103 protein-coding genes, 1 tRNA gene and 2 pseudogenes (1 of these 106 only partly in view) are annotated in these 113,633 nt (G+C 66.0%); 52 read left to right on the forward strand and 54 right to left on the reverse strand.

All coding sequences use genetic code 11. The features are described 5' to 3' along the window. Nucleotides 1–294: 294 nt before the first annotated feature. Nucleotides 295–1,203 (forward strand): pyridoxal kinase, encoded by a 909-nt coding sequence (pdxY, locus tag ABQZ09_RS02715; protein ID WP_349776052.1) that lies wholly within the window; start codon nt 295–297, stop codon nt 1,201–1,203. Then, entirely contained in the window at nt 1,200–2,330 is a 1,131-nt protein-coding gene (locus ABQZ09_RS02720) for a prephenate dehydrogenase (protein WP_349776053.1), read from the forward strand. Before pdxY ends, ABQZ09_RS02720 begins: the two co-directional genes overlap by 4 nt. Nucleotides 2,331–2,569: 239 nt before the next feature. Here ABQZ09_RS02720 and ABQZ09_RS02725 read toward each other — a convergent pair whose 3' ends face one another. From ABQZ09_RS02725 to ABQZ09_RS02800, 16 genes are all read right to left on the reverse strand, one after another. After that, nucleotides 2,570–2,770 carry a hypothetical protein gene (locus ABQZ09_RS02725; RefSeq protein WP_349776054.1) on the reverse strand — a complete coding sequence of 67 codons (201 nt, stop codon included), beginning with the start codon at nt 2,768–2,770 and terminating at the stop codon, nt 2,570–2,572. A 393-nt stretch (nt 2,771–3,163) separates the two neighbouring features. Next, nucleotides 3,164–4,567, reverse strand: a complete 1,404-nt coding sequence (locus tag ABQZ09_RS02730; RefSeq protein WP_349776055.1) for a TolC family protein — start codon at nt 4,565–4,567, stop codon at nt 3,164–3,166. Continuing rightward, nucleotides 4,564–5,649 carry an efflux RND transporter periplasmic adaptor subunit gene (locus ABQZ09_RS02735; RefSeq protein WP_184552136.1) on the reverse strand — a complete coding sequence of 362 codons (1,086 nt, stop codon included), beginning with the start codon at nt 5,647–5,649 and terminating at the stop codon, nt 4,564–4,566. The genes ABQZ09_RS02730 and ABQZ09_RS02735 overlap by 4 nt, the downstream gene beginning before the upstream one ends. Then, nucleotides 5,633–7,321, reverse strand: a complete 1,689-nt coding sequence (locus ABQZ09_RS02740; protein ID WP_039403256.1) for an ABC transporter transmembrane domain-containing protein — start codon at nt 7,319–7,321, stop codon at nt 5,633–5,635. Before ABQZ09_RS02740 ends, ABQZ09_RS02735 begins: the two co-directional genes overlap by 17 nt. Before the next feature lie 89 nt (nt 7,322–7,410). Next, complete coding sequence (locus ABQZ09_RS02745) at nt 7,411–8,310, reverse strand: hydrogen peroxide-inducible genes activator (protein ID WP_349776056.1); 900 nt, start codon at nt 8,308–8,310, stop codon at nt 7,411–7,413. A gap of 86 nt (nt 8,311–8,396) precedes the next feature. After that, entirely contained in the window at nt 8,397–10,163 is a 1,767-nt protein-coding gene (locus ABQZ09_RS02750; protein WP_349776057.1) for an ABC transporter transmembrane domain-containing protein, read from the reverse strand. Beyond that, nucleotides 10,160–10,762, reverse strand: coding sequence for an IMPACT family protein (locus tag ABQZ09_RS02755; protein WP_184552134.1), 603 nt, complete (start codon nt 10,760–10,762; stop codon nt 10,160–10,162). Before ABQZ09_RS02755 ends, ABQZ09_RS02750 begins: the two co-directional genes overlap by 4 nt. Nucleotides 10,763–10,989: 227 nt before the next feature. Continuing rightward, nucleotides 10,990–11,583: an LOG family protein gene (locus ABQZ09_RS02760; RefSeq protein ID WP_039403243.1), complete on the reverse strand. Its 594-nt coding sequence runs from the start codon at nt 11,581–11,583 to the stop codon at nt 10,990–10,992. 216 nt (nt 11,584–11,799) lie between these two features. Then, entirely contained in the window at nt 11,800–13,236 is a 1,437-nt protein-coding gene (gene lpdA / locus ABQZ09_RS02765; RefSeq protein ID WP_047696720.1) for a dihydrolipoyl dehydrogenase, read from the reverse strand. 146 nt (nt 13,237–13,382) lie between these two features. Further along, the gene (gene sucB / locus ABQZ09_RS02770) at nt 13,383–14,594 is read right to left on the reverse strand and encodes a dihydrolipoyllysine-residue succinyltransferase (protein WP_349776058.1); all 1,212 of its coding nucleotides are present in this window, start codon (nt 14,592–14,594) and stop codon (nt 13,383–13,385) included. A 40-nt stretch (nt 14,595–14,634) separates the two neighbouring features. Continuing rightward, nucleotides 14,635–17,463, reverse strand: a complete 2,829-nt coding sequence (locus tag ABQZ09_RS02775; protein ID WP_349776059.1) for a 2-oxoglutarate dehydrogenase E1 component — start codon at nt 17,461–17,463, stop codon at nt 14,635–14,637. A 180-nt stretch (nt 17,464–17,643) separates the two neighbouring features. After that, the gene (locus ABQZ09_RS02780) at nt 17,644–18,576 is read right to left on the reverse strand and encodes a GNAT family N-acetyltransferase (protein WP_349776060.1); all 933 of its coding nucleotides are present in this window, start codon (nt 18,574–18,576) and stop codon (nt 17,644–17,646) included. Further along, nucleotides 18,573–20,060: a ribosomal protein uL16 3-hydroxylase gene (locus ABQZ09_RS02785; protein ID WP_349776061.1), complete on the reverse strand. Its 1,488-nt coding sequence runs from the start codon at nt 20,058–20,060 to the stop codon at nt 18,573–18,575. The genes ABQZ09_RS02780 and ABQZ09_RS02785 overlap by 4 nt, the downstream gene beginning before the upstream one ends. Nucleotides 20,061–20,581: 521 nt before the next feature. Next, on the reverse strand, nt 20,582–21,073 hold the full coding sequence (locus tag ABQZ09_RS02790; protein WP_349776062.1) for a DUF3060 domain-containing protein: 492 nt from the start codon (nt 21,071–21,073) through the stop codon (nt 20,582–20,584). Nucleotides 21,074–21,248: 175 nt separating this feature from the next. Continuing rightward, entirely contained in the window at nt 21,249–22,616 is a 1,368-nt protein-coding gene (gene purB, locus ABQZ09_RS02795) for an adenylosuccinate lyase (RefSeq protein WP_349776063.1), read from the reverse strand. 35 nt (nt 22,617–22,651) lie between these two features. Then, on the reverse strand, nt 22,652–23,974 hold the full coding sequence (locus ABQZ09_RS02800) for a hemolysin family protein (protein ID WP_349776064.1): 1,323 nt from the start codon (nt 23,972–23,974) through the stop codon (nt 22,652–22,654). Between the two features lie 285 nt (nt 23,975–24,259). Here ABQZ09_RS02800 and ABQZ09_RS02805 point away from each other — a divergent pair, with 285 nt between their 5' ends. Then, on the forward strand, nt 24,260–25,666 hold the full coding sequence (locus ABQZ09_RS02805; protein ID WP_349776065.1) for a class II fumarate hydratase: 1,407 nt from the start codon (nt 24,260–24,262) through the stop codon (nt 25,664–25,666). Nucleotides 25,667–25,801: 135 nt separating this feature from the next. Here the strand turns inward: ABQZ09_RS02805 and ABQZ09_RS02810 are convergent, their stop codons facing one another. The 7 genes from ABQZ09_RS02810 to ABQZ09_RS02840 all read right to left on the reverse strand — a co-directional run bounded on the left by ABQZ09_RS02810 (nt 25,802) and on the right by ABQZ09_RS02840 (nt 30,357). Beyond that, entirely contained in the window at nt 25,802–26,224 is a 423-nt protein-coding gene (locus ABQZ09_RS02810; protein ID WP_184552115.1) for a hypothetical protein, read from the reverse strand. Nucleotides 26,225–26,500: 276 nt separating this feature from the next. Continuing rightward, nucleotides 26,501–27,031 (reverse strand): DUF2884 family protein, encoded by a 531-nt coding sequence (locus ABQZ09_RS02815; RefSeq protein ID WP_184552113.1) that lies wholly within the window; start codon nt 27,029–27,031, stop codon nt 26,501–26,503. A 22-nt stretch (nt 27,032–27,053) separates the two neighbouring features. Beyond that, nucleotides 27,054–27,878, reverse strand: coding sequence for a DUF4097 family beta strand repeat-containing protein (locus ABQZ09_RS02820; protein WP_349776066.1), 825 nt, complete (start codon nt 27,876–27,878; stop codon nt 27,054–27,056). A 10-nt stretch (nt 27,879–27,888) separates the two neighbouring features. Continuing rightward, complete coding sequence (locus ABQZ09_RS02825) at nt 27,889–28,875, reverse strand: ABC transporter permease (protein ID WP_228313644.1); 987 nt, start codon at nt 28,873–28,875, stop codon at nt 27,889–27,891. Next, complete coding sequence (locus ABQZ09_RS02830) at nt 28,872–29,747, reverse strand: ABC transporter ATP-binding protein (RefSeq protein WP_184552109.1); 876 nt, start codon at nt 29,745–29,747, stop codon at nt 28,872–28,874. The genes ABQZ09_RS02825 and ABQZ09_RS02830 overlap by 4 nt, the downstream gene beginning before the upstream one ends. Continuing rightward, on the reverse strand, nt 29,744–30,106 hold the full coding sequence (locus ABQZ09_RS02835) for a GntR family transcriptional regulator (RefSeq protein ID WP_003483692.1): 363 nt from the start codon (nt 30,104–30,106) through the stop codon (nt 29,744–29,746). Before ABQZ09_RS02835 ends, ABQZ09_RS02830 begins: the two co-directional genes overlap by 4 nt. Before the next feature lie 2 nt (nt 30,107–30,108). After that, nucleotides 30,109–30,357 (reverse strand): hypothetical protein, encoded by a 249-nt coding sequence (locus ABQZ09_RS02840; RefSeq protein WP_039403185.1) that lies wholly within the window; start codon nt 30,355–30,357, stop codon nt 30,109–30,111. Between the two features lie 135 nt (nt 30,358–30,492). Here ABQZ09_RS02840 and ABQZ09_RS02845 point away from each other — a divergent pair, with 135 nt between their 5' ends. The 10 genes and pseudogenes from ABQZ09_RS02845 (at nt 30,493) to ABQZ09_RS02890 (ending at nt 39,779) form a co-directional block, all read left to right on the forward strand. Further along, the gene (locus ABQZ09_RS02845) at nt 30,493–31,050 is read left to right on the forward strand and encodes a glutathione peroxidase (protein ID WP_039403183.1); all 558 of its coding nucleotides are present in this window, start codon (nt 30,493–30,495) and stop codon (nt 31,048–31,050) included. A 90-nt stretch (nt 31,051–31,140) separates the two neighbouring features. Then, nucleotides 31,141–32,112, forward strand: coding sequence for an FKBP-type peptidyl-prolyl cis-trans isomerase (locus tag ABQZ09_RS02850; protein ID WP_349776067.1), 972 nt, complete (start codon nt 31,141–31,143; stop codon nt 32,110–32,112). A gap of 61 nt (nt 32,113–32,173) precedes the next feature. After that, nucleotides 32,174–32,527 (forward strand): annotated as a pseudogene (locus tag ABQZ09_RS02855) (UDP binding domain-containing protein); the annotation flags it as partial. Further along, complete coding sequence (locus ABQZ09_RS02860) at nt 32,520–32,756, forward strand: SlyX family protein (RefSeq protein WP_039403175.1); 237 nt, start codon at nt 32,520–32,522, stop codon at nt 32,754–32,756. The pseudogene ABQZ09_RS02855 and the gene ABQZ09_RS02860, both read left to right, overlap by 8 nt. 18 nt (nt 32,757–32,774) lie before the next feature. Next, nucleotides 32,775–33,512, forward strand: coding sequence for a DUF2058 domain-containing protein (locus ABQZ09_RS02865; RefSeq protein ID WP_349776068.1), 738 nt, complete (start codon nt 32,775–32,777; stop codon nt 33,510–33,512). Nucleotides 33,513–33,905: 393 nt separating this feature from the next. Then, nucleotides 33,906–34,748: a transporter gene (locus tag ABQZ09_RS02870; RefSeq protein WP_184552102.1), complete on the forward strand. Its 843-nt coding sequence runs from the start codon at nt 33,906–33,908 to the stop codon at nt 34,746–34,748. A 415-nt stretch (nt 34,749–35,163) separates the two neighbouring features. After that, nucleotides 35,164–36,270 carry a LacI family DNA-binding transcriptional regulator gene (locus ABQZ09_RS02875; protein ID WP_349776109.1) on the forward strand — a complete coding sequence of 369 codons (1,107 nt, stop codon included), beginning with the start codon at nt 35,164–35,166 and terminating at the stop codon, nt 36,268–36,270. Between the two features lie 13 nt (nt 36,271–36,283). Continuing rightward, a complete protein-coding gene (fucP, locus tag ABQZ09_RS02880) occupies nt 36,284–37,594 on the forward strand; it encodes an L-fucose:H+ symporter permease (protein WP_349776069.1) in 1,311 nt (436 codons plus the stop codon). Continuing rightward, nucleotides 37,591–38,577, forward strand: a complete 987-nt coding sequence (locus tag ABQZ09_RS02885; protein ID WP_349776070.1) for a carbohydrate kinase family protein — start codon at nt 37,591–37,593, stop codon at nt 38,575–38,577. The genes fucP and ABQZ09_RS02885 overlap by 4 nt, the downstream gene beginning before the upstream one ends. Then, the gene (locus ABQZ09_RS02890) at nt 38,574–39,779 is read left to right on the forward strand and encodes an AGE family epimerase/isomerase (protein WP_184552096.1); all 1,206 of its coding nucleotides are present in this window, start codon (nt 38,574–38,576) and stop codon (nt 39,777–39,779) included. Before ABQZ09_RS02885 ends, ABQZ09_RS02890 begins: the two co-directional genes overlap by 4 nt. A gap of 130 nt (nt 39,780–39,909) precedes the next feature. Here ABQZ09_RS02890 and metH read toward each other — a convergent pair whose 3' ends face one another. The 3 genes from metH to ABQZ09_RS02905 all read right to left on the reverse strand — a co-directional run bounded on the left by metH (nt 39,910) and on the right by ABQZ09_RS02905 (nt 45,111). Further along, a complete protein-coding gene (metH, locus tag ABQZ09_RS02895; RefSeq protein ID WP_349776071.1) occupies nt 39,910–42,663 on the reverse strand; it encodes a methionine synthase in 2,754 nt (917 codons plus the stop codon). A gap of 316 nt (nt 42,664–42,979) precedes the next feature. Next, nucleotides 42,980–44,119, reverse strand: a complete 1,140-nt coding sequence (locus ABQZ09_RS02900) for a homocysteine S-methyltransferase family protein (protein WP_349776072.1) — start codon at nt 44,117–44,119, stop codon at nt 42,980–42,982. Then, a complete protein-coding gene (locus ABQZ09_RS02905) occupies nt 44,116–45,111 on the reverse strand; it encodes an ArsR/SmtB family transcription factor (protein ID WP_184386987.1) in 996 nt (331 codons plus the stop codon). The genes ABQZ09_RS02900 and ABQZ09_RS02905 overlap by 4 nt, the downstream gene beginning before the upstream one ends. Before the next feature lie 123 nt (nt 45,112–45,234). Here ABQZ09_RS02905 and ABQZ09_RS02910 point away from each other — a divergent pair, with 123 nt between their 5' ends. Both ABQZ09_RS02910 and ABQZ09_RS02915 read left to right on the forward strand, forming a co-directional pair. After that, nucleotides 45,235–46,383 (forward strand): acyl-CoA dehydrogenase family protein, encoded by a 1,149-nt coding sequence (locus ABQZ09_RS02910; protein WP_228313636.1) that lies wholly within the window; start codon nt 45,235–45,237, stop codon nt 46,381–46,383. Between the two features lie 333 nt (nt 46,384–46,716). Next, the gene (locus tag ABQZ09_RS02915) at nt 46,717–48,240 is read left to right on the forward strand and encodes a platelet-activating factor acetylhydrolase IB subunit (RefSeq protein WP_228313635.1); all 1,524 of its coding nucleotides are present in this window, start codon (nt 46,717–46,719) and stop codon (nt 48,238–48,240) included. Nucleotides 48,241–48,509: 269 nt separating this feature from the next. Here the strand turns inward: ABQZ09_RS02915 and ABQZ09_RS02920 are convergent. Continuing rightward, a tRNA-Leu gene (locus tag ABQZ09_RS02920) sits at nt 48,510–48,596 on the reverse strand. A gap of 121 nt (nt 48,597–48,717) precedes the next feature. Between ABQZ09_RS02920 and rnr the strand changes: the two genes are divergently transcribed. From rnr to ABQZ09_RS02940, 4 genes are all read left to right on the forward strand, one after another. Further along, nucleotides 48,718–51,264, forward strand: a complete 2,547-nt coding sequence (rnr, locus tag ABQZ09_RS02925) for a ribonuclease R (RefSeq protein ID WP_166743227.1) — start codon at nt 48,718–48,720, stop codon at nt 51,262–51,264. Nucleotides 51,265–51,390: 126 nt separating this feature from the next. Beyond that, nucleotides 51,391–51,864 carry a GFA family protein gene (locus tag ABQZ09_RS02930; RefSeq protein ID WP_349776073.1) on the forward strand — a complete coding sequence of 158 codons (474 nt, stop codon included), beginning with the start codon at nt 51,391–51,393 and terminating at the stop codon, nt 51,862–51,864. A 466-nt stretch (nt 51,865–52,330) separates the two neighbouring features. Further along, nucleotides 52,331–53,080: a 23S rRNA (guanosine(2251)-2'-O)-methyltransferase RlmB gene (rlmB, locus tag ABQZ09_RS02935; protein WP_039412860.1), complete on the forward strand. Its 750-nt coding sequence runs from the start codon at nt 52,331–52,333 to the stop codon at nt 53,078–53,080. A gap of 256 nt (nt 53,081–53,336) precedes the next feature. Next, nucleotides 53,337–56,369, forward strand: coding sequence for a diguanylate cyclase domain-containing protein (locus ABQZ09_RS02940; RefSeq protein ID WP_349776074.1), 3,033 nt, complete (start codon nt 53,337–53,339; stop codon nt 56,367–56,369). Nucleotides 56,370–56,597: 228 nt separating this feature from the next. On the opposite strand, the gene rnt is transcribed toward ABQZ09_RS02940, so the two are convergent. The 8 genes from rnt to ABQZ09_RS02980 form a co-directional block, all read right to left on the reverse strand. After that, complete coding sequence (gene rnt / locus ABQZ09_RS02945) at nt 56,598–57,239, reverse strand: ribonuclease T (protein WP_081419347.1); 642 nt, start codon at nt 57,237–57,239, stop codon at nt 56,598–56,600. A 159-nt stretch (nt 57,240–57,398) separates the two neighbouring features. Further along, entirely contained in the window at nt 57,399–58,109 is a 711-nt protein-coding gene (phoU, locus tag ABQZ09_RS02950) for a phosphate signaling complex protein PhoU (protein WP_039412869.1), read from the reverse strand. Nucleotides 58,110–58,220: 111 nt separating this feature from the next. Next, entirely contained in the window at nt 58,221–59,051 is an 831-nt protein-coding gene (gene pstB / locus ABQZ09_RS02955; RefSeq protein ID WP_039412872.1) for a phosphate ABC transporter ATP-binding protein PstB, read from the reverse strand. A gap of 22 nt (nt 59,052–59,073) precedes the next feature. Next, a complete protein-coding gene (gene pstA / locus ABQZ09_RS02960) occupies nt 59,074–59,943 on the reverse strand; it encodes a phosphate ABC transporter permease PstA (protein ID WP_039412875.1) in 870 nt (289 codons plus the stop codon). Further along, the gene (gene pstC, locus ABQZ09_RS02965; protein WP_039412879.1) at nt 59,943–60,917 is read right to left on the reverse strand and encodes a phosphate ABC transporter permease subunit PstC; all 975 of its coding nucleotides are present in this window, start codon (nt 60,915–60,917) and stop codon (nt 59,943–59,945) included. The genes pstA and pstC overlap by 1 nt, the downstream gene beginning before the upstream one ends. A 111-nt stretch (nt 60,918–61,028) precedes the next feature. Continuing rightward, the gene (gene pstS / locus ABQZ09_RS02970; RefSeq protein WP_184552073.1) at nt 61,029–62,120 is read right to left on the reverse strand and encodes a phosphate ABC transporter substrate-binding protein PstS; all 1,092 of its coding nucleotides are present in this window, start codon (nt 62,118–62,120) and stop codon (nt 61,029–61,031) included. Nucleotides 62,121–62,381: 261 nt separating this feature from the next. Then, nucleotides 62,382–63,401 carry a phosphate ABC transporter substrate-binding protein PstS gene (gene pstS, locus ABQZ09_RS02975; protein WP_184552071.1) on the reverse strand — a complete coding sequence of 340 codons (1,020 nt, stop codon included), beginning with the start codon at nt 63,399–63,401 and terminating at the stop codon, nt 62,382–62,384. A 196-nt stretch (nt 63,402–63,597) separates the two neighbouring features. Then, on the reverse strand, nt 63,598–64,848 hold the full coding sequence (locus tag ABQZ09_RS02980) for an OprO/OprP family phosphate-selective porin (RefSeq protein WP_349776075.1): 1,251 nt from the start codon (nt 64,846–64,848) through the stop codon (nt 63,598–63,600). A 336-nt stretch (nt 64,849–65,184) separates the two neighbouring features. Here ABQZ09_RS02980 and ABQZ09_RS02985 point away from each other — a divergent pair, with 336 nt between their 5' ends. The 3 genes from ABQZ09_RS02985 to ABQZ09_RS02995 all read left to right on the forward strand — a co-directional run bounded on the left by ABQZ09_RS02985 (nt 65,185) and on the right by ABQZ09_RS02995 (nt 67,881). After that, nucleotides 65,185–65,505 carry a hypothetical protein gene (locus ABQZ09_RS02985; protein ID WP_184554019.1) on the forward strand — a complete coding sequence of 107 codons (321 nt, stop codon included), beginning with the start codon at nt 65,185–65,187 and terminating at the stop codon, nt 65,503–65,505. Nucleotides 65,506–65,620: 115 nt separating this feature from the next. Continuing rightward, nucleotides 65,621–66,301, forward strand: coding sequence for a carbonic anhydrase (locus ABQZ09_RS02990; RefSeq protein ID WP_005996719.1), 681 nt, complete (start codon nt 65,621–65,623; stop codon nt 66,299–66,301). 11 nt (nt 66,302–66,312) lie between these two features. Next, nucleotides 66,313–67,881 (forward strand): SulP family inorganic anion transporter, encoded by a 1,569-nt coding sequence (locus ABQZ09_RS02995; RefSeq protein ID WP_349776076.1) that lies wholly within the window; start codon nt 66,313–66,315, stop codon nt 67,879–67,881. Between the two features lie 206 nt (nt 67,882–68,087). Here ABQZ09_RS02995 and nth read toward each other — a convergent pair whose 3' ends face one another. From nth to ABQZ09_RS03010, 3 genes are read right to left on the reverse strand one after another with little or no spacing between them, the layout of a single operon-like run. Further along, a complete protein-coding gene (gene nth / locus ABQZ09_RS03000) occupies nt 68,088–68,798 on the reverse strand; it encodes an endonuclease III (protein WP_349776077.1) in 711 nt (236 codons plus the stop codon). Further along, nucleotides 68,795–69,175, reverse strand: coding sequence for a hypothetical protein (locus tag ABQZ09_RS03005; protein WP_349776078.1), 381 nt, complete (start codon nt 69,173–69,175; stop codon nt 68,795–68,797). Before ABQZ09_RS03005 ends, nth begins: the two co-directional genes overlap by 4 nt. A 7-nt stretch (nt 69,176–69,182) precedes the next feature. Further along, on the reverse strand, nt 69,183–69,965 hold the full coding sequence (locus ABQZ09_RS03010) for an enoyl-CoA hydratase/isomerase family protein (protein WP_349776079.1): 783 nt from the start codon (nt 69,963–69,965) through the stop codon (nt 69,183–69,185). 164 nt (nt 69,966–70,129) lie between these two features. Here ABQZ09_RS03010 and ABQZ09_RS03015 point away from each other — a divergent pair, with 164 nt between their 5' ends. The 4 genes from ABQZ09_RS03015 to ABQZ09_RS03030 all read left to right on the forward strand — a co-directional run bounded on the left by ABQZ09_RS03015 (nt 70,130) and on the right by ABQZ09_RS03030 (nt 73,655). Continuing rightward, nucleotides 70,130–70,828: an FKBP-type peptidyl-prolyl cis-trans isomerase gene (locus ABQZ09_RS03015; RefSeq protein ID WP_039412898.1), complete on the forward strand. Its 699-nt coding sequence runs from the start codon at nt 70,130–70,132 to the stop codon at nt 70,826–70,828. A gap of 118 nt (nt 70,829–70,946) precedes the next feature. Beyond that, the gene (locus tag ABQZ09_RS03020; protein ID WP_349776080.1) at nt 70,947–71,744 is read left to right on the forward strand and encodes a CoA pyrophosphatase; all 798 of its coding nucleotides are present in this window, start codon (nt 70,947–70,949) and stop codon (nt 71,742–71,744) included. Next, a complete protein-coding gene (locus ABQZ09_RS03025) occupies nt 71,741–72,613 on the forward strand; it encodes a sulfurtransferase (RefSeq protein WP_349776081.1) in 873 nt (290 codons plus the stop codon). The genes ABQZ09_RS03020 and ABQZ09_RS03025 overlap by 4 nt, the downstream gene beginning before the upstream one ends. A gap of 88 nt (nt 72,614–72,701) precedes the next feature. Continuing rightward, a complete protein-coding gene (locus ABQZ09_RS03030) occupies nt 72,702–73,655 on the forward strand; it encodes a DUF1684 domain-containing protein (RefSeq protein ID WP_349776110.1) in 954 nt (317 codons plus the stop codon). 38 nt (nt 73,656–73,693) lie between these two features. On the opposite strand, the gene ABQZ09_RS03035 is transcribed toward ABQZ09_RS03030, so the two are convergent. Beyond that, complete coding sequence (locus ABQZ09_RS03035; protein WP_039412435.1) at nt 73,694–74,269, reverse strand: N-acetylmuramoyl-L-alanine amidase; 576 nt, start codon at nt 74,267–74,269, stop codon at nt 73,694–73,696. A 23-nt stretch (nt 74,270–74,292) separates the two neighbouring features. On the opposite strand from ABQZ09_RS03035, the gene ABQZ09_RS03040 reads away from it, so the two are divergent. From ABQZ09_RS03040 to ABQZ09_RS03080, 9 genes and pseudogenes are all read left to right on the forward strand, one after another. Beyond that, entirely contained in the window at nt 74,293–74,784 is a 492-nt protein-coding gene (locus tag ABQZ09_RS03040; protein ID WP_349776082.1) for an MOSC domain-containing protein, read from the forward strand. Then, nucleotides 74,781–75,308: a hypothetical protein gene (locus ABQZ09_RS03045; RefSeq protein WP_184552057.1), complete on the forward strand. Its 528-nt coding sequence runs from the start codon at nt 74,781–74,783 to the stop codon at nt 75,306–75,308. Before ABQZ09_RS03040 ends, ABQZ09_RS03045 begins: the two co-directional genes overlap by 4 nt. A gap of 40 nt (nt 75,309–75,348) precedes the next feature. Next, nucleotides 75,349–75,855, forward strand: a complete 507-nt coding sequence (locus ABQZ09_RS03050) for a GNAT family N-acetyltransferase (protein WP_349776083.1) — start codon at nt 75,349–75,351, stop codon at nt 75,853–75,855. 186 nt (nt 75,856–76,041) lie between these two features. Continuing rightward, nucleotides 76,042–77,655, forward strand: a complete 1,614-nt coding sequence (locus ABQZ09_RS03055) for an ABC-F family ATP-binding cassette domain-containing protein (RefSeq protein ID WP_349776084.1) — start codon at nt 76,042–76,044, stop codon at nt 77,653–77,655. Next, nucleotides 77,634–77,824, forward strand: a pseudogene (locus ABQZ09_RS03060) (hypothetical protein). Before ABQZ09_RS03055 ends, ABQZ09_RS03060 begins: the two are co-directional and overlap by 22 nt. Continuing rightward, complete coding sequence (gene rlmKL / locus ABQZ09_RS03065; protein ID WP_349776085.1) at nt 77,821–79,956, forward strand: bifunctional 23S rRNA (guanine(2069)-N(7))-methyltransferase RlmK/23S rRNA (guanine(2445)-N(2))-methyltransferase RlmL; 2,136 nt, start codon at nt 77,821–77,823, stop codon at nt 79,954–79,956. The pseudogene ABQZ09_RS03060 and the gene rlmKL overlap by 4 nt, the downstream one beginning before the upstream one ends. 144 nt (nt 79,957–80,100) lie before the next feature. After that, nucleotides 80,101–80,877, forward strand: coding sequence for an NAD kinase (locus tag ABQZ09_RS03070; RefSeq protein ID WP_039412455.1), 777 nt, complete (start codon nt 80,101–80,103; stop codon nt 80,875–80,877). A gap of 178 nt (nt 80,878–81,055) precedes the next feature. After that, nucleotides 81,056–82,021 carry a 5'-nucleotidase gene (locus ABQZ09_RS03075; RefSeq protein WP_184442227.1) on the forward strand — a complete coding sequence of 322 codons (966 nt, stop codon included), beginning with the start codon at nt 81,056–81,058 and terminating at the stop codon, nt 82,019–82,021. Then, a complete protein-coding gene (locus ABQZ09_RS03080; protein WP_228313623.1) occupies nt 82,018–82,758 on the forward strand; it encodes a spermine/spermidine synthase domain-containing protein in 741 nt (246 codons plus the stop codon). The genes ABQZ09_RS03075 and ABQZ09_RS03080 overlap by 4 nt, the downstream gene beginning before the upstream one ends. A 150-nt stretch (nt 82,759–82,908) precedes the next feature. Here ABQZ09_RS03080 and ABQZ09_RS03085 read toward each other — a convergent pair whose 3' ends face one another. From ABQZ09_RS03085 to can, 8 genes are all read right to left on the reverse strand, one after another. After that, nucleotides 82,909–83,475 carry a DUF2939 domain-containing protein gene (locus ABQZ09_RS03085; protein ID WP_349776086.1) on the reverse strand — a complete coding sequence of 189 codons (567 nt, stop codon included), beginning with the start codon at nt 83,473–83,475 and terminating at the stop codon, nt 82,909–82,911. 112 nt (nt 83,476–83,587) lie between these two features. Further along, nucleotides 83,588–84,274 (reverse strand): DUF2461 domain-containing protein, encoded by a 687-nt coding sequence (locus ABQZ09_RS03090; protein WP_039412460.1) that lies wholly within the window; start codon nt 84,272–84,274, stop codon nt 83,588–83,590. After that, on the reverse strand, nt 84,271–85,716 hold the full coding sequence (gene sbcB, locus ABQZ09_RS03095; protein WP_349776087.1) for an exodeoxyribonuclease I: 1,446 nt from the start codon (nt 85,714–85,716) through the stop codon (nt 84,271–84,273). Before sbcB ends, ABQZ09_RS03090 begins: the two co-directional genes overlap by 4 nt. A gap of 309 nt (nt 85,717–86,025) precedes the next feature. Continuing rightward, nucleotides 86,026–87,393, reverse strand: coding sequence for an FAD-dependent oxidoreductase (locus ABQZ09_RS03100; RefSeq protein ID WP_349776088.1), 1,368 nt, complete (start codon nt 87,391–87,393; stop codon nt 86,026–86,028). A gap of 171 nt (nt 87,394–87,564) precedes the next feature. Next, nucleotides 87,565–88,839: a kynureninase gene (gene kynU, locus ABQZ09_RS03105; RefSeq protein WP_349776089.1), complete on the reverse strand. Its 1,275-nt coding sequence runs from the start codon at nt 88,837–88,839 to the stop codon at nt 87,565–87,567. Nucleotides 88,840–88,872: 33 nt separating this feature from the next. Beyond that, nucleotides 88,873–91,002: an FUSC family protein gene (locus ABQZ09_RS03110; RefSeq protein ID WP_349776090.1), complete on the reverse strand. Its 2,130-nt coding sequence runs from the start codon at nt 91,000–91,002 to the stop codon at nt 88,873–88,875. Between the two features lie 297 nt (nt 91,003–91,299). Then, a complete protein-coding gene (locus ABQZ09_RS03115) occupies nt 91,300–91,830 on the reverse strand; it encodes a 3-hydroxyanthranilate 3,4-dioxygenase (protein WP_184552036.1) in 531 nt (176 codons plus the stop codon). Between the two features lie 209 nt (nt 91,831–92,039). After that, nucleotides 92,040–92,702 (reverse strand): carbonate dehydratase, encoded by a 663-nt coding sequence (can, locus tag ABQZ09_RS03120; protein ID WP_039411402.1) that lies wholly within the window; start codon nt 92,700–92,702, stop codon nt 92,040–92,042. Nucleotides 92,703–92,857: 155 nt separating this feature from the next. Here can and ABQZ09_RS03125 point away from each other — a divergent pair, with 155 nt between their 5' ends. Genes ABQZ09_RS03125 through ABQZ09_RS03145 form a run of 5 tightly spaced genes read left to right on the forward strand, consistent with a single transcriptional unit; the run spans nt 92,858 to nt 95,418 of the window. After that, on the forward strand, nt 92,858–93,394 hold the full coding sequence (locus ABQZ09_RS03125) for a glycoside hydrolase family 108 protein (RefSeq protein WP_184552033.1): 537 nt from the start codon (nt 92,858–92,860) through the stop codon (nt 93,392–93,394). A gap of 42 nt (nt 93,395–93,436) precedes the next feature. Continuing rightward, nucleotides 93,437–93,967, forward strand: a complete 531-nt coding sequence (locus ABQZ09_RS03130) for a DUF2589 domain-containing protein (RefSeq protein ID WP_184552031.1) — start codon at nt 93,437–93,439, stop codon at nt 93,965–93,967. A 47-nt stretch (nt 93,968–94,014) separates the two neighbouring features. Then, complete coding sequence (locus ABQZ09_RS03135; protein WP_039411411.1) at nt 94,015–94,635, forward strand: DUF2589 domain-containing protein; 621 nt, start codon at nt 94,015–94,017, stop codon at nt 94,633–94,635. Nucleotides 94,636–94,683: 48 nt separating this feature from the next. Continuing rightward, complete coding sequence (locus ABQZ09_RS03140) at nt 94,684–94,944, forward strand: hypothetical protein (RefSeq protein WP_228313618.1); 261 nt, start codon at nt 94,684–94,686, stop codon at nt 94,942–94,944. After that, entirely contained in the window at nt 94,945–95,418 is a 474-nt protein-coding gene (locus ABQZ09_RS03145; protein ID WP_228332981.1) for a hypothetical protein, read from the forward strand. A gap of 11 nt (nt 95,419–95,429) precedes the next feature. Here the strand turns inward: ABQZ09_RS03145 and ABQZ09_RS03150 are convergent, their stop codons facing one another. Further along, the gene (locus ABQZ09_RS03150) at nt 95,430–95,618 is read right to left on the reverse strand and encodes a hypothetical protein (protein ID WP_228313921.1); all 189 of its coding nucleotides are present in this window, start codon (nt 95,616–95,618) and stop codon (nt 95,430–95,432) included. A 52-nt stretch (nt 95,619–95,670) separates the two neighbouring features. Here ABQZ09_RS03150 and ABQZ09_RS03155 point away from each other — a divergent pair, with 52 nt between their 5' ends. The 3 genes from ABQZ09_RS03155 to ABQZ09_RS03165 all read left to right on the forward strand — a co-directional run bounded on the left by ABQZ09_RS03155 (nt 95,671) and on the right by ABQZ09_RS03165 (nt 98,504). Then, the gene (locus ABQZ09_RS03155; protein WP_228313920.1) at nt 95,671–96,381 is read left to right on the forward strand and encodes a hypothetical protein; all 711 of its coding nucleotides are present in this window, start codon (nt 95,671–95,673) and stop codon (nt 96,379–96,381) included. A gap of 168 nt (nt 96,382–96,549) precedes the next feature. Continuing rightward, complete coding sequence (locus ABQZ09_RS03160; RefSeq protein ID WP_349776111.1) at nt 96,550–97,419, forward strand: hypothetical protein; 870 nt, start codon at nt 96,550–96,552, stop codon at nt 97,417–97,419. Nucleotides 97,420–97,790: 371 nt separating this feature from the next. Then, the gene (locus ABQZ09_RS03165) at nt 97,791–98,504 is read left to right on the forward strand and encodes a LuxR C-terminal-related transcriptional regulator (protein WP_166743208.1); all 714 of its coding nucleotides are present in this window, start codon (nt 97,791–97,793) and stop codon (nt 98,502–98,504) included. 296 nt (nt 98,505–98,800) lie between these two features. Here the strand turns inward: ABQZ09_RS03165 and ABQZ09_RS03170 are convergent, their stop codons facing one another. Genes ABQZ09_RS03170 through asnS form a run of 5 tightly spaced genes read right to left on the reverse strand, consistent with a single transcriptional unit; the run spans nt 98,801 to nt 101,719 of the window. Next, nucleotides 98,801–99,436 (reverse strand): FMN-binding negative transcriptional regulator, encoded by a 636-nt coding sequence (locus ABQZ09_RS03170; protein ID WP_349776091.1) that lies wholly within the window; start codon nt 99,434–99,436, stop codon nt 98,801–98,803. A 1-nt stretch (nt 99,437) separates the two neighbouring features. Next, nucleotides 99,438–99,770: a hypothetical protein gene (locus ABQZ09_RS03175; protein ID WP_184552023.1), complete on the reverse strand. Its 333-nt coding sequence runs from the start codon at nt 99,768–99,770 to the stop codon at nt 99,438–99,440. Continuing rightward, complete coding sequence (locus tag ABQZ09_RS03180; RefSeq protein ID WP_104580062.1) at nt 99,767–100,072, reverse strand: hypothetical protein; 306 nt, start codon at nt 100,070–100,072, stop codon at nt 99,767–99,769. Before ABQZ09_RS03180 ends, ABQZ09_RS03175 begins: the two co-directional genes overlap by 4 nt. Then, nucleotides 100,069–100,323, reverse strand: coding sequence for a hypothetical protein (locus ABQZ09_RS03185; protein WP_039411437.1), 255 nt, complete (start codon nt 100,321–100,323; stop codon nt 100,069–100,071). The genes ABQZ09_RS03180 and ABQZ09_RS03185 overlap by 4 nt, the downstream gene beginning before the upstream one ends. Nucleotide 100,324: 1 nt before the next feature. Continuing rightward, nucleotides 100,325–101,719, reverse strand: a complete 1,395-nt coding sequence (gene asnS / locus ABQZ09_RS03190; RefSeq protein WP_039411440.1) for an asparagine--tRNA ligase — start codon at nt 101,717–101,719, stop codon at nt 100,325–100,327. Between the two features lie 204 nt (nt 101,720–101,923). Between asnS and ABQZ09_RS03195 the strand changes: the two genes are divergently transcribed. The 7 genes from ABQZ09_RS03195 (at nt 101,924) to ABQZ09_RS03225 (ending at nt 108,894) form a co-directional block, all read left to right on the forward strand. After that, nucleotides 101,924–102,262 carry a HesB/IscA family protein gene (locus ABQZ09_RS03195; protein ID WP_039411442.1) on the forward strand — a complete coding sequence of 113 codons (339 nt, stop codon included), beginning with the start codon at nt 101,924–101,926 and terminating at the stop codon, nt 102,260–102,262. A 370-nt stretch (nt 102,263–102,632) separates the two neighbouring features. Continuing rightward, a complete protein-coding gene (gene rpsF, locus ABQZ09_RS03200) occupies nt 102,633–103,064 on the forward strand; it encodes a 30S ribosomal protein S6 (RefSeq protein WP_039411444.1) in 432 nt (143 codons plus the stop codon). A gap of 11 nt (nt 103,065–103,075) precedes the next feature. Continuing rightward, a complete protein-coding gene (gene rpsR, locus ABQZ09_RS03205; RefSeq protein WP_005991243.1) occupies nt 103,076–103,306 on the forward strand; it encodes a 30S ribosomal protein S18 in 231 nt (76 codons plus the stop codon). Between the two features lie 242 nt (nt 103,307–103,548). Beyond that, on the forward strand, nt 103,549–103,998 hold the full coding sequence (gene rplI, locus ABQZ09_RS03210; RefSeq protein ID WP_039411457.1) for a 50S ribosomal protein L9: 450 nt from the start codon (nt 103,549–103,551) through the stop codon (nt 103,996–103,998). 209 nt (nt 103,999–104,207) lie between these two features. Continuing rightward, entirely contained in the window at nt 104,208–107,711 is a 3,504-nt protein-coding gene (gene smc, locus ABQZ09_RS03215; protein ID WP_228313611.1) for a chromosome segregation protein SMC, read from the forward strand. Between the two features lie 56 nt (nt 107,712–107,767). Next, complete coding sequence (zipA, locus tag ABQZ09_RS03220; RefSeq protein WP_039411463.1) at nt 107,768–108,502, forward strand: cell division protein ZipA; 735 nt, start codon at nt 107,768–107,770, stop codon at nt 108,500–108,502. Nucleotides 108,503–108,510: 8 nt separating this feature from the next. After that, complete coding sequence (locus ABQZ09_RS03225) at nt 108,511–108,894, forward strand: hypothetical protein (RefSeq protein WP_228313610.1); 384 nt, start codon at nt 108,511–108,513, stop codon at nt 108,892–108,894. A 229-nt stretch (nt 108,895–109,123) separates the two neighbouring features. On the opposite strand, the gene ABQZ09_RS03230 is transcribed toward ABQZ09_RS03225, so the two are convergent. Continuing rightward, nucleotides 109,124–110,248, reverse strand: a complete 1,125-nt coding sequence (locus ABQZ09_RS03230; protein ID WP_228313609.1) for a pyridoxal phosphate-dependent aminotransferase — start codon at nt 110,246–110,248, stop codon at nt 109,124–109,126. A 389-nt stretch (nt 110,249–110,637) separates the two neighbouring features. Here ABQZ09_RS03230 and ligA point away from each other — a divergent pair, with 389 nt between their 5' ends. After that, complete coding sequence (ligA, locus tag ABQZ09_RS03235) at nt 110,638–113,139, forward strand: NAD-dependent DNA ligase LigA (RefSeq protein ID WP_349776092.1); 2,502 nt, start codon at nt 110,638–110,640, stop codon at nt 113,137–113,139. Beyond that, on the forward strand, nt 113,136–113,633 hold the 5' portion of the coding sequence (gene epmA / locus ABQZ09_RS03240) for an EF-P lysine aminoacylase EpmA (RefSeq protein ID WP_349776093.1). It continues 465 nt past the right edge of the window; 498 of the gene's 963 nt are visible here — the first part of the coding sequence; the start codon lies at nt 113,136–113,138; the stop codon falls past the right edge of the window. The genes ligA and epmA overlap by 4 nt, the downstream gene beginning before the upstream one ends.

Below are 113,633 nucleotides of genomic sequence, written 5' to 3' on the forward strand. Positions count from 1 at the left end.
CTTCTCCCATCGGGAGAAGGTGCCCGAAGGGCGGATGAGGGCGAGCCTGCAGGTGCATCAGCGGCTGGCGTCCCTTAGTTGATGGCCGAACGTGGCAGCCACTGCCCTCGCATTACCATGGACACACCCGGCGCGGTCTTGGTAATGATCGATCGCGCTCGGTACGGCAATGCATCAAGCACCGCTGCCATCTCGTGCCATCCGTACACGCCGGATCACATTGATACACTCCCCGCGTATCCGCTCACGCATTGCGGAGGATAATGGCGTCATCTCTTCGAAGACGGCCACCCCATGAGCGATGCCACCGACAGCCACCTCGTCCACGGTCGCCGCCAGCGCCCCGACGGTCCTTCGCCGATCGATGTGATCTCGGTGCAGTCGCAACTAGTCTACGGGCACGCCGGCAACAGCGCTGCGGTGCCGCCGTTGCGCGCGCTGGGGCTGCGTGTGGCCGAAGTGCCCACCACGCTGCTGAGCAACGCGCCGTTCTATGCGACCCTGCGCGGGCGCATCTTGCCAGCCAACTGGCTGGCGGATTTGTTGCTGGGCGCCACCGAACGCGGCCTGCCGCAGCGTGCACGCATGTTGGTGTCCGGCTATTTCGGCAGCCTGGCCAATGGCCAGGCCTTCGCCGACTGGCTGGAGCACACCCTGCCGCAGGCGCCGCAGCTGCGTTATTGCCTGGATCCGGTGATTGGCGACACGCACACCGGCCCTTATGTGGAACCCGGGCTGGAGCGCGTGTTCGCCGAGCGTTTGCTGCCGCACGCCTGGCTGGTGACGCCCAATGCCTTCGAACTGGGGCGTTTGACCGGCCTGCCCAGCCTGCAGCAAGACGATGCCATCGCCGCCGCACGTGCCTTGCTGGCACGCGGGCCGCAGTGGGTGCTCGCCCACAGTGTGGCCGGTGCAGCAGGCGAGCTGGTCACCCTGGCGGTCAGCACGGAGGCGGTCTATCGCTGGGCCAGCCCGCATCTGCCAGTGGACGTGGCCGGCACTGGCGATGTGCTGATGGCCTTGCTGATCGGCTTGTTGCTGCGCGATGTACCGTTCGAGCAGGCGGTGGGCCACGCGCTCAGTGGCGTGCACAGCGCACTGGAGGCGACCTTGGCGGCGGGGTACGAAGAGTTCGACGTGTTGGCCGCCGCGCCGACTGCGCTCGCGGCATCGCCGCGTTTTGCCGTCGAGCGCCTGGCATGATTCCCCAGCCGGTCGTCGGCATTGTCGGCATTGCCGGCGCGTACGGACGCTGGCTGGCGCAGTTCCTGCGCACCCGCATGCAGCTGGAAGTGATCGGCTTCGATCCTGCCGACAGTGGCGGCATCGACGAAGCCGCCCTGGCGCAGCGAGCGGACGTGCTGATTTTTTCCGCGCCCATTCGCCACACCGCCGCCTTGATCGAGCGCTATGTCGCGCTTGCCGGCGCGCGCGCGGCATCGCAGCTGTGGATGGATGTCACCTCGATCAAGCAGGCGCCGGTAGCGGCGATGCTGGCATCGCCGGCCGAGGTGGTCGGCCTGCATCCGATGACTGCGCCACCCAAGTCGCCCACGCTGAAGGGGCGGGTGATGGTGGTGTGCGAAGCGCGCCTGCAGCGCTGGACCACGTGGGTACAGGCCTTGTGCACGGCCCTGCAGGCCGAATGCGTCTACGCCACGCCCGAGCACCATGATCGGGTGATGGCGCTGGTGCAGGCGATGGTGCATGCCACCCATCTGGCGCAGGCCGGCACCTTGCGCGACTACGCGCCGCTGCTGGGCCAGTTGCAGGCCTTGATGCCGTATCGCTCGGCATCGTTCGAGCTGGACACGGCGGTGATCGCGCGCATTCTCTCGCTCAACCCCGCGATCTACGAAGACATCCAGTTCGGCAACCCGTACGTGGGCGAAATGCTCGACCGCTTGGTCCGGCAGCTGCAACAGCTGCGTGCACTCGTCGCGCAGGGCGACGATGCTGCACGCGCGCAGTTTCGGGCCCGGTTCCTGCACGACAACGCGCAGGCCCTGCAACACGACGCGTTGGCCGCGGGCAACTACACCTACGAACGGGTGGGCTATCTGCTGGCAGATCTCACCGAGCCATTGACCCTGAGCGTATACCTGCCGGAAGACCAGCCTGGCTCGCTGCGCGCGCTGTTGCATGTGTTTGAGCAGCATGGGGTGAATCTGTCGTCGATCCACTCCTCGCGTACGCCGGTGGGCGAGTTGCACTTCCGGATCGGCTTCGAGCCCGACAGCGACCGGGTGGGGCTGACCCAAGCCGCGAGCGAGATCGACCGCAGTGGCATCGGGCGCGTCCTGGAACGGTCGGATCGCGCCGGCGGTTGACGCACTGTCGGTTCATTGTCCGATGCTCGCGCGTTCACCGTAGCGCACTCGAGCGTACACATGGGCCGCGCAGTTGTTGCGTGCGTTAAGACAGTGGCTGCGCGAAGTACAGGAGGCCGCCAACGGTTCCATCCACACAGGGTGTGGATGAATGCTGCACAAGCATTGTGGATAAACGGGCGCAGCCCTTGCGCGGCAAGGGCTGCTGGTGGGCTGATCAAAAAATGATCAACGCCGTCTCAAGGCATAGAAAGCTGCAGCTCGCCGCCTTCGGTCACGAAGCGCTGGCCCTGCCGCTGCAGATGGCGGCCATCGGGTAGCTCATAACGTGGCGCGGCGTGCGTCTCGGATGCGGATGCGGATGCGTGCTCGTCGCGGAATTCGATGATGACGTACGGCTCGCCATCTGTACCAATCGCGGGAAATTGCCGGAAAGACATAGGCACCTCCGAAAGAGTCCAGGGTCGCAGTGCGGATCATCGGCCCGCACCACCAGCGTGTGCTGGCACGCCGAGCATGCATAGCCACGTGTTACCCAGGCGTCATTGCGCAATCCGGTGACAGCGGGAAGGTCGAGCCCGCTGGGCGCACCGCGATGTCATGAGCACCGGGTAACGTTGCAGCGGAAGATGTGCACGTTCATGCCACGCCCGGTCGCGGCGATGGCAAGGGACCGCCAAGAGCGATGGCGCGGAGACTGGGCATATGCAGCACGCGGCTGACGCGGGTGCTTGCCAAGGCCGCGGCCCACAAGCGCTTGCGCGAAAAACCTCAAAACCTGGGTGGGCAGGGGCGCCAGGCAGGGCGGTGCGCCCGGGTCAAAGCGCCACGCGTCAACGGCTCAGTTGCAGCGCGTCCCGGTCGGCCGTTGCCGCGGCCAGTTCGGCGCGTGCCGACGCGATGCGCGCCTGCGCATCGATCAGGCGCACGCGGGCGTCGTTGGCGGTTTCCTCGCGCTGATTGACCAGGAAGAAATCGCCCGAGCCCAGCTCGAAGCGGCGTCGCTCGGCGGCAGCCAGGCGGTCGGCCAGGCCGCGTTCTTCGTCGGCGATCTTGGCCAGGCGCTCGGCGGCATTGAGCGAGATGACGATGGATTCCACCTCCACCGAAATCTGGTCGCGCAGGAAACGGCTGCGTTGGTCCAGCGCCTCGATCTCCGCGCGCGCTTCGGCCACGCGGCCCTTGGCGGAGCGATTTTCCAATGGCACGCTGAAACGAAAACCGATGATCGCATCGGTCTGCGAGCGGTTGGGGCCACCCACGCCCGGGTCGCCCAGATCCTTGCTGACCTCGAAACTGACATCCAGCCGTGGCTTCAGATCGTTCTGCGCCAGCATCAGTCGTGCGGTGGCCTGATCGATGCGGGTCAGCACGGCGCGGTAATCCGGGCGTTCCACCGGCGCGGTGATCTTGCTGGCACCGGCCAGCCCTTCCAGCGCGGAAGTGTCGGCCGGCAGACGCTCGGTGGAGACGATCAACGGCATGCCGGCCTCGTCGCGCAGGTACAGCGACAACGCGTTGGCGGCGTTGGCAAAGTCCTGCTCCGAGCGCACCACCAGGGCGCGACGGCGAACCAGGTTCTGGTCGTTCTCGGTCAGCAGGATGGTTGGGCGCGCACCCAGCGTGACCTGCCGCGAAATCGCGTTGCGTCGCCGCTCGGCCAACTCCAGCAGGTCCTTGTAGGCGCGCAACTTCAACCCGGCTGCCACCCAGCTCTGGTAGGCATCCACGGCGCGGCGCTGCACGCCGATCGCCACCATTTCCGCTTCGTACTGGGCCACATTGATGTCGGCGCTGGCGACGCTGCGACGGGTGCGGCGTTCGTCGACCACGCGGTCGCGCAGCAAGGCATACAGCGCCCCGACCTTCACTTCGCCGCCGCGGTCGGTATAGGACTTGTCTTCGTAGACCGGAAACGACCCACGCGACGAGCGGTAGCCACCGTAGTAATAGCCGCCGTTGTTCTCGAACGGCCGCTTGACGCCGGTTTCGATGGTGCTGCCGTCGTAATAGCCGGCCTCGCGCGAGCGGCCCTCGATATCGAACACGGTGTCGAACGCACCGTCGGCGGAGATGCCCTTGCCTTCGGCCTGGCGCACCTTCGCCAGCGCCTCGACGATCTGCGGTGCGGAACGGGCGGACGATTGCAGCACCTCATCCAGGCTCAGCGGCGCGGTCTGGGCGAATGCCGCACCGGGGCACAGTGCGATCAGCAGGACAAGCAGACGGTGCCTCATTTCTTGCCCGTCTCCTCGTCTTCGGACTTGGAGGCGGCAGGCTTGGCCTTGCCATCCTCCTGCGTGGTCGCGGCGGGGCGGCGGCCAAATTCCAGCGGGAAGTTGTTGAGCTGGCGCCACAGTTCGTAGCCCACCCGCACCGTTTCGCCCTGCACCCAGCCGCGCACCTTGCCGCCCTGGCGGGCGAATTCCTGCGCCGGCCATGCCGGTTTGCCAGGCTGCGGTTCGACCAGGATGCGGAACAGGCCGTCGGGCGCGGCGTTGGGGTCGATGGCGCGCACACGGCCGTCGAACATGCCGTGCGCCACCGACGGCCAGCCGCTGAACTGGATCGCCGGCCAGCCTTCGAACTCCAGCCGCACCGGGCGGCCAGGACGAATCAGCGGCACGTCGCGGCCGTCGATGTACAGCTCGACCGCGCGCTCCACGCGCTCCGGCGCAATCACCGCCAGCACCGTGCCGGGCGAGACCATGGCGCTGCCGCTGGCGGCGTTGAGTTGCTGCACGCGGCCATCGCGCGGCGCGCGCACCAGCTGCGCGGACTGGCGATTCAACTGGATGTCGATGCGGGTCAGCTTGGCGCGCGACTCGGCCAGTTTGGCGTCGGCCTCGGCCACCTTGATCTGGGTCAGCTCGTAGTCGCGACGGCCGGCCAGCCCTTCGTCCAGCAACTGCTTGCTGCGCGCGACATCAATGCTGGCAACTGCGCGTGACTGCTGGATGGCGGTGATTTCCGCCGCCACCTGCGCGCGCTCGCTGGCCAGGCGGGCGAGCAGATCCGGGTCCAGGTCGCCGACGCGGGCGATCGGGTCCCCCTTGGACACATGCTGGCCATCGTGCACGTACCAGCGCTCGACCCGGCCGGGCACGAAGGCGGTGACCTGTTGCTGGCGATCGCCGGGATCGAGCGAGACCACCTGGCCCTTGCCGCTGGCAGTCTGCACCCAGGGGGCGAACGCCAGGATGGACGCAGCGATGGCAACGCCGATCAGCAGCATCCACGCCAGCACCTTGGCGATGCTGGGCGGCTGCATGGACGCCAGGGTAGGGAAGTGCGCGATCCGGTCAGGGGCGTGCTGCATTGTCTGCCTCCTGGGTGGATGCGATCAGTTCGGCGCGGGTGGCGTAACGTTGCTGGCGCTCGGGCTCCAGGCGGAACCAGCCATCCAGGGTGATGTCCTCCGGCCGGCCGGTGCACAACAGGACCGTGGTCCCGGCCTCCTTCAAGCGGCGCAGCACCTGGGTCAGGCGCTCGGCGGGCAACAGGTCGTACAGCTGCGATAACATCAGCACGCGCGGGCGCACCAGCAGCGCATTGGCCAGCTTCAACGCCATCACCTCGCCGATCCACAGCGGGAAGCCGGAAGCGGCAAGCCGGGTGTCCAGTCCCTGCGGCAGCGCGGCAATGCGCGCGCGCAGCCCCACCGTGTCGATGGCTTCGAGCATCGCTTCGGACGTCACATCGGCCGAGGCCATCGCCAGGTATTCGCGGATGGTGACCTCCACGATGGTCGGGCGATCGAGCACGGTCACTTCCGAACGCAGCAGGTACATGTCGAAGGTGGCCATGTCGGCGCCGCCCACCATCACCAGGCCGCGATCGGGTACCACGTGCCGCTTGAGCACCATCGCCAGCAAGCGCTCGGCACCGCCATCGGCCAGCGTCACCAGCTGCTCGCCGGCGTCCAGCGCGAAATCGAACCGCGCCCCTTCGATCACCACGCCATCCAGCCGCACCGCGCTGTTGCCGGGCGTCTTGCCGGCCGCGGCCACCGCGCGTTCCTGGGGGATGGCGTAAAGCAACGACAGTTCCTCTGCGCTGGCCACCAGGTCGTAAAACACGTCCAGGTACGAGCCCAGCTGCGCAATGCCGTAGAACACCGCGCTGAGGATCAGCTCGGCCGCCACCAGCTGGCCGATCGACAATTCGCCACGCAGGATCAGGCTGCCGCCCAGCGCCAGCAGCGCCGCGCTGGCCACCGCATAGGTCAGCAGGAACGCCACGGTCTGGGTGAAGGTGTAGCGGAAATGACGCCGATGCTGCGCGACGTAGGCAGCGGTCACCGCCTCGGAGCGGTCCATCGCGAAATTGAGATGGCGGCTGGATTTATAGAAGCCGTTGGAGCCGCCGACGCTTTCCAGCCAGTGCGCGGCATTGTGCTTGGCGTGGCTCAGCTCAACCGCGGTGCGGATCGAGCCGCGCGACCAGATCATCCAGATCGAGAAGATGGTGAGCAGCAGCAACGCGTTGAAACCCAGGAAAAACGGGTGGTAGAAGCTGGTGACGATCAGGCCCACCGCCGATTGCAGCACGATGGTGAAAGCGCCGACCGCCAGGCTGGGCACGGCTTTCTGCACCACCACCAGATCGAAGTAGCGGTTGAACACGTCGCCACGGTTCTGGTCGGCGAAGAACGGGTTCTGCGCGTGCACCGCACGCACGGTGATCTCGGCCACCACCCGCGCGAACAGGCGACGCTCGAACAACGCCATCATCCACACCCGCATGGCGCTCAGGCAGGTCACCAGCAGCAGCAACCCCAGCAACAGGCCCGACAGCGTCCACAGCGGGGTGGGCAGCGCGGTGTTGGCAACGCTGTTGATCAGCAACTGCACCGAGATGGGCGTGGCCAGCGACAGCAAGCTGATCGCAACGCCGTACACCATGGCAAGACGCACATACGGCATGTCCGGCCCGACGATTTCCGCCAGCCAGCCCACCGCTTCCCGCCATCCGATCCGCTTGGCCGCCATTCGCTATCCGTTGATGAGTTCAGTAAAACATTGACGAGTTGCCGGCCCTGGAACAAGGCTGCGGCGCTTATTCAGCGCATAGGATTTTCCTATGCGGCTACCGCACGCAGCAGATCGGCGATCAAACCGAAGGCCGGCGCGCGACCGGCACCCTGCCGCCAGAGCAAACCGATCTCCCTATAGTAGCGCCCGCCTTTGACCGGCCGAACCACTACGTCGTCGCCTTCGCGGATTTCCTGGCGTACGTACAGGTCCGGGAGCAATGCAAGGCCCATGCCCATACCGGCCATCTGGCGGATCGCATCCAGACTGGTGCCTTCGTAATCGCGCAGGACATGGGCACCGACTTCCATCGCAATGGTGGCCACCTGTTCGGCCAGGCGGTACTCCGGCATCAGGGTGAGCAGGTTGGCGCCGCACAGGTCGGCCGGGGTGATCCAGCGCTTGCTGCGCAGCGGGTGATCGGCGGCCATGGTGACGTGCAGCGGTTCGCGGAACAGCCGCTCGCTGTGCAGGCTGCGTCCGGCCACCGGCAATTGCGCCAGGATCAGGTCGTGCACGCCATTGGCCAGGTCGCTGGCCAGCACGGTCGGCAAACCCTCGCGCACATGCACGCGCAGCGCCGGGTGCTCGCGGTGCAGGCGCGCGACCAGGCTGGGCATCAGATAGGCGCCCAGGGTCGGCGAGACACCGAGGCGGATGGTGCCGATCAACGGGTCGGCCGAGGTGGCGCGCACTTCCTCCAGATCGGCGACGTCGAGCAGGATGCTGCGCGCGCGGTCGAGCAGGTCGCGGCCCAGCGGGGTCAGGATGGCCGGCACGCCGCGCTCGAACAGTGGCGCACCGATGATGGTTTCCAGCGCACGGATCTGTTGCGACAGCGACGGCTGCGAGACGCCCATTTGGTCGGCGGCACGGGTGAAGCTGCCGGTATCGGCCAGCGCGACGAAATAGCTGAGCTGGCGGAGGGTGGTCTTGGGGCGGGGCATGGGCACGTCGGTCGGGGCAGTTTGCCGGGGGCGCTGCGCCAGCTCGTCCGACGCGCATCGCCCCACGGGTCGGGATCAAGCCGGGGTCATTGATCGATGAACTGCAAGCGCGCCAGCTCGGCATACAGGCCACCTTCGGCGATCAGCTGCGCATGCGTGCCTTGCGCCACGATGCGGCCGGCATCCATGACCACGATACGGTCGGCCTTGAGTACGGTGGCCAGGCGGTGCGCGATGACCAGGGTGGTGCGGCCCTGCATCAGCCGGTCCAGTGCCTGTTGCACGGCGCGCTCGCTCTGCGCGTCCAGTGCGCTGGTGGCCTCGTCCAGCAACAGGATCGGCGCATCCTTGAGCAGCGCACGCGCGATCGCCACGCGTTGCTGCTGGCCACCGGACAGGCGCGTGCCGCGCTCGCCGAGTTCGCTGGCGTAGCCCTGCGGCAGTGCCTGCAGGAAGCCATCGGCCTCCGCGGCGGTGGCCGCGGCTTCCACGTCGGCCGCGCTGGCCTCCAGCCGCCCGTAGCGGATGTTGTCGGCTGCACTGGCAGCAAACAGGGTGGGTTGCTGCGGGACCAGGGCGATGTGTTCGCGCAGCCGCACCGGGTCGGTCTGGCGCAGGTCCACCCCGTCGATGCGCACGCTGCCGCTGGCCGGGTCATGGAAGCGCAGCAGCATCGACAGCACCGTGCTCTTGCCGGCTCCCGAGGGACCGACCAAGGCCACGGTTTCGCCGGGGCTGACCTGCAGGTCGAAGCCATCCAGCGCCGGCGCGTCGGGACGCTGCGGGTAGTGGAACACCACCTGGTCGAAATGGATCGCGCCACGCAGTGGGTGCGGCAGCGGCGTGGGCACGGGCGGCGCCACGATCGCCGGCTGCTCTTCGAGTAGTTCGCCGACCCGGTCCATGCCGCCGGCAGCACGTTGCAACTCGTTCCAGACCTCGGCCAGCGCGCCGACCGAGCCGCCGCCAATCAAGGCATACAGCACGAACTGCCCCAGCGTGCCCGGCGTCATGCGCCCGGCCACCACGTCGTGCGCGCCCAGCCACAGCACCGCGACGATGGCGCCAAAGATCAACACGATCGCCACCGCAGTGACCCCGGCCTGGGTGCGGATCCGCAGCCGCGCGGTGTCGATGGCGGCAAACAGCGCCTGGCTGAAGCGCTGGCTTTCGTAGCGCTCGCGCGCATGCGCCTGCACGGTGCGCACTGCGCCCAGCGTTTCGGCCGCCAGGGTATTGGCATCGGCCACGCGGTCCTGGCTGGCACGGGAGATCTTCTGCAGCCGGCGTGCGCCCAGCACGATCGGCAGCACCGCCAGCGGAATGCCGATCAGGGTGAAGCCGGCCAGGCGCGGGCTGGTGACGAACAACATCACCATGCTGCCGATCACCGTCACCGAGCTGCGCAGCGCCACCGACATGGTGGTGCCGATCAGCCCGCGCAGCAGCTCGCTGTCTGCCGACAGCCGCGACACCAGCTCGCCGCTGCGGCTGCGGTCGTGAAACCTGGCATCCAGTCCGATCAGGTGCGCGTACAGCCGCCCCCGCAGGTCGGCGACGACCTTCTCGCCCAGCAGCGAAACGAAGTAGAAGCGCGCCGCCGTGGCCAACGCCAGCACCACCGCCACCGCAAACAGCAGCGCGAATGCCTGGTTGATCTGTGCGCCACCGGAGAAGCCGTGGTCGATCATGCGCTTGACCGCGGCCGGCAGGCTCAGCGTGGCCGCCGACGACACCGCCAGCGCAATCAGCCATGCCGCAAACAGGCCGCGCTGGCGTTGCACGAACGGCCACAAGGTGCGCAGGCTGCCAAGCTTCCGCAACGGACTGGGCCTGGCGGCTGGCTGATTCATGCGGTTTCCGGAAGTGAGAGGTGGACACGATTGCGAGTGGCGTCGCACAGTCGCGTTTTCAAGCCGGCAAGCTGATCTGCAGGCAGTTGCACGCGTAGCGCTGCGCCTGTCGCGTCGAACTGCTCGTCCAGTTTGTCGGCGTGGAAGGCGGCAAGCGCGGCGTGCACCAGGCCCAGATCGTCGAACTGGCAGTGCAGGTCGAGCAGCGTGACTGCGATCAACGGCCGCCGCGTTGCCAGGCGCAGGCATTCGGCGGCGGTGCCACCGTAGGCGCGGACCAGTCCTCCGGCACCAAGCTTGATGCCGCCATACCAGCGCGTGACGACCACCACCACCCGATCGAATCCCTGGCCGTCGATGGCCGCCAGGATCGGCCGGCCGGCAGTGCCGCTGGGCTCGCCATCGTCGCTGGAGCGGTAATCCTGCCCAAAGCGATAGGCCCAGCAGTTGTGCGTGGCATCGGGCGTGGAGACGCGCTGCATGATCTCCAGCGCCTGGGCCGCAGTGTCGAGCGCACAAGCATGGGCCAGAAAACGGCTGTGCTTGATGTCCAGGCTGTGGTGCGCGTCAGCGGCGAGGGTATCGAGCATCGCTGCCATTCTAAGCGAGGCAGCGATGCCGGTTGCCGCAGTCGTGGTGGCCGACTGGCAGACCCTGGCTGTCGGTTGGCACTGCGGCCGCGGGGCGCAGTCATTGCGGATTGGATAGTGGCGAGCGACTTCACCCTCGGTGGATCGGCGAGTTGACGCGGGTGCCGGCCAGTTTTGCTGCACATCGTCGCGGGGACGGCGCGCGATGAAACCAGGTGAGCTTGAAGTGTCGTCGACTACACCAGCGTCGCGCGACGCTTCTCGTCGATCCACTTGGACGCCTGCGCCGGCGTGTAGTGCTGCATCCACTCCAGCATCTGCTCGATATCGGCGCCGTACCACAGGTCGGTGCGCTGATCCGGGTGCAGGAACCGTTCTTCCACCATGCGATCGATCATGCCGATCAGCGGCGCATAGAAATTTTCGATATCCAGGAACGCGCAGGGCTTGTTGCCGATGCCGAGCTGGCGCCAGGTCAGCATTTCGAAAATCTCTTCCATGGTGCCGAAACCGCCGGGCAGGGCGACGAAGGCATCGGACAGCTCGAACATGCGCATCTTGCGCTCATGCATGGAGCCGACGATCTCAAGCTCGGTCAGTCCGCGGTGCGCCACTTCCCAGTCCGCCAGCTGCTTGGGGATCACGCCGGTGACCTGACCGCCGGCGGCGAGTACCGCGTTGGCCACCGTGCCCATCAGGCCGACGTTGCCACCGCCGTAAACCAACCGCAGGCCTTGCTCGGCGATGCGCGTGCCCAGGGCGGTGGCGCGTTCGGCATAGGCCGGTTTGTTACCGGCGTTGGAACCGCAGTAGACGCAGATGCTTTTCATGGGATTCGGAATTCGGGATTGGGGATTCGTAAAAACGGGCGCGCTACGTCGATGCCATCTAGAGGCCCGCCGAAATGAACTTTGCAGGATTGTTTTGAGCGTGCCTGAAAAACACGACGCCGGGTTTTCACCCGGCGCCATGTCATTGCCGGGAGAGGGTCAGGAGAGGGAGCCGTTTACGAATCCCCACTCCCGAATCCCAAATCCCGGCCCCACTCAGTTCGCCTTATGGATCGCGCGCTTGCTCACGGCCATCGCGGCATCGTGGATCGCCTCGGACAGGGTCGGATGCGCGTGGCAGATGCGCGCCAGATCATCCGCCGAGCCGTTGAACTCCATCGTCAGCACGCCTTCGTGCACCAGCTCGGACACGCCCACGCCCACCAGGTGCATGCCCAGCACGCGGTCGGTCTCGGCATCGGCGATCACCTTGACGAAGCCGGCCGGCTCGCCCATGGCGACCGCACGCCCGATTGCCGCGAACGGGAAGCTGCCAGCCTTGTAGGCGACGCCTTCGGCCTTGAGCTGCTGCTCGGTCTTGCCGACCCAGGCAATCTCCGGCTCGGTGTAGATGACCCACGGAATGGTGTCGAAGTTGACGTGGCCCGGCAGGCCGGCGATCAGTTCGGCCACCGCAATGCCTTCTTCGAACCCCTTGTGCGCCAGCATCGGGCCGCGCACGCAGTCGCCGATCGCCCACACGCCGTCCACGCCGGTGTGGCAATGCCCGTCGACCTCGATCTGGCCACGGTCGGTGACCTTGACCCCGGTGCCGTCGGCCAGCAGGTTCTTGGTCGCGGCCTTGCGGCCCACGGCCACCAGCAGCTTGTCCACGGTCAGGGTCTGCTCGCCCGCGGCGTCGGTGTAGCTGAGCACCACCTGCTTGGCATCGCCGCTGCCGGTGATCTCGGTCTTGCTGACCTTGGCGCCGAGCTTGATGTCCAGGCCCTGCTTCTTGAATTCCTTCAACGCGGTCTTGGCCACTTCGGCATCGGCCAGCGACAGGAAGTCCGGCAGCGCTTCGAGGATGGTGACCTCGGCGCCCAGGCGCTTCCACACGCTGCCCAACTCCAGGCCAATGACGCCAGCGCCGATCACCGCCAGGCGCTTGGGAACGGCGGTGAAATCCAGGCCGCCGACGTTGTCGACGATGGTGTCGCCGTCGAACTTGGCGAACGGCAGTTCGATCGATTCCGAACCGGCCGCCAGGATCACGTTGGTGCCCTTCAGCTCGATTTCGCCGCCTTCGTGCTGGGTCACCTTGACGATGTTGCCCGGTTGCAGCTGGCCGAAGCCGTAGTACGGGGTGATCTTGTTGGCCTTGAACAGCATCGCGATGCCGCCAGTGAACTGCTTCACGATCTTGTCCTTGCGGCCGATCATGGTGGGCACGTCCATCTTGGCGTCGTTGAAGCTGATACCGTGGTCGCCGAACAGGTGGCCCATGTTCCAGAACTGACGCGAGGAATCCAGCAGCGCCTTGGACGGGATGCAGCCCACGCGCAGGCAGGTACCGCCCAGGGCGGGCTTGCCGTCCTTGCCGAGTGCGGCGTCGATGCAGGCGACCTTCATGCCCAGCTGGGCCGCGCGGATGGCGGCGTGATAACCGGCCGGACCGGCACCGATGACGACGACGTCGAATTGTTCGCTCATTTCATTTGCTCACGGGAATGGGGAATAGGGAATGGGGAATCGCAACAGCGCATGCGCCTGTCGCGTGCCATCCAGGTCCAGGCGGGAATGGAGCGGGCGGTGGGCGCTTGTCCCATTCCCGACTCTCCATTCCCGATTCCCGGCTCTTACAGGCCGAACAGCATGCGGCCCGGGTTTTCCAGCTGGTTCTTGATGTCGACCAGGAACTGCACCGAGTCCTTGCCGTCGATGATGCGGTGATCGTAGGACAGTGCCAGATACATCATCGGCGCGATCACGACCTGGCCGTTCTCGGCGATCGGACGTTCCTTGATCGCGTGCATGCCCAGGATGGCGCTCTGCGGCGGGTTGATGATCGGAGTGGACAGCAGCGAGCCGAAGGTGCCGCCATTGGTGATGGTGAAGGTGCCGCCCTGCAGGTCGTCCAGGCCCAGCTTGCCGGCGCGCGCCTTGGCGGCGTAATCGGCGATGCCCTGTTCGACCTCTGCAAACGACTGGCGCTCGACGTTACGCAGCACCGGCGTGACCAGGCCCTTGTCGGTGGAAACGGCAATCGAGATGTCGCTGTAGCCGTGATAGATGATGTCGTCGCCGTCGATCGAGGCGTTGACCAGCGGGAAGCGCTGCAGCGCGTTGGCGGCGGCCTTGACGAAGAAGCTCATGAAGCCGAGCTTGATGCCGTGCGCCTTCTGGAACTCGTCCTGCAGCTCCTTGCGTGCGGCCGACACCTTGGCCAGGTTGACCTCGTTGAAGGTGGTCAGCATCGCGGTGGAGTTCTTGGACTCCATCAGACGCTTGGCGATGGTCTTGCGCACGCGGGTCATTGCCACGCGCTCTTCCGGGCGGGCGCCGGAGGCCTTGCCCACGCCGCCGGCCTTGGCGAAGTTGACGATGTCCTCCTTGGTCACCGCGCCGCGACGGCCGGTGCCCTCGACCTGCGACGGATCCACGCCCTGGGTGATCGCGGCAAAGCGCGCACCCGGCGGCAGCGAATCTGCAGCGGACTTGGATGCAGGTGCAGGTGCCGCGGCAGCAGCCGGTGCCCGCGCGGCAGCAGGCGCTGCCGCAGCGGCCGGTGCATCGGCCTTCTTCTCTTCAGCCGGTGCAGCCGCGGCCACGGCGCCTTCTTCGATGATCGCCAGAATCTGGTTGCTGGTGACCGTACTGCCGGTTTCGAACTTGATTTCCTTCAACACGCCGTCGACCGGCGAAGGAACTTCCAACACGACCTTGTCGGTTTCCAGGTCGACCAGATTCTCGTCGCGCTTGACCGCTTCACCGGCCTTCTTGTGCCAGCTGGCGATGGTGGCGTCGGAAACGGATTCGGGCAGTACCGGAACTTTGACTTCGGTGGCCATTCGGGGAGCGTCCTAGGGTTTTCGTTCTTTGGGGAAGGAGTTATTCAGCGACTTGGTCGTTGAACGGATTGAGCAACGCATCGGCGACCAGCTTCTGCTGTTCGGCGATGTGGTCGGCCATGTGGCCGGCGGCAGGCGAGGGCGAACGGGCGCGGCCGGCGTAATGCAGGCTCTGGCCACCGGCCAGACAGAAGTTGAGGTGATGGCGGATCTGGTACCACGCACCCTGGTTCTGCGGTTCTTCCTGGCACCACACCACGTCGGTGGCATTGGCATAGCCCGTGAGCTCGGCTGCCAGCTGCGCCCGCGGGAACGGGTACAGCTGCTCGATACGCACGATGGCGACATCGTCCTGGCCACGCTTGGTCTGGTCTTCGAGCAGGTCGTAATAGACCTTGCCCGAGCACAACACCACGCGCTTGACCTTGGCCGGGTCGGCCTTGGCATCCGGGATCAGATGCTGGAACTGCCCATCGGCCAGTTCTTCCAGGCTGGACACCGCCAGCTTGTGGCGCAGCAGCGACTTGGGCGTCATCACCACCAGCGGCTTGCGGGTGGTCATGCGCATCTGGCGCCGGATCATGTGGAAGCACTGCGCCGGGGTGGTTGGCACGCAAACCAGCATGTTCTCCAGCGCGCACAGCTGCAGGAAGCGCTCCAGGCGTGCGGAGCTGTGCTCCGGGCCCTGGCCTTCGTAGCCGTGCGGCAGGAACAGCGACAGGCCCGCGATACGGCCCCATTTGGCTTCGCCGGCGGCGATGAACTGGTCGATCACCACCTGCGCGCCGTTGGCGAAGTCGCCGAACTGCGCTTCCCAGATGCACAGCGCATTCGGGTCGGTGGTGGAATAGCCGTACTCAAACCCCATCACCGCTTCTTCGCTGAGCAGCGAATCGATGATGGTGGCGTCTTCCGGGTTCTCGACCAGCTGGCGCAGCGGCAGATAGTAGTTGTCGTTCTTCTGGTCATGCAGGATCGCATGGCGGTGGAAGAACGTGCCACGACCGGCATCCTGGCCCACCAGGCGCAGCTTGTGGCCTTCGGCCAGCAAGGTGGCATAGGCCAGGTTTTCGGCAAAGCCCCAGTCGCCGAGCTGATCGCCGGCGGCCATCTTGACGCGGTCGTCGTAGATCTTGGCAACGCGGGCGTGCAGCTCGACGCCTTCCGGAATCGTGGTGATCAGCTTGGCCAGACGGTCCAGCTGATCGCGCTTGACGCGCGTGTCCACTGGATCGGCGGCGGTGCCGACCAGATACTTGGACCAATCGATGGCGAATTCGTCAGGCTTGCGCTTGGCCAGTTCGGTGGTGTACTCGCCCGAATCCAGCTTGTTGCGGTAGCCGTCCACCAGCGCCTTGGCCTCGTCGGCACTCAGCACGCCCTCGCTTTCCAGCTTGGCGGCGTAGAGCTCGCGGGTGGTCTTGTGCTTGCGGATGGTCTGGTACATCACCGGCTGGGTCGCTGCCGGTTCATCGGCCTCGTTATGGCCCCAACGGCGGTAGCAGACCAGGTCGATGACCACGTCCTTCTTGAACTGCTGGCGGAATTCGTAGGCCAGCTTGGACACGAACATCACCGCGTCCGGGTCGTCGCCGTTCACGTGGAAGACCGGCGCGCCGATCATCTTGGCCACGTCCGTGCAGTACAACGTGGAGCGGGCGTCGTCGCGGGTGCTGGTGGTGAAGCCGATCTGGTTGTTGACCACGATGTGCACCGTGCCGCCGACCGCGAAACCGCGTGCCTGCGACATCTGGAACAGCTCCATCACCACGCCCTGGCCGGCAAACGCGGCATCGCCGTGGATCAGGATCGGCAGCACGCTCTTGCGCTCGGCATCGCCGAAACGCTCCTGGCGCGAACGCACACTGCCCACCACGACCGGGTCGACGATTTCCAGGTGCGAGGGATTGAACGCCAGTGCCAGATGCACCTGCTTGTCGGTGCCGACGGCGATGTCGGCCGAGAAGCCCATGTGGTACTTGACGTCGCCGGTGTGCGCGCGGTCGTCATGGGCATGCTCGAACTTGCCTTCGAATTCGTCGAACAGCTTGCGCGGATTCTTGCCCAGCGTATTGACCAGCACGTTGAGACGGCCGCGGTGGGCCATGCCGATCACGATGTCCTTGACCTGATCGTTGCCGGACTGGCGAATGATCTCGTCCATCATCGGAATCAGCGAGTCGCCGCCTTCCAGCGAAAAACGCTTCTGACCGACGTACTTGGTGTGCAGGTAGCGCTCCAGGCCTTCGGCGGCGGTGAGCCGCTCCAGGGTGCGCTTGCGGCTGGTCGCATCGCCGGCAATCCGGCCGCCCGCATCTTCCAGGCGCCGGTAGATCCACTGGCGCTGGTCGAACTCCTGAATGTGCATGAACTCTGCGCCGATGGTGCTGGCATAGGTCGCCTTCAGGCGGGCCAGCAGATCCTTCAGCTTCATCCGCGGCTGGCCGCCGACGCCACCGGTGCTGAACTCGCTGTCCATGTCCGCCTGCGAGAGGCTGTGGAACGGCAGGTCCAGATCGGGCGGGTTGACCGGCGGGGTGAGCCCGAGCGGATCGAGCTGCGCGCCCAGGTGACCGCGCGCACGGTAGGCAGTGATCAAGCGGCCGACATTGCGCTCGCGCTCGTCGCTGGCGCCCGCGCCGGTCCCGGCATTGGCGGCCTGCTTGGAGGCGCTGAGGATGTGGGCAATGGCCGCCGAGTGCGGCACATCACCGGCATCGCGACCATTGAAGCCGTCGAAATAACTCTTCCACTTCGGATCGACACTGTCCGGGGCGACGAGGTACTGCTCGTACAGATCCTCGATATAGGCGGCGTTGCCGCCGGCGAGCTGCGATGACTGCGCGAACTGCTTTAGGAGATTATCCACGATGGTAAGTCGGGTCTGCTGTGGGGATGACTGTTCGGAAGCGGCAGGGCGAGATGCCCTATCGGTCGGTATCGAATCTCGAAAAATTATACCCCCTTGCGCTGGTGAGGGGGCGTCTGCGAGCTGACCGGCGGGGTAGACCAATCGGCATCGTGCCTACGTGGCAAGGGCGTTGCGGCGTCAGATGCCGAGCGCGCGCGGCTCGTTCCAGAGCGCGCTGCGCTCCCATATCTGCGCGAATTCGCGCTCCAGCTGGCGACTGCGGGCCGCGCCGGACAGCCAGGTTTCGCCGTCGTCGAAACGATGGCCTGTTGGACGAAAGTAGTAGGCGTCATCGCCGACCACATATGCAGATGCATAACTGGTATCGACAGGATCGCTGACGGCGCGGAACCGGAACACGCTGGGCAGGCGCTGGGCCAGACGCAACATCGCGCTGCTGCTGGCCGTGGCGCTGGCGGTGTCCTGCACCAGCACCTGCACGCGCTTGTCGTGGCGTGCAGTGGCGAAGCGTCGCAGTGCATCCAGTACCCCGGGATTGTCGAACAGGGGCGGGTCCAGGGCGCGGGTGTAGATCAGCAATTGCCGCCGCGCGCTGCACAGCAGGCCGGTGGTGGCGGCCAGGGCCGCACCGAGGGTATCCACCGCCATGGGGCCGTCGAGCCGGCGATGGACCGGCGTGCCGGGTGGATCGACGGCATCGGCGCTGCAGTCGGGTGACAGGTTGGCCGGGCCGTCGGGAAGAAAGCCCTGGCGTGCGAAGACCGCCTCGGCGCCTGCGGTGACGCGGGCCTGCAGGCGTGGCCAGCCACGCTGGGCGGCACTGGCCACGGCGGCGGCGAGCAGCTGGTCGGACAGACCGCGGCGGCGCCAGTCCGGCAGCAGGCCGAGCCGGTCGATGCGCCGGTCCGGGGTCAGCCGGACCGAGGCGACCAGTTGGCCCTCCTCGGTCCGCGCGGCCAGGTGCAGGCTGAGCGGATCCAGCGCGTCCCACTCGGTCTCGGCCGGACCGCCCGGGGCCGCGCTGCCCCAGGCCAGGCGCAGCGCACGCAAGGCAGCGGCGTCTTTAGCCGGGTCCAGCGAAACGATCCGTGGCCTGCCGTGCGGGCTCATGTGCGCGGAGAGTTGCCTTCGTCTTCGTCGCTGTCCGAGGCATCTTCTTCGCCGTTCTCGTCCTCGTCCTCGTCTTCGCCGAGGTCCACTTCGACGGCATCGACGCGCTCCTCCGGGGTGTCCGCGTCGTCGGCGACCTCCTCCACATCCGCGTCGTGGTCGATGGCGTCGTCGGCTTCCACGCTATCGGCATCGTCATCTGCGGCGTCGTGGTCGGCCGACACGCTCAGCGCAGCTGCCTGTGCGTCGTCGATGTGCTCGATGTCCTCGTGGGTGTCGTCATGGGCGCGCTGGTAATGGCCCTGGGCGAGCAGCTCCAGCACTACCTCGCGGCCGCGTGCCGTCAGCTGCCCGTACAGCGCGCCATCGACTTCCTCGGCGGCCGCCAGGCGTGCGGCGTCCTTGGCGGAGAGCGCAAATTCCAGGCCGCTGCAGAACAGCGTGGCGCCGCGCTTGGCGCGCCGCCAGGCCAGCCGCGACCACGGGTGGCGGTACAGCACCACGCCTTCGTCCAGGGCTTGTTCCACCGCTTCGCGCGGGATCGGTTCGGGTGCGGGCACCACGTCGCCGGAGGCACGGTAGGTGGTCATGAACCGGCCAAACCAGTCGCCCAGGCGGTCCGGGTCGTTCATGCGCAGCGCATTGAGCGCGGCGACCACGCGGTTCATCGCGGTGACGTCGATCTCGTACGGGTCGGCCGGCACCTTGAGGTCTTCATCGTGGTAGCGCACCGCTTCGTCGGCATCGGCGATCAAGGTGTCCAGGTAATCGCCGATCAGCTCGGCCGAGGACGGGGCGCGGGTGCCGATGGAGAAGGTCAGGCAAGGATCTTCGGCCACGCCGTGATGCGGCACCAGTGGCGGCAGGTACAGCATGTCGCCCGGGCCCAGCACCCAGTCGTGGGTGGGCTTGAAGTCGCGCAGCAGCTTGAGGTCGACATCGTCGCGGAATGCCTGCGGCGTGGGCTTGCGGCCCTGCGAGGTGCGTGCGTCGATCTGCCAGCGGCGCTGGCCCTGGCCCTGCAGCAGGAACACGTCGTAATGGTCGACATGCGCGCCGACCGAGCCACCGGTGGCGGCGAAGCTGATCATGATGTCGTCGATGCGCCAGCGCGGCAGGAAGCGGAAGTGCTCCAGCAGTGCGCGCACGTCGGCGTCCCACTTGTCCACGTCCTGCACCAGCAGGGTCCAGTCATGGTCGGGCAGGCCGGGGAAGTCGGTTTCCTGGAATGGGCCGGTGCGCACGTCCCAGCTGTCGGTGGCGCGGTCGTGGCTGATCAGGCGTGCCAGCACGCCGTCTTCGCAGGCCAGTCCGGCCAGATCTTCCGGCTGCAGCGGCGAGGCGAAGTCCGCGAAGGCATTGCGGATCAGCAGCGGGTGCTTGTGCCAGTAGTTGCGCAGAAAGCGCTCCACCGGCATGCCCAACGGCTGACCCGGGCGGGCCTGGACTTCGATGACGGGAGGGGTTGCCTTACGTGCAGCCATGGGGGGTCCTTGCAGGGTATCGACGGAAGACTGGGGCGCGGGCAGGGCCGGCGCGAATGCCGCTATTGTCCGATGCTTGCGCCGGATCTGCACCTGCGCGCGAGGGCGGCAACAGGCAAGGCTTCAGGGAGGTGGTGATTCGGCCTGTGCGGTGCGGATGACGGTGGTTGGCTGTACAACGCTGCGGCGCCATGCAGCCCGCACGGTGGTCGGGCGCCTGCCGCTGTGACGCAAGGGCGGGTGTCCGATGTCACATGAGTGCGCCGCATCAGGAAACCGATACAGGGTCACCGCAGCGGGGTACGTGCTGTTTTCGACAAAGGCTAGTGGCGGCACGGCGGCCCTGAACGGCCGGCGCCGATCGACGTGCTGACGCAGGTCGCGCTGGAATGCAGCGCCTGCGTGTCTCGCCGATCGGCTTGATGCTCTGGCAGCAAGGGCACCTGCATGACATCGCCACTGGTCGGCAGTGTGCCCCAAGCGGCTGCGCGTGCTGCACCGGCAACCACGCGCAGCGCGGCTTACATCACTTTGTTGCCACTGCCCCGGTCATCCAGGCTGGGCCTGCTGGACGGATTGACGGTGTTGTCGTTGCCGGAAAACCGCACCTGCTTCACGTCGTGCGCCAGCACCAGGTTCTTGTTGCCCTGGATGTCGACGCTGTCGACATTGGTCAGATTGAGCGTGTTGTCGTGGCCGATCACGCTGAGCTCGCCCAGCTGCGCGTTGAGCACGGTGAAGTTGCTGCCTTCCACGCGAATGGCGCGGGCCTTGTCCAGATTCATTGCGCCGCGCGAGGCGGTGATGGTAACCGTGCCGCAGTCGCCGTGCAGGATCCACTCGCTGTCGTCACGGGTCAGCCGCACGTCCTTGCCGCCGCAATCGGCGCCGCTGGCCGGGTCGGTCAGCGTGGACGACATGGCCTGGCCGGCGGGGCCCTCGGCGCTGCAGCCACTCAAGGCGGCCATGCCGGTCAATGCAAACAGCACAGGTCTAATCCGGACTGCGCGCATGGGAAATCCTTTGCTTGGATGAGGCCGGCACCATACCAGCCGCGATGCGGCAGGCCGTCGACGCCGCTCGTGCGTCCGGCGGCAAGGCGCGCGCCGGTTGCGCGGCTGGCGACCGCGGCCGGCGCCGGACTGCAGCCGCGTCCGGTTGTTGCCATGACGCCGGTCCCGAAGGCGATCAGACCGCGCGTGCCAGCTGCTCGGCCAGGCCGATGTAGCCGCCCGGGGTGAGTGCACGCAGGCGCTGTTTGTCGTCTTCCGGCAGCTGCAGGCTTTCCACGAAGGCCTGCATCGAGGCGGCGGTGATGCCCTGGCCACGCGTCAGTGCCTTCAATTGCTCGTACGGATTGGGCAGGCCGTGGCGGCGCATCACCGTCTGCACGGCTTCGGCCAGCACTTCCCAGGCCGCATCGAGGTCGGCATCCAGGCGCTCGGGATTGACGGTCAGCTTGCCCAGGCCCTTGGCCAGCGAATCCAGCGCCACCTGGGTGTGGCCGAACGCGGTGCCCAGCGCACGCAAGACAGTGGAGTCGGTGAGGTCGCGCTGCCAGCGGCTGATCGGCAACTTGGCCGAGAAGTGCTCGAACAGTGCGTTGGCGATGCCGAAATTGCCTTCGGCATTTTCGAAGTCGATCGGGTTGACCTTGTGCGGCATCGTGGACGAGCCGACTTCGCCTTCCTTGAGTTTCTGCTTGAAATAGCCCAGCGAGATGTAGCCCCAGATGTCGCGCGACAGGTCGATCAGGATGGTGTTGGCGCGGCGGCTGGCGTCGCCGATTTCGGCCACGTTGTCGTGCGGCTCGATCTGGGTGGTGTACGGGTTGAACACCAGGCCCAGGCTCTCGACGAAGCGCTGTGCGAACTCGGCCCAATCCAGCTGCGGATACGACACCAGGTGCGCGTTGTAGTTGCCGACCGCGCCGTTGATCTTGCCGGTCAGTTCCACGGCGGCGATCTGCTTGCGCTGGCGCTCCAGGCGCGCGACCACATTGGCGATTTCCTTGCCAAGCGTGGTCGGCGAAGCGGTCTGGCCGTGCGTGCGCGAGAGCATCGGCTGGGCAGCCTGGGCATGCGCCAGCGTGCGCAGCGAGGCGGTGATGCCGTCGAGCGCGGGCAGCAGGACCTCGCGGCGCGCCTGCTCCAGCATCAGGCCGTAGCTGAGGTTGTTGATGTCCTCGCTGGTGCAGGCAAAGTGCACGAATTCCAGCGCCGGGCCCAGCTCGGCGTCGCCGGCGAGCTGTTCCTTGATGAAGTACTCCACCGCCTTGACGTCGTGGTTGGTGGTGCGCTCGATCTCCTTGACCCGCGCGGCATGCGTCACGCTGAAATCGTCGGCCAGCGCACGCAGGCGCTGGCTGGCGGCGGTAGAAAACGGCGCCAGCTCGGCAATGCCCGGCTCGGCGGCCAGGGCCAGCAGCCACTCGATCTCAACCTTCACCCGCGCCCTGATCAGGCCGTATTCGGAAAAGATCGGGCGCAGCGCGTCCACTTTGGAGGCATAGCGGCCGTCGAGCGGGGACAGGGCGAGCAGGGCGGAATCCGACATGGGAAGGGCACTGGGAAGCTGGCGGGGCCGGTATTCTACGCCGCCCCGGCGCCGGCTTCGCCTACCGGCCGCACCGTCACTGCCTGGATGCGGTGGCCGGCCATGCGCCGCACGGTCAGCGCGTGGCCGTCCAGCTCCAGGGTTTCGCCTTCTTCGGGCAGCCGCTGCAGCTGATGCACGATCAGCCCGCCGACCGAATTGACATGGTCCGGAGCGCTCAGGTCCTGGCCGAGCAGGCGTTCCAGGCGGAAGATCGAGGTGCTGCCGGCCACCAGCAGCGAGCCGTCCTGGCTGCGCACCGGCGCGTCGCGCACCACATGGCGGTGCTCGTCCTCGATCTCGCCGACCACCACTTCCAGCAGGTCTTCCAGGGTGAAGAAGCCCAGGATGCGGCCTTCGTCTTCCACGCACAGCGCCAGATGGGTGGTGCCGGTGCGGAACTGCTCCAGCGCGCTGGGGATCGGGGTTTCCAGGGGCAGCAGCGTCGGGGGGCGCAGCAGCGGGCGCAGATCGTCCAGGTCCTGGCCGCGCGCCATCGCCACCAACAGATCCTTGGTGTGCAGGATGCCCAGCACCTGCTCGCCATCGGCGTCGAACCAGGGGTAGCGGCTGTAGCGCGATTCGCTGAATTCGGCGAGTACCGCCTCCAGCGTCATGCCGTCGCGCAGGCTGCGCAGGTGCTCGCGCGGGCGCATCAGGTCGCCGGCCACCAGATCCGGCAGGTCCAGCGCATGGCTCATCAGGGCCAACCCATGGTCCGGCGTGGGCGCGTTGGGGTCCTGGCGTCCCACAATCAGCTTCAATTCTTCGCGCGAATAGCGGTGCGACTGATGCTCCACATCGCCCCAGCCCAGCAGTCGCAGTAATCGGTTGGCGCTGGTATTGAGCAGCCAGATCGCCGGAAACATGATCCAGTAGAAGACGTACAGTGGCGCTGCGGTCCACAGCGACATGCGCTCCGGGCGCCGGATCGCCATGGTCTTGGGGGCGAGCTCGCCCAGCACGATGTGCAGGAAGGAAATCAGGCTGAAGGCGATGGCCAGGGCGGTGAACTGCGCCGCCTCGGGCGACATGCCCAACATATCGAACACCGGCGCCAGCAGGTGCGCAAAGGCCGGCTCGCCGACCCAGCCCAGCCCGAGCGAGGCCAGGGTGATGCCGAGCTGGCAGGCCGACAGGTACGCATCCAGATGCGCATGCACGCCCAGCAGCAGGCGGCCGCGCCACCCGTTGGTCTGCGCCAGGCCAACGGCCTGGGTGTGACGCAGCTTGACCAGCGCAAATTCGGCAGCAACGAAAAACCCGTTCAACAGCACCAGCAACAGCGCGACGCACAGCAGCAGCACATTAGCGAGCATGTTCGCCTCCGCATGCTGCGGCGCCGCTGCGTGCCGGCGTCAACCGATGGGCGTGCACCGTGGTGGGCGAGGTCGCAAAAAAGAACGCAGGGCCTGCGTGTCTACAGTCAGGGTCGTCGCCCATGGCAGCGTGGTATCTCGTATGGATCGATGCTCAGTCTAGTGCACGTGTTGCGATGACATCGTCGCAACGTCGCCAGCGGGTATCGTAGTGGGCCTCGCCAGCGTGGGTGCGCCCGCTGCCAGCCATTGCGTCACCACCACCACTACGTGCGGAGAGTGCAGATGAGCGAACGTTTCAGGACCGAACACGACAGCATGGGGCAATTGCAGGTGCCCGCCGATGCGTTGTGGGGCGCGCAGACCCAGCGTGCAGTACAGAATTTCCCGGTGTCCGGCCAGCCGATGCCGCGCGGTTTCATTCGCGCGCTGGGGCTGATCAAGGCCGCTGCCGCAGGCGTCAATGCCGACCTGGGGCTGTTGCCGAAGTCGATCGGCAAGACCGTGCAGGATGCGGCATTGCAGGTGGCCGATGGCACGCACGATGCGCAGTTTCCGATCGATGTGTACCAGACCGGCTCGGGTACCTCGTCCAACATGAATGCCAACGAGGTGATCGCCACGTTGGCCACGCGCGCCGGCAAGGATGCGGTGCATCCCAACGACCACGTCAATCTTGGCCAGAGTTCCAACGATGTGATCCCCACTGCCATCCGCGTCTCTGCGTTGCTTGCGGTGCAGGACCATCTGCAGCCGGCACTCAAGCACCTGCGCAAGACCATCGACAAGCGCGCCAAGTCGCTGGACAAGATCGTCAAGACCGGGCGCACGCACTTGATGGATGCGATGCCGCTGACGTTCGGGCAGGAATTCGGTGCCTGGTCGGCGCAGCTGAGTTCGGCGCAGGAGCGCATTGACGATGCGCTCAAGCGGTTGCGGAGGCTGCCGCTGGGCGGCACCGCGATCGGCACCGGCATCAATGCCGATCCGCGTTTCGGCGCCAAGGTGGCCAAGGCCTTGTCCAGCCTGAGCGGGGCCAAGTTTGAAAGTGCGCAGAACAAGTTCGAAGGCCTGGCTGCGCAGGACGATGCGGTGGAGTTGTCGGGCCAGCTCAATGCACTGGCCGTTGCACTCATCAAGATCGCCAACGACCTGCGCTGGATGAATGCCGGCCCGTTGGCGGGCCTGGGCGAGATCGAACTGCCGGCGTTGCAGCCTGGCAGCTCGATCATGCCCGGCAAGGTCAATCCGGTGATTCCCGAGGCCACGGTCATGGCATGCGCGCAGGTCATCGGCCACCACACCGCGATCACCGTGGCCGGGCAGACCGGCAATTTCCAGTTGAACGTGACCCTGCCGCTGATCGCCTACAACCTGCTGGATTCGATCACGCTACTGGGCAATGTGTCGCGGCTGCTGGCCGATAACGCCATCGCCGGATTGAAGGTGCGCCAGGAGCGCGTGCGCGAGGCCCTGGACCGCAATCCGATCCTGGTGACCGCGCTCAACCCGATCATCGGCTACGAGAAGGCCGCCGCGATCGCCAAACGTGCCTACAAGGAACAGCGCCCGGTGCTGGACGTGGCGCTGGAAGACAGCGGGCTCGGCGAAGCGGATCTGCGCCGTTTGCTGGATCCGGCCGCGCTGACGCGTGGTGGCATCCAGGCCGGCAGCAGTGGTGGCGGTGGCTGACCACTGAACGCGCGTGCGGATGTAGGAGCGCGCCTGGGCGCGATGAAGCCTTCCCGATAAGGCCCCATCGCGCACCAGTGGGCTCCTACACGGTCTCGCGCCAATCTACTGATTTGCGCGGACTTGGCCGGCGACTCAGTGCCGCTCGGCCTGGATGTTGCCAAAGCTTTCGCGATACGGCTGCAGCGACGGAATCTCATCCAGCAATTGGCTGCTGAGCGTCTGGATCTCGGGTGTGGCGGTCAGCTTGATCGACTTGTATTCCGGATCCGGGCCGGCGTCGTTGACCGCCTGCTGGCGCAGCACCTGCAGGTGCCCGAACAGCAGTTGCAGCTTGGCGCGGGTCGGCTCCTTCTGCGGTAGCGCGATATCGTCGATCTTGAGGGTGCCGTCCGGGGTGATCTCCGCGTTGGCGGCAGGCGGGCGACGGATCATCACCGACTGCGTGGTGATGGCGACGCGCGGCTTGCCACGTTCGGCACGCCGGGACGACTGATCGCCGCAGGCGGCGAGTGTGCACAGCAACAGCGCCATGCAGAGCATCACGAACTTGTTCATGGGATCGGTGGGCCGGAGGGGAGCGCACTAGTGTAATCCCGCCGCGGTCTGCGGGTGCCGGCGCGTGTGGTCGGCAGAGCTGACAAACCATCGCAGGGGTGCGCCAACCAGCGGTTGCAACACGATCATCGTGCGCCGCTGACGCATTGCATGTTCACCCGTGCGCAGAGTGCCGGCCAGTGGCTGCGGCGATGTCCGACCAGTCCGATGCAGTGGTCGCAAGCACGACGGCGACCGCCGCGGAGCCGAGCCGCTGCCTCACTCCGCTCGCCGCCCTCAATCGCGGCAGTCGGCAACATCCTTCTGGGTGAGATTGGCATAGGGTCCAAATTCGGGCACGGCACGGGTTGCGGCATCCTGCGCGCCGCGTAACTTGTCCAGCTGATCGCAGATCAGCATGGTCTTCTGTTTGAAGGTCTCCGCTTCGGCTTCGATCTTGTCGCCGATCTGGTCCGTGTTGCCGCTCAGCACGCCTTTGAGCGCTTCGCCGGCGGCATGCGCGCCGAATGCCGCGCCCTGCGTACCGATATCGATGCCCTTGGCCGCAACGCCCTGGATCTGCGCGTAGTAATTGCGCATCGCCTGATGCTGCATGTCGTTCAAGTTCACCGGTTTACCGTCGATGCTGAGCGCACCGTCGGCACTGATGGTCGCCGCGGGCAAGCCGCTGCGCTTGAGCGTCACGCTCTTGCCGTTGAAGGTCACGCCGCCGCTGTCGTTCTCGCCCGACACCACCACCTTCGGCTCGGACTTGCCGCAGCCCACCAGCAACACGCTGGCCATTACCGCAGAAATAAGCAGTTTCATAAGCTATCCCCCAAATGAAGAGTTACTTGTCCGCCGGCACGCGCGTGGCGCCGCCCACGTCGCTGGCGCTGATGTCGCCGCTGCCCTTGCGCACGAGGCCGACATCGCCACTGACCTTGCGCACATGGATCGAGCCGGAGCTGATCGCCTCGACCCGAACGCTTCCCTGCACGTCCTCGATCTCCATCTCGCCCGACCCCACGGTGCCGACGGTGACGTTGCCTGCCACGTCGCGCAGTTTGACCTCGCCAGAGCCGACCGTACCGACGTCGGTTGCGCCATGGATCTGCTTTGCCTTCAGATCGCCCGAGCCCACCGCCAGCACACGCAGCGCACCGATATCCTCCAGCTCGATGTCGCCGGAGCCCACCTTGGCGGTGACACGTCCCTTGCTGCGGCGGACGGTCATATCGCCCGAACCGACATCGGCGCTGACGGATGCGGCACCGGTGATCTCGGCATCACCGGAACCCACATCGAACTGCACCAGCAGGGTGTTCGGCACGCTGCCGCGCAGGTCCAGATACGAATAGTTTTCGCCGATGGACATGCGGATCAGGCGGTCTTCGGCCAGGGTCACCACCAGCTTGTCGCCGACCCGCTTCTGGGTCACGGTCAGGTGCTTGAGCAGTTCGGCCTTGGCCGCACAGGCGCGGCCTTGCAGGCGTCCGCCTGTACCGGGCGCGGCGTCCACACGCAGGTCGTTGGAGGCGACTTCGAACAACACCGACTTCACTCCCGCCAGTTGCAGCTCCAGGCTGCGCGGCTCGGAGTACTTGCATTGCTCTTCGGCAGCCGCGGCGCCGGGCAATGCGAACAGAAGGGCCAGGGTCAGGGGCAGGCGCATGGAATGTCCTTCAGGCTTCGGAGCGCCGGCGGCGCAGGTAGATGGAGGCGACGATCAAGGCGACACCGATGGCGGCGCCGATCCAGATGTCGGCATTGCCGTAGACGCGTGCGCTGTCGGTGTGCTGCAGGGCCCACTGCACCAGGTCGCTGGGGTTCTGCATGGCGCTGCTGTCCAGGTTGCCGCTGACCGCACGCGGCGACCAGGTGCCCGGCAGCACGCTGAGCAGGCCGCGGTAGCCGACGATGTACCAGATCCAGCCGATCGGCAGCGACACGCCAGGCATCGCCGCAAGGATGCTCAGCATCACGCAGGCCAGCAGCGGGAACAGCACCGCCCACAGGAACGGCTTGCTCTGGGCCCAGGCGGAGCAGAACATCAGCCAGCCGATGGTGGGCAACGACCACAGCAGGCTCATCGGCACGGTCTTGAGCAGCAACCACAGTAGCGCGAACGGATGCGAGTGCGTGGCCATGGCCCAGGGGCTGGGCGCACCGGCGATCAACGCGCCGCCGATGGCGATCAGCCACAGCGCCAGCCCCACCACCAGACCGATCGCAATGGCGATCAGCGGCGCCAGCAACAGCGCCCAGGCGGCCTTGGACAGCACGGTCTGCACGTCGGAGACCGGCAGCGATTTCCAGAACAGCACGCTGCGGTCGCGGCGGTCGTCGTACAGGCTGCCTAGCGCATAGAAGAACACCACGAAGGCCAGTACCACCGAGGCGATGCCGATCCCGCCCAGCAGCAGGCCGTCGCCCACCTGGCCCAGGGTGCGGGTGTACTCGGCCATGTCGTCCAGGTTGACGCTGTCGCCAACCATGTTGCGGCGCGCCGTGATCGCACCGATCACCGCGCCCAGCAGCGCGAAGAACACCGCAATGCCGCCGGTGATCACCTGCGCCCACACGAAGCCGCCACGGTGTTCCCAGTATTCGCGTTTGAGCAGCCAGCCGAAGGTGCGGGCAGGCGATGCGTGGTTGGTCATGGCATTCATGCGTAGGTCCCCTTCATGACGGCAACAAACAGGTCGGCCAGGCCGGGATTGCGGGTTTCTCCAAAGCCGGCGAGCTGCGCTTTGGGCACGCCGTCGAACAACATCACCGTCTTGCCGAAGGGCAGGGCGCGTTCGTCGATCGGCGTCAGTGTTCGCGCGGCGTCGAGGTGCTCGGCACCGACCAGCACTTCGGTGTAGCGCTGCGCCACGTCCTCCATGTCGGCAGTCAGCACGATGCGGCCGTCGCGGATGAACATCACATCGGTGAGGATGTGTTCGATCTCCTCGACCTGGTGCGTGGTGACGATGATGGTCTTCTGCTCGTCGAAGTAATCCTCCAGCAGGCGCTGGTAGAACTGCTTGCGGTAGAGGATGTCCAGCCCAAGGGTGGGTTCGTCCAGCACCAGGATGCGCGCGTCGATGGCCATCACCAGCGCCAGATGCAACTGCACGATCATGCCCTTGGACAATTCGCGCACCCGCGACTTGCGGTTGAGCTGGGTGTTGGCCAGGAAGCGCTCGCACTTTGCGCGATCGAAGCGCGGATGCACGCCGGCGACGAAATCGATCGCCTCACCAACCCGCAGCCAGCGCGGCAGCACCGCCACGTCGGCGATGAAGCAGACCTCGTTCATTAGCGCGTTGCGCTGGGTGCGCGGGTCCAAGCCCAGCACGCGCAGCTCGCCGTCGAAGTCGGTCAGGCCCAGTACCGCCTTCAGTGCGGTGGTCTTGCCGGCGCCGTTGGGGCCGATCAGGCCGACGATGCGGCCGGCGGCGATGGTGAAGCTGGTGTTGTCCAGCGCCAGGCGGTGTTTGTAGGCCTTGCGCAGGCCGCGGGCGTCGACGACATGGTCGGTGGAGACGGCGGTCATGGTGTTTTCCCCTGTGGCAACAGATCGTCGATGGACAGGCCCAGGCGCTGGATGCGTTCCAGCACCGCCGGCCATTCTTCATTCAAGAAACGCTCGCGTTCGCTGCCGCGCAGCTTCTGTGCGGCTTCCGGGGTCATGAACATGCCCAGGCCGCGGCGTTTTTCCACCAGGTTCTCGTCGGCCAGTTCCTGATAGGCGCGCGAGACGGTGATCGGATTCAATTGATAGTCCGCCGCCACCTGGCGCACCGAGGGCAGGGCATCGCCCGGCTTGAGGATTCCATCGAGCATCATGGCAATGACCCGTTCCTTGAGTTGGCGGTAGATGGGAGCGCCGTCGCTCCATTGGATGTCGTTCATGATCAGCTCCGTGGGCGCAGAACCTGCGCGAAGGAGAAATAGGGCATCGACAGCGAGGCGCGCGGATGCCGGCCAGGCCGGGCGCGCGCTTCGGGGGGAGTTGTCGCATTTTCCGTAACCGCTTCCGACACGCCATAATCGGCGCCGGACTCCGTCACCTGACTGGAAGCGGCTCCCAGCCAACCAATGGCAAACAGGGTGCTGCCGAACAGCAACAGCGGAACTGGTCGCGTGACACGTGTGCTGTTCATGCTTTCCCCCTGCGTTGGATGACTGGTGTTGTATTCAACTATAACACCGACACGCAGGCAGTCAACTGTCTGTCACACCCAACTGATGGCACCCCGCCAAATTCGGGATGCCGATCCCTCGCCGAGGCTTTGCCCATGTTGCTGAAACGTCTGTTAGTGGTTGTATTTGCTGGATTTTTCGCGGGCTCGGCGCTGGCCGCCGGCGCTGCGCTGCTGGATCTGGACTACCGCCCGCTCGCCGGAAAGGCGCCAATCAACCTGAACCGCAGTTACGGTGGCAAGGTGGTGATGGTGGTCAATACCGCCAGCAAGTGCGGCTACACCCCGCAGTACGAAGGCCTGGAAGCGCTCAACAAGCGCTACGCCAGCCGTGGGTTTGCGGTGTTGGGCTTTCCGTCGAACGATTTTCAGGGGCAGGAGCCCGGATCCGAGAAACAGATCCAGGAATTCTGCACGCTGACCTATGGCGTCAAGTTCCCGATGTTCGAGAAGGTGCATGTGCTTGGCAAGGAGGCCACGCCGTTGTACCAGCGGCTGACCCAGGCGACGGGCGTGGCGCCGGGGTGGAACTTCCACAAGTATCTGATTGGTCGCGATGGGCGCGTGGTGGCGCAGTTCCCCAGCAAGATCAAACCGGACGATCCGCGCGTTGTGTCGGCGATCGAACGCGAGCTCAATGCGCCCTCGCGCTGAGCACGGCTCTCGCAACGCCGCGTGCGCATGCGACAATGCGTGTTCAGCGCCGTCGGCGGCGTGTCTTTTCACTTTCGGGAAGTGCATCGAATGAAGATGGGAAAGCGCGGCGCGGCGGCGTCGCTACTGATGGTGGCAATGGCGGCTTCGGTGCCGGCGATGTCGCAGCAACCGGCCGCGGCGGCCACCAAGGAGAAGCCAGTTTTGAATGCATCGTCTGAGAAAAGCACGCGCGACAACGTCAGCTACGCCATCGGTATGGATGTGGCCCGCTCGTTCGAGCCGATCGCCCAGGACATCGATCTGAGCGCCATGCAACGCGCCATCGAAAATGCATTCAAGGGTGGCAAGCCGCTGTTGTCCGACGAGCAGACCCAGGCCACCGATACCGCCCTGCGCACCGCGCTGGCGGCCCGTAACGGCCAGCAGGTGCCGGGCATGGCGCCGGGTTCCGCGCCGGCTGCCCCGTCCAAGGAAAACGTCGGCCTGATGCTCGGCGACCGTGCAGTTGGTCCGTCGCTGGCCGGCATCAAGGACGAGATCGATCTGTCGATCCTGATGGAAGCGGTGCGTACCGTGTTCGCCAAGGGCACCACGCGCCTGACCCAGCAGGAAGCGGCCGCCACCATGCAGGCCTTCGCCTCGGCCAAGCAGGGCGCTGCCGGTGCCAAGAATCGCGAAGAAGGCAATGCCTTCCTTGCCAAGAACAAGACCGAGAAGGGCGTGATCACCACCGCATCCGGCCTGCAGTACATGGTGCTGCGCCAGGGCAGCGGCGAGCGTCCGATGCGGACCAACAAGGTGCGCGTCAATTACGAAGGCAAGCTGCTCGATGGCCAGGTGTTCGATAGTTCCTACCAGCGCGGCCAGCCGGCCGAGTTCGGCCTGGATCAGGTCATTCCCGGCTGGACCGAGGGCGTCGCGTTGATGCCGGTCGGTTCGAAGTATCGGTTTTGGATTCCATCCAACCTGGCCTATGGCCCGAACGGCACGCAGGGTGGGCCGATCGGACCGGACGCAACCTTGACGTTCGATGTCGAACTGATGGGCATCCTTCCCTGATCTGTCGCAGAACTTCCGTACCCATGCGCGTTGCGATCTCTGGTGCCGGCGACGTTGGTCCAGCACCGACGACGTGCGTGCTGCGTCTAGCCGTTGCCTGATGGCGCAGCCGTGGGAACCTGGTGCCAGCGTGCGAGCCTCCGACCCGGAGGCCACTCGTGAAACCAGGCGCATCTTCGGCGGGCGCGATGACCTGACCTTCTGCGACGAAGCGTTCGCGGCACCGGAAGGCGCCCACGCATTGGTTCTGGCCACCGGATGGAAGCAGCTCCGCAGCCCGGATTTTGGCAAGATCAGGCAGGCAGTGAAGGACAAGGTCGTGTTCGACGGCCGCAACCTGTATGACCGGCAAGAGATCGAAGCCGCTGGTCTGGCTTACTACGCTATCGGACGAGGCCGTTCGTTACATGCATGAGCAACTCTCGCCGCGCGACCAGGACCTGGAAGCGCGATTGGTGGAACTGGAAACGCGCCTCTCCTTTCAGGAGCAGGCGCTCAACGAACTGAGTGAAGCGCTTGCGGATGCCCGTTTGACTGGTGCCCGCAATGCCGAACTGATCCGCCACCTGCTCGAGGATCTGGGCAAGGTGCGCTCCACGTTGTTTGCCGATGCGGCGGATGAACCGCCGCCTCCGCACTATTAATTGCAGATTGCCGCCGCCATGAGCGATACCCTACGTGACCAGCTGCTTGGCCTGGGCTTCAAGTCCGCGCCCAAGCCAGAACGCAAACCCGACGCGCGGCCTGCCGCGCGTCCGCACGGCAAGGGCGGCAAGCCCGCACCCGGCGGCCACCGGCCGGATGGCCAGGGCAGGGGGCCTCAGCGGTCGTCTGCCGCCTCGGCCACCGATGGCAGTGGCGAACGCAAGCACGGGGCCAGGCCCGATCGTCGTAACGACGGCCGGCCGGCGGGGTTGCCACGTCCGCCGCAGGCCGACGCAGGCCGGCGCGGTCCCAGGCCGCCGCGCACGCGCGAAGACATCGATCTGGCCAAGGCCTATGCGATCCGGGCGCAGCGCGAGAAGGATGAACGCATCGAAGCCGAGCGTATCAAGCAGGAAGAAGCACGCCTGCGCCGCGAAGCCAAGGCCAAGCTGGAAGAACTGCTCAAGGACAAGGGACTGAATCACGCCGATGCCGACATTGCCCGGCATTTTCCGTACGGCGGCAAGATCAAGCGTATCTATGTCACCGCCGACCAGCTCAAGGCACTCAACGCCGGCGAGCTCGGCGTGCTGCAGCTCAACGGGCGCTATCTGCTGGTGACGGCCGAAGTGCTGGCCGAAGCCGAGGCGGTGTTCGCGCCATCGGTCGCCCTGAAGGTGGACCCGAACGCACCTGCGGGCGAGGATCCCTATGCCGATCCCAAGTACCAGGTGCCTGACGATCTGGTCTGGTAAGGCGGCATCACGTGGCTGTCTTGAAAGGGCACCTGAGGGTGCCCTTTTTGTTGGCGGGCGAGCTTGCCAATGGTTGCGACTGGGCAGGGCGGCGGGATGCTGACCCACCGGATCGGGCCTGCCTGCCGGCCTGGCGATCGTCAGTGCCGGAGCAGTTGCTCGTTGACGTCGGCGCGTGTCGGCTAGTGCGCCTGTTGTAGCTGTCGCCGCAGCGTGCTGTTTTGCCGCGCCACGGCCTGCCACGCGTACAACGCTGGCTGCGCCGCTGGCGAGAGCGGCGCGGTATACAAACCGGTCACGGCCGGCGCGGCACCATGCGCGCCGTTGCTGGTCGACGCAGCCATCCCGACGATTTGCTGCGTTGTCGCTCACTTCCTGCCGATGGTGCCACCCATGTCCGTGTTTTCTGTTCCCGCGCAATTGCGTGCCGATGCACCGTCGGTGCCGGCGTCTTCCTTCGTGAGCGAGCGGTTGCAGCTGCGCGCAGGGCGACCTCTGCTGCTGGCCGGGGCGCTGCTGGTGTTGTGCCTGAGCAGCCGGCCGGCAGCGGCGCAGGCGGAGGATCCACCGGCGTTCGACCGGCCAGGCATTCCGTTTGCCGCCGAGGTGTTGCAGCCCGGCGCATTCGCCTGGGAGCAGGGTTTGCCGGATGCGAGCACCGATCGCACCGATGGCCAGCGGACCACGCTGTACACCGCCGACACCGTGCTGCGTCTGGGCCTGTCGCAACAGGTGGAGCTGCAAATGGGCAGCGACAGTTACAACTGGCAGCACGGGGGCGGCCAACGCGTGCGCGGCGGCGGCGACAGTCATATTGGCTTGAAGGTGGCCCTGCCATCGCGCTCCGACAGTTTTCACTGGGCGGCGCTGGGCACCTACAGCGTCCCGACGGGCAGCCCGGCCTTCAGCGACGGCTATGCCCGCGAACTCGGCGTCACCGCCTCCTGGGACCTCGCGCAGCAGCGTGCATTTGCGCTGTACGTCAACTACGCGCGCGACGACGAGGGCCACACCTGGACCTTTGCACCCAATTACACGTTTTTTTCCGGCGAGCATTTCAGCAGCTACGTCGAAGCCGGGTTCGATACCGGCAGCGAGCATTCGCGCGTGGCGGGTGCGGGCGGCGCCTGGCAACTGGCGCACGCGATGCAGCTGGATGTCTCGGTGCTGCGCGGGCTGACCTCGGAGAGCCCCGACTGGCAGGGCGGAATTGGCTTGTCGATCGCGTTTCAGTAACGACTGTCGGTGAGCCAGGCGTCTGCGTCGTGCTGCCCGGACGACGCTAGCCGCGTGCTGCGTGGCTGCCAGTGGCGGCCCGGACGGTCGTGGCGGCATCGCGATGCGGGGCTGCATTCTCGAGCTGGCGATGGCGGTCACGGGCAAAAAGTTTTAGATGCCGGGTGGGTGCAGGGCGAAGATGGCGTCACGTTGGCGTCAGCCGATCTTGCGGCAAGGAGCCGTGCGCTGCTTGATCGCCCTAACCGACCAGTCGGCACGCACTGAGCGGACTATCCGCCTGATTTGTTGCACTGCCGCATGCATTGGGAACAAGGAAAAGGCCTAATTGGATCGATCCAATGAACGCCACGGGCATGCGCATTTCTCTCAACGCCAGGTCTGCAACTTGACGCGTGCCACGCCGACATCCGCAATGGAAGAGGACGGCGACGCGCGCCGTCTGCGCCGTGGCGCAGTGACATTGCGCGATATCGCGGTCGCCATCGGTGTGTCGCGTGCCACCGTCTCGCTGGTACTGCGTGGCAGCCCCTTGGTGCATGCAAGCACGCGGGCACGTGTCGAGGCCGAGCTGGATCGACAGAACTATGTGTACAACCGCGCCGCCGCCAATCTGCGCCGGCGCACCTCGTCCAGCATCGCGTTGGTCATCAACGACCTGTCCAATCCATTTTTTGCCGAGTTCGCCGCAGGCGTCGATGAAGCGCTGGGCGCCGCCGGCTATGTGACGCTGCTGGGCAGCACCGGTGAATCGACGCAGCGCCAGCAGGCGGTGCTGACCTCGTTGATGGAGCACACGCCGGCCGGAATCATCCTGTCGCCGGCCGAAGGCAGTCAGGCGCAGGCCCTGACCCAGGTGCTCGGCCGCCAGCGCAACGTCGTGCTGTTCAACCGCGAAGTGGAGGGTGCCGGTTGGGATCTGCTGGCGCTCGACAACGAGCAGGGTGCGTTTCTGGCCTGCACGCACCTCATCGCGCAAGGTCACCGGCACATCGTGTTCTTCGGTGGCCATGCCGAATCCAGTTCGTGCCGCCAGCGCCGTGCCGGCTACACGCGTGCAATGACGGATGCGGGGCTGGCCGTGCAGTACGTCGAGTCGGCACCCAATCGCCAGGATGCCGCGCTGTGTGGCGCACGCATGTTGGGCGGTGCGGGCCAGCGCGTGAGTGCGGCGGTCTGCTACAACGACAGCGTGGCGCTGGGCCTGATGGCCGCGCTGGCGATGCAGGGCAGTGTGCCCGGCCGCGATTTTGCGGTGACCGGCTTCGACGATATCGCCGAAGCCGCGTTGTTCACCCCGGCCCTGACCACGCTGGCCGCCGATCCGCGCGCGCGTGGCCGGCAGGCCGCGCAACTGGTGCTGCAGCGTATCGGCAGCCCTGAACTGGCGGCGCAACGGCTCACCGCCGCCGTCGCCTTGAAGATCCGTGCAAGCAGTGCATGCGCGCCGACCGCAGCGCCTGCGCCGCAACGCGCAAGCCATTCCCCCAACCGTTCCCCCACCAAGGCCTCAGGCCGCTGACCAGGCAACTCCTATGGTTTCCCTTTCCACGCAATCCACTGTGCCAAGCGGCAACAAGGCGCCCGTCAACAACGGCGTCGCGTTGTCGGTGGTCACCACGATCTTCTTCATGTGGGGCTTTCTCACCTGCCTCAACGACATCCTGATCCCGCACCTCAAAGCGGTGTTCGAGCTCAACTTCGCCCAGGCGATGCTGGTGCAGTTCACCTTCTTCGGTGCGTATTTCCTGATGTCGCTGCCGGCCGGTTGGCTGGTGAACCGGTTGGGCTACAAGCAGGGCATCGTGGCAGGACTTGCGGTGGCGGCAGTTGGAGCGCTGGGCTTCTGGCCGGCGGCAGAATTGCGGGTGTATGGCGCATTTCTGGGCGCATTGTTCGTGCTGGCCACCGGCATCACCATCCTGCAGGTGGCGGCCAATCCGTACGTGGCATTGCTGGGGCCCGAGCGCAGCGCGTCCAGCCGTCTGACCCTGGCGCAGGCGCTCAACTCGTTGGGGACGGCGATCGCGCCGCTGTTGGGTGGCTGGTTGATCCTGTCCAACACGGTGATGAGCGGCGACCAGCTCAAGGCACTGCCGCAGGCCGAGCAGCTGGCCTATCGCGTGCAGGAAGCGCAGGCGGTGCAAGGGCCCTATATCGGCCTGGGCGTGGTGCTGTTCCTGCTGGCGATCTTCGTGTTTCTGTTCCGTCTGCCGGCACTGACCGATGCAGGCGCACAGAAAGACCAAAGCACGCATAGCCTGCGCGATGCCTTGCGTCACCCGCATGTGCGCTTCGGGGTGCTGGCGATCTTTTTCTATGTCGGCGCAGAAGTGGCGATCGGCAGCCTGATGGTCAATTACTTCTCGTTGCCGGAGATCGGCGGTTTCACCGAGCGCGAAGCGACCAAGTACGTCTCGGCCTACTGGACGCTGGCGATGATCGGCCGTTTCATCGGCTCGGCACTGCTGGCCAAACTGTCGCCCCGCGTCCTGTTGTCGGCGTTCGCGGCGATCAATGCACTGCTGCTGGGCGCCACCATGGTCAGCGGCGGCATGCTGGCGGTGTACGCACTGGTGGCGATCGGCCTGTTCAACTCGATCATGTTCCCGACCATCTTCACCCTGGGCATCGAGCGCCTGGGCGCATTGACCGGCCGCGCCTCCAGCCTGCTGATCATGGCCATTGTCGGCGGTGCGATCGTGCCGTATCTGCAGGGCCTGCTCGCAGACCGGATCGGCCTGCATGAGTCGTTCGTGCTGCCGCTGGTGTGCTACCTGTACATCGTGTTCTACGGTATCTGGGGCTCGCGTCTGCGTGGCGCATTGGCGGAGGCGCACGCATGAGCGCTGCCAAGAACCAGGTGATCTGCTTCGGCGAAGCCTTGATCGACATGCTGGCCCTGCCACAGGCTGGCAGCGACGACGCGCGCACGTTTGCGCAATATGCGGGCGGCGCGCCGGCCAACGTGGCTGTCGCTGTCGCCAAGCTCGGCGGTGCGTCCCATTTTATTGGCATGCTCGGGCGCGACATGTTCGGCGACTTCCTGCTGCAGAGCCTGCAGCAGGCCGGTGTGGCCACCGGCGGCATCGTGCGCACCGATCAGGCCAAGACGGCGCTGGCCTTCGTTGCGTTGGACGAAGCCGGCGAGCGCAGTTTCAGTTTCTACCGGCCGCCTGCAGCGGATCTGCTGTTCCGTCCCGAACATTTTGCTGCCGATGGCTTCGCGCAGGCGGCGGTGCTGCATGTGTGCTCCAACAGCATGACCGAGCTGGAGATTGCGCAATGCACGCTGGACGGCATGCGCCGCGCGCGCGCCGATGGCGCCATCGTCAGCCTCGATCTCAACCTGCGCCCGATGCTGTGGCCGCAGGACGTGAACCCGGCGCCGGTGCTGTGGGAGGCGCTGGCCCTGGCCGATGTGGTCAAGCTCTCGCGCGAAGAGCTCGACTATCTGGCCGGCACGCTGGACAGCGATGCCAGCGCGGTGACGCAGAAGCTGTGGCAGGGCAACGCGACCTGGCTGCTGGTCACCGATGGTGGCGGCCCGGTGCACTGGCAGACCCGCACCGATTCCGGTCAGGTGCCGGCGTTCACCGTGCAGGTGCGCGATAGCACTGCTGCGGGCGATGCGTTTGTGGGTGGGCTGCTGTTCCAGCTGGCTGCGCGCGGCACCACGCTGGCGCAATTGTGCGGCGATACCTCGGCGATGACCGAGGTGATCCGGTTCGCTGCCGCCGTCGGCGCATTGGCGGTCACGCGCAAGGGCGCGTTCGCTGCGATGCCCGGCATCGATGACGTCCATTCTCTGATCCAGGAACAAGCATGAGCCCGTTGCCCGCATCCCCCGCACCCGATTTCCGCTCGGCCGATGTCCTGCGCCAGCACATCGCCGACACCATGGCGTTCTACCACCCGCGCGCGATCGACCCGGCCGGTGGCTTCTTTCAGTATTTCCGCGATGACGGCTCTATCTACGACGCCGGGCACCGGCATCTGGTGAGTAGCACGCGCTTCGTCTTCAACTACGCGATGGCCTACCGCGAGTTCGGCAACGCCGAGTACCTGGAGGCGGTGCGCCACGGCCTGGATTACCTGCGCAACGTGCATCGCAATGCGGCGACCGGCGGCTATGCCTGGACCTTGCGCGATGGCGTGGTGGAAGACGACATGAACCACTGCTACGGCGTTGCATTCGTGCTGCTGGCGTATTCGTGCGGGCTGAAGGCCGGCATCGCCGAAGCCCGCACGTGGATGGACGAAACCTGGCAGCTGCTGGAGAAGTATTTCTGGGAGCCGGAATTTGGCTTGTACCGCGATGAAGCCGACGCCCACTTCAATTTCACCACGTATCGCGGCCAGAACGCCAACATGCATATGTGCGAGGCGATGATCGCCGCGTATGAGGCCAGTGGCGAGCAACGTTATCTCGACCGTGCGCTGCAGTTGGCCGACAACATGACGCGCCGTCAGGCCGCCAAGGCCGATGGCCTGGTGTGGGAGCACTACGACCCGCAGTGGAACATCGATTGGGATTACAACCGCGATGACCCCAAGCACCTGTTCCGCCCCTGGGGCTTCCAGCCAGGCCATCAGACCGAATGGGCCAAGCTGCTGATGCTGCTGGACCGCTACGCGCCGGCCGACTGGTTGTTGCCGACCGCGCAACACCTGTTCGATGTGGCGGTGGAACGCTCCTGGGATGCCCAACGCGGCGGGCTGTATTACGGCTTCGCACCGGACGGGCAGGTCTGCGATGACGACAAGTACTTCTGGGTGCAGGCCGAATCGCTCGCTGCTGCCGCATTACTGGCCCAGCGCAGTGGCGAGGATCGCTACTGGCAGTGGTACGACAAGCTGTGGGACTACGCCTGGAAGCACATGATCGATCACCGCTACGGCGCGTGGTATCGCATCCTGGACGCGGACAACCGCAAGTACAGCGACGAGAAGAGCCCGGCCGGCAAGACCGATTACCACACCATGGGCGCATGCTACGAGGTTCTGAACGTGTTGCGCCCGGCTGCCTGATGTTGATGTGATCAAAGCGCCGCTGTCGAAGGTCGGCGGCCCCACGTAGGAGCGCACCCGGGCGCGACAGGGCTTTACTGGTAACGCCCTGTCGCGCCCGGGTGCGCTCCTACGGTGTTTGCGGCGGCCCTTACTCCGGGTCGTAATCCAGGTTCGATGCCAGCCAGCGTTCGGCCAAGGCCAGCGTGATCCCCTTGCGCTTGGCGTAGTCGGCAACCTGTTCCTTGCCCAGGCGCCCGACCACGAAATACTGGCTCTTGGGATGGCTGAAGTAATAGCCGGACACCGCGGCGGTAGGCAGCATCGCGAAGCTCTCGGTCAGCGTCATCGTGGTGTTTTGCTCTGCATCGAGCAGGTCGAACAGCGTGCGTTTTTCGCTGTGTTCCGGGCAAGCCGGGTAACCGGGGGCAGGGCGAATGCCGTGATAGCGTTCGGCGATCAAGGCGTCGTTGTCCAGGCTCTCGTCGTCCGCATAGCCCCAGAACTCGGTGCGCACGCGCTGATGCAAGCGCTCCGCCAGTGCTTCGGCCAGGCGATCGGCCAGCGCCTTGAGCAGGATCGCATTGTAGTCGTCGTGGGCGGCTTCAAAGCGGGCCACATGCGGGTCGATGCCGATGCCCGCGGTGACCGCGAAGGCACCGATCCAGTCCTGCACACCGCTGTCCTTGGGCGCGATGAAATCGGCCAGGCAGAAATCCGGGCGGTCGATGGGTTTGTCGACTTGCTGGCGCAAGAAATGCAGGGAATGGGGAATGGAGAATCGGGAATGGTCGAGCGCGGGAGCATCGCTTTGCGATTCCCGACTCCCGATTCCCGATTCCGCCGCTTCGGTCAGGACGACGACGTCATCGCCCACGCTATTGGCCGGCCATAGCCCAAACACGGCCTTCGCCGTCAGCCACTTCTCGTCGACGATCTGCTTGAGCATGCGGCGTGCGTCGCGATACAGCTCGCTGGCCTGGGTGCCGACGATCTCGTCGCTGAGGATGGCCGGGAACTTGCCGGCCAGCTCCCAGGCCTGGAAGAACGGGGTCCAGTCGATCAGCTCGACCAACTCCTGCAGCGGGTAGTCGTCGAAAACGTGCAGGCCCGGCTGGCGTGGCGCGGGCGGCACGTAGCTGTCCCATCCGCCATCGAAGCGTTGCGCACGTGCCTTTTCCAGCGACACCAGTCGCTTGGCATCGCCACGGTTGCGATGGCGGGCACGGATCTCGGCGTAGTCGGCGTCATTGGCGGCCACGAACGCCTGACGCAGGTCGCGCGAGATCAGCGATTGCGCAACGCCGACCGCACGCGAGGCATCTTTGACCCACACGGTGGGCGCGGTGTAGTGCGGGTCGATCTTCAGCGCGGTATGCGCGCGCGAGGTGGTGGCACCGCCGATCAAGAGCGGGATCTCGAACCCCTGGCGCTGCATCTCGCGCGCCACATGCGACATCTCTTCCAGCGACGGCGTGATCAAGCCCGACAGACCGATCAGGTCGGCATTTTCTGCGCGTGCACGGTCCAGGATCACCTGCGCCGACACCATCACGCCCAGGTCCACCACATCGAAGTTGTTGCAGGCCAACACCACGCCGACGATGTTCTTGCCGATGTCGTGCACGTCACCCTTGACGGTGGCCATGATGATCTTGCCATTGGACCTGCCGACATCGCCGGTGCGCAATTTTTCCGCTTCGATGTAGGGCAACAGATACGCCACGGCCTTCTTCATTACGCGTGCGGACTTGACCACCTGCGGCAGGAACATCTTGCCGGCGCCAAACAGGTCGCCGACCACGTTCATGCCGTCCATCAGCGGGCCTTCGATCACATCCAGCGGGCGGGCGGACTGCTGACGCGCTTCTTCGGTATCGGTGTCCACGTACGCATCGATGCCGTGCACCAATGCATGCGCCAGGCGCGCGCGTACCGGCTTGTCGCGCCAGGCCAGGTCTTCGGCTTTCGCCGCACCCTTGGTGCCCTTGTAACGCTCGGCGATCTCCAGCAGGCGCTCGGTGCCGTCCTTGCGCCGGTTGAGGATCACATCCTCCACGCGCTCGCGTAGCTCAGGGTCCAGGTCGTCGTAGATCGGCATGCCGCCGGCATTGACGATGCCCATGTCCATGCCGGCCTTGATCGCATGGAACAGGAACACCGAGTGGATGGCCTGGCGCACGCTTTCGTTGCCGCGGAACGAGAACGACACATTCGACACGCCGCCGGAGATATGGCAGTGCGGCAACGTGCGCTTGATTTCACGGGTGGCTTCGATGAAGTCCACTGCGTAGTTGTCGTGTTCTTCGATGCCGGTGGCGACGGCAAAGATGTTCGGGTCGAAGATGATGTCTTCCGGCGGGAAGCCGACCTGCTCGGTCAGCACCTTGTAGGCACGCGTGCAGATTTCCACCTTGCGTGCGCAGGTGTCCGCCTGGCCCACCTCATCGAAGGCCATCACCACCGCGGCGGCGCCATAGCGCAACACCTTGCGTGCCTGCTCGATGAAGACCGCTTCGCCTTCCTTGAGCGAGATCGAATTGACCACGCTCTTGCCTTGCAGGCATTTCAGGCCCGCTTCGATTACCGTCCACTTGGACGAATCGACCATCACCGGGATGCGCGCGATATCCGGTTCGGACATGATCAGATTGAGAAAGCGGGTCATCGCCTTCTCGGAATCGATCAGGCCCTCGTCCATGTTGACGTCGAGGATCTGCGCACCATTGGCCACCTGCTGGCGCGCCACTTCCACCGCTTCTTCGTAGCGCTCTTCCTTGATCAGCTTGCGGAACTGGGCGCTGCCGGTGACGTTGGTGCGCTCGCCGACGTTGATAAACAGCAGGTCAGGGGTGATGACCAGCGGTTCCAGGCCGGACAGGCGGGTGTAGCGGGGAGTGCTCATGCAAGGCCCTGCTGGAGGTTGGCGCCGCGATCAGTCTGGGTGTGTTGGTGTTTATGACCAGATGAGGGAACGCGATGGAATGCGGCCCTCATCCGGCGCTGCGCGCCACCTTCTCCCGCAGGCGGGAGAAGGGCAAGGCGCGGCGCGTGGAGTGTCGTTGTGGCAGGCCCCGCCATGCTGTGTCTTTCTTCCGCCAGCGGGAGAAGGGTCGGGCGCGGCGCATGGAGTGTCGTTGTGCCAAGCCACGCCATGCTGTGTCCTTCTCCCGCCTGCGGGAGAAGGTGCCCGAAGGGCGGATGAGGGCACGCCTGCCGCATCACGCTGCCAGCTCCTGCGTGCCAGGCAATTGCCGCGGTGGCAGATCGGCCACCGCTTCGGCGATGGCGCGGATGTGATCGGGCGAGGTGCCGCAGCAGCCGCCAACCAGGTTGAGCAGGCCGGCCTGCGCGAATTCGCGCAAGGTGTGCGCCATCTCTTCCGGCGTTTCGTCGTACTCGCCGAACGCATTCGGCAGGCCGGCGTTGGGATGCGCGCTGACATAGGCATCGGCAATCCGCGCCAGCGTCTCCACATGCGGGCGCAGGTCCTTTGCGCCGAGCGCGCAGTTCAGTCCCACCGACAGCGGCCGGCCATGCGCAACCGACGCATAGAACGCCTCGGCCGTCTGGCCGGACAAGGTGCGGCCGGAGGCGTCGGTGATGGTGCCGGAGATCATCACGGGCAAGCGCCCGCCGCGTGCCTCGAAGACTTCCTCGATCGCGTACAGCGCGGACTTGGCATTGAGCGTGTCGAAGATGGTTTCCACCATCAGCGTGTCGGCGCCGCCGTCGATCAGGCCTTCGATTGCCTCGCGGTAGGTCTGCCGCAGCGCATCGAAGCTGGTATTGCGATAGCCGGGGTCGTTGACGTCCGGGCTGATCGACGCGGTGCGGCTGGTGGGGCCGAGCACGCCGATGACAAAGCGCGGTTTGTGCGGTGTCAGCGCCTCGACGGCATCGCAGCATGCGCGCGCCACCTGCGCGCCGGCCTTGTTCAATTCGTATACCAGATGTTCCAGGTGATAGTCGGCCTGGCTCACCGAGGTGGCGTTGAAGGTGTTGGTTTCCAGCAGGTCGGCGCCGGCGTCCAGATAGGCGCGGTGAATGCCGGCAATGATCTCCGGGCGCGTCAGCAGCAGGAGATCATTGTTGCCTTTCAGGTCATGCCCTTCCGGCGCGTGCGCGTGATCGCATCCTGGGCCATGCACGTGCGCGCTGTCGTAGCCGTCGGCAAAACGCGTGCCGCGGTAATCCGGTTCCTCCAGGTCGTGGCGCTGGATCATGGTGCCCATCGCGCCGTCGATGATGAGGATGCGCGCGCGCAATGCGTCCGTGAGCGAGGCAGCGCGCTCGGGGTGCAGCCACGGCAAAGTAAACGGGATTGGGGATTCGGAAGTGGGGATGCGCGCGTGCGTCATGGTCCGGCTCTCCTCGCCGCAGTGTCTTTGTTTTCCACCAATCCCGATTCCCGATTCCCGATTCCCGGCTTCACCGCAATCAACGAGATCACCTCGAAATGCGGCGGACGTTTTTCGCGCGTCACCGTCTCCAGGCTGGAGACCTCCAGATCCGCCTTCTCGACGAACCTGCGCAGTTCCTTGGCGGCAAAACCGAGATTGACGTGGCCGTAGGCATGTACCGCGGCGCGATGTTCGTGTTTGGCCAGGCTGCACAGCAGCAGGCGGCCGCCGGGGCGCAGCACGCGCGCCGATTCGGCCACCGCCTGCGCAGGCTTTGCGGCGTAGGTGAGCGCATGCATCAGCACCACCAAGTCGAAGCTGGCATCGGGGAACGGCAGCGCATGCATGTCGCCCTCGCGCACTTCCACGTTGCGCAGCTTGCGCAAGCGTTCGCTGGCAGCGGCGACCACGCGGGCGCTGGTGTCGATGCAGATGTAGCGGGTGGCGTGCGGGGCCACCAGTTCGGCCAGTACGCCGTCGCCGGAGGCGATGTCCAGCACGTCGCCGGTTTCCAGCAGGGGCAGGGCGGTGCGCGCCAGTGCCTCCCAGGTGCGGCCGGGCGAGTAGTGGCGCTCCATGTCACCGGCGACCGAATCGGCCCAGTTCTGGTCGGCGGCGCGGTTGGCCAGCACCGCCGCCACGCGCTCGGCGTCTTGGCGCAGCAGCGGATCGTCGCTGCCGGTGCTCAGCGCCAGCCACAGCGCCCGTTGCGCCGGGTCCAGCGACACTTCGTCGAAGCGGTAGTACGCCGACACACCGGCGCGGCGGTCGCGCACCAGCCCGGCTTCCTTGAGCTTGGCAAGGTGGGTGGACACGCGCGGCTGGGCCAGTCGGGTGATGGCCGACAGCTCGGCCACGGTGAGTTCTTCCTGTTCCAGCAAGGCCAGCAGGCGGACTCGGGTAGCGTCGGCGAATACTTTCAGGCGGGCCGACCAGTCTTCCAGATCCATGAATATCTCTATATCGCGATATGGAGATATTTTCGGCGGGGCGGGGTGTGGGGTCAACTACATACGCATGCGAATGGTTGTGGCTACAATGGCCGCTCAGCCAATACCCGGGAGGGGTCGAACGTGGATTTCAGCTTTACCGAAGAACAACTGATGATCCAGGATGTGGCCCGCCGGATCGCCCAGGAAAAGATCGCCCCCAGCGCCGAGCAGTTCGACCGCAGCGGCGAATTCCCGCTGGAAAACATCCAGCTGCTGGGTGAGAACGGCCTGATGGGCATCGAGGTACCGGCCGAGTACGGCGGCGCCGGCATGGACCCGATCAGCTACGCACTGGCGATGATCGAAATTGCCGCCGCCGACGGTGCGCACTCCACCATCATGTCGGTCAACAATTCGCTGTTCTGCACCGGCATCCTGAAGAACGGCACCGAGGCGCAGAAGCAGCTGTACGTGCGCGCGATTGCCGAAGGCACGCACATCGGTGCCTTCGCGCTGACCGAGCCGCAGTCTGGTTCGGATGCCTCGGCGATGCGTTGCCGCGCGGTCAGGCAGGCCGATGGCCGCTTCGTCATCAATGGCAAGAAGAGCTGGATCACCTCCGGCCCGGTGGCCAGGTACATCGTGCTGTTCGCGGTGACCGAACCGGACAAGGGCTCGCGCGGCATCACCGCGTTCATGGTCGATACCGAGCGTGCCGGCTTCCACCGCGGCAAGACCGAGCCCAAGCTCGGCATTCGCGCCTCGGCCACCTGCGAGATCGAGTTCGCCGACTACGTCGCGCAGCCTGACGAGGTGCTGGGCCAGGAGGGAGCGGGCTTCAAGACCGCGATGAGCGTGCTCGATGCCGGGCGTATCGGGATCGCGTCGCAGGCCGTGGGCATTGCGCGCGCCGCCTATGAAGCCACGCTGGTGTATGCGAAGGAGCGCAAGGCCTTCGGCGCGGCGATCGGCACTTTCCAGATGACCCAGGCCAAGATTGCCGACATGAAGTGCAAGCTGGATGCAGCCTTGTTGCTGACGCTGCGCGCGGCCTGGCTCAAGGGGCAGGGCAAGTCATTCGGCACCGAAGCGGCGGTCGCCAAGCTCACCGCCTCCGAGGCAGCGATGTGGATCACTCACCAGGCCGTGCAGATTCATGGCGGCATGGGGTATTCCAAGGAAATGCCGCTGGAGCGCTACTTCCGCGACGCCAAGATCACCGAAATCTACGAAGGCACCTCGGAGATCCAGCGTCTGGTGATTGCACGCAGCGAAACCGGCCTGCGCTGAGCGGCCTGTTCCGGCAGCACGCCGCCGGTTGCCGATTCCATTGGCCCGAGGTATGCAACGTTCGATCCAGTACTTGATTTAGGCGATTGCTTCCCACTGCCAGGTAGGAGCGCGCTTGCGCGCGATGAAGCGTTATCGATAACGCCGCATCGCGCGCAAGCGCGCTCCTACGCAAGCGTGAGCGGTCTGCGATCAGAGGTGTGTCGTGCCAGTGGCCTGGCGCTGACACATCACAAGCACTTCGCAGCCTTACATGGCGGTGGCTGCGTCCACGCTTGTGGTGCGCGGCGCGCGCGGATCACAATCGTGGCTTCTCCAGCCTCTGGTGCGCGCATGTTCCGGTCTTTGCACGCTGTGTTTCCTCGCCTTTCGCTATCCGCCATCGCGCCCGGGCTGGTGTGTTGGGGGCTGCTGCTGGTCTGCCCCGCAGCGAGCGCGCAGACGCCGCCGCCGTCGATCGTCCCCACCGATCGCCTGCAGGAGCCCTGGTGGGCGCAGCGGCATGCGCAGGTGCTGGAGCAGGTCAGGCAGCATCCGGAGACCAAGCTGCTGCTGATCGGCGACTCGATCACCCAGAACTACGAAAAATCCAAGGCGCCGGACGAAGACTTCCAGCCGACCTGGCAGACCTTCTACGGCAGCCGCGGCGCGCTCAATCTGGGCTTCAGCGGTGACGGTACCGAAAACGTCCTGTGGCGGCTGGCCAATGGCGAAGTCGACGGGCTGCAGCCCAAGGTCGCGCTGGTGCTGGTCGGCACCAACAACACCGGCCATCTCGGCCAGAGCGCGGAGCAGGCTCAGCTCGGCATCGATGCGGTGGTTGCCGCGCTCGAACAAAAGCTGCCGCGTACCCACATCCTGTTGTTGAGTGTGCTGCCCAGCGGGGTTTCTGCGGAAAAATCGCGTCGCGACGCGCAGGTCAACCAGGGTCTGGCAGTGCGTTACGGCGACAACCCGCGTGTGACCTACCTGGATGTGAGCGCGGTGTTTCAACGTGCCGGCACGCTGCGCACCGAGCTGTTCTACGACACGCGCTTCCATCCTGCCGCCGGTGCCCTGCATCCGGACACCCAGGGCCAACGCATGCTGGCCGAGGCGATCGAGCCCACGCTGGCGCGGCTGTTGGGGGAGGCGCCGGTCAAGCCGGTGGCCGAGCTCGGCCGCGACGTGGCGACCTCGCTGCTGCCGGTCGATTGGCTGGAACAGGACTCCTACGACTGGTACGCACGCCACCATGCCGCACTGGCTGCCACGCGTACGCTCAAGCCGGAGGTGGTGATGATCGGCGATTCGATCACCCACTTCTGGGCGGGCCCGCCGCAAGCCACGCGCGTCAGCGGGCCGGCGTCGTGGCAGTGGTTGTATGGCAAGCGGCCGGTGCTCAACCTGGGCTTCGGCTGGGATCGCACCCAGAACGTGTTGTGGCGTATCCGCCAGGGCGAACTCGACGGCCTGGATCCGCGCTGGGTGGTTGTGCATATCGGCACCAACAACCTCACCGGCACCGCGCAATCGCGCGCCAGCACGCCCGCCGAAGCAGCACAGGGCGTCGAAGCGGTGGTGAGCGAAGTGCGCCGTCGTCTACCCAACAGCAAGCTTATCCTGATGGCCATCATGCCGCGTGGCCGCTCTGCCGGCGATCCGCAGCGTGCTCCGATTGCTGAAACCAACCGCTTGCTGCGCACGCGGTATGCCAGCGACCCGGCGGTGCGCCTGGTCGATATCGGCCCACAGCTGCTGCAGCCCGACGGCAGCCTGCCCGAAGCCCTGATGCCCGACGGCACCCATCCCAGCGAGGCCGGCTACCGGATCTGGGCACAGGCACTGCGCGCGGCGGGGGTGACAGCAGTCCCGTGATCGAACGACCGGCAGCTTGCGCGCTGCGGGCGCTGCCGGCGTTGACGCGGATGACGGCAGCGAATGTATCGCCGCCCACGCGTGAGCGATTGCCCCGCGGTGACGTGACGGTTGAGTGGTTGCGCTGCGCGAGGTGATTGCGATGACCATGGTCAACCGCGGTGCCGGGCCTCAGCAGAACAGCGAGCGGCGCGGCAGCGACCAGGGCCCAGCGTTATCCGTAGCCCAGAAACCAGAAGACCCCCGATCGCTCGGAGGTCTTTTTAAACTGGTGCCCAGAAGAGGACTCGAACCTCCACGAAGTTGCCCCCGCTAGCACCTGAAGCTAGTGCGTCTACCAATTCCGCCACCTGGGCAGGTGAGCCGCGAATTTTGCAGACTCCCGGCGGGCTTGTCAACAACTTGCCTGCATCGATTGCCATTGGACGGGCCGGCCTTGCCGCCCACGTCAGGACCGCAGGGGGTACCATTAGGGCAATGACAAAGAAAAACACTCCAGATTCCGATCGGCCGAGTCGCCGCAAATCCACCGGCGCAGCCGAGTCCAGCACCGCCGAGCAGCAGAAGTTGCCAGGCTGGATGCCGGACTTCCTGGTTCGCGCCGCCGCCGGTGCATCGACCAAGGCCGCCAACAAGCGCGCGGCCGATAAAGCCTCCGGCGTAGCCTCACAGCCATCGGACGCGCTGCCCATGCCGGCGGCTCCCCGCGCACCACACCCGCGCAAGAGCGGGCCTGCCGCGCCGCTGCCGGAACGTTTCCAGAACGAGGCGGCCCAGCAGAAAGAAGTCCAGGCCGGCAATGCCGGGTTCAAGGACCCGCATGCCGATCGTGAGGCATTGCGCTACGCCGAACCCATTGCCAGCCGCGAGGCCATCCTGCAGTTGCTCGATGCCTGCGACGGCCCGCAGACTGCTGAAGAGATCGCCGACAAGCTCAACCTGAGCGATCGCATCGATGCGCTGGGCAAGCGCCTGGCCGCAATGGTGCGCGAAGCGCAGCTGGTGCAGAACCGCCGTGGCGGCTACGCGCCGGTACAGCAGACCAGCCTGATTGCCGGTGTCGTGATCGCCAATCCGGAAGGCTTCGGCTTCCTCAAGCCGGACGAGGGCGGTGACGATCTGTTCCTGCCGCCGTTCGAGATGCGCAAGGTCATGCACGGCGACCGTGCGTTGGCCAACGTCACCGGCATCGACCGCCGCGGCCGTCGCGAAGGCGCCATTGCGCGCGTGCTCGAGCGCGGCATGTCGCGCATGCTCGGGCGGTTTTTCTACGAACATGGCGTGGCGTACGTCGATCCGGACGACAAGCGCATCCAGCGCAACGTGCAGATTGCGCCGGATGGGATCGGCGAGGCGCGCGAAGGGCAGTTGGTGGTGTGCGAGCTGATCGCGCCGCCGGACGCGCGCCGCCCGGCCATCGGCAAGATCATCGCGGTGCTCGGCGACAAGCTCACCCCGTCGCTGGTGGTGGAAATGGCCATCCACGGCCACGAGCTGCCGCACGAATTTCCGCAGGAAGTGCTGGACGAAGCGGCCGCCGTGCCGTTGGTGGTCGAGCCGCAGATGATCGGCGGGCGGGTGGATCTGCGGCAGATGCCGCTGGTCACCATCGATGGCGAGGATGCCAAGGACTTCGACGACGCGGTGTATTGCGAACCCAATGCCGACGGCTTCCGCCTGGTGGTGGCGATCGCCGACGTGTCCAACTATGTGCGTCCTGGCACGCCGCTGGACGACGAGGCGCAAAAACGCGCCACCTCGGTGTACTTCCCGGGATTCGTGGTGCCGATGCTGCCGGAGACATTGTCCAACGGCATTTGCTCGCTGATGCCCAAGGTCGACCGCATGTGCTTCGTCTGCGACATGCAGGTGGGGCGCGATGGCGAGGTGACCGGCTCGCGGTTCTACGAAGCGGTGATGAACTCGCACGCACGCCTGACCTATAACCAGGTCTGGAAGGCGGTCGGCGAAGACGACGCCGATACCAAGGCCTTCATCGGCCCGCTGCTGCCGCAGGTGCAGCGCCTGCATCAGCTGTATCACGTGCTGTCCAAGGCCCGTACGCAGCGCGGCGCGATCGAGTTCGAAACCTCCGAAGTACGCTTCGTGCTCGACAACACCGGTGAGGTGACCCAGGCCGGCATGCTGGTGCGCAACGATGCGCACAAGCTCATCGAAGAGTGCATGATCGCCGCCAACGTCGAGGCGGCACGCTATCTGCTGAGCATGCATGTGCCCGCGCCGTACCGCGTGCATGAGCGCCCGCCGGAGAGCAAGTTTGAAGACCTGCTGGAGTTCCTCAAGGAGTTCCAGCTCAGCCTGCCGGCGTGGAGCAAGGTGCGCCCCGGCGACTACACCAAGCTGCTCAAGAAGGTGCGCGCGCGCCCGGACGCGGCGTTGCTGGAGTCGGTGCTGCTGCGCAGCCAGAGCCTGGCGGTGTATTCGCCGGAGAACAACGGTCACTTCGGTCTGGCGTTGGAGGCGTACGCGCACTTCACGTCGCCGATCCGCCGTTACCCCGATCTGCTGGTGCACCGCGCGATCAAGCATGCCTTGACCGGGGCCAGCCCGGACAAGTTCATCTATACCCCGCGGCAGATGTCGGCGTTGGCGCTGCAGTGTTCCGAGCGCGGACGCCGTGCCGACGAAGCCGAGCGCGAAGTGGATGAGCGTTATCGCGCCGCCTGGATGGAAAAGCACGTCGGTGGCCAGTTCGACGGCGTCATCAGTGGCGTGACAGGCTTTGGTCTGTTCGTGGAATTGACCCAGTCAAAGGTCAATGGCCTGGTGCACGTCACCCAGTTGCCGCAGGACTATTACCAGTTCGACCCGATCCGCAAGACGCTCAGTGGCGAGCGCCGCGGCCGCGAATTTCGGTTGGGCGATCCGGTACGCGTGCTGGTGCTCAAGGCCAGCATGGAAGAGCGCAAGATCGACTTCCGTCTGGCCGAGGATGGCGCAGCACCCGAAGCGCCACTGCCGCCACGCGAGAAACCGGCCAAGCGCAGGAAAAAGGCCAATTGAAGTCGGCGTTGCGGGCGGTCGAACGGGCCGCTCGCAAGGTGCCGGCGCGGTAGTGCAGGCTGGTGGCTCGCGGCGAGCGCTGGGGTCGTCGCGATATCCGTTGCAAGCTGACAAGCGGGGCGCAGGATGAACAGCTCTTCCGAATACAGCGGTGGTTGCCAATGCGGCGCCGTGCGTTTCCACGTGCGCGGCGTGCTCGACGACGCGTCGATCTGCCATTGCCGGATGTGCCAGAAAGCCTTCGGGGCGTATTACGCGCCATTGGTGTCGGTGCGCGGCAGCGCGTTCCGCTGGACCCGCGGTGAGCCCAAGCGCTTCGCCTCCTCGTCGGTGGTACAGCGCGGTTTCTGCGCCGATTGCGGCACGCCGCTGACCTATGAAGCGCCCGATGGCGTGGCAATCGCCGCCGGCGCATTCGACACGCCGGAGCGGTTGCCGCCGCACATTCAATACGGCCTGGAACGCAAGCTGCCGTTTGTCGATGCGTTGGCGCAGTTGCCGACACGACGCACAGAAGACGATGCCGCCGCAGACGCATTCCAGGCTTCGCTGGTCTCGCGGAAGCATCCGGACCACGACACCGAGCGGTGGCCGGTGTAAGTAACGGCCCAAGGTCAACTTGCATCCAGGTGCCATCCACGTTGCCGGCAACGTGGCGCAGTTCGCTGCCAGTCGTTGGCGCTGCGCGAGCTGCAAACCTTGCAAGGACGTGCGGAGCACCGATGTGTTGGCGTGCCGCAGCCAACACCGATGTGTTGGCGTGCCGCAGCCAACCCTGCGCAACGGTTGTCGAGCCTTCCGTTGCCGGCCAGGGGCGCGGCTCACCAGTAACAGCTGCGGCAGCGCGAGAGTCAACGGCCATCACCGTGGTTCGAGCTGCGGCAGACGTGCAGGGGCTGACATAGCCCCCCTCCGCGTGTTGTCGCCAGCCTCGCGCCACTGCAACAGGCATCAGCGGCATCGCCGCCCGGCGTTTGGGCATCGTGCGCAAGCGATCCACGCCCGGCCGTGACGTGGCAGGCCGCAGGCCCTACCATTCCCCCACATTTCTTCGTATGCCCGCGCAATGAGCAAGCAGAACCAGTGGATCGTCGGCGTCAACGCTGTCGCCTCGTCCGTCGAGAACGACGCCGACAACGTGCGCGAGGTCTTGATCGAGGCCGGCAGCAAGAACCCGCGCCTGACCGAGATCGAAGAACAGGCACGCCGCAAGGGCATCGACGTGCGCCGGGTCAATACCCAGGCGTTGGACGGCGTGGGTGGGCAGGTCCGTCACCAGGGGGTGGCGGCACGCTACGCCGCCGCGCGCCTGTGGGCCGAGAACGAGCTGGAAGGGCTGGTCGAAGCGGCGCAGGGGCGCGCGCTGGTGCTGGTGCTCGATGGTGTGCAGGACCCGCATAACCTGGGCGCCTGCCTGCGCAGCGCCGCGGCTGCCGGTGTCACTGCGGTGGTCATCCCCAAGGACAAGTCGGCCACGGTGAACGCCACCGTGCGCAAGACCTCGGCCGGCGCCGCCGACCGCATTCCGGTGGTGGCGGTCACCAACCTGGCGCGCTGCCTGCGCGATCTGCAGAAGCAGGGCGTGTGGCTGTACGGATTGGCGGGGGAGGCCGATGCCTCGTTGTACAGCGTGGACCTGCGCGGCAATGTCGGGCTGGTGCTCGGTGGCGAGGCCGATGGCCTGCGCCGTCTCACCCGCGAGCACTGCGATGGCCTGGTCAAGATTCCGATGCCGGGCGATATCGAGAGCCTGAACGTGTCGGTGGCAACTGGCGTGACCCTGTTCGAGGCCGTGCGCCAGCGGCTGGGCGCCTGAAGGCAAGCGGCAAGGGGAGCCAACGGCACCCTGTGGCCTTTGCCGCAATCGCTGCCGGCGGCATCCGACACCGTCGCGTAGCTGCGTGGACCGACGCTGCAATCTGCGCAGATTGCGGCGTTTCCGTTACTGGCACAGCGACACCGGGGCGCGACAACGCCGTCATAGCAGGCGTTTCGGCACCAGGCCGGTGCCCGCTCAACGCGCCGGGCGCTTTTTGCCTACCATATCGTCAGTTAACGGTATGTCATGTCTGATGAATCTTGGGGTGGGCGCCCGCGGCATGGGCGAGAACTGGGACGCCGACCTGGCGTCGGCACGACGGTATTGGCAGTGGCGGCACTGGCTTGGTGTCGGCCTCTGCCTGCTGTTGGCATTGTCTTCGGCCGCAGCGATCGCCGCGCCGGCCGGCACGGCGTCCCTGCGCGATTACGCGATCGACAGCTGGAGTTCGCGCAACGGCCTGCCGCACAACTCGCTGCGCGACATTGCCCAGACCCGCGACGGTTACCTGTGGTTCGCCACCTGGGAAGGCCTGGTGCGCTACAACGGCCTGGAATTCAGCGTGATCGATCGCAGCACGCGCCCGGGGCTGCCCGATAACGGGGTCGGTGCGCTGTATGTGGACCGCGATGGCGCGCTCTGGCTCAGCGATGCGCGCGGCAATCTGGTGCGTCACGGTGCCGACGGGCAATGGCGGCAATGGCAACGCACGGGCCAATGGCCGCAGGCGCTGATCCATGCGATGACGATGGATTCGGATGGCCGCATGTGGCTGTTGTTCGAAGGCCACGGGCTGGGATGTCTGTGGCCGGATGGACGCTTCGACTATTTCCCGCCGCGTGACGGCGTGCCGCTGCAGAGCAGTTTTCCGCGCATGCTGTTCGACGGCCAGGGCCGCTTGTTGATCGGCACGCTGGATGGCTTGATCTATCGCGAGCCGGATGGACGCATGCACCGCGCGCCGGCCGCCTTCGGTCTGCCGCCAGGCCTGGCGTGGCCTTATCGCGCGCCGGACGGCACGGTGTGGGTGGTTGCCGGCGAGCAGCTGTTCCGCCTGCACGACGAGCGGGCAGTGCTGGTGCACCGGCTGCCGGGGCAGGGCCATTTCACCGCGATGCTGCAGGACCGCAATGGCGACCTCTGGCTGGGCAGCGAAAACCAGGGCCTGCTGCGGATCGGCAGTCATGGCGTGGAGCATCTGGCGGCAGGTCGCAGCCTGCCCACCGGGCGGATCGTCAGCCTGCGCGAGGATGCCGAAGGCAGCATCTGGGTGGGCGCCAACGGTGGCCTGTTTCGGCTGCGCGAGACCTTGTTCAGCAGCTACAGCCAGCGCGATGGGCTGAGCGGCGACTATGCGCGCGCGGTGCTGGAAGACCGCGATGGCAGCCTGTGGATCGCCAGTACCGCCGGTCTGGATCGCATGCTGCCGGATGGCCGCGTCGTGCCGGTGCCGGTTGCCACACCGTCGGGGCGGCGGCTGTCGGTGCTCAGCCTGGCGCTGGATCGGCATGGCGACCTGTGGGTCGGGACCTACGCCGACGGAGTCTTCGTGCTGCGCGATGGTCGTGTCTTACGACATTACGGCGACGCCGAAGGCATTCCCAGCGGCCATATCCGGGCCATCGCGGTCGATGCGCAGGATGTGGTGTGGCTGGCGACGCAACGCGGCGTCGTGCGATTGGTGGAGGGCAAGCGCGTGCCGGTGACGGTCCAGGGCCTACCCGACGGCGTGGTGACCGCGTTGGCCAGCATCGATGGCGCGCTGTGGATCGGATCGGTCGATGGCGCGGCAGTGTTGCGCGACGGCACGCTGCGGCAACTGGACCTGGAACGCCTGGGCGGCGCGCGCAGCGTGTTCGGCTTTCAGTCCATTGGCGATGCGGTGTGGATCTCCACCGATCGCGGCCTGTACCGCGCACGCGGCGGCAGCCTCGCACGCGTGGGTCTGGAGCAGGGCATGCCGGTGGACACGGTGTTCCAGCTCGTCGAGGACCGCTTCGGCAACGCGTGGATCAGCAGCAACCGTGGCATGTTGCGGACCGGGTTTGCCGCGCTCAATGCGGTTGCCGATGGGCACGGCACGCTCGCCATCGAGCGTTATGGCGAGATCGATGGCATGGGCAATGCGCAGGCCAACGGCAGTTCCGGCCCCAGCATGATCGAACGTGCGGACGGGTCGGTCTGGGTGGTCACCGCTGGTGGCGTGAGCACGGTCGATCCCGCGCGCCTGCAGCGGTTTCGCGAACGTCGCCCGCCGCCGGCGTTGATCGAAAGCGTGCAACAGGATGGCCGCCCGCTGGCATGGCGCCAGCAGGCGCAACTGCCTGGCGGCTACCGGCTCAATGTCTCGTATGTGGGCATGAGCTTTCTGCTGTCCGAGCGCATCGAGTACCGCACCCGTCTGGACGGCCTGGACAATGTCTGGATCGCGCGCGGCCGGCAGCGCAGCGTGGAATTCATCGGCCTGCCGCCGGGCCACTACACCTTGCGTGTGGCCGCACGTCACCCGGGCGGCGCGTGGAGCCCGCAGGAGGCGCGCTGGACCTTCGACGTGCTGCCGCTGTGGTGGCAGCGCCGCGATGTGCGCATTGCTGCGGCGCTGGGCGCGATTCTTGCGCTCACCCTGCTGTACCGGGTGCTGTTGCATCGCTACAAGACCCACAACGCGCGCCTGGCCGAACTGGTGCGCAAGCGCACCCAGGATTTGCAGATGCAGGCCCAGCGTCTGCTGCAGGCCAATCAGGAAAAGAGCGAATTGCTGACTCGCCTGCGCATCAAGTCCGACGTGTTCGAGCGCCAGGCGCACGAGGATGTACTGACCGGGCTGCCCAACCGTCGCCACTTCGACGAAGCACTGGCGCGCGACATCAGCCGCGCACGGCGCAGCGGGCGCCCATTGGTGCTGGCGATCCTGGATATCGATCATTTCAAGCGCATCAACGACCGGCATTCGCATGCCAGTGGCGATGCGGTGCTACACGAGGTGGGCGCATTGCTCACCGCCGCTGCACGCGCCTCGGATCTGCCCGCCCGTCTTGGTGGCGAAGAGTTTGCGCTGCTGCTGGCCGACACCGCATTGCACGATGCACAGGCGCTGTGCGAACGCATTCGCACGCGCTTCCATGCGCGCAGCGACTGGGGCGGCGTGGAAGGGCTGCAAGTGACCTTCAGTGCCGGGGTGACCGCACTGCGCGATGACGACACCGGCTCATCGTTGATGCAACGCGCCGACCAGGCGCTTTACCAGGCCAAGAGCGCGGGGCGCGACCAGATCTGGGTGGGTTAGAGGCCGGGATTGGGGATTGGGGATTCGTGAAGCGCTGCGTCGGCGCTTCTCTGTCGCGGGCGGAAGACCTGAGCCTTGCAGGAAACGATGCCTCCAATCCGACGGCAAGTGCATGCCTGCATAAGACGACGCGAGTTGCATGTCGGCAACTGTTCGTAGCGCAAGCGGGAACGATCGCGCAGCCCGAAAACCGCGCGCTCCTGCCAATCCCGAATCCCGAATCCCGACCTAAACAGGCCCCGGCCAGGCATTGGCGATCGTGCAGAACAGCCGCGCGGTCTGCTCGGTGTCGTAGACCGCGCTGTGTGCATCGGCCGAGTTCCAGTCCAGACCCGCAGCCTGCGCGGCACGCGCCAGCACGGTCTGGCCATAGGCCACGCCGGCCAGCGTCACCGTATCGAACACGCTGAAAGGATGAAACGGATTGCGTTTATGCCCCACGCGCGCCACTGCCGCGTTGAGGAAATTCAGATCGAAATGCGCGTTGTGGCCGACCAGGATCGCGCGCTGGCAGCCGTACTTCTTCACCGCGGCGCGTACCGGGGCGAAGACGTGGTCCAAGGCGTCCTTTTCCTGCTTGGCAAAGCGGAAGGGATGGTCGAGCACGATGCCGGTGATTTCCAGCGACTTGGGGTCGATCTCCAGCCCGGGCGCCGGCACCAGATGCGCGCTGGCGGTCTGCCCGGGGAAGAAGCGGCCCTCGTCGTCCATTTCGATCGGCACGCAGGCAATTTCCAGCAAGGCGTGCCGGTTCCAGTCGAAGCCGCCGGTCTCCACGTCCACCACGACGGGCAGATAGCCGCGGAAGCGCCGCGACATGGGCAGGATGGCGCGGGCAGGCTGTGGGTCGACCGGTTCGTTCATCCGCATAGCCTAGCAGGTCACACCCCGGGGCTCGACGGCGCGAGGCGCGCCTTGCGTGCGCCTTTGGTCTGGCGCGCCGGCGGCTGGCCTGCCAGTGCAGCTCACAAGGCGTTCCCGGCAGCTGCCGCCAGCAAGGGGCCCGCTGCCGCGCAGCGCCGCCAGCGCTCAGATGACGCCGGTGCTGCTGGTGTCGTCGCGCTTGAGGCGTGGCGGCAACGGCTGTTCGCCATGCACCAGAAACCAGACGTTTTCGGCGATGTTGGTGGCGTGGTCGCCGATGCGTTCCAGGTTCTTGGCCATGAACAGCAGATGCGTGCACGGGGTGATATTGCGCGGGTCTTCCATCATGTAGGTCAGCAACTCGCGGAACAGCGCGGTGTACTGTGCATCCAGCCGTGCGTCTTCGTCGCGCACGCGGATCGCGGCATTGGCGTCCTTGTCGCGGTACGCCTGCACCGCCGCGCGCACCGCATCGGCCGCCATCTGCCCGAGCGCGCGCAGGCCCACAGTCTGCGGCAGCGGTGGCGCCGAGTTCAGCGCGATCGAGCGCTTGGCCACGTTGGCCGCGTAATCGCCGATGCGCTCGATATCGGCCGGGATGCGCAGGCCGGCCAGGATCTCGCGCAGGTCGCGCGCCATCGGCCCGCGCAATGCCAGCCGCATCACGTCGTGGCTGATCGCATGTTCCAGCGCGTCGATCGCCTCGTCGTTGACCACGATGCGATGTGCGGCGTGGTCGTCGCGCCGTTCCACCACGTCCAGCGCCGCCTCCAGCTGCGCCACCGCCGTGTCGCCCATGCGCACGATCTCGGCGACAAGACGGTGCTGCTCCTCGTCGTAGCTTTTGACGATATGGTCGTTGAGGTGCTGGTTCATCGTGGTCTCGATTACATGGCCGTGGTGGATGTCTGCCACCCCGCCGAATGCGCCGGGCACGGCAGGTGACGGAGCTGCTTCAATGCGGGCGTTACGGTGCGTCGCCTTGCATCACCCGAACCGGCCGGTGATGTAGTCCTCGGTCTGTTGCTTGGAGGGCTGCGAAAAAATGGTCTCGGTGCGGTCGTGCTCGATCAGGTCGCCCAGATACATGAAGGCGGTGTAGTCGGACACGCGGGCGGCCTGCTGCATGTTGTGGGTAACGATCACGATGGTGTAGTCGCGCTTGAGCTCTTCCACCAGTTGCTCGATACGGCTGGTGGAGATCGGATCCAGCGCCGAGGTCGGTTCGTCCAGCAGCAGCACGTCCGGGCGCAATGCCACCGCGCGTGCGATGCACAAACGCTGCTGCTGGCCACCGGACAACCCCAGCGCGCTCTGTCCCAGCTTGTCCTTGACCTCGTCCCACAGCGCGCCCTGGCGCAGCGCCTGTTCGACGCGGTCCTGCATGTCGGCCTTGGACAGTTTTTCGTGGTGGCGGATGCCGTAGGCCACGTTCTCGAAGATGGTCATCGGAAACGGCACGGGCTTCTGGAACACCATGCCCACCTTGCTGCGCAGGCGGTTCATCGGGTACTTCGGCGACAGGATGTTTTCGTTGTCCAGCAGCACCTCGCCGCGCGCTTCCATCTTCGGGTACAGCGCGTAGATGCGGTTGAAGATGCGCAGCAGGGTCGATTTGCCGCAGCCGGAAGGTCCGATCAGCGCGGTGACGCGCTTTTCCGGGATTTCGATGTTGATGCCCTTCAACGCGTGATACTTGTCGTAATAGAAATCCAGATTGCGTGCGGCCACCTTCACCGGCGCCTGCGCCGTTGGCGCCCCCTTCGCGGCCGGAACAGCGATGCGATGCATCGGCGTGGCGTTTTGGAGATCGTTCATGTCGGGTGTCCGGAAAGATAGGTCAGTCATTGGAAATCTTGTTGCGCAGTAGCAGGGCACGTGCGCCCAGGCTCACCAACAACACGAACACGGTCAGCACCAGCGCACCGGACCAGGCCAGCGTCTGCCAGGACTCGTACGGGCTGCCGGCAAACTGATTCATGATCACCGGCACGCTGGCCATCGGCTGGAAGATGTTGCTGTTCCAGTACTGATTGCCGAACGCGGTGAACAGCAGCGGTGCGGTTTCGCCGCTGATGCGCGCCAGCGCCAGCAACACGCCGGTGACGATGCCGGCCGAGGCGCTGCGATACAGCACCTGCACGGTCACCTTCCACTGCGGAATGCCCAGCGACAACGCCGCTTCGCGCATCTGCGCCGGCACCAGTCGCAGCATTTCGTCGGTGGTGCGTACCACCACCGGCAGCACGATGAAGGCCAGCGACAGGGCGCCGGCAAACGCTGAAAACCGCCCGCCGGTCTGCATCACGTACAAGGTGTAGACGAACAGGCCCAGCACGATCGACGGCGCCGAGAGCAGGATGTCGTTGACGAAACGCACCACAATGCCGGCCTTGCGCGCATTGCCGTACTCGGCCAGCCAGGTGCCGGCGGCCACGCCCAGCGGGGTGCCGATCGCCAGCGCCAGCCCGCACATCACCGCACTGCCGAAGAAGGCATTGAGCAAGCCACCTTCCTGCATCGGCGGCGGCGTCATCTTGGTAAACAGGTTGAGGTCGATGCCTGGCACGCCCTTGGACAACAGCGTCCACAGGATCCAGGCCAGAAAGAACAGACCGAACAACGCAGTGACGCACGACAGCAGCAACGCAATCGCGTTGGTCACCCGGCGGCGGTTGTAGAGGGATTGCGATACCGAAGAGGCAGACATCAGTTGCCCTCCCGACGCGACAGCTGCATCAGCATGAAGCGTGCAATGGCCAGCACGATGAAGGTGACGATGAACAACACGAAACCCAGCAGCAACAGGGCCGAACGATAGGTTTCGGTAGCCTCGCCGAAGTCATTGGCGATCAACGCGGCGATGGTGGTGCCCGGTTCCAGCAGCGAGGGCGAAAGCCGCACCGTGTTGCCGACCACGAAGGCCACCGCCATGGTTTCGCCCAGCGCACGGCCCAGTCCCAGGAACACGCCGCCGATCACCGCCGAGCGGGTGTAGGGCAGCACGATGTCCCAGCTCACCTCCCACTTGGTCGAGCCCAGCGCGTATGCCGATTCCTTCAGGCGCGTGGGCACGGTCAGGAACACTTCGCGCATCACCGAAGAGATGAAGGGAATCACCATGATCGCCAGCACGAAACCGGCGGTCAGCAGGCCGATGCCCAGCGGCGGGCCCTGGAACAACGGGCCGATCAACGGCAGCGTGCCGAGGTGATCGTTGAGCCATGGCGTCACGTGCTCGGTCATCACCGGCACCAGTACGAACAGGCCCCACATGCCGTAGATGATCGACGGGATGCCGGCCAGAAGTTCGATCGCGGTGCCGACCGGGCCGCGCAACCAGCGCGGCGCCACTTCGGTCAGGAAGAACGCGATGCCGAAGCTCACAGGTACCGCAATCACCATCGCGATCAACGCCGTGACCAACGTGCCGTAGATCGGCGCAAGCGCGCCATACTTGTTTTCAACCGGGTTCCAGTCGGCCGAATAGAAAAAGCTCAGGCCCTGCATCTGCAAGGCATGGCGTCCGCCCCACAACATCGACAGCGCCGCACTGCCCAGTGCCAGCAGCACAAAGACGACGGTGGCGGCCAGCGCAAGCTTGAACAGGCGATCGGCGCGCGCATCACGCAGGTCGCGGCCGCGGGGTGCGGTCATCGCTTCGGGAAGTGCGGTGGCATTCATTCGATTGAACTCGTCACCCGCGCAGTGCGGGAGCGTGAGACATCAGGAACGGCGAGGCGCCGTCAGGCACCTCGCCGCCGCGCAGCCCGCCCTGCAGGCGGGATGCAGGCATTACTTGAACTCGCTGCCCCAATAGGCCTGGATCTGCTTCACCAGCTCCGGCGGCAGCGGCACGTAATGCAGTTCGCTGGCCTGGGTCTGGCCGTTTTCCAGCGCCCACTTGAAGAAGTCCAGGGTCGCCTTGCTGCGCGCAGCATCCTTGGCCTGCTTGTGCATCAGCATGAAGTTGGTGGCGGTGATCGGCCACGCCTTCTCGCCGGGTGCATTGGTGATCACCAGGTTGAAATCCTTGGCGTTGGCCCAGTCGGCGCTGGCAGCGGCGGCGGCGAAGCTTTCCGCATTCGGCTCGACCCACTGGCCAGCCGCGTTCTGCAGCGAGGTGTACGGCATCTTGTTCTGCAGCGCATAGGCCAGTTCGACATAGCCGATCGAGCCTTTGATCTGCTGCACGTACGAGGCCACGCCTTCATTGCCCTTGCCACCCACGCCACCCGGCCACTGCACCGAGGTGCCTTCGCCGACCTTGCTCTTCCACTCCGGGCTGACCTTGGACAGGTAGTTGGAGAAGTTGAAGGTGGTGCCCGAGCCATCCGAACGGTGCACCAGGTTGATCTTGGTGGCGGGCAGGGTCACGCCCGGGTTGGCCGCGACAATGGCCGCGTCGTTCCACATGGTGACCTTGCCCAGGAAGATGTCGCCCAGCAGCGCGCCGGTCAGGCGCAGCTTGCCCGGGGCGATGCCTTCCAGATTGACCACCGGCACCACGCCGCCGATCGCGGACGGGAACTGGCCCAGGCCGGCCTGCTGCAGCTCGGCGCTGTCCAGCGGCTTGTCGGTCGAACCGAAATCCACCGTGCCGGCCTTGATCTGGGCAATGCCGCCGCCGGAGCCGATCGACTGGTAGTTGACCTTGTTGCCGGTGGCGGCGTTGTAGTCGGCCGACCACTTGGACACCAGCGGGTAGATGAAGGAGGCGCCGGCGCCGGAGATTTCGGCAGATGTGCTGTCGCCTGCGGTGGCGCCTGCGCTGGGAGCGCCCTTGGCGGCATCGCCGGACTGCGCGTCCTTGCCCGGGGAGCATGCGGCCAGGGCAAGGGCGATGGTGAGGGACAGGGCGGTCAGGCTGGCCGACTGCAATTTCATGGAAGCTCCGAGGCTGGATTGGCCGGGTGTCCGGCAGACCACGCTATGAAATGATGTTTTTGTTACACGTGCATGACAGTGCCTTCTGGCGAAGGCATCACAAAAAAGACGCGGACCACGGAGGGCATCGCACCCTCCGGGATCCGCGTCCCGGTCCCGACGCCGGGGAGAGAGACGGCGCCGTTCCTGTGACAGGTTGTTGCCTTGCTCGGCGGCCGGGCGAGCGGTGGAACGCCTGCCCGCCCGCTGCCCTGGCTGTGCTTAGCGCGGGAGGGTCTTGGCCCAATAGGCCTCGATCTGGCTCACCAGACTGTCCGGCAGCGGCACATAGTCCAGCTGCTTGGCCTGTGCATCGCCCTTGCTGTAGACCCAGCGGAAGAACTCCAGCGTGTTCTTCAGGCCGGCCGGATTCTTCGGCTTCTTCTGCACCAGGATGAAGTTGGTCGCCGTGATCGGCCAGGCGTTGTCGCCCGCAGCATTGGTCATCACCAGGTAGAAATCCTTGGAGGTGGCCCAGTCGGCGCTGTTGGCGGCAGCGGCGAAGGTTTCATCGGACGGCTGCACGAACTTGCCGGCGGCGTTCTTCATCGCAGTGAAGGCCATCTTGTTCTGCAGCGCATACGACAGCTCGACATAGCCGATGCCGCCCTTGATCTGCTTCACGTACGCGGCCACACCCTCGTTGCCTTTGCCGCCGATGCCGGTCGGCCACTGCACTGCGGTGCCTTCGCCGACCTTGCCCTTCCAGTCGGCATTGACCTTGGACAGGTAATTGGTGAAGTTGAAGCTGGTGCCCGAACCGTCGGAGCGGTGCACTACGGTGATCTTGCCGTCGGGCAGCTTCATGCCCGGGTTGAGCGCGGCGATTGCTGGGTCGTTCCAGGTGCTGACCTTGCCCAGGAAGATGTCGCCCAGGGTCTTGCCGTCGAGCTTGAGCGCACCGGCAGCGACGCCCGGCACGTTGACCACCGGCACCACCCCGCCGATCACCGACGGGAACTGCGCCAGCCCGGCAGCGGCCAGTTCTTCCGGTTTGAGCGGGGCGTCGGAAGAGCCGAAGTCCACGCTGGCCGCCTTGATCTGGGCAATGCCGCCGCCCGAACCGATCGACTGATAGTTGACCTGCTTCTTGGTGGCGGCGTTGTAGTCGGCCGACCACTTGGACATCACCGGGTAAATGAACGACGCACCGGCGCCGGTGACATCGGCGGCCTGGGCACACAGTGCCAGCGACGCGGCGAGCATGCCGACGGCCAGGCGGGTCTTGAAGGAGTGGATCACGGAACAGCTCCAGATAGGGTAGGGATCGGGACGTCCCGCGGTCGTGCCATTGCAGTGCAGGGGCATGACCGCGCGATGTCGGGTAAATGACAGGCGGGTGACGCGGGCGTGCGATGGCACGCCGGGTCGGGCGGGGCAATCAGGCGGCACCCTGCGGGCTCTGGCGAGCCGCCTGGCGCCCGGCGCGGTCGCAGGCTTACCAATAGAACTGCGCGCGCGCCTCGATGATCGACGGGTTGTCGTCCACCAGTCCGCGCGTGGCGCTGCCGTAACGGGTGCTTTCCACCTTGGCGTAGTCGAGCGCCAGCTTGAAGTTGGAGCGCCAGTACCAGTTGGCACCGATCGTCCACACATCCATCTTGCCGCCCAGCACGCCGTCCACGAACGGGGTGTTGCCGTTGGCAATCAGATGGCCATCGTTGAGGTCGAGGGTGTCGTAGCGCATCGCCAGCTGCCACATGCCCGACGCCGGTTCGTTGGGCAGCGGGGTGGTGGGCGCGCCGGCCTTGTAGCCCCACGTCTCGCCGGTGATGTTCCAGACGCCGCTGACGTACCAGCCATCACTCTTGTAGTCCTGCGCGTTGGTGCCGATACGCTTGGCGGTTTCCTGGAAATATTCGCTCTGCAGCTTGAACGGCCCGGTGACCCACATCGCCTCTGCCCCCGCGACGCCCACGCGGTCCACATTGGTGATGGCGCCGCTGTCGATCAGGCGGATCGTGGTCAGGTCGGCATCCGGGCGCGCGCGCAGGCGCAGGGTGTCGTCGTCGGTGTCGTACCCGAGGTAGCTGAGGCCGAAGTGCAGCACGTCGCCGGTTTCGTTGATCGGTGCCCAGGTGCCGCGCGCCCCATAGCCGCTGCCGTGGGCCTGGTTGCGGGTCAGTTCACGGCCGAACGCACTGGCCGTCACGCTCCAGTTGTTGTCGCCGATGCCGTAGGCCATGCCCAGGCGGCGCGAAATGCCATAGGTATTGGTCACCGACGCCTTGGAGACGAAGTCGTTGTTCTTGGTGCTGGACAGTTCTTCCAGGCTGTTGGGCTGCTTGAACTGGCCCACCTGCAGGTAGTTGTTGGCGTTGCCGCCAAACTTGTACTTGATGTTGTTGTCCAGGAACCGCCCGGTGCTGCGGATGGTGGTGCCGCGGATGGTGACGTCCTTCAGCACGCTCGGGTCGTACCCGGCCACCCATTCGAAATTGCCCGGGCCCTTGCCCTTGAGCACCAGCTCGGCGCGGCGGATGCTGAACTCGGAATTGTCGCCATTGGCACCGATTGGACCGTTGAGGTCCTGCACATCGTTGTGAAACCAGTTGCCGTCGGCCTGGACCAGGCCTTCCAGCGAGATCTCCGAGCCACCGATCACATCGATGGCGATCTCGGCGTGTGCTGCAGGGGCGGCCAGTGCCAGCAGCAGCGCGGAACCAAGCAGGGTGGGAGCGAGTTTCATAGATGCCTTGCGACCTGAGAAATTGGGCGCAGGCTATGGCGTGAAAGTGGCGTTAATGTGACAAGACGATAGAAACGTCACAATTGATTTTTGCCAATAAAGACAAGAGTTTACGGTCGTTTCAACTGTGTCGTCGTGTGTCAAAAATCTGAACGCAGCTGGTTTATGACAGAGCTTTGATCACGCCAGTTCCGCCTGTTCTGAGAGCTACGTCACTGGCGACCTGAACCGTCACCATTGCAGGCTGAACATATATGTCAGTTTGTGCGACGCACCACTTGCGCATGCCGCGTCTAAATTGTTAGTTTCGAGGCCATGTTTCCTCGATTCCTCCAACTGTTGCTGGTCTGCTTGCTCGCGCTCAGCGCGTGGTCGGCCGCCAGTGCACACACGCGCGTCCAGGATGCGTTGGTGGGCGATGGTTTGGCGGTGATGGTGGATGCTGGCGAACAACGCGATGCAGCAGAAGATCCGCAGGACGATGGCGATACGCAAAGCCAAGTCGATACACAGCCTGCAGACGATATCCCCTTGCTCTCCCAAGCTTGGCCGATGCTGGCGCGGTACTCCCCCTCATGGCACGCGCATCACGCGCCGGCAAATCAAAAACGCGACCTGATCCCGCAACTGCGTCCTCCAAACGCACTGCTTGGCTGATCCCCGTTGTCGCTGCACCCGGCGCTTCCTGCGTCGGATTTCCGATTGATTTGTTTGTCTTTGCAATTCGCGGTTTGCACCGCGGACGGCCATTCGTTGCCCAGAGGAATCTCCCATGGAAAGTTTGCTTGAAGGTTTTCGTCATTTCCGTAAGGAAGTCTATCCGCGCCAGAGTGCGCGCTTTCAGGAACTGGCAGGCGGCCAGAGCCCGCACACGCTGTTCATTACCTGCGCCGATTCGCGCGTCATGCCGGAGCTGATCTTCTCCGCGCAACCCGGTGAACTGTTCGTCTATCGCAATATCGGCAACGTGGTGCCGCCGTACTCGCAGCACGTCAGCGGCGTGGTGGCGGCGATCGAGTACGCCATCGCCGTGCTTGGCGTGCGTCACATCGTGATCTGTGGTCATACCGATTGCGGCGCGATGAAGGCGGTGCTCAAGCCGGAATCGCTGGAAGACGTCCCGTCCGTGGCGGCGTGGCTCAAGCACACCGATGCGGCGCGTCACGTCACAGCGCATCACGGGCACGATCCGGCCAGCCAGGACGCACTGAGCTGCATGACCGAAGAGAACGTGGTCTCGCAGCTGGACCACCTGCGCACGCAGCCGGTGGTGGCCGCGCGTCTGGCCGCCGGCACCTTGCGCATCCATGGCTGGATCTACGACATCGCCCACGGCGAGATCCGCGCCTTCGATGCCGAGAAGGGTGGCTTCCGTCCGTTGCTGGCCGAGAGCACCCCCGAAGCCACTCCGCGTCCGCGACTGCAGCAAGTCGTCCGCGCTGAACTCGCCTGACGGAGTCGATCATGAACACATCAGGTATCGGCGGATATTTCCGTCAGGGGCTGTTCGGGCGTGATTTGTTGTCGTCCGTGGTGGTCTTTCTTGTCGCGCTGCCGTTGTGCATGGGTATTGCGATCGCGTCCGGAATGCCGCCGGCCACAGGTCTGATCACCGGCATCATCGGTGGGCTGGTCGTTGGCTTTCTGGCGGGCTCTCCCTTGCAGGTGAGCGGTCCGGCCGCCGGCCTTGCTGTGTTGGTGTTCGAACTGGTGCGAGAGCACGGCGCCGCCGCGCTCGGTCAAGTGATCCTGGTGGCCGGTGCCATCCAGCTGGTCGCCGGTCTGTGCCGGGCAGGCGTGTGGTTCCGGATGACGTCGCCGGCCGTGGTGGCCGGCATGTTGTCGGGCATCGGCATCCTGATCGTGGCTTCGCAGGCACACGTGTTGATGGACGCCGCGCCCAAGGCGCGTGGTCTGGAAAACTTCGCTGCACTGCCGGCCGTGTTGTGGCAGGCCATCAGCGAGGGCACCGGCCGTACCGCACTGTTGGTGGGTCTGGCCACGATCGGCATCATCCTGGCCTGGGACAAGCTGCGTCCGCAGCGTCTGCGCTTCCTGCCGGGTGCGTTGATCGCGGTGGTGGCGGTGACGGCAACGGTGCAGTTGCAGGGCTTGAACGTCAACAAGGTCGACGTGCCGACCAACCTGTTCTCGGCGATCAGCATCCCCAGCCTTTCCGACATCTTTGGTGTGTTCAACCACACGTTGCTGGTGTCGGCGGTGACCTTCGCCTTCATCGCCAGCGCCGAAACGCTGCTGTCGGCGGCGGCGGTGGATCGCATGCATCAGGGGGCGCGCACGCAGTACGACCGTGAGCTGGCGGCGCAAGGTGTGGGCAATATGCTGTGCGGCTTCCTGGGTGCACTGCCGATGACCGGCGTGATCGTGCGCAGTGCGGCCAACGTGCAGGCTGGTGCTGCCACGCGTACGTCGACCATCCTGCATGGCGGTTGGCTGCTGGTGTTCGCGATGCTGTTGCCGTGGCTGCTGCGGATGACGCCGGTGGCGTGTCTGGCCGGCATCCTGGTCTACACGGGCGTGAAGATGATCAAGATCGGGCAGGTCAAGGAGCTCGCGACCTACGGTCGTGGCACCGCGGCGATCTACCTGGCGACCACCTTCGCGATCGTGGCGACCGACCTGTTGACCGGCGTTTTGATCGGCTTCGGCCTGTCGCTGTTCCGTCTTGCGCTGCATTCCTCGCGTCTGAAGGTCGAAGTGCGCGAGCACGCTGACAAGAAGGACGAAATGCACCTGACCCTGCAGGGCTCGGCCACCTTCCTGAAGGTGCCGGCCATGGCGCGGACGCTGGAAAGCGTGCCGCCGAACACCGCGCTGCACCTGGACGTGGCCAAGCTGCATCACGTCGACCATGCCTGCATCGAGTTGCTGCGCGACTGGAGCCGCAACGCGGCTTCGCGTGGTTGCGAGCTGGTGGTGGACTGGAAGGAGCTGGACCGGCGCGTCGAAGGTCAGCCGAGCGTTGACAGCGTGCTGGTCGACAAGCGCGTCGAGCAAGCCAAGGCTGCATAACCTGCTGTACCTGCCCGGCGTACGCGCCGGGTGATCCCTGTCGTGACCGGATGATGCATGGCGCCGAAAGACGCATCATCCGGTCGCGATTTTTTTGAGCCGGGATTGGGGAATCGGGATTTGGGATTCGCAAACGCAGCGGTCGCGCTGGTGAGGCGATTGCTCGGAGTCAGGCGGTGGGTTGCTTTTTGCGGTGGCGCGACTGCTCAGCCTGTGGGCGTTGTCGGCCGTTCGGCCGGTGCGGGGGTCTTGTCGCGGTAGCGGCAGAGGTCATGGATCACGCAGCCGGGGCAGTCGGGTTTGCGTGCCTTGCAGACGTAGCGGCCGTGCAGGATCAGCCAGTGGTGTGCGTCATGCAGGAACTGCGCAGGAATGACCTTGACCAGTACGTCTTCCACGGCGCGCACGTCCTTGCCGGGTGCAAGGCCGGTGCGGTTGGCGACGCGGAAGATATGCGTATCCACCGCCATGGTCGGTTCGCCGAAGGCGGTGTTGAGCACCACGTTGGCGGTCTTGCGGCCCACTCCGGGTAATGCCTCCAAGGCAGCGCGATCGTGCGGCACTTCGCCGCCGTACTGCTCCAGCAGGATGCGGCAGGTGGCGATGACGTTCTTGGCCTTGGCGTTGAACAAGCCGATGGTCGCGATGTAGCGCTTCAGGCCTTCTTCGCCCAGATCCAGGATGTCGCGCGGGGTATTGGCCACCGGATACAGCTTGCGGGTGGCCTTGTTGACGCCGACATCGGTGGCTTGTGCCGACAGCAGTACGGCGATCAATAACTCGAACGGGGTGGTGTATTCCAGCTCGGTGGTCGGGTGCGGATTAAGTTCGCGCAGGCGCTCGAACATCTCCTGTATTTCGGGCTTGCGCATGCTGCTGCCGCGCCGTGCCGGCGGAGTTGCCTGCGTCGCGTTCATGGCTGCGCTCCGCCGGCGGCTTTTGCCTTGGCGCGCGCCAGGATGGCAGCGGCCAGCGGCGGCAATGCCGGTGCTGCCGGCTGGCTGGGCGTCGGGGCGGGCGCCCTGCGTGCATCGCGTTCGGCGGCGCGGCGTTGCAGGCGCGCGGTACGTGCGCGATAGCGCTCGCGTGCCGCCCAGGCATCGCGCAAGCGCCGTTGTGCGGCCAGCAACGTGGCGCACACCTGCGCGCAGTTGGCGTCCAGGGCGTCGTGCTGCGGGTCGGGCAGGTACGCCATCAAGCCGAGCGCCAGCGCACGGTCGAGATCGTCGGCCACCACACAATCGAACAACTGCAAGAGCAACGGACGCGGTGCCGGGATGGGGTCGAGCGTCATGGCGATGTCAGCGGTTGCTGAAGTGGGCAGCGCGCTTGTCGAGGAAGGCGCGGGTCCCTTCGCGCATGTCCTCGCTGGCAAACAACAGCGCAAATTGCGCGGTTTCCAGTTGCAGGCCTTCTTCCATCCCGCATTCTCCGCCGAACACCACCGCGTCCAGGATGCCGCGCAATGCCAGCGGTGCGGCGGTGGCCAGCCGCTGCGCCAGTGCCAGGGTTTCGTCCTGCAAGGCGTCCGGCTCGGCCACCCGGTTGACCAGCCCGAGTTGCAGCGCACGCGCCGCATCGATCGGCTGGCCGAGCAGGCACAGCTCCAGCGCTGCAGCGCGTCCGGTCAGGCGCAGCAAGCGCTGGGTGCCGCCGAAGCCGGGGATCAGGCCGAGATTGATTTCCGGTTGCCCGAGCCGTGCGGTCGCTGCGGCAATGCGCAGGTGGCAGGCCATGGCCAGCTCCAGGCCGCCGCCAAGCGCAAACCCGTTGACCATGGCGATCACCGGCTTGGGCATGCGTTCGATGCGGCGCATCAACTGCTGCCCGACCAGCGAAAACGCACGGCCTTCCATGGCCGACAGCTCACTCATCTCGGCGATGTCCGCGCCGGCCACGAACGACTTGGGACCGGCACCGGTGAGGATCACCACGCGCACATCGTCGGCGCTCGCGGCGTCTGCGAAGGCCTGATCCAGTGCCAGCATGGTGTCGCGGTTCAAGGCGTTCAGCTTGTCCGGGCGATTGACCGTAATGGTCCGGACATTGGCGTGATCGGCGAGCAAAATGACGTGGCTGGACATCGAAAACCCTTGAGAACGTAAAAAAATAGTAAATGCGGAACTTCCGAAAGCCTTGCTGGTCCTAGCTTTCGTGATAAGTAGCGGTTCGGTATCGCGGCCGCTATCCTAGCGCGTCATCTCAGGCGGCAGACCCGTCCTGTGCCACCACCCTGGAGAATTGTTTGATGAAGTTGCGTTCTATCGCGGTCGCTGTGGCGGCCCTGGCCCTGACGGGCAATGCACTGGCCCAGGACACGACGTCCGAAAAGGGCAAGTTGAGCTATTACTTCGGTTACGACTACGGCAATAACCTTGCCGAGCTCACCGGTCGCGGCGAGCAGCTCGACATCAACTCGGTGGTAAAGGGTCTGCAGGACGCCTATGCCAAGAAGCAGCCGGCGATCACCGCCGACCAGCTGAAGCCGGCTGTCGAAGCGTTCCAGAAGCGTGAGCAGGGCCGTGCACAGCAGGCCAAGGCCGAGTACGACAAGGCCGCTGCCGCCAACAAGACCAAGAGCGATGCGTTCCTGGCCAAGAACAAGAGCGCCGCTGGCGTACAGACGCTGCCGAGCGGCGTGCAGTACCGCGTAATCGAAGCAGGCAAGGGTGCCAAGCCGACCCAGGCCAGCACCGTGCAGCTGGAAGTGGCCGGTCCGTATCCTTTCGGCGACCGCGAGAAGGCGCGCCCGGCGCAGCAGATCCCGGCCATCAAGGTCAGCGAAGTCGAAATGAAGGCCATGCGCGAAACGCTGCTGCAGATGCCGTCCGGCTCGAAGTGGGAAGTGACGTTGCCGCCGGAGCAGGCCTATGGCGCCGATCCGCGCACGCCGTTCCCGCCGAACGTGGCCGTGCAGTTCGAGATCAAGCTGGTCAGCGTCAAGTAACTGCGGTTGCTGTTGCACTGACAACGCCGGCCAACAGGCCGGCGTTGTCGTTTTTGGCCCGGCCAAGGTGCCTGAAGAGATCGATGAACGTCCCACACCGCGTCTGCAGCAGCAAACGATGAGCGCCACCGACGCGGCCGCTGGGTCTCTGCCCAGTCCATGTATCGGTGTATGTTCGTTGGACGCGCAATCGCACTGTGTCGGCTGCCTGCGCAGCCTGGATGAAATCGCACGCTGGATGAGCATGAGTGACGTCGAACGCCAGGAGTTGTTGCACACAGTCTTGCCGGCACGGGGCCTGGTTGCCGCATTGCCCGAGTACGCGCAGCTGCGACGCGCGCTGTACCCGCTGGATACCGCGCCTGCCGGGCCGGGCTGGAACCATGCCGAACTGATCGATCTGAGCGAGGGAGGCGCGTCTGCCGAAGCGGCGGTGCTGTGCGGCCTGGTGCCACGCGCGCAGGGCACGACGGTGCTGCTGACCCGGCGCACCGACAGCCTGCGCCACCATGCCGGGCAGGTCAGTTTCCCGGGGGGGCGGATGGAGCCGTCCGATGCCGACGCGGCCGCGGCCGCATTACGCGAAAGTTGCGAGGAAATCGCCCTCGGTACGCAGCAGGTGCACGCGCTGGGCTATCTGGACCCATTCCTGACCGTGAGCGGATTCCGGGTGACGCCGGTGGTGGCAGTGGTCGATCCTGCCTTCGTCGCGGTGCCGCAGCCGGATGAGGTGGCCGAGGTCTTCGAAGTGCCGCTGGCCTACTTGATGGACCCGGACAATCTGCGCAGCGTGGAACTGGAATTTCGCGGGCGCCCACGCCGCGTGCTTGAATACGACTGGCCCGGGCAGCGCATCTGGGGCGCCACCGCGGCCATTCTTCTCAATCTTCGTCGTCGCCTGGAGCAGGTTGCATGAGTGTCGATCCAAACTGGACCACGTTGGTGGACGTCAGCACGCTGGCGAGCACGTTGGCGCACCCGCAGGTGCGCGTGCTGGATGCGCGCGCCGCGCCACCGACTGCCCCGGACCCGGAGGCCGCACGCAAGGCGTATGCGCAAGGGCATTTGCCCGGCGCGTTTCATGCCGATCTGGACGACGACCTGGCCGACCTGTCGCGCCCCGGTCAGGGGCGGCATCCGTTGCCGCATGCCGCCGATTTCGCCCGCCGCCTGGGCGGGTGGGGCATCGATCCGGCGAGTCAGGTGGTGGTCTACGACGCGGGCGACGGCAGCATGGCGGCCGCGCGCGCGTGGTGGATGCTGCGCCTGATGGGGCATCGGCGCGTGGCGGTGCTCGATGGCGGGCTGGCTGCGTGGCGCGCTGCCGGCTTGCCGGAAACCGGCGAGCAGCCGGAGCAGCACGAGGGGCCTGCGTGCCCGGGTAGCTTCGACAGCGCTGCGGTGGTCGACGCCGAGCACATCCTGGCGCGGCTGGGGCAGGCGCCGGGATGGCTGCTGGACGCACGCGCGGGAGAGCGCTTTCGCGGCGAGCTGGAGCCGATCGATCCGGTGGCCGGCCACGTGCCGGGCGCGATGAGTCGTCCGTTGGGGCTGAGCCTGCGCGATGGCCGCTTCAAGCCGGCCGAGGAACTGCATGCGGAACTGTCTGCGCTGCTGGGCGCGTACCGGCCCGAGCAGGCGGTAGTGATGTGCGGCTCCGGGGTGACGGCCTGCCACCTGCTGCTGGCGCTTGAAGTGGCCGGGCTGCCCGGTGCGCGGGTGTACGCCGGTTCCTGGAGCGGTTGGCTGCAGGATCGCTCGCGTCCGGTCGCGACCGCTGCCTGATGCATGCACAATGACTGCAGGAATGGTGGTCTGTGGGGACGCAGGCTCGCTGCGCGGAGCGCAGTTTCTTGCAGAGTTGGGTGGCGACATGCGGGTGCAATTGCAGGCCGGCGCCTTGTGCGTCGCAGTGATGTCGATGACGGCGTGCTCGGCGGGTTCGACTGCCGACACCAACGGTGTGCGGGGCGCCAGCCGTGACGAGGACGACGGGCAGCAGGTCTATCAGGTCGCTCTGGAGCAGGCACGTGCGCAGCGGCTGGCACGGTTACGGGCGCCGGATGGTTGGCTGAGCTACACAGGCTCCGGCCGCGTCCGCGCGGGCCGGTACCAGGTGGGCAGCGATCCGCGCAGCGACCTGGTGTTGCCGGCCGGTCCTGCGCACCTGGGCCAGCTGAGCCTGGACGCCTCCGGCCACGTGCGCTTCAAGGTAGCCGCCGGCGCAGGCGTGAAACTGCACGGTCGGCCGGTCGATGAAGTCAGCCTGGAGCCGGAGCGCGTCGATCAGCCCGGCGACCGCCTGGACGTGGACAACCGGCAGTTCTACCTGGTGCAGACCGGCGCGTTGTTCGGCTGGCGGTTTCGCGACCCGGCGGCGCCCGTATTGGCCCGGTTCCAGGGCTTCGACTATTTTCCGATCGATCCGCACTGGCGTGTTCAGGCGCGCTGGCAGCCGTATGCCACGCCGCGGACCGTGACCTTGCTGACCTCGATCGGAACGCCACTGACGGTGGACGTGCCGGGCGAGGCGGTGTTCGAGCGCAATGGGCAGACCTATCGCCTGCAGCCGATCGCGCAGGAGGACGGCAGTGGGCTGTTTTTCCTGTTTGCCGATCGCACCAGCGGCAAGGAGAGCTACGGCGGCGCGCGCTATCTGTTCACCGCGCTGCCGCGCGATGGCCATGTGTTGCTGGATTTCAATCTCGCGGAAAACCCGCCCTGCGCGGTGACGCCGCATGTGGTCTGCCCGATCGCGCCGCCGGAAAACCGGCTCGCCGTGGCCGTCGATGCGGGCGAAAAAACCTATCGTGCTCCGGAGCCGTGAGGCGCCGCTGAGGCGTTGCTCCAGCGCAGGGCGTGCGGTCAACGCAGGCTGTGCGACCAGCCAACGGCTGCATGGATGCGTGACCACGGAAACAACGGGCCGGGGTCGAGCTTGCGCTGGATCTTGCGGGACGGGTCGTCACTGGCCGCTTCCTGCGTGGTATCGAGCTCCTGATGTCCGGCGATCCGGCGCACCGATGGTAGCTGCTGCTGCAGCCACTGCAGCAAGGTGATGAGTGCGCCGATCTGTGGCTCCGGGTACGCCTCGCTCATCAGTTGATGGCGCGAGTCGAGCCAGTGCGGATAGCGGCCGCGGTTGACCAGTTCGATGCCAAGTGTGTGCGGGTTGTGGCCGCGCACATGATGGGCGACGCGCTCCAGCGCGACGTACTGCTGGATGCTGCCGTTGCGGTCGATGTAGTAATGCCCGCTGTTGCCGGTGCCGCTGTCGTAGAGCACGCGCTCGCCGTAGTCGCGCGCCATCGCCATGTCCGGCAGTTCGGTGCAGTGGATGACCACCATGTCGATGTGCCCGAGCGGGCGCCGCGCCAGTCGCGATTCGTAGGGCAACGGCGCGTAGGTGATCGGCGGCGACGGCAGGACGGCATCGGACATGTGGCGAATGCTAGCATTCGACGATGGCCTTGAATCCCGACAGCCCCCTGGGCAAATTGATGGCGACGCTGCCGCAGACCGGTCAGGTGACCTGGATCGGCGTGCGTCCTGCGCGTGATGTGGACATGCTGGAGGTGGACGCCGCGCAGGCCACTACCGGTATTGGCTTGGTGGGCGACCGCTACAAGGGCGGCAGCGGCAAGCGGGGCGTGACCCTGATCCAGGCCGAGCACCTGCCGGTGATTGCGGCGCTGGCAGGCCACGCGCAGATCGCACCGGCCACGCTGCGACGCAATCTGGTGGTGTCCGGCATCCCGCTGATCGCATTGAAAGGGCGGCGCTTTTGCATCGGCGAGGTCGAGCTGGAAGGCACCGATCCCTGCGACCCGTGCTCGCGCATGGAAGACGCACTGGGTGCTGGCGGCTACAACGCGATGCGCGGACATGGCGGCTTGTGCGCACGCATCCTGCGCGGCGGCGTGCTGCGCATCGGCGATGCGGTGCAGGCGCTATGAGCCGCGGGCACTGCATCCTCGCGCATGGATTCGAGAGCGGTCCCGATGCCTTGAAGGTCACCGCGCTGGCCGAGGTGGCCGAACGTCTCGGATGGACCCACGAGCGGCCGGACTTCACCGATCTGGATGCGCGCCGCGATCTGGGCCAGCTGGGCGATGTGCGCGGGCGTCTGCAACGGTTGCTGGACATCGCGCGTGCTGCGGCCGACAAGGGCCCGGTGGTGCTGGCGGGGTCCAGCCTGGGGTCGTATATCGCCGCGCAGGTCTCGCTGCAGGTGCCCACGCGTGCGCTGTTCCTGCTGGTGCCGCCGACCAGAATGGGGCCGTTGCCGGCGCTGGATGCGGCGGCGGTTCCGATTTCGATCGTGCATGCCTGGCACGATGAACTGATTCCCGCCGCCGAGGTGATCGCCTGGGCACAGGCACGCGCCGCGCGGCTGTTGCTGGTCGACGACGGACATCGCCTGGCATCGCATGTCGACGCGTCGGCACGCGCGTTTGCCGAACTGCTGCAGAGCCTGTGATGCGCCATCTCGGGCACCTGCGTCGCCGGCGAGCCGGGCAATGAGCATTCTGATCCGCGAAGCGTCCGAGGGCGATGCGGCGGCCATCGAGATCCTGACGATGGTGGCATTCATGCGCGACGAGCACAGCCGCCACGACGAACAGCATGTGATCGCTGCACTGCGCGAGGACGGCGCGCTGGCGTTGTCGCTGGTGGCCGACCATGACGGCTATGTAGTGGGGCACCTGGCGGTGTCGCCGGTGTCGCTGTCGGACGATTCGCCCGGCTGGTTCGCGCTGGGGCCGCTGGCCGTGGGGCCGGGGCACCAAAAACAGGGTCTGGGCACGCGGCTGGTGCAGGCGGCGCTCGCCAGCCTGCGCGAGCGCGGTGCGGCCGGTTGCCTGGCGCTGGGCGAGCCGGCGTTCTTCAAGCGGTTGGGCTTTGCGGTCGAACCCGGGCTGGTGTTGCCCGATGTGCCCGCATCGGAACTGCAGGCGCTGGCCTTCGGCGACCGTCTGCTGCCGCTGGCCGATGTCGCCTACCACCCGGCCTTCGGGCTGAGCTGAGCGCCGGCTGCATGGGCACGGGTCTGCCGCCCGTGTATCGCCGCTGGAGCTGCAGGTTAGACTGGTTGCACGTAACCCGTTGAGGACCAGTCCAATGCGCCATTGATGCCGCCGTCGTGATGACGGCCTTACCTGCTGCTGGTCCGCTTGGATCGGCGCATGTGCTGGCATGCAATGGAGACCTGTATGACCTGTCCGTCGCTGACGCTGGAAGGCGTTGCGTATGTGCTGCCCGATGGCAGCCCGCTGTTTTCCGATCTGAATATCCACATCGACCAACGCGCCACCGGCCTGGTCGGGCGCAATGGCGTGGGCAAGAGCGTGCTTGCGCGGCTGCTGGCCGGTGAGCTGATGCCCAGCGCCGGGCGTTGCGTGCGCAGCGGTCGCGTGCACTACCTGCCGCAGCGGGTGAGCGTTGCGCCGGGCCAGACCATTGCCGACTTGGCCGGTGCTGCGCAGCTACTGGATGCGCTGGACCGCATCGCCGCTGGCAGCGTTGCGCCGGCCGATTTCGAACGCGTTGGCGAGCGCTGGACCGCCCATGCGCAATTTGCCGAAGAGCTCGAGCGGCAGGGCCTGGGTGGGCGCGATCCGCGTGCGCCGGCCGCGCACCTGAGCGGCGGCGAAGCGGTGCGCGTGGCGCTCGCCGGTGCGTTTGTGACCAGGCCGGATTTTATGATCCTGGACGAGCCCAGCAATCACCTGGATGGCCCGCAACGCCAGCGGCTGATGGATCAGTTGCTGGCGTGGCGCGGGGGCTTGCTGGTGATCAGCCACGACCGCGGCCTGCTCGATGCAATGCAGCGCATTGTTGAATTGTCCGCGCAGGGACTGCGCAGCTACGGCGGCAATTACGCGTTCTATGCGCAGCAGCGCGCCATCGAACAACAGGCGGCCGCCGATCTGCTGGCCCAACGCAAACATGCGCGCACACGCGGCGAGCAGGCACTGCGCGAGCAGTTGCAGCGTCAACAGCAACGCCAGGCACGCGGTGCGCGCGCTGCGGGGCAGGCCAATCAAGCGCCGATCCTGCTGGGCAGGCAGAAGCAACGCAGCGAAGTCAGCGCGGGGAGGCTGCAGCAGCAACGTCAGGCCGAACAGCTGCGGCTGAGCGAAGCGGTGGTGCAGGCCGCAGCGCAGGTGGAGGCAGATCGCGCGATCGCCGTGCTGGCGCCGGGCGCACCCGCCGGCGCATCGCGGCGTCTGGCCACGCTGCGGCAGGTGGAACTGGCTGGCGGGCGGCTGGGCGGGCGGCGGGTGAACCTGCTGCTGCAGGGGCAGCCGCGGATCGGTCTGGTCGGCCCCAATGGCAGCGGCAAGTCCGCGTTGCTGCAACTGCTGGCAGGGCGCCTGCAACCAAGTGCGGGGCACTGCCAGGTGCATGTGCCGGTGGCCTATCTGGATCAGGACTTGGCGCTGCTGGACCCGGCGCGCTCGGCCGCAGCGCAACTGTGCGATGCAGACCCGGGCGCGCCGGCCCACGCACAGCGGCTGCGCCTGGCGCTGCTGGGGCTGGACCAGGCGCGTGCCGACCTGCCCAGCGGCCAGCTCAGCGGCGGCCAGCGGCTCAAGGCGGCGCTGGCCTGCGCGCTGTACCGAGCGCAGCCGGCGCAACTGCTGTTGCTGGACGAGCCGACCAACCACCTGGATCTGGCCTCGGTGGAAGCGATCGAAGCGCTGCTGTGCGGCCACCAGGGTGCGCTGATCGTCGCCTCGCACGACGCCGCCTTCCTGCAACGGTTGGGCTTGCAACAGCGACTGGACACCGCGCAGGCGCAGTGGCGGCTGGCGCCGTGGTGAACCGTGCGGCGGGCACTCCGGCCGCCGGGCTGGTAATGCCGGCCGCGATGGCCGACCATTTGCGGCCGTCCACGGCGGCCACGGCATTGCCCACCAGGGCGCCGGCCCGTTGTCCTGCTCCCACGCTCGCCGCCGCGGCCAGCGTCTTTATCGATACCTGCCTACGTGAAATTCTTCGCATCCTGTGCCAAGGGCCTGGAATACCTGCTTGCCGACGAGCTGCTCGCGCTCGGTGCCAGCAAGGCCACCGCCACCATCTCCGGCGTCAACGTCGAGGGCGAACTACGCGATGCGCAGCGCGCCGTGCTGTGGTCGCGCCTGGCCAGCCGCGTGCTGTGGCCGCTGAGCGAATTCGATTGCCCGGACGAAGACGCGCTGTACGCCGGCGTGGCCGAACTGCCATGGGACGCGCACCTGTCGGTGGGGCACACGCTGTCGGTGGACGCGCATGTGTCCGGGACCGCCATCACCCATGCCCGCTACGCGGCGCAGCGCATCAAGGACGCGGTGGTGGACACCATGCGCCGGCAGGGGCTGGAGCGCCCGTCGGTGGATGTGGAAAGCCCGGACCTGCGCCTGAACCTGTCGCTGCGCAAGGGCCGCGCCACCATTTCGGTGGACCTGGGCGGCGGCCCGCTGCATCGACGCGGCTGGCGCATGGCGCAGAACGAGGCGCCGTTGAAGGAAAACCTGGCTGCGGCGGTATTGATGCGCGGCGGCTGGCCGCGCGCCTATGCCGATGGCGGCGGCCTGCTGGACCCGATGTGCGGCAGCGGCACGCTGCTGATCGAAGGCGCGCTGATGGCCGCCGACGTCGCCCCGGGCCTGCAGCGCTACGGCAGCGATGTGCCCAGCCGTTGGCGCGGTTTCGACCGCGACTACTGGCAGCAACTGGTCAGCGAAGCGCGCGAACGCGACAGCGTTGGCCGCGCTGCGCTCAGGCAGGTGATCCACGGCAGCGACATGGACCCGCACGCAATCCGCGCCGCGAAAGAGAATGCGCAAGTCGCCGGTGTGGCCGAGGCGATCTGGTTCGGCGTGCGCGAAGTGGGCGAGTTGCAGACCCCACCGCAGGCCACGGGCGTGGTGGTGTGCAATCCGCCCTATGACGAGCGCCTGGCCGCTGATGCGGCGCTGTATCGCCGCCTGGGCGATACCTTGCAGCGCGTCGTACCGCAGTGGCGGGCCAGCCTGCTGTGCGGCAATGCCGAGCTGGCGTATGCCACCGGCTTGCGCGCAGCCAAGAAGTACCAGCTGTTCAATGGCGCGATCGAGTGCGCGCTGATCGTCTGCGACCCGATCGCAGTGCCGCGGCGCACCCCGCTGGCGGCGCCGACCGCGCTCAGCGAAGGCGCACAGATGGTGGCCAACCGTTTGCGCAAGAATCTGCAGAAATTCAAGAAGTGGCGCGCGCGCGAAGGCATCGAATGCTTCCGCGCCTACGACGCCGACCTGCCGGAATATTCCGCTGCCATCGACGTGTACCAGCAAGCCGATGGCGACCGGCGCATCTTCCTGCATGTGCAGGAATACGCAGCGCCCGCAACGATCCCGGAAGCCGATGTGCGCCGTCGTCTCAATGAATTGCTGGCTGCCGCGCGCGAGGTCTTCGAGGTGCCGGCCGAGCGCGTTGCGCTGAAGTCGCGCGAGCGCGGCAAGGGCGGCAGCAAGTACGGCCGGTTCGAACAGCGCAACGAAATCGTCCACGTGCGCGAACACGGCGCGTTGCTGCGGGTGAACCTGTTCGATTATCTGGATACCGGGCTGTTTCTGGACCATCGCCCGCTGCGCGGCACCATGGCGCAGCAGTCCAAGGGGCGCCGCTTTCTAAATTTGTTCTGCTACACCGGCGTGGCCAGCGTGGAAGCGGCGGTGGCCGGCGCTGCCTCCACCACCAGCGTGGATCTGTCCGGCACCTATCTGCAGTGGTGCGCGGATAATCTTGCGTTGAACGGCCAGGCCGGCAGCAAGCACAAGCTGGTGCAGGCCGATGCATTGGCGTGGCTGGAAGCCGAGCGCGCGCATTTCGACGTGATCTTTTGCGACCCGCCGACCTTTTCCAACTCTGCACGCGCCGAGGACTTCGACATCCAGCGCGAGCATGTGCGCCTGCTGCGCGCGGCGGTGGCGCGTCTGGCGCCGGGCGGCGTGCTGTATTTCTCCAACAACTTCCGCCGCTTCAAGCTGGACGAAGACGCGGTGGCCGAGTTTGCGCAGTGCGAGGAGATCAGCCCCCGCACCATCGACCCGGACTTCGAGCGGCATGCACGCATCCATCGCGCATGGCGGTTGACGGCCTGAGGCGTACCGCGATGGGTGGTGGGTGGTGGGCGCGGTGCCCGCGGCAAGAGGCGCAGCGGCGGCGACGCACGCGAGGGCAGGGGGCGTGGCAACAAGCCCAGCACAGGGCTGCGGTATGCTGATTCGCATGCTTTGGAGTCGACAATGACCGCACCACCCCGCATCGCCTTTCTGGCCAGCCCCACCGAGCCCGCGGCCAACGCGCGCGCGCGCCTGGTGCAGCGCTATGGCGATCATCCGCTGGAGACGGCCGATGTCGTCTGCGCCCTGGGCGGCGACGGCTTCATGCTGCAGACACTGCATCGCCACGGTGCCGCCGACAAGCCGGTGTTCGGCATGAAGCTGGGGTCGGTCGGGTTCCTGATGAACCAGTATCGCGACGATGAAGACGACTTGCTGGCCCGTCTGCAACGTGCCGAACCGGCGCATCTGCGGCCGCTGGAAATGCTGGTGCAGACCGAATCTGGCAGCAGCGCCGGGTCGCTGGCGTACAACGAAGTCTCGCTGTTGCGGCAGACCCGCCAGGCCGCGCATCTGAGCGTGGATCTGAACGGACAGACCCGCATCGCCGAGCTGATCGGCGACGGGGTGATGGTGGCCACACCGGCCGGCAGCACCGCCTACAACTACTCGGCGCACGGGCCGATCCTGCCGCTGGGCTCGCATACGCTGGCACTGACGCCGATCGCGCCGTACCGCCCGCGCCGCTGGCGCGGCGCCATCCTCAAGGCCGATACCGAAGTGCGTTTTCGCGTGCTCGATCCGTACAAGCGCCCGGTCAGCGTCACCGCCGATTCGCACGAGATCCGCGATGTGGTGGAAGTGACCATCCGCGAATCCACCGAGCGCCGGGTCACCTTGCTGTTCGATCCGGAACACAACCTGGAAGAGCGCATCTTCAGCGAGCAGTTTGCGGTGTGAGGGGCGGGGATTGGGCATTGAGGATTCGGGATTGGCAACAGCAGCAGCGCGGCGCGTGGCGCATGCGACGGTGCCGACACAGTGCGCTGCGGTAGGAACGACCCGATCCCGAACATGAATTCTCCACTCCCTGCTTCTGACCAATCCCGAATCCCCACTCCCGAATCCCGGCACCCAAATGGCTGACAACTCCCCCAGGCTCCTGACCGTCGCGGTGACCTCGCGCGCGCTGTTCGATCTTGAAGAAGGGCATGCCCTGTTCGAGGCCAGCGGGGTGGAGGCGTATTCGGCGTTCCAGCGCGAGCACGAAGACGACATCCTGCAACCGGGCGTGGCGTTCCCCGTGGTGCGCAAGCTGCTGGCGCTCAATCACGATGTGCCCGAGGAGACGCCGCGGGTGGAAGTGATCCTGTTGTCGCGCAACTCCGCCGATACCGGTTTGCGCATCTTCAACTCGATCCAGCACTACAACCTGGGCATCGTGCGCGCCACCTTCACCTCCGGCGAGCCGACCTGGCCGTATGTGAAGCCGTTCGGCACCGATCTGTTCCTGTCGGCCAATCCGGAATCGGTGCGGCGCGCGCTCACCCATGGCATCGCCGCAGCAACCATCATGCCGCGTGCGCCGGGCGAGCGTGCCGAGGCGGCTGCGGCCATCGTGGACAACGACGAGAGCCGCCTGTCCACCCAGCTGCGTATCGCCTTCGATGGCGATGCGGTGATCTTTGGCGACGAGAGCGAGCGCATTTCTCGCGAGCAGGGTGTCGAGGCATTCGGGCGGCACGAGCGCGAGCGTGCCCGCGAGCCGCTATCGGTCGGGCCGTTCCGTAATTTTCTCTCTGCGCTGCATACGTTGCAGGCGGCGTTTCCGGCCGGCGAGTCGTCGCCGATCCGCACCGCGCTGGTCACCGCGCGCTCTGCACCGGCGCATGAGCGGGTGATCCGCACGCTGCGCGAATGGGGCGTGCGGCTGGACGAGGCGCTGTTTCTGGGCGGGCGGCACAAGGGGCCGTTCCTGGAAGCCTTCGGTGCAGACATCTTCTTCGACGACTCGCAACACAACATCGACAGCGCACGCCAGCATCAGCACGTGGCAGCCGGCCATGTGCCGCACGGCGTGGCCAACGATCCGCCGGGCGTATGAGTGCGCCGCAGCCGCCCGGACGCGCTGCGCTGCGCCGTCGCTGGCGCACCCTGGAGCTGTGCTTCGACGAGCAGACGGTCCAGACACGCATGTCGTGCTGGGCGCCGCATCGGTTGATGCTGCCGTATACGCGCAGCATGTTGGCGGCGTTGTGGCTGCAGCCGCGGCCCGAGCGCATCGGCGTGATCGGTGTGGGCGGCGGTGCGCAGGTCAAGTTCTGCCATCGGTATCTGCGCAACACACGCGTGGAGGCGGTGGAAGCCGATGCGCAGGTGCTGGCGCTGCGCGATGCGTTCGCGCTGCCGCGCGACGATGCGCGGCTGGAGATCAGCTTGGGCGACGGCGCGCAGTGGATCGGCCCGCGTGCCGGTCGCTATGACCTGTTGCTGCTGGATGCCTACGACACCAACGGGATTCCGCCGGCCTTGTGCACGCCGGCGTTCTACGCCCAGTGCCGCGCGGCACTGACCCCTGACGGCGTGCTGGCGTTCAACCTGTACGACGTGCCCATCGCCGGGCACCTGGCGCAGCTGCGTTCGCTTTTCGACGGTCTGGTGCTGGCGCTGCCCGAGCCGGACCTGCGCAATCAGGTGGTGTTTGCCTGGAATCGGCGACATACCCCGGCGACCCCGGAACAGGTCCTGGCGCCGTTGCCGTGGGCAGCACGCCGGCAGCTGCGACCTTCGATGCTGCGGCTGCAGGCGGCATGGACCGAGCGCGCTTGGCGGTTTGCGTAAGGCGTCAGCCTGCGTGGTGCGCCAAGCGGTGATGGCGGCAGTCACGCGGCGCTCACCCGCCGACTGCATGCACGATGTTGCAGACCATCGGTGCAGCGTGTCGACCAGCGCTTGCTCGCACGCCAGGTCGTCCGCATCCGTACGCAGCACCTACGGCGCGGGCGAGTCGCCTTGGGCGCCGAGCGGTAGCTGGATGTCGGTGAGTCGCCAGCGCAGGCCCTGGCGGGTGAGCACGAACACCACCGGTGCGCCGGTGGCGGTGTACGTGGTGGCGGTGAAGCGGCGGGTGGATTCGAAGCGTTGCGTCGCGCCCTGCAGCGGGCGGGCAGGAGATGGCGCGGCATAGGTGTCGGCGCTGACGGTGTCGCCGATGACGCGGTTCCACACGCTGTGGCCCTGCAGCAGTGCACCAATGCCCAAGGGCGTGATCAAGGTATCCACGCCTGCGCCGCTGATGCCGCTGGCCAACCGCAGCGCAACACCGCCGAACAGGCTCGACTGCGCGCTGCTGCCGGCCTGGCGGATCAGGTAATCGTCCAGTTGCGCCTTGAGGTTGACGCGCAGGCTGGGGAAATCGACATGGCGATCCAGCTGCCCGGCATAGCGGTCGGCCACCGCCTGGCTGATGCCGCGGATGGCCAGGTACGGCCCTGCCACCACATAACCGGCCAGCAAGGCGACGATCAGCAAGGGCAATAACCACCAGCGTTTTTTCATCGTTCGCACTCCGTTGCCAAGGGCGGTGGTGGTTGCCTGCACTCTGCGGCAAATGGCCGCCACGCGCTGATCGATGGCAGCGCACCGCCCAGCGGTGGCGCTGCATGCGCTGTCAAAATTCCAGATCCAGCGCGGCGCACAGGTAATCGACAAACGGCGCCAATGTCACCAGATCGGCCTCGATGGTCTGGCGCAGGCGCGGGCCGGTCATCAGCGCATCGTCCAGGTGGCGCAGATACGCCCAGTTGCGATGCTTGAGATCGTCGATGAACTCGAAATCAGCTGGAAAACCGCGCGGTGCACGCACCAGTTTTTCACTGTCGTCCAACGCAAACTTGCGACGCAGCTTGGGTGCGTATGCAGCGGCTTTCCAGCTGCCGGGGTTTTCGAAGATGAACTGGCGCAGCTTGCGTTGCGTGTCCGGCTCCGGGTGCCACAGCCCCGCGCCGACGAAACTCTCGCCCGGTTGCAGGTGGATGTAGAACGACGGCGCGGGAACCTGGCGGCGGCGCTCATGGAACAGGCGCGCGCCCTGCCAGTTCTTGTAAGGCGACTTGTCGTTGGAAAAGCGCGCATCGCGATAGATGCGAAACAGCGAGCCGCCCTGGGTCTTGGGGTCGGCGCGATAGTGCTCGCTGACCTGCGCCAATGCCGGCTGCAGGTCGGTGATCAGCTGCAGGAACGGCTGACGCACATGCGCTTCGTACTGGTGCCGATGGTCGTTGAACCAGGTCTTGTCGTTGTGGCGGGCCAGGGCACGCAGGAACTTGAAGCTGGCGTCGGAAAAGTAGGTGGTCATAGCGTGCGTTGGAGGTCCGAACCCCAGGCGGCGAGCTGGTCGAGTAGGGCTTGCTTGGTAGCATCGTCGGGGTGAGCGAGCCGTAAATCCGCAATCTGCGCGTCATACTGCTCCAGGGTGACTTCGCCCAACCCGCGGTCTTCCAGCAGGCGCTGGCGACGGTACACGTTCCAGCGGTCGTGTTCTTCGGGCGACAAGGTCTGCGGCCAGTTGCGCGCACGGTAGCGGAACAGCAGTTCGACCAGGCGTGGATCGCGGAAACGCGCTTCCAGGGCGCCCAGCTCGTCTGGCGCACTGGCACGGACCTGGGCCAGCAAGCGCTTGTCGCCCTCGGCCAGAAAGCCGTCGTAGAGCGAGGCGTCGGCATCATTGGCCGCTGCGGCAGCGGCGCGGTCGTTGCCGTAGACCTGACGTACCTTTTCGGCGAGCGCGGGCCCCAGCTCGCGCAGCCGTGCGGCCTTGGCCATCACCACGTCGCGGTCCACGCCCAGGCGCTGGAAGTCCGCCGCGCGCAGGTGCTGCCAGGACACCAGTGCCGGCGATTTGTTCAGATGCACCTCTTTCAGCGGAATGCGTTGCTCGCCCTCGGGCAGATCCGCGGCGCGGATATACAGCCGGTCGGCAATCTCGTCGGGGCTCAGGCGCAACAGCACCTCCGGGTCGCCGTCCAGGTCGAACACGATCACCCGGCTGTCGATGCGCGGATGCCGCGTCAGCGGCAATACTGCGGCGGCACACAGGCGCGAGGCCGAGTAGCGCTGCGACACATGCAGCACCGGCTCCATCGCAATCACGTCGAGCAGGGTGGCGGCAAAGCGCTTGTCGCGCAGGCGCAAGGCGTAGTCCCACAGCTTGGGCTGATGCTGCTGAAATTTGCGCGCCATGCCGATGGTGGCGTACACGTCGGACAGCGCTTCGTGCGCATCCCCTTCGCGCACGGCGTTCGCGTTGGCCAGATGCTCCAGCTTGAACGACGTGGCGCCATCTTCGCGCTGTGGCCAGGCGATGCCATCCGGGCGCAATGCGTGCACCAGGCGCAGCACGTCCAGCAGATCCCACCGCGAATTGCCGCCGCGCCATTCCCGCTCATAGGGATCGTAGAAATTGCGGAACAGGCCACAGCGCACGAACTCGTCGTCGAAGCGGATCGAGTTGTAGCCCAGCGTGCAGGTCTGCGGCCGGCTCATCTGCTCGGCGATGCGTGCAAATGCCTCGGCCTCGCTCACGCCCTCGCGCAACGCATGCTGCGGGGTGATGCCGGTGACCATGGTGGCGTACGGGGAGGGCAGCAGATCGTCGGCCGGTTGCACGAAGAAGCTGACCGGTTCTTCGATCACGCGCAGCTGCGCATCGGTGCGCACCGCCGCGAACTGCGCGATACGGGTGCGGCGCGGGTCCTGGCCGAAGGTTTCCAGGTCGTAGAAGAGAAAGCTGTCAGGCATGCGGGTGCAAGATCCAGATGCGCAGCGCACGGCGTATGCGCTGCCGGTGCCGCCTAGTATCCCCCATCGCAGCACCGGCACGCTGAGGCGCGGCTGTGTGGAGGGTTGGTGCGCGTGGATGGTGCGCGCGTGCAGTGGCGCGGCGGGCCGGCGATCAGCTTCGACTAGCCGACTGGCACGCGCAGGGCAGTTGCAGCTGTCTCGCAGCCGCTAACTGCGACGCTGGAGAGATCAGCCAGGACCCAGATGACGCCACGGCATGGCCTGCAGCGCAGGCAGTGACGCGGTGGGCCATTGCCGTCGCAGACGTCAGTGCGCGCCCTCCAGCGGCTCCAGGCGCGTGTGCACGCTGGTTTCCAGCGCAGCCCAGTCGATGCGCGACAGATCGCTGTGACCGCGCGTGGCATCGACCAGGATCTCGCGCTGGATCTCACTGCGCGCCAGTGCGATCGAGTAGCGCGTGCGCAGGAAGGTCACCATGGTGTAGTGCGGCACGAAGCGGGTGGGCCAGCGCGCCTGCAATTGCTGTTCGAGTTCGCGCTGCAGCAGGAACTGCGCATCGCCCACGCGGTCGCGCATCTCCAGATAGTTGTCGAGCGCCATTTGCTGGATTGCCGCGGCATCGTCGCGGCGTGCGGCCTCGAAGGCGGCAAATGCGCTGCCGATGTCGTCGTGCGCGTCCATCTGTTCGGCCAGCGCCACGCAGTCTTCGAACGCACAGTTCATGCCCTGGCCGTGGAACGGCACCATCGCATGTGCGGCATCGCCGATCAGCAAGGCGCGGTTGTCCAGATGCCAGCGGTCCAGGGTCAGGGTGCCGAGCAGTCCGGGCGGATGTTCCTCCCAGTGCTCCTGGAGTTGCGGAATCAGCGGCAAGGCGTCCGGGAAGTCGCGTGCAAACAGCGCATGCGCTTCTTCGCCGGTGCGGGTGGTGGCAAAGCTGGGCTCGCCGGCGTTGGGCAAAAACAAGGTCACGGTGAAGGTGCCGCCGTCGTTGGGCAGCGCAATGCACATGTAGCGCCCGCGCGGCCAGATGTGCAGTGCGTTGCGCTCGATGCGGAAGCCGCCACCGGGCAGGGGCGGGATTTCCAGCTCCTTGTAGGAGTGATCCAGGAACTCGATGCGCTCGCCCAACGGCGATTTGCGCTGCATGGCCGCGCGCAGCGCCGAGCCGGCGCCATCGCTGCCGATCAGGCTCTGGAAGTGGATCTCGTGCGGCTGATCGTCGCGGTCGTCGATGAAGCGCGCGTAGCCGGCATCGAAATCGACCGTGTGCAGGCGACGGTAGAAGTGCACGGTGGCGCCGGCCTGTTCGGCCAGATCCAGCAAGGCCACGTTCAAGGCGGCGCGATGGATCGACCAGATCACTTCGCTGTCGTCGCGGCCATAGCGCTGCAGCTGCGGTTCCCCGTTGACCGGGTGCACCATGCGCCCGCGCATCATCACCGCCTTGGCCATCACCGCGTCTTCTGCGCCGGCCTGGCGCAGTGCGTGGCGGCCGCGTTCGGCCAGGGCCAGGTTGATCGAGCGGCCGGACTCGTAGCCCTTGATGCGCGGATCGCCGCGGCGTTCGTAGACGGTGACCTGCCAGCCGCGGCGCGACAGCAGGATGGCCAGCAGGCAACCGGCCAGGCCGGCGCCGATCAGGGTCAGGGAGCGGGGGGAGACTGGGCTCAATGCAATATCCGGCGGCGGCCGGACGCAGCGCCGGCGAAGAGGGGGAGACAGCGAGTGGCAGGGGCGGCCGCCCGGGCATCAGCGGTGGGCGGGCTGGGAGTGTACGTGGGCCGCTGCCGGCTCTGCGTCGCGGCCCCCAGGGCCGGTGACCTTGCAGTCAGCGTGTTGCGCTCAGGCGGCGGCCCAGGTTTCCACCTGTTCCACGAAGGTGTGCAGGTCGACGAAGCGGTTGTACAGCGGCACCGGCGCAATGCGGATCACGTCCGGTTCGCGCCAGTCGCCCAGCACGCCGGCGGCATGCAGATGCTCGAATAGCGCGCGCCCCTGCGCGCGGCCGCCTTTCACCCGCAGCGACAGCTGGCAGCCGCGCTGCGCAGCGTGCGCGGGGGTGACGATCTGCAGCACCTGCGCCAGGCGCACGTGGATCAGCTGTTCCAGATGCCCGGTGAGCTGCTCGGATTTGGCGCGGAGCGCGGCCATGCCGGCCTGGTCGAACAGGTCCAGCGATGCACGCAGCGGCGCCAGCGCCAGCACCGGCGGGTTGCTCAGCTGCCAGCCTTCGGCGCCCGGCGCAGGCACGAACTGCGGATCCATGCGGAAACGGGTCTGCTGCTCGTGTCCCCACCAACCGGCCATGCGCGGCAGGTCGCTGGTGGCGTGGCGCGCATGCACGAAGCACCCACCCACCGCGCCCGGCCCGGCATTGAGATATTTGTAGTGGCACCACACCGCAAAATCGACGCCATCGTCGTGCAGGGTCAGCGGGATATTGCCCACCGCATGCGCCAGATCGAAACCCACCGCCGCGCCCTGCGCCCGCGCCAGCCGCGCGATCTCGCCCAGCTCGAACGCCTGCCCGGTGCGGTACTGGATGCCCGGCCACAGCACCAGCGCCAGCCGCGGGCCGTGCTGTGCGATCGCCGCGGCAATGGCCGCCATCGACACCGTGCCATTGGGTTCGTCGGCCTCCACCTCGATCAGCTGCGTGGCCGGGTCCAACCCATGCAGGTGCAGTTGCGACTCCACTGCGTGGCGGTCGGACGGGAACGCGCCGGCTTCGATCAGGATCGCGCCGCGCTCGGGCGTGGGGCGATAAAAGCTGGCCATCATCAGATGCAGGTTGACGCTGAGGGTGTTCATCGCCACCACTTCGCCGGGCAGCGCGCCGACCACGCGCGCCAGGCCGTCGCGCACCAGCTGGTGATAGGTGAGCCATTGGGTGGGACCGGTAAAGTGGCCTTCCACGGCAAGCGCGCCCCACTGATCGAGTACCTCGCTGACCATTGCGCGGGCCTGTCGCGGTTGCAGACCGAGCGAATTGCCGACGAAGTAGGTCTGGTCCTGGCCGTGGTGCTGCGGAAACACAAACGCCTCGCGCAGGTTGCGCAGCGGGTCGGCGGCGTCCAGTGCCGCGGCGTGGGAACGGGACAACGGGTCGGTGGTCATCGGGCATGCAACGCTCTGGAACGATGCGGCAGTTTACCCGCCGGCACCGCGCGTGCCGTCATGCACGCCCGCTGTCTCGGCCGGGGCCGGTCGGGCAGGCCGCAGCAGGTGGGTGAGGGTGCCGATGCTGTCGGTGACGCGGTCGATGGTGTCGGCAAGCGCCGCGCTGCCGGGCGTGCCGTCCGGCAGCGCGGCCAGCGCATCGGAAAGCTTGCGCTCGGCGCTGCGCAAGGTGGCCGCGGCCGGCGTGCCGCCGTTGACCAGACAGTCGATCAATTCCGCCAGCGCCTGGTCGGCGTGGTTGGCAAAGGCGGGCAACGCGTCCAGCGCGGGCAACTGGTGGCCATCGCGCAGCACCGCCTCCAGCAGCAAGGTGGCACGGATCAGCCGGTTGCCGTTGGCCAGCAGCGATTCGGCAAGCTTGAGTTCCTGCAGGTTGCGGCGGCTGCGTGGCTCCCCGCGCAGCCGCTCGATCGAGGCCTGCGCATTGGTACGTGCCACGCGCGCGGCGGCGCGGCTGTCGCCCAGGTGGTCCATCCGGCCCAGCAGCAGGTTGCGCAGATGCTCGCGGTAGGCAGTGAGCAGGTGAGCCAGTGAACTGCGGATATGCCGACGCTCGCGCGTGGGCCACAGCGCGTAGGCGACCAGGGCCAGCGCACTGCCGGCCACGGTGGCCTGCAAACGTGCAACCACCGCCTCGCCGGGCGTCACCCCTTCGAACGACAGCAGCAGCACCAGCATGCCGGTGAGGAAGGCCACGCCGATGCCGTAATTCACCTGGGTCAACAAACGAAAGCCCAGGCAGAACAGCGCCAGCAAGGCCATGCGGACGCTGGCGCCATCCATCGCCAGATGGGCAAGCAGCGTGGCGACCAACAGGCCGACGAAGGTGCCCGCCACGCGCAGCGCGCCAAAGCTGAAGGTGCCGCCGAAATCCGGCTTGAGCACGATGGCGGTGGTCATCGGAATCCAGAACCCATGCGGGATCTGTTGCCAGCGCTGGAACGCGATCGCCAGGGCCAGGCACACGCCGCAGCGCAGCGCGTGCCGACATGCCACCGACGACAGATCCAGGTTTGCGCGCAGGGTGGCCCAGGTGGCGGCCGGGCGCAGCGCTGCCGGCAGGCGTGCTTCCGCCAGTTGCGCCTGGATCTCGCCACGGCTGCTGGCCCAGTGGGCATTGCGGATCAGCGCGCGCAACTGGCCGCCCAGGCCCTGCGCGCGGGCGACCGCCACGCGCACCAGCCGGCGCTCGCGGGTATCGGCGTTGTCGTGTTGCACCTGCGCCAGCGCAGCGATCAGGTCGTCGAAGCCGGTCATCGATGCGTTCGCCGCCACCGGGTCTTCGCCTACCGTCATTGCGTGGGCCAGCTGTTCCAGCACGATCGCACTGCGTTCGAGCACGCGCTCGATGGCCGGGCGTGCCTGCGATTCGGTCAGGCGGGTGTCGGCATCGGCCAGCGACAGCAGCTCCAGCCGCACGCGCTCGCACAGCTCGGCGATGATGCGAAAACTCTGCACGGCAATCGCACGCGAACGATGTTCGCCATGCAGCATCACCATCGCATCCAGCACTTCCTGCGTGGCCGGCGGTGCAGCGCTGGCTTCCGGGCGCTGGCGGGCGATGCCGGCCAGCTGGCGCATCAGCTCGGCCAGCGCGAACCGCTCCGGGCGGTAGCGTTGCAGCGGCCAGGCCGCCAGCGCCAGCAACACCTGCAACAGGCCACCGGCAAAGATCAGCGCCGCCACGCCCGGCGCTTGAGCGACAGGCAGGCGCATATCCGCGCTGACCACCAGCAGGATCATGCTGGTCAGGCCCACCCGTGCCGCCACCGGGCCAAGCGCCACCAGCAGGCCGCCGCCCAGGCCGAGCAACAAGCCGGCCAGCACCAGCGCCGGCGTGTCGTGACCGACCCACACGCCCAGCAAGGCCGCCAGGCCGGCCGCCAGTGCCGCCATCAGCATGCGCTGCAGGCGCGCGCGGTAGGGGCCGGGCTGGTCGGAGAACATGGTGTTGAGCGCGCCGCTGCACACGGCCAGCCCGGCGGCAACATGCCCGGTGGCCACGCCGATCGCCAGCGGCAGCACCACCGCGGCGGTGTTGCGCAAGGCCACGCGCAGCGGCACATCGCGCGGCTTGAGGTCGATCAGTGTGCGCAGCATGGTGGCTGTTTCCGTGCAGCGGCCCGGTGCATCGCTTGCGCGCGATCGCTGCGCGCATACGGCCACGCGCAAAACGCGCGGCGGTTTGCGCTGCGCCGGATCGGGCAGGTCATGGCAGTTCTCCTGTCAGGCAGCGGCCAGGAAGAACCTGCCGGCCGCGCCCATCGCGTCGCGGCGCTGCAGCGTCATCGCGGTATGCGCAGGCAACGCCGAGTGCCCCGGCAACAGCAAACCTTGCACAGGCAATCAACCGCATCGCGCTACACGTGCTCGCCGCAATGGCATGCCATCGTCCCCTCAAGCCTCGACTGCGGCATAGCGCTCGGGCGCAGGGTGCAGGTGCCCGCACTGGGTGCAGGTGCGCAAGGCCAACGAGCGATAGAAATGATCGAATACCGGCGGAAAGTCGGTTTCGATGTTGCCTAGCGGAAACATCGCCTCGTAGAGCTTGTGATTGCACTGCGGGCAATACCACTGCAGGCCGTCCTGTTCGTGCGGCAGGCGCTCGCGTTCGATGACCAGGCCGATCGAGCCGGCAGCACGCTGCGGCGAATGCGGCACCTTCGGCGGCAGCAGAAAGATTTCGCCGGCGCGGATCGGGATGTCGCGTTGGACGCCCTCGTCCTGCACTTTCAGCACCATCTCGCCTTCGAGCTGGAAGAACCACTCCGGGCCTTCGTCGTAGTGATAGTCGGTGCGCGCGTTCGGCCCGCCGACGATCATGATGATGAAGCCGTCCTGCTGGATGCACTTGTTGCCCACCGGCGGCTTGAGCAGGTGGCGGTGTTGCTCGATCCAGGCATGCAGGTTGATCGGCGGGACCAGCATCGACGTTCCTCGGTAAAGAAGACGTCCAGCATAGCCAACCCATGGCGCTGGTGGGTGGCGCGGTGGCTGGCGCGATCGCGAAGGCGAAGTCCCCACTGCCGCTGCGCAGAGCCGGCACGTACCACTGAGGCCATGCCGGTTCCGGACGCCTTGTCCGGACGCGGGCGACGACTGTTCCTTGCGTCGCCGTGAACGCGTCCGGTTGGGCCTCAGCGTTCTTCGTGATCGGCCTGGATCTGCGCCAGCGCGGCGTCGTAACGCTCCTGCAGCAGCTCCGGGCGATCGATGGACATGCCCAGGTCGTGCGCATGCCCGTCGCGCAGGCTGTACACCCAGCCATGCACGCACAGTGCCTGGCCGCGCTCCCAGGCATCGCGCACGATGGTCGTGCGGCAGACATTGACCACCTGTTCCAGCACGTTGAGCTCGCACAGGCGCGCGTGCTGCACCGGCAGATCACCGGCATCGTGCAGGCAGGCCTCGTGCTTGTCGGCCACATCGGTGACGTGACGTATCCAGTTGTCCACCAGGCCCATGCGCTTCTGGGTGAGGCTGGCAAACACGCCACCGCAACCGTAGTGGCCCACCACCAGGATGTGCTTGACCTTGAGCACGTCCACCGCGAACTGGATCACCGACAGGCAGTTCAAATCGGTGTGCACCACCACGTTGGCGATGTTGCGATGGACGAACACCTCGCCCGGCGCCATGTCGATGATCTGGTTGGCCGGCACGCGCGAGTCAGAGCAGCCGATCCACAGGTATTCGGGCGTCTGCTGGGTGGACAGTTTGGAAAAGAATTCCGGGTCTTCGCGGCGGATACGCTCGGACCAGGCACGGTTGTTGTCTAGCAGATGGTTGAGCTCGTTCATGGGGGCAGTATTCCAGAAAACGCGGTCTTGGTGGCCCCTGTCGGGACCCGGAATGAATCAGCTTTCAGGCACCGTAGTATCGGTGAACGGCCGATGCCCGGCTATTGCACCGATGCGGAAACTGGCGCCACCGATCAATTCGACAGGTGGCGCCGATGGCTGACTTCAACGTGTTTTTTCCAACCCTGCTCAAGCACGAAGGCGGCTTCGTCAACGATCCCGCCGATCCGGGTGGGGCCACCAACAAAGGCATCACGCTGCTGACCTTCAAGGCCTGCGCCCAGAACCTGCTGGGCGTGGAGCCAAGCCTGGCAAACCTGCGTGCCTTGACGGATGCCCAGGCCGGGGTCATTTACAAGACGCAGTACTGGGACCGGCTGCGCGCCGACCAGATCGCACTGCAGCCGTTGGCAAACATCCTGTTCGATTTTCATGTCAACGCCGGCGGCAACGCGATCAAGCTGCTGCAGACCGTGCTCAACGCGCAGACCGGCGGCGCGCTGGTGGCGGACGGGCGGATGGGACCGGCGACGTTTGCCGCACTGGCATCCAGCAACCAGCAAGACCTCTATGCACGCTACAAGGCCGGCCGCAAGGACTACTACCAGCGACTGGTCGCCGCGCGACCTGCGCTTGGCAGGTTTCTCAAGGGATGGCTGGCACGCGTGGATAGCTTTCCCGAGGCGGTCTGAGCCGGCACCGGCCTAGCGACATCTCCGACCAACGAGCCCAATATGGCGCAAATCTCCCTCAATGATCTGATCGAAGCGCTGGCCGGGGCGGTCATCGACGCCCAGGACCGGATCGAACAGCACCAGATGGCCAATCTGGGCGCGTTCTTCGACGAAGACAACCGTCCCAGAAGCGTTCTGATCCGCTTGCCGTCGCAGCATCCGGAAGCGGGCGAGAACGACGAAGACCTGTATCGCGCACCGCTGTTGCCGCTGGTGTCGTCCAACGTCCTGCGCATCAAGGACGTCGAGATCAGCTTCGATGCGCAACTCGGCGAGCTCAGTGAACTGGACGAAGCAGCGTTGCCGGCGTCGCTGGCGGCTCCCGCCGCCGTCGATGATTGGCATCCCAAGCCGCCGGCGCTGCCCGGCCAGATCGGCATCGACCTTGGCTCCAACGCAAAAAGTGCGCGGCACAGTGCGGTGCATGTCGTGCTGCGCGTGGAAGGCAGCGAGCCGACCGAAGGCGTGGCACGTCTCATCAATCGCCTTGCGCAGTCGCAAGGCGTGTTCAAGACGGTCAAGGGAGATTGATTCCCGCCGTCATCGATTCTTAAACAATCACTCTTCAGGAGACCAGCATGAGCGATATTGTCAATATGTCCGACCAATTCAAGGGCCTGCCGATGGCGGACCTGATCGGCGCCCCATTACGTGCAGCCTGCGATGCGCAGGTCATGCTAGCCCGCGCCACCGCCGACTTCATCAAGGTCATCGGTTTCCTGCCGCCGACCGACCCGGCTACCGATCCCAACGGGAACGGCGGCACACGGACCGCGCAGTTCAAGTTCAAACGCCCGGTCGAAGACCCCAGCGGTGCCGGGATGGCCGAGGAGGAAGTCGAGATCGTTGTGCCGCTGCTGACCTTGGTCAATGTTCCCAATTTGAGCATTCAGACCGTGGACGTGACCTTCGACATGGAAGTCAAATCCTCGTTCTCGGAAAAGGAAGCCGAAGACAAGAGCCTCAAGGTGGATCTGGAGGCAAGCGTCGGCTGGGGCGTGTTCAAGGCCAAGGTCAACGTGCAGGGATCGGTGTCCAGCCACAAGGAAAACACGCGCTCTTCGGATAACTCGGCCAAGTATCACGTCGCATTGCACGCCGAAGATCGCGGTACCCCTGAAGGGCTGTCGCGCGTGCTCGACATCCTGCAGACCGCCGCAGCGCCACGCAAAGTCTCAGCGCCTGTGCAGGTACCGTAAGCGTCGCTGCTGAGTCCTATTACCTTTCCATCACCCGAGTCGTTGCCGATGATCGATTTGTCAGAAGTAAGCTACATTAAACGTATCGTCGTCGGCAGCGACAACCCGGCAAAGATGCAGACCGCTGAGCAGGTCGAGGCCGCGCAGCAACTGCTCAATCGCTGCCTCAGCGAAGCGCCCAAGGGAACGATTCTCGGGATCGAGAAGAGCTTCAATGTCCTGCAGCTGGGCGAGCATCAGGTGGTGCTGCAATGGTTGTGCTACCACGTTGGGTTCAAGCGCAAGCCGATCTGGCTGACGGAGTCGTAGATGGCACACGCGAGCTATTCCTTGGACGCCTTCGTGGAGTTGCTCGACCAGGCGGTCCGACGCGCGCAACTGCGATGCCACCAGCGCCACGCTGAACTGGTGGATGCAGCGGTGGCCGCCTGCGGGATGCAGGTTCGCTGCGTGGATGAGGAAGGAACGGCCCAAGGCGAAATGGAAACCATGCTGTCCATTCCAGTCTGCCAATTGCGCGCGCTGCGGCTATCGCAAATCAGCGAGTTTTCGTTGACGCTGGAAGTGCAGATAGAGGCGGTCACGCACAGCGACGGTGCTCCCGGACTGGCGCTGCGTCTTGCGCCGCCACGCAGCCGTACGTCGGGCCACACGCTGAAAATCGGGTATCAGGGCAGCGACTGTCCGCGTGGCGTGCTCTGGTTCGATGGCATCGCGCTGAAGGAATGGACGCTTCATCCGTTCGTGGACGTGCCACCGTCCGATTCCGGAGTGGTGCCGTGAGGTTGCTGCTGTCAGACGCCGATGCCCGTGCGCTCGCCGAGCGGCTGGGAACCGATGTGGCCACCTTGCATGCAGATCTCTGTCGGCAGTCCCGGCGCAAGCCGCGATCCATCTTCATCATCTGCCTGGTTGTTGTTCTGGTCATCGCTGCGTTTGGTCTGCTGATTGGCCGCGTGACCGATCTTTCCACCGTTTCCAATTTCTTACCGGAGCTTTTTCATGTTTGGTCAACATCGTCATCAACACCACATTTTGCGCATCACCTCGGCACTGGCCTTGTGTCTGTCGCTGACTACAGCACAGGCAGCTCCCGCTGAGGGGATTCCGGCTGGTGACTGGCGCGGCATCCTGTCCACCGGCGGCAGCGCAGGTCCGGTCTACGTCCGTCTGAGTGCGCGCGCGGCTGGAGTCGAGGGGACCCAGGTGGCGGATCTGCGATTCGGGCCTCCCTACAATTGCGCGCTCGAGTTACGAGCGCAGCCGGACGGTTACGCGTTGCTGTCGCGCAATGGCGGAAAGTTTTGCGAGGCGCTGACCGGCGGTCTTGCCCAACTCCAGGTGGCCGATGAGGGCGCGCCTGGGATGCAGCTCACGTTGTCTGGCAGCGCCTCGCCGATCGTTGTCGCCCTGGATCAAAGCAATGCCGGATTGGCCGAAGCCGGGCGCTGGCGCGCGGCGGGCCTGATGTCTGCACAGCTGGAAATCGTGGCGACCACCGTTCGTCCGGGAGATGTGCTCGGTCGCCTGCGTTACGGTGCCCCGCGCGATTGCCAAGTGGAATTGCGCTATGCCGGACGTGCGGCAGGCGTGTTGAATGCCTGGGTCATGGCCAACGATAGGGGCTATTGCCGTCAGCTCAGTGATGCCCAGGCCAGTCTGCAGGTTCGTGCTGATGGCAGCGCCGAGCTTGCACTGCTGTTGAAAGGTCAGCGGGATACGGCACTGTTCCAGCGGATGCCTTGAGGTGTCGTAGCTGCGTATCTGCCAGCAAGGACGTCATCTATGTGGAAGCGAGCCAGCAGGCGCGCCGGCCTACGGCGACGCGCAGTGGCCCAGCCCATCCCGCCGGCAGAATTCGGCGGGCCGGCATTTTGCAGCGTATTCGAACAACTGGAGCTTGAATGCCGGGCGATGGTGTCCTATGCACTGAAGCAAGGGATGGCAATGTCTCCCGATCTGCCCGGCCGGCTGGCAGAGCTGCGCGTGATGCCTGCCGCCTCCTTGCACGGCGAATCCGGCGCGCGCGAATTGGCCGGTCTGCACCGGCAGCTGGTGCGTGCGATCCACCCGGCAACGCCACAGGCGGTTGTGCTGATCGAGCGCGAGCGCCTACGCGGTGGCTGGCTGCGCTGGCTCGGGCCGATTCCGTTGATCCGCACCTTGACCCTGACCTCGGTCGGTTGTCTGGCCTCAGTGGTCGGGCTGGCGATGTCCAGCCTTGTGAACGCGCACAACATCACGCTGGGCTTCCTCGATTCCTCGGGGAGTACGCTGGGCTGGAATGTGATGTTCATCCTTGCCTGCGCCGGGCTCGGTGCCGCGTTTTCTGCGTTGTTCCAAGCCCATCGTTACGTTGCCGACGCCACATACGATCCGCGCTTCGATTCCTCCTATGCGGCGCGCATGATCCTTGGTCTCATCGCCGGCCTGATCCTGGTGGAGTTGCTGCCGGAGAATCTCTTCGCTGAAAGCAGCCTGGGCGCGTTCGGAAAGCCCGCACTGGCGATGATGGGCGGCTTCTCGGCAAGCGCGGTGTACCGCCTTCTGCAACGCATGGTCGAGGTCATGGAAACGGTCGTGCGCGGCGATTCCGGCCAGCAATCCGCTGCCACCATCCAGTCGCAGCGTGCGTCGGCCGAATACGAAAGCATCCGCGCGCGTGGCGAACTTGCTGCAGGTCTACTGGACCTTCAGCGTGAGATGCAGGCGGACCCGCGTCTGGATCAGGTGCGCCAGCAACTGACCGGCCTTGCCAGGCAGATGATGTCCGACGATTCGTAATCCGTCGCTCGTGAGATGCGGCAAGGCGGGCGGGCTTTTTATGCCGGCCGTAAGCAGAAACGCGTTTGGCAGAGTCTGCAGGGCAGCAGGTGGCAGCACGCTTTCGCGTGGTGCGGCATGGCTCGCTTCGGCTTCGGCGCAAATTGCCTAACACGCTTCAGGCAGGTGCACCCGTCATGGTGTCTCAGCGACGTCGGCATCGTTATCGATATCAGCATCCGATGCTCGCCAAATCAGTTCAAGACCGATGGCCCGGCGGTGAGCGTGTGACAAGCTCGCTCAAGTGCTCCTGCCGAGCATCTGCCGATTCGCTGCAGCGCGCCGCTTGAAAGCCGCTGCACATCGCGGTCCCCATTCGTGCACCAGAGGGTATGATGAAGACACGTATCGTCGTTGCTGCCGATCGCACCATCCTCGTGGAAGGGATGGTCGCTTTGCTGCAAAAGGTTCCGGGATTCGAAGTGGTAGGGCATGCGGAAGACGGGCTGGCATGTCTTCAGATCGCCGCAAGAGAACTGCCTGATATCGTCCTGGTAGATGTCCTGCTCCCCGGCCTCAATGGTATCGATCTGACGCGGCGCTTGATGCAGCGCAGCCCCAATAGCCGGGCAATCTGTATCGCTCCGTCCGATGCCTGCATGCAGGCCAGCGCAGTCTTCGAAGCTGGCGCCAAAGCATATCTGGCGCGAACCAGCCGTTTCGCCGAGTTGCTGCGTGCGATTCAATGCGTCACCCAGGATCAGACCTATATCAGCCCGCAGATGTCGCGTTCACTGATCGCGGGGCTGCGTCGACCCGCCAAGGCCGATTCTGCCTACACCCGACTGACCTCACGCGAGCGCGAGATCGTGCAGCTCTATTCGGAGGGCCTGTCCACCAGGCAGATCGCTACCCGCTTGCACCTGAGCGTGAAAACGGTGGGAACGCATCGCGAAAACTGCATGTTGAAGCTCAATATCCAGAGCATCGCTCAGCTGACCCGTTATGCGATCGCGCAGGGCCTTTCTTCGCTCGAAGCAGCAATCGACGGGAGTGGTGAGCCGCCCGATGCATGCGTAGCGCAGCACATGCGCCGTGCCGGCTGAGGCATCCCGCCAACGCACAGCGGCACACCGGTCGTATGGACATTGGTGCAGGTACGTACGTGCTAGGCGATGGCATGCGCACATCAGCACCCCATGGCCGATACACCACCACCGCAGCGGTTAAAGCGCTAGCGCATGCTGATCATGGTGTGAGCGTGGAGCGGGGGCGATGCCTGGCGCAGTGAGGTAGTGGTGCGACGACCCGCGGGTAGCTCGATTCCGGCGTCGCCCGAGGGTACGGCCGACGGGTCCCAACCGTCTGGTGATCAGCCTTCGAGAGTGCGGCCGCTGCCGTCTCAGCGCCTCGTATTGGCGTCCATGGCCGCCTGCATCAATGCTGCGATCGCTTGCGAGGCTTGGTTGGGTTGCTGCGCTAGGAATTCGCTGACACTGCGTTGATTGGCGGCGGGGTGGTTCTGGCTGAGCTTGAAGGTGAGCTCGATACGGCTGGGCACGAAACGGAAGCCCACCAGGCCGCGCAGTTGCCGGCGATGGCTATCGCGCGCCATTTCGAACTGCCAGTCGCTGCCGATGCGGTGTTCGAAGTGCGCGCTCATGCGCCCGATCAGATCGCCCAGCGCCTGCTCGTCGTCCACCCGGCTGCAATGCCCATGCAGATGCGCCACCGCGTAGTTCCAGGTCGGTACGCGCGCGGCGGTTTCCTTGTCTGGATACCAGGTGGGCGACACATAGGCGTGCGGGCCGTGCACCACGATCGCCGCCTCGCCAGGTGCGCGCGCCTGCGGGTTGGGGCGTGCCCAATGTCCCTCGATGGTGATGGTCTCGCCATCGCGCCGGTACAGCACCGGCAGGTGCGAGATGGCCGGTTGCCCGCCCTCGTCCTGGCTGATCAGGGTGACGAACGCGTCGCGCACCAGCAGCCAGTCCAGCAGTGCCAGATCGGTCTGTGCAAACGCGCGCGGGGCGTACATCTCAGGCGCGGCCGCCCATGCTGATGACCATGCGTTCGCGCAGGTCGGCATCGTCGTCGGCTTGCGGTGGCGAGATTTCGTGCAGCGAGAAACCACGGATCAGGGCGTCTTCTTCGTCCAGCCCGTCCAGCGCGACGAATTCGGCATCGAACAGCGCCGCGCGTGCACTGTCTTCGCTGTCGTAGGCCAGCGTCTTGCCATCGCTGTCCAGCACCTCGGCGGTGCCGGCGTCCTTGATGCGCAGCCGTGCCCAGATCAGCGTGCGGCCGATGGTGGCCAGCCACCATTGGTCGTGGCCAGTGGTGGTGTCGCGGTCGTCGAGCTCGATAGTCATGGCATTACCTTGGAAAGCAGCCCGAGCAGGGCTGCCATGCCCAGGCCGAAAAAGATGGTCAGCAGCGACAGCCACGCGGGCGTGGCCAGGCCGGATAGGGCACCGTCGCGGTAGCTGCGGTAGCGGCGCGCCAGCAACCAGCGCAACGCCACGGGACTGATGAAGGCCGGGTCGCCAAAGCTGTCCAGCGCGTCCGGGTGGCGGTCGCGCAAGTGCACCAGGGTCAGTGGCCAGAAGATCAGCAGTGCGGTCAGCCCCGCAACGGCGACACCCACGAAACATAGCGCGAAGAACAGAGTCATGTGCCCGCCAGCAGGAATGCGAGTTTGGGAAGTGCTGCGCCGATCACCAGCGCAGCAATGGTCCACCACAACGGCCGCACGGCATGGCCGACAGCCTTGCGCGCCGTATCGGCGTGCCACCACGCGCCCGGGTTCGGGTGAGCAGACGCCAGCTGCGCCAGCCGCAGGCCACGCACCCCGGCAATGCCGGCACTCAGCAATGCCACCAGGAAGGCCAGCAATTGCAGCGTGGAGGCGACCAGCAGACTCACCTCAGAACTCCGCGCTACCCGGTGCGCGCGGATAGGCGATGGCGTCGCGGATGTTGCTCAAGCCGCACACGTAGACCACCAGGCGCTCGAACCCCAAGCCGAAGCCCGCATGTGGCACCGAACCGTAGCGACGGAAATCGCGGTACCAGTTGTAGTGCTCCTGATCCAGCCCGAACTGCGCCATGCGCGCATCCAGCACATCCAGGCGCTCTTCGCGCTGGCTGCCACCGATGATCTCGCCGATGCCCGGCGCCAGCACATCCATCGCCGCGACGGTCTTGCCGTCATCGTTCAAGCGCATGTAGAACGCCTTGATGTGCTCGGGATAATTGGTCACCACCACCGGGCGGCCGATGTGTTCTTCGGTGAGCCAGCGCTCGTGCTCGGTCTGCAGGTCCAGGCCCCATTCCACCGGGAAGTCGAACTTCTTGCCGGAGTTCTGCAGCAGCTTCACTGCCTCGGTGTAGTCGATCTGCTCGAACGGCGCATTGATGAAGGCCTCCAGCTTGCTGATCGCGTTCTTGTCCACGCGCTCGGCCAGGAACGCCAGATCGTCGCCGCGTTCGTCCAGCACCGCGCGGAATAGGTACTTGAGGAACTGCTCGGCCAGACGTGCATCCTCGGCCAGATCGGCGAAGGCGATTTCCGGCTCGATCATCCAGAACTCGGCCAGATGACGCGTGGTGTGGCTGTTCTCCGCGCGGAAGGTCGGGCCGAAGGTGTAGACCTTGCTCAGCGCCAGGCAGTACGCCTCCACGTTGAGCTGGCCGGACACGGTGAGAAAGGTTTCCTTGCCGAAGAAGTCGCGGCTGAAATCCACATTGCCGGCGGCATCGCGCGGCAGGTTGACCATGTCCAGCGTGGAGACGCGGAACATCTGCCCGGCGCCTTCGGCGTCGGAGGTGGTGATGATCGGGGTGCTGATCCAGTTGAAGCCGTTCTGATGGAAGAACCGGTGCACCGCCTGCGCCAGGCAGTTGCGGATGCGGGTGACCGCGCCGAACAGATTGGTGCGCGGGCGCAGGTGCGCCACTTCGCGCAGGAACTCCGGCGTCATCGGCTTGGGCTGGATGGGGTAGGTCAGCGGGTCCTCGACCCACCCGACGATCTCCACGCCGCTGGCCTGGATCTCGAACGACTGCCCCTTGCCCTGCGACTTCACCAGTACGCCCTTGGCAATCAGCGAGCAGCCGCTGGTCAGGCGCTTGATCTCGTCGAAGTTGGGCAGGGTGTCGTTGGCCACCACCTGGATCGGAGCGAAGCACGAACCATCAGTCACGTTGATGAAGGCCAGTCCGGCGGATCCGCGCAGCGTGCGCACCCACCCCCGTACCGTGACTTCGCCGCCTTCGGGGAGCTTGCCCGCAAGCGCATGTTCAACGCTGACCACCGTCATGACTTTTCCTCGCCGTAGCGACCTTGAATGGCCTGCGAGTTTACTGGCTGCGGGCGCGCCGGCGCGAGCACCTGAACACGTTGCGCCAAGCTGCGCTTGTCGCCGGCGCGCGCTGCCCCCATGTGTTGCGGACGTCATCGCCGAGCGTGCCGCCGGGGTGTGGCGGTCTCGCTATACTTGTCACCACTGTTTTGGAGTGTCCCCATGGCCATCAGCCTCACCCCCGCCGCGCTGGAGCGCGTGCAGCGTTTCGTGCAGCAGACCCCGGGTGCGCTGGGCTTGCGCTTTGGCGTGACCAAGACCGGTTGTTCCGGCTGGGGCCACATCACTGACCTGGCGCGCGAAAAGCGCGATGACGACGCGGTGTTCGAGCAGGGCGGGGTACGCATCTTCGTCGATCCGGTGAGCCTGCCGCTGGTGGACGGCACCCGCATCGATTTCGGCAAGCATGGGCTCAGCGAGACCTTCACCTTCAGCAATCCCAACGCTACGGCCGAGTGCGGTTGCGGGGAGAGCTTTACGACCGAAGCCGAGCATCGCTGAGGCCGGCTGAGCCAATCGGCACTGGAGTCCCTTCTCCCCTCGGGACATTGTCCTCCTTCATGGAGGAGAAGGTGCCCGAAGGGCGGATGAGGGTGCGGGCAAAGCTTCATGCAGTGGAAGGGCGCGAGTGGCTTCGCCCCGTACCCTCACCCCAACCCCTCTCCCGCGGGGAGAGGGGCTTGAGCGCCTGCGAGGACGCCACGTTCGTGGACTGGCTGTCGTAGGGCCAGTTGCGGCTAAGCATCTGAACTGCCATAATTTCTGGCTTCCTGCCCGGGTCCGGGTGGGAACCCTTGCTCCACCGGCCGCGTGTGCGGACTTCCCGGGGAGCTGTCCGGCCCACGTGGCCACATCCGAAAGGTAAAACAACATGAGTCGTCATTACGAAGTCGTGTTCCTGGTCCATCCGGACCAGAGCGAGCAGGTCCCGGCCATGATCGAGCGCTACAAGTCGCTGATCGAGGGCGGTAACGGCACCATCCACCGTCTGGAAGACTGGGGCCGTCGTCAGCTGGCCTACCCGATCCAGAACCTGGTGAAGGCGCACTACGTGCTGCTCAACATCGAAGTCGACCAGGCCGTGCTGAGCGAGCTGGTGGAAAGCTTCCGCTTCAACGATGCGGTGCTGCGTCACCTGGTCGTCAAGCGCGATGGCCCGGACACCGAGCAGTCGCTGATCATGAAGAGCAAGGACGAGAAGGGCGACAAGCCCGAGCGTAGCGAGCGTCGTCGTCGTGACGATGAAGAGGGCGAAGCCCCCGCTGCCACCGATACCGACGGCGACAACGCCGAAGCCGCTTAAGGAGCGCTGTCATGTCCAAGTTCTTCCGTCGTCGCAAGTTCTGCAAGTTCACCGCCGAGGGCGTCAAAGAGATCGACTACAAGGATCTCAACACCCTGCGCCAGTACCTCACCGAGAACGGCAAGATCGTGCCGAGCCGCGTGACCGGTACCAAGTCCAAGTACCAGCGTCAGCTGGCCACGGCCGTCAAGCGCTCGCGTTTCCTGGCGCTGATCCCGTACACGGACAACCACGACGTCTAAGCAGTTCCGCGCAGGAGTCCGCAGTCATGCGGCTCCTTGCGCAAGACCCACACGTGTCTTGTGTGAGTCCCTAGCCCGCACATCCATGTGCGGGTTATCAAAATATAGAGACCGGTCATTCGAGATGCGGTGTTGATCGTGCTCTTGCGATTCCCAAATCCCGATTCCCGAATCCCGTCTTTTCGGACAGCACCCGTTGCGCCCGCCCACTGGCCGGCGCTAACGAATAACGGAGCACCACCATGGATCTGATTCTTCTGCAGAAAGTGACCAACCTGGGCAACCTGGGCGACAAGGTCAGCGTCAAGCCGGGCTACGGCCGTAATTTCCTCGTGCCGCAGGGCAAGGCCGTGCCGGCTACCGCTGCGAACGTCGAGGCGTTTGAAACCAAGCGCGCCGAGTACGAAGCCAAGGCCAACACCATCCTGGCCGACGCACAGAGCCGCGCCACCAAGTTCGAAGGCGCCAGCGTCACCATCGGCGCGCATGCGTCGACCGAAGGCAAGCTGTACGGCTCGGTTGGCCCGCGCGACATCGCCGAGGCGTTCACCGCCGCCGGCCTGCCGCTGGAAAAGAGCGAAGTGATCCTGGGCGAAGGCGCATTCCGCAATGTCGGCGAATACGACGTTGTGCTGCACCTGCACGCCGATGTGGAAACCTCGGTCAAGGTCATCGTCGAATCCGACGCCTGATCCAGGCCGTCAGTGTTACCCGAAGGGCGCCTTGTTAGGCGCCCTTCGTTTTTGGGGCGCCGCCGCCAGCGCAGGCATGCCCGTTATACTCATGCCCCATTGCCGGTTCCACGGCCCGCAGATCTTATGGATCAAGGGTTTGGGCGCTGGCTTCACAGGAACAGTGCCTGCCGGCTTCGTCCGCGCGGTGCCCGGAATCTCCAGTCCCCATGCGCCTGTCCACGATCAAACTGTCTGGTTTCAAGTCGTTCGTCGACCCGACCACGTTGCACCTGCCCACCAACATGACCGGCATCGTCGGCCCCAATGGTTGTGGCAAGTCCAACATCATCGATGCGGTGCGCTGGGTCATGGGCGAAAGCTCGGCCAGCCGCCTGCGCGGCGACTCGCTGACCGACGTGATCTTCTCCGGCTCCTCGGCGCGCAAGCCGGTGTCGCAGGCGACGGTGGAGCTGATCTTCGACAATTCCGATCACACCATCACCGGCGAGTTCGCCTCATTCAACGAGATCTCGGTCAAGCGCCTGGTCAGCCGCGACGGCAACAGCGCCTATTACCTCAATGGCACCAAATGCCGGCGCCGCGACATCACCGACCTGTTCCTGGGCACCGGCCTGGGGCCGCGCAGCTACTCGATCATCGAGCAGGGCATGATCAGCCAGATCATCGAGGCACGCCCGGAAGACCTGCGCGTCTATCTGGAAGAAGCTGCCGGCATTTCCAAGTACAAGGAGCGCCGCAAGGAAACCGAAACGCGCATCCGCCATACGCGCGAAAATCTCGACCGGTTGGGCGACCTGCGCGAGGAGATCACCAAGCAGCTGGCGCATCTGCAGCGCCAGGCGCGTCAGGCCGAGCAATACCAGGCCCTGCAGGAAGAGCGCCGGATCAAGGATGCCGAATGGAAGGCACTGGAATACCGCGGCCTGGACGGGCAGTTGCAGGGCCTGCGCGAAAAATTGAATCAGGAAGAAACCCGCCTGCAGCAATTGATCGCCGATCAGCGCGATGCCGAAGCACGCATCGAAACCGGGCGCGTACGCCGTGAGGAGGCCGCCGAGGCGGTGGCCAAGGCGCAGGCCGACGTGTACCAGGTGGGCAGCGCGCTGGCGCGCATCGAGCAGCAGATCCAGCATCAGCGCGAGCTCTCGCACCGCCTGCACAAGGCGCGCGATGAGGCGCAAAGCCAGCTGCAGGAATTGACCCAGCACATCAGTGGCGATTCGGCCAAATTGGCCGTGCTGCGCGAGGCGGTGGCCGACGCCGAGCCGCAGCTGGAACAACTGCGCGAAGACCACGAGTTCCGTCAGGAAGCGCTGCGGGAAGCCGAGGCGCGGCTGGCCGACTGGCAGCAGCGCTGGGAAGCCCATAACCGCGACACCGGCGAAGCCTCGCGTGCCGGCGAAGTGGAGCGCACGCGCGTGGATTACCTGGACCGCCAATCACTGGAAGCCGACCGCCGTCGCGAAGCGCTGGTCAACGAACGTGCCGGGCTGGATCTGGATGCGCTGGCCGAAGCGTTCGAGCAGATCGAACTGCGCCACGAAGCGCAAAAGGCGTCGCTGGACGGGCTGACCGAGCAGGTGGAAGCGCGCAAGCACGCACTCGGCGGCCTGCAGGAACAGCAGCGGGCAAGCCAGGGCGAGCTGGCGGAAGTACGCAAGCAGGCGCAGGCCGCGCGTGGCCGGCTGTCGTCGCTGGAAACCCTGCAACAGGCCGCGCTCGGGCAGGAGCAGGGGGCGGCGGTGGCGTGGCTGAAGTCGCGCGGGCTGGACTCGGCGGCGCGGGTGGGCGAGCGCATCAGCGTGGAAAGCGGCTGGGAAAACACCGTCGAAAGCGCGCTGGGGCAGTTGATCGAAGGCGTGCTGGTGGAAGCGCCCGAGCAGCTAGTGGACGCCCTGGGCGAGTTGGGCGAAGGCCGCATTGCGCTGGTGTCCGATGCCACCGACACCGCCACGTTCGCGCCGACCTCCTTGGCCGCCAAGGTGCAGGGGCCCATCGCGATCCGTCGCCTGCTGGCGCGCCTGCACGCTGCCGACGATCTGGCGGCCGCGCGCGCGCTGCAGCGCAGCCTGCCCGAAGGCGACTCGGTCATCACCCGCAATGGCGAGCGCTTGGGCGAGGGCTGGGTGCGGGTGTCGCGCTCCGGCGCCGCCAAGCAGGGCGCCTTGCTGCGCGAGCGTGAAATCCAGGACCTGCGCACCCAGATCGAAACCCTGCAGGAGCGCGAAGCCGAGCTCGAACACCAACTCACCAGCTTCCGCGAGCAATCGCTGGCGGCCGAGCAGCAACGCGAAGATGCGCAGCGCCAGTTGTACATGGCGCACCGCAGCGTGTCCGAGCTGGCCGGCCAGTTGCAGAGCCAGCAGGGCAAGGTCGACGCGGCGCGCACGCGCATCGACCGCATCGAGAGCGAACTGGCGCAATTGCTGGAAACGCTCGATACCAGCCGCGAGCAGGCCCGCGAGGCGCGTGCCAAACTCGAAGATGCGGTCACCTTGATGGGCGATCTGCAGGGGACGCGCGAAGCGCTGGAAAGCGAGCGTCGTCAACTCACCGATGCACGCGATCAGGCGCGCGATGCCGCGCGCGGCGTGCGCGATGCAATGCATGCCCTGGCGCTGACGCTGGAGTCGCAACGCACCCAGATCACCTCGCTCAGCCAGACGCTGGAGCGCATGGACAGCCAGCGCGGCCAGCTCGACACGCGCCTGGAAGATCTGGTCGCCCAGCTCAGCGACGGCGATTCGCCGGTGGAAACGCTGGAGCACGAACATCAGGCCGCATTGAGCGAGCGCGTGCGCACCGAGCGCGCGCTGGGCGAGGCGCGCACCCTGCTGGACAGCATCGACAGCGAACTCCGCAGCTTCGAACAAACCCGTCAGCAGCGCGACGAACAGGCGCTGGCGCAGCGCGAACGCATCTCCCAGCGCAAGCTCGATCAGCAGGCGCTGGTACTCAGCGCCGAGCAATTGTCCGCTGCCGTGGTCAAGGCCGGCTTCGTGCTCGAAGACGTGGTCAACGGCCTGCCCGAGGCGGCCAATGCGGCCGAATGGGAAGCGGCGGTGGGCCAGATCGATGGGCGCATGCGCCGCCTGGAGCCGGTGAATCTGGCGGCCATCCAGGAGTACGGCGAAGCTGCGCAGCGCTCGGAATACCTGGACGCGCAGAACCTGGATCTCAATACCGCACTGGAAACGCTGGAAGAAGCCATCCGCAAGATCGATCGCGAAACCCGCGGCCGTTTCAAGGACACCTTCGACCGCGTCAACTCCGGCGTGCAGGCGCTGTATCCGCGCCTGTTCGGCGGCGGCCATGCGTATCTGGAACTCACCGGCGAAGACCTGCTCGATACCGGCGTGACCATCATGGCACGCCCGCCGGGCAAGCGTGTGTCCAGCATCTCGCTGCTGTCCGGCGGCGAGAAGGCGATGACCGCCGTGGCGCTGGTGTTTGCGATCTTCCAGCTCAATCCCGCGCCGTTCTGCCTGCTGGACGAGGTGGACGCACCGCTGGACGAAGCCAACGTCGGCCGCCTGGCCAACATGGTGCGCGAGATGAGCGAGAAGGTGCAGTTTCTGTTCGTCAGCCACAACAAGGCCACGATGGAAGCGGCGCGCCAGTTGTCCGGCGTGACCATGCGCGAGCCCGGCGTCAGCCGCCTGGTCAGCGTGGACCTGGAAGAAGCCGCACGTTTGGCGGGTGCGGCATGACGTGCCATGCTTGTTGGAATGATTCCACCCGTCACTTTTATGCGGAGGCACGCTGAATGTCCGACATGGCCATGATCCGGATCGGGATCCTGATCGCTGGACTGCTGCTGGTCGCGGCCATCTTCCTGTTCGGCCGCCCGAAGAAATCGCCGCAGGGCCGTCGCGTCGACAAGGACGACGGGCAGCCGCGCGAGCGGCGCGAGCCGGTGATTTCCGGCGATGCAGATGTCGACGGTGCTGCCTTCGAGCGCAGCGAGGGCAGTGCCGAACAGAGCGAGCTGTCGCTGGACGCGCAGGACGCGGCCGGCGGTAACGATGTCGGCAAGCGCCCGAACCAGGATTTTGACAAGATCGTGTCGCTGTTCGTGGCCGCCAAGGCCGGGCAGATCCTGCGTGGCGAGGACGTGGTGGTGGCCGCGGAAAAGACCGGACTGGTGTTCGGCCACATGAATGTTTTTCACCGTCTGGTGGAAGGGCATCCCGAGCGCGGGCCGATCTTCAGCATGGCCAGCATCCTCAAGCCCGGCAGCTTCGACATGGCCAACATCCGCGAGATGCAGACGCCGGCGATCGCGTTCTTCCTGACCCTGCCAGCGCCGATGACGGCGCTGGATGCCTGGGAAAAGATGCTGCCGACCGTGCAGCGCATGGCCGAGCTGCTGGACGGCGTGGTGCTGGATGACAGCCGCAACGCATTGGGCCGGCAGCGTGTGGCGCATATCCGCGATGAGCTGCGCGCCTACGACCGTCAGCACCAGGCACCGCCGCTGACCAAATCGCCGCGCTGGTGAGTTGAGCGATGTTGAGCCTGCAGGGCGTGTTGGCAGTGGCGCTACTGCTGGTGCTGTGGGCAATCCTGGCGATGCCGCTGCTGTGGATCTTTACCAGAATCGCCGCGCGGCTGCGCAAGCGCCCGCGCAACTCGCCGTGGGTGATTGGCGGTTTTGCAGCCGCTATCACCTTGCTGGTGGCGCCGGTACCGACACCCTTCATCAGCGTGTTCCTGCCGCATGCGGTCGCGCTGTTCGACCGCCGTTACTACACGCACATTCTGCAAGACCCGCCGATGCTGCGCGAGCTGCTGCTATGGAACGCCGGCTCGATGGCACTGACCTTCGTCATCAGCTACCTGTGGATCCGGCGCACGCTACGCGCACCGCAGAGCGAGGTGTTGGATCAGTAGGCCAAAGCCCCTCTCCCGTCGGGAGAGGGGTTGGGGTGAGGGTACGTGGCGAAGCCACTTGTGGTGTGTCATTTCTGAAGGCGCGTAGCGACGCGCTTGACCTCCCAGGCGGTGACCACTTCGCGATGCGCCCCTCATCCGCCCCTGACGGGGCACCTTCTCCCCCTAAAGGAGGACAATGTCCCGATGGGAGAAGGGTTCGCGTTGGCTTTATCGAACGCTTCGCAGATTAGCGCTTGGCTTTGCCGAATGCTTCGCGAAACCGGACCATTTCCGCCTCGGTGCCCACGCTGACACGCACGCGCTTGGGCCAGATCGGCCAGCTGCGGCCGACGATGACGCCCTGCTTCTGCATCGAATCGGCGAACACGCCAGCGTCGCGTTTGACGTCCAGCAGGAAGCAACTGGCCTGCGAGGGCAGGCAGGTGTAGCCCTTGCCCTTGAGCCAGGCGATGGTTTCGTCGCGCACGCGGGCGTTGTCGGCGCGGCGGGTCTGCACCAGCAGCGGGTCGCGCAGGCTGGCGATGCCGGCGGCCATCGCCGGTACCGACAATGGGTTGCTGCCGAAGGCGGCAAGTTTGGTCTGCAGTCCCGGCGGGGCCAGGGCGGCGCCCAGACGCAGGCCGGCCATGCCGTAGAGCTTGGAGAAGCTGCGCAGCACGATCAGGTCCTGGCGCTGCCGCACCAGATCGGCCACCGAGGGCTCGTTGCTGTAATGGATATACGCCTCGTCGACCACCAGCACCGCGCTGGACGGCTTGTTGGCGAGCAGCCACTCGATGTCGGCGCGCGGGGTGATGGAACCGGTGACATTGCCGGGATTGCACACATAGATCAGGCCGGCGGTCGGGTCGGCCTTGGCCATCGCCTTGACGTCGTGCGCGCCATCGGCACGCAGCGGCACCTTGCGCACGGCCACGCCGCGGGCGGTGGCGCTTTCGATCAGCGGGTCGAAGCTCGGGTCGGCTACCACCAGCCCGGCGCGCGCGGAGGTGAACAGATTGCTGGCGCGATTCAATGCATCCCTGGAACCGGGAAACAACGACAGATGATCGTTGGGCAACTGCAGCTCGCCGGTCATCAGGTTGCGCAGATCCTGCTCCATCTCCGACAGGTAGCGGCCCGAACGCGTCAGCGAACGCGTGGCAGCGTCAACCGCCGCCGGGGCAGGCCCGAGCGGGTGCTCATTGAGGTTGAGGTACACGGTGCCGGCCGCGGCTGCCACGCCCGGCGTTGCCGGCGCCGCGGCGCGCTTGCGGGCCGCCTCGGCCGCGGGTGCCAGCCCCAGTGCGGAAACCGCCACGCCGGTGGTGGCGAGGCTGAGAAACGAGCGGCGCGAGACGGGCAACGACACGGGTGAACTCCAGAGGCGGCGGGCAGAGAGGGCGCCACGCTAGCCGGTTTGGGCGTGTCTGCCTATCGGGAAATACCCGCAGGGTCGGTCGCGCAGGCGCGCGCGCTGCATTCAGGTGGCAGCGACGGTGGTGTTTCCCGCGTTTGCGTACACAGGGTAGGTGCTGCCGGGCTCGCTTCCAGCGGGCTCCGGGCAGTGGCTGTAGCACCTGCTTCGCTCCGCTGCCCGCACCCTGGCAGGGTGCGGTTTACGCATGGCCACCGCGGCCGACGCCGCCAATGCCAAGGACTTCATCCATCGATCAATCTGCGCGACCGAAGGCGCTTGCGCCAACGCTTGGCATCGGCACGGCCCGTTAGAATGGGCGGCCCAGAGCCAGCCCCGCGACCATGACTGCCAGCCCGGATCCCGCTCAGCGCATCGCTGCCTTGCGTCGCCGCATCGACGATGCCAACTACCGCTATCACGTGCTCGACGAGCCGCAGCTGGCCGACGTCGACTACGACCGTCTGATGCGGGAGCTGGAAGCGCTGGAAGCCGAGCACCCGTCGTTGGCCAGTGCCGATTCGCCAACGCAGCGGGTTGGCTATCTGGCCGCCTCGCGCTTTGCCGAGGTGCGGCATGCCTTGCCGATGTTGTCGCTGGGCAATGCCTTCAGCGACGAGGAAGTGCGCGAGTTCGTGCGGCGCATCAGCGAGCGCCTGGAGATCAAGCGGCCGGTCTTCTCGGCCGAGCCCAAGCTGGATGGGCTGGCGATCAGCCTGCGCTACGAAAACGGCGAGTTCGTGCAGGGTGCCACCCGCGGCGATGGCGCCACCGGCGAGGATGTCAGTGCCAATCTGCGCACGGTCAAGGCGATTCCGCTGCGCCTGCGCGGTGAGGGCTGGCCGCAGGTGCTGGAGGTACGCGGTGAGGTCTACATGCCGCGCGCCGCCTTCGAGGCCTACAACGCGCAGATGCGCGCGCAGGGCGGCAAGGTGCTGGCCAATCCGCGCAACGGCGCGGCTGGCTCGTTGCGCCAGCTGGATGCGCGCATCACGGCACAGCGCCCGCTGAGTTTCTTCGCCTACGGCGTGGGCGAAGTGCGCGACGGCGCATTGCCGCAGACGCATTCGGCCATCCTGGCGCAGCTGCGCGACTGGGGCTTTCCAGTCAGCCAGCTGGTCGAGGTGGTGCAGGGCAGTGAGGGCCTGTTGGCGTACTACCAACGCATCGGCGAGGCGCGCGATGGATTGCCATTCGATATCGACGGCGTGGTCTACAAGCTCGACGATCTGGCCGGGCAACGCGAGATGGGATTCGTGTCGCGCGCGCCGCGTTGGGCGATTGCGCACAAGTTCCCGGCGCAGGAGCAGTCCACCACGGTGGAGGCGATCGAGATCCAGATCGGCCGCACCGGTGCGGCGACGCCGGTGGCACGTCTGAAGCCGGTGCACGTGGCCGGCGTCGTGGTCACCAATGCGACCTTGCACAACGCCGACCAGATCGCGCGGCTGGATGTGCGCGTGGGCGACACGGTCATCGTGCGCCGTGCCGGCGATGTGATTCCCGAAGTGGCCGGTGTGGTCGCCGACCAGCGACCGGCCGGCACGCAGGAATGGCGCATGCCCACGCAGTGCCCGGTGTGCGGTTCGGAGATCGTGCGCGAGGAAGGTCAGGCGGTGTGGCGTTGCTCGGGCGAGTTGACCTGCCCGGCGCAGCGCAAGGAAGCGTTCCGGCATTTCGTTTCGCGTCGTGCAATGGATGTCGATGGCCTCGGCGAAAAATTCATCGAGGTGCTGGTCGACAGCGGGCTGGTGCAGGGCGTGGCCGATCTGTATCTGCTCACCGTGGATCAGTTGCTGCAACTACGCCTGATCAGCAGCGCCGAGAGCCCGCATGCGTTCCTGCGCGAGGCGCGCGAGCATCTGGCCAGCGGTGCGTATGCGCAGCTGGAAACCCGTGTGGTCGGCATCGGCGTGGATTTGGCCGGGGAGCGCGAGGTGCCACAGACCTGGCAGGCGGATCTGCTGCGCGCAGGCCTGCCGCGCTTCGAGTGGAACCGCAGGAAGATCGCCACCAAGTGGGCCGAGAACCTGATCGAGGCGATCGAAACATCGCGCGACACCACGCTGGAGCGCTTCCTGTTCGCGCTGGGCATCGAGCATGTGGGCGAGAGCACGGCCAAGGCCTTGTCGGCCTGGTTCGGCGATCTGAAACTGATCCGCCATCTGCCGTGGCCGTTGTTCAAGCGCGTGCCGGATATCGGTGGCGAAGTGGCGCGTTCGCTCGGGCACTTCCTCGACCAGCCCGGCAATCAGCAGGCTATCGACGACCTGCTGCAACGTGGCGTGCGTATCGGCGATGCGCATCCGCCATCGCCCAAGCTGCGCGAGGCGTTGAGTTTTGCCAGTGTGCTGGAAGACATGGACATCCCCAAGGTGACCCCGGTGCGTGCGCAGCAGCTTGCTGCCGCGGTGCCGTCGTTCGATGCGCTGCGCACTGCGGGCGCCGACGCCTTGCAGCAGGCCGGCGTGCCGGCGCCGGTGGTCGCCGCGTTGCTGCAATGGCTGGATCGCCCGGAAAACGCCGCGTTGGCAAGCGCGGCGCAACAGGCGATGGAAACGGTGCTGGCGCGGCTGCCGGAGGCCGAGGCCGTGCAGGCCGGTCCACTCGAAGGCCAGACGGTGGTGATCACCGGCACCCTGGCCGCGTTGACGCGCGATGCCGCCAAGCAACGCCTCGAAGCATTGGGCGCCAAGGTCGCCGGCAGCGTCTCCAAGAAGACTGCGTTCCTGGTGGCCGGCGAAGAAGCCGGCTCCAAGCTCGACAAGGCGCAATCGCTGGGCGTGGAGATCTGGGACGAAGCACGGCTGCTGGCCTTCCTGGGCGAACACGGGCAGCAGCCGTGACGGCAGCGCAACTGGATCTGGCTGCACTGCAACTGCGCGCGCAGCTCAACGCGGCGATTCGTGCGTTTTTTGCCGAGCGCGGCGTGCTGGAAGTGGAAACGCCGGTGCTCTCGCAGGCCGGCAATACCGAGCCGAACATCGAGAGTTTCAGCACCCGCTTCAGCGGGCACGTGGATGCCGGCCCGCCCGTGCGCTGGTTGCGCACCTCGCCGGAATACCCGCTCAAGCGCCTGCTTGCCGCCGGTCTGGGCGATTGCTACGAGCTGGGGCGTGTGTTTCGCAATGGCGAGGCCGGCGGCCGGCACAACCCGGAATTCAGCATGCTCGAGTGGTACCGGGTGGGCTGGGACGACCGCGCGCTGGCGCAGGAAACCGTTGCGCTGGTGCAGCGGGCACTTGCGTTGGTCGGGCGCTCGGCTGCGGTGCAGGTGCTCAGCTACCGCGAGCTGTTCGTGCAGCGGCTGGGCATCGACCCGCTGCTGGCGCCGGAAGAG

It is taken from the genome of Xanthomonas sp. WHRI 6106, assembly GCF_040202405.1.
Lineage (GTDB): Bacteria > Pseudomonadota > Gammaproteobacteria > Xanthomonadales > Xanthomonadaceae > Xanthomonas > Xanthomonas cannabis.

Coding starts and splice junctions, on each gene's coding strand:
- pdxY (WP_349776052.1), top strand. CDS start 295: ATGAGCGATGCCACCGACAGCCACCTCGTCCACGGTCGCCGCCAGCGC.
- ABQZ09_RS02720 (WP_349776053.1), top strand. CDS start 1,200: ATGATTCCCCAGCCGGTCGTCGGCATTGTCGGCATTGCCGGCGCGTAC.
- ABQZ09_RS02725 (WP_349776054.1), bottom strand. CDS start 2,770: ATGTCTTTCCGGCAATTTCCCGCGATTGGTACAGATGGCGAGCCGTAC.
- ABQZ09_RS02730 (WP_349776055.1), bottom strand. CDS start 4,567: ATGAGGCACCGTCTGCTTGTCCTGCTGATCGCACTGTGCCCCGGTGCG.
- ABQZ09_RS02735 (WP_184552136.1), bottom strand. CDS start 5,649: ATGCAGCACGCCCCTGACCGGATCGCGCACTTCCCTACCCTGGCGTCC.
- ABQZ09_RS02740 (WP_039403256.1), bottom strand. CDS start 7,321: ATGGCGGCCAAGCGGATCGGATGGCGGGAAGCGGTGGGCTGGCTGGCG.
- ABQZ09_RS02745 (WP_349776056.1), bottom strand. CDS start 8,310: ATGCCCCGCCCCAAGACCACCCTCCGCCAGCTCAGCTATTTCGTCGCG.
- ABQZ09_RS02750 (WP_349776057.1), bottom strand. CDS start 10,163: ATGAATCAGCCAGCCGCCAGGCCCAGTCCGTTGCGGAAGCTTGGCAGC.
- ABQZ09_RS02755 (WP_184552134.1), bottom strand. CDS start 10,762: ATGGCAGCGATGCTCGATACCCTCGCCGCTGACGCGCACCACAGCCTG.
- ABQZ09_RS02760 (WP_039403243.1), bottom strand. CDS start 11,583: ATGAAAAGCATCTGCGTCTACTGCGGTTCCAACGCCGGTAACAAACCG.
- lpdA (WP_047696720.1), bottom strand. CDS start 13,236: ATGAGCGAACAATTCGACGTCGTCGTCATCGGTGCCGGTCCGGCCGGT.
- sucB (WP_349776058.1), bottom strand. CDS start 14,594: ATGGCCACCGAAGTCAAAGTTCCGGTACTGCCCGAATCCGTTTCCGAC.
- ABQZ09_RS02780 (WP_349776060.1), bottom strand. CDS start 18,576: ATGAGCCCGCACGGCAGGCCACGGATCGTTTCGCTGGACCCGGCTAAA.
- ABQZ09_RS02785 (WP_349776061.1), bottom strand. CDS start 20,060: ATGGCTGCACGTAAGGCAACCCCTCCCGTCATCGAAGTCCAGGCCCGC.
- ABQZ09_RS02790 (WP_349776062.1), bottom strand. CDS start 21,073: ATGCGCGCAGTCCGGATTAGACCTGTGCTGTTTGCATTGACCGGCATG.
- purB (WP_349776063.1), bottom strand. CDS start 22,616: ATGTCGGATTCCGCCCTGCTCGCCCTGTCCCCGCTCGACGGCCGCTAT.
- ABQZ09_RS02800 (WP_349776064.1), bottom strand. CDS start 23,974: ATGCTCGCTAATGTGCTGCTGCTGTGCGTCGCGCTGTTGCTGGTGCTG.
- ABQZ09_RS02805 (WP_349776065.1), top strand. CDS start 24,260: ATGAGCGAACGTTTCAGGACCGAACACGACAGCATGGGGCAATTGCAG.
- ABQZ09_RS02810 (WP_184552115.1), bottom strand. CDS start 26,224: ATGAACAAGTTCGTGATGCTCTGCATGGCGCTGTTGCTGTGCACACTC.
- ABQZ09_RS02815 (WP_184552113.1), bottom strand. CDS start 27,031: ATGAAACTGCTTATTTCTGCGGTAATGGCCAGCGTGTTGCTGGTGGGC.
- ABQZ09_RS02820 (WP_349776066.1), bottom strand. CDS start 27,878: ATGCGCCTGCCCCTGACCCTGGCCCTTCTGTTCGCATTGCCCGGCGCC.
- ABQZ09_RS02825 (WP_228313644.1), bottom strand. CDS start 28,875: ATGAATGCCATGACCAACCACGCATCGCCTGCCCGCACCTTCGGCTGG.
- ABQZ09_RS02830 (WP_184552109.1), bottom strand. CDS start 29,747: ATGACCGCCGTCTCCACCGACCATGTCGTCGACGCCCGCGGCCTGCGC.
- ABQZ09_RS02835 (WP_003483692.1), bottom strand. CDS start 30,106: ATGAACGACATCCAATGGAGCGACGGCGCTCCCATCTACCGCCAACTC.
- ABQZ09_RS02840 (WP_039403185.1), bottom strand. CDS start 30,357: ATGAACAGCACACGTGTCACGCGACCAGTTCCGCTGTTGCTGTTCGGC.
- ABQZ09_RS02845 (WP_039403183.1), top strand. CDS start 30,493: ATGTTGCTGAAACGTCTGTTAGTGGTTGTATTTGCTGGATTTTTCGCG.
- ABQZ09_RS02850 (WP_349776067.1), top strand. CDS start 31,141: ATGAAGATGGGAAAGCGCGGCGCGGCGGCGTCGCTACTGATGGTGGCA.
- ABQZ09_RS02860 (WP_039403175.1), top strand. CDS start 32,520: ATGCATGAGCAACTCTCGCCGCGCGACCAGGACCTGGAAGCGCGATTG.
- ABQZ09_RS02865 (WP_349776068.1), top strand. CDS start 32,775: ATGAGCGATACCCTACGTGACCAGCTGCTTGGCCTGGGCTTCAAGTCC.
- ABQZ09_RS02870 (WP_184552102.1), top strand. CDS start 33,906: ATGTCCGTGTTTTCTGTTCCCGCGCAATTGCGTGCCGATGCACCGTCG.
- ABQZ09_RS02875 (WP_349776109.1), top strand. CDS start 35,164: ATGGAAGAGGACGGCGACGCGCGCCGTCTGCGCCGTGGCGCAGTGACA.
- fucP (WP_349776069.1), top strand. CDS start 36,284: ATGGTTTCCCTTTCCACGCAATCCACTGTGCCAAGCGGCAACAAGGCG.
- ABQZ09_RS02885 (WP_349776070.1), top strand. CDS start 37,591: ATGAGCGCTGCCAAGAACCAGGTGATCTGCTTCGGCGAAGCCTTGATC.
- ABQZ09_RS02890 (WP_184552096.1), top strand. CDS start 38,574: ATGAGCCCGTTGCCCGCATCCCCCGCACCCGATTTCCGCTCGGCCGAT.
- metH (WP_349776071.1), bottom strand. CDS start 42,663: ATGAGCACTCCCCGCTACACCCGCCTGTCCGGCCTGGAACCGCTGGTC.
- ABQZ09_RS02900 (WP_349776072.1), bottom strand. CDS start 44,119: ATGACGCACGCGCGCATCCCCACTTCCGAATCCCCAATCCCGTTTACT.
- ABQZ09_RS02905 (WP_184386987.1), bottom strand. CDS start 45,111: ATGGATCTGGAAGACTGGTCGGCCCGCCTGAAAGTATTCGCCGACGCT.
- ABQZ09_RS02915 (WP_228313635.1), top strand. CDS start 46,717: ATGTTCCGGTCTTTGCACGCTGTGTTTCCTCGCCTTTCGCTATCCGCC.
- rnr (WP_166743227.1), top strand. CDS start 48,718: ATGACAAAGAAAAACACTCCAGATTCCGATCGGCCGAGTCGCCGCAAA.
- ABQZ09_RS02930 (WP_349776073.1), top strand. CDS start 51,391: ATGAACAGCTCTTCCGAATACAGCGGTGGTTGCCAATGCGGCGCCGTG.
- rlmB (WP_039412860.1), top strand. CDS start 52,331: ATGAGCAAGCAGAACCAGTGGATCGTCGGCGTCAACGCTGTCGCCTCG.
- ABQZ09_RS02940 (WP_349776074.1), top strand. CDS start 53,337: ATGAATCTTGGGGTGGGCGCCCGCGGCATGGGCGAGAACTGGGACGCC.
- rnt (WP_081419347.1), bottom strand. CDS start 57,239: ATGCGGATGAACGAACCGGTCGACCCACAGCCTGCCCGCGCCATCCTG.
- phoU (WP_039412869.1), bottom strand. CDS start 58,109: ATGAACCAGCACCTCAACGACCATATCGTCAAAAGCTACGACGAGGAG.
- pstB (WP_039412872.1), bottom strand. CDS start 59,051: ATGAACGATCTCCAAAACGCCACGCCGATGCATCGCATCGCTGTTCCG.
- pstA (WP_039412875.1), bottom strand. CDS start 59,943: ATGTCTGCCTCTTCGGTATCGCAATCCCTCTACAACCGCCGCCGGGTG.
- pstC (WP_039412879.1), bottom strand. CDS start 60,917: ATGAATGCCACCGCACTTCCCGAAGCGATGACCGCACCCCGCGGCCGC.
- pstS (WP_184552073.1), bottom strand. CDS start 62,120: ATGAAATTGCAGTCGGCCAGCCTGACCGCCCTGTCCCTCACCATCGCC.
- ABQZ09_RS02980 (WP_349776075.1), bottom strand. CDS start 64,848: ATGAAACTCGCTCCCACCCTGCTTGGTTCCGCGCTGCTGCTGGCACTG.
- ABQZ09_RS02990 (WP_005996719.1), top strand. CDS start 65,621: ATGGAAAGTTTGCTTGAAGGTTTTCGTCATTTCCGTAAGGAAGTCTAT.
- ABQZ09_RS02995 (WP_349776076.1), top strand. CDS start 66,313: ATGAACACATCAGGTATCGGCGGATATTTCCGTCAGGGGCTGTTCGGG.
- nth (WP_349776077.1), bottom strand. CDS start 68,798: ATGAACGCGACGCAGGCAACTCCGCCGGCACGGCGCGGCAGCAGCATG.
- ABQZ09_RS03005 (WP_349776078.1), bottom strand. CDS start 69,175: ATGACGCTCGACCCCATCCCGGCACCGCGTCCGTTGCTCTTGCAGTTG.
- ABQZ09_RS03010 (WP_349776079.1), bottom strand. CDS start 69,965: ATGTCCAGCCACGTCATTTTGCTCGCCGATCACGCCAATGTCCGGACC.
- ABQZ09_RS03015 (WP_039412898.1), top strand. CDS start 70,130: ATGAAGTTGCGTTCTATCGCGGTCGCTGTGGCGGCCCTGGCCCTGACG.
- ABQZ09_RS03020 (WP_349776080.1), top strand. CDS start 70,947: ATGAGCGCCACCGACGCGGCCGCTGGGTCTCTGCCCAGTCCATGTATC.
- ABQZ09_RS03025 (WP_349776081.1), top strand. CDS start 71,741: ATGAGTGTCGATCCAAACTGGACCACGTTGGTGGACGTCAGCACGCTG.
- ABQZ09_RS03030 (WP_349776110.1), top strand. CDS start 72,702: ATGCGGGTGCAATTGCAGGCCGGCGCCTTGTGCGTCGCAGTGATGTCG.
- ABQZ09_RS03035 (WP_039412435.1), bottom strand. CDS start 74,269: ATGTCCGATGCCGTCCTGCCGTCGCCGCCGATCACCTACGCGCCGTTG.
- ABQZ09_RS03040 (WP_349776082.1), top strand. CDS start 74,293: ATGGCCTTGAATCCCGACAGCCCCCTGGGCAAATTGATGGCGACGCTG.
- ABQZ09_RS03045 (WP_184552057.1), top strand. CDS start 74,781: ATGAGCCGCGGGCACTGCATCCTCGCGCATGGATTCGAGAGCGGTCCC.
- ABQZ09_RS03050 (WP_349776083.1), top strand. CDS start 75,349: ATGAGCATTCTGATCCGCGAAGCGTCCGAGGGCGATGCGGCGGCCATC.
- ABQZ09_RS03055 (WP_349776084.1), top strand. CDS start 76,042: ATGACCTGTCCGTCGCTGACGCTGGAAGGCGTTGCGTATGTGCTGCCC.
- ABQZ09_RS03070 (WP_039412455.1), top strand. CDS start 80,101: ATGACCGCACCACCCCGCATCGCCTTTCTGGCCAGCCCCACCGAGCCC.
- ABQZ09_RS03075 (WP_184442227.1), top strand. CDS start 81,056: ATGGCTGACAACTCCCCCAGGCTCCTGACCGTCGCGGTGACCTCGCGC.
- ABQZ09_RS03080 (WP_228313623.1), top strand. CDS start 82,018: ATGAGTGCGCCGCAGCCGCCCGGACGCGCTGCGCTGCGCCGTCGCTGG.
- ABQZ09_RS03085 (WP_349776086.1), bottom strand. CDS start 83,475: ATGAAAAAACGCTGGTGGTTATTGCCCTTGCTGATCGTCGCCTTGCTG.
- ABQZ09_RS03090 (WP_039412460.1), bottom strand. CDS start 84,274: ATGACCACCTACTTTTCCGACGCCAGCTTCAAGTTCCTGCGTGCCCTG.
- sbcB (WP_349776087.1), bottom strand. CDS start 85,716: ATGCCTGACAGCTTTCTCTTCTACGACCTGGAAACCTTCGGCCAGGAC.
- kynU (WP_349776089.1), bottom strand. CDS start 88,839: ATGACCACCGACCCGTTGTCCCGTTCCCACGCCGCGGCACTGGACGCC.
- ABQZ09_RS03110 (WP_349776090.1), bottom strand. CDS start 91,002: ATGCTGCGCACACTGATCGACCTCAAGCCGCGCGATGTGCCGCTGCGC.
- ABQZ09_RS03115 (WP_184552036.1), bottom strand. CDS start 91,830: ATGCTGGTCCCGCCGATCAACCTGCATGCCTGGATCGAGCAACACCGC.
- can (WP_039411402.1), bottom strand. CDS start 92,702: ATGAACGAGCTCAACCATCTGCTAGACAACAACCGTGCCTGGTCCGAG.
- ABQZ09_RS03125 (WP_184552033.1), top strand. CDS start 92,858: ATGGCTGACTTCAACGTGTTTTTTCCAACCCTGCTCAAGCACGAAGGC.
- ABQZ09_RS03130 (WP_184552031.1), top strand. CDS start 93,437: ATGGCGCAAATCTCCCTCAATGATCTGATCGAAGCGCTGGCCGGGGCG.
- ABQZ09_RS03135 (WP_039411411.1), top strand. CDS start 94,015: ATGAGCGATATTGTCAATATGTCCGACCAATTCAAGGGCCTGCCGATG.
- ABQZ09_RS03140 (WP_228313618.1), top strand. CDS start 94,684: ATGATCGATTTGTCAGAAGTAAGCTACATTAAACGTATCGTCGTCGGC.
- ABQZ09_RS03145 (WP_228332981.1), top strand. CDS start 94,945: ATGGCACACGCGAGCTATTCCTTGGACGCCTTCGTGGAGTTGCTCGAC.
- ABQZ09_RS03160 (WP_349776111.1), top strand. CDS start 96,550: ATGGTGTCCTATGCACTGAAGCAAGGGATGGCAATGTCTCCCGATCTG.
- ABQZ09_RS03165 (WP_166743208.1), top strand. CDS start 97,791: ATGATGAAGACACGTATCGTCGTTGCTGCCGATCGCACCATCCTCGTG.
- ABQZ09_RS03170 (WP_349776091.1), bottom strand. CDS start 99,436: ATGTACGCCCCGCGCGCGTTTGCACAGACCGATCTGGCACTGCTGGAC.
- ABQZ09_RS03175 (WP_184552023.1), bottom strand. CDS start 99,770: ATGACTATCGAGCTCGACGACCGCGACACCACCACTGGCCACGACCAA.
- ABQZ09_RS03180 (WP_104580062.1), bottom strand. CDS start 100,072: ATGACTCTGTTCTTCGCGCTATGTTTCGTGGGTGTCGCCGTTGCGGGG.
- asnS (WP_039411440.1), bottom strand. CDS start 101,719: ATGACGGTGGTCAGCGTTGAACATGCGCTTGCGGGCAAGCTCCCCGAA.
- ABQZ09_RS03195 (WP_039411442.1), top strand. CDS start 101,924: ATGGCCATCAGCCTCACCCCCGCCGCGCTGGAGCGCGTGCAGCGTTTC.
- rpsF (WP_039411444.1), top strand. CDS start 102,633: ATGAGTCGTCATTACGAAGTCGTGTTCCTGGTCCATCCGGACCAGAGC.
- rpsR (WP_005991243.1), top strand. CDS start 103,076: ATGTCCAAGTTCTTCCGTCGTCGCAAGTTCTGCAAGTTCACCGCCGAG.
- rplI (WP_039411457.1), top strand. CDS start 103,549: ATGGATCTGATTCTTCTGCAGAAAGTGACCAACCTGGGCAACCTGGGC.
- smc (WP_228313611.1), top strand. CDS start 104,208: ATGCGCCTGTCCACGATCAAACTGTCTGGTTTCAAGTCGTTCGTCGAC.
- zipA (WP_039411463.1), top strand. CDS start 107,768: ATGTCCGACATGGCCATGATCCGGATCGGGATCCTGATCGCTGGACTG.
- ABQZ09_RS03225 (WP_228313610.1), top strand. CDS start 108,511: ATGTTGAGCCTGCAGGGCGTGTTGGCAGTGGCGCTACTGCTGGTGCTG.
- ligA (WP_349776092.1), top strand. CDS start 110,638: ATGACTGCCAGCCCGGATCCCGCTCAGCGCATCGCTGCCTTGCGTCGC.